82 protein-coding genes (1 of these 82 running past the window's edge) are annotated in these 115343 nt (G+C 68.9%); 39 read left to right on the forward strand and 43 right to left on the reverse strand.

All coding sequences use genetic code 11. The features are described from left to right. Window positions 1–234 precede the first annotated feature (234 nt). From KEG57_RS30480 to KEG57_RS30495, 4 genes are read right to left on the reverse strand one after another with little or no spacing between them, the layout of a single operon-like run. Window positions 235–888, reverse strand: a complete 654-nt coding sequence (locus KEG57_RS30480; protein ID WP_272459086.1) for a radical SAM protein — start codon at window positions 886–888, stop codon at window positions 235–237. Between the two features lie 14 nt (window positions 889–902). Further along, window positions 903–1760: a biotin--[acetyl-CoA-carboxylase] ligase gene (locus tag KEG57_RS30485; RefSeq protein ID WP_272459087.1), complete on the reverse strand. Its 858-nt coding sequence runs from the start codon at window positions 1758–1760 to the stop codon at window positions 903–905. Then, window positions 1757–2605: a carboxylating nicotinate-nucleotide diphosphorylase gene (gene nadC, locus KEG57_RS30490; RefSeq protein WP_272425017.1), complete on the reverse strand. Its 849-nt coding sequence runs from the start codon at window positions 2603–2605 to the stop codon at window positions 1757–1759. The genes KEG57_RS30485 and nadC overlap by 4 nt, the downstream gene beginning before the upstream one ends. A gap of 9 nt (window positions 2606–2614) precedes the next feature. Further along, window positions 2615–3610 carry a 3-oxoacyl-ACP synthase III family protein gene (locus tag KEG57_RS30495; RefSeq protein WP_272425018.1) on the reverse strand — a complete coding sequence of 332 codons (996 nt, stop codon included), beginning with the start codon at window positions 3608–3610 and terminating at the stop codon, window positions 2615–2617. Window positions 3611–3811: 201 nt separating this feature from the next. Between KEG57_RS30495 and KEG57_RS30500 the strand changes: the two genes are divergently transcribed. The 3 genes from KEG57_RS30500 (at window position 3812) to KEG57_RS30510 (ending at window position 7903) form a co-directional block, all read left to right on the forward strand. Then, the gene (locus KEG57_RS30500) at window positions 3812–4654 is read left to right on the forward strand and encodes a hypothetical protein (RefSeq protein WP_272425019.1); all 843 of its coding nucleotides are present in this window, start codon (window positions 3812–3814) and stop codon (window positions 4652–4654) included. A 292-nt stretch (window positions 4655–4946) separates the two neighbouring features. Beyond that, on the forward strand, window positions 4947–6926 hold the full coding sequence (locus tag KEG57_RS30505) for a serine/threonine-protein kinase (protein WP_272425020.1): 1980 nt from the start codon (window positions 4947–4949) through the stop codon (window positions 6924–6926). A gap of 56 nt (window positions 6927–6982) precedes the next feature. Continuing rightward, the gene (locus KEG57_RS30510; protein WP_272425021.1) at window positions 6983–7903 is read left to right on the forward strand and encodes a hypothetical protein; all 921 of its coding nucleotides are present in this window, start codon (window positions 6983–6985) and stop codon (window positions 7901–7903) included. A 4-nt stretch (window positions 7904–7907) separates the two neighbouring features. Here the strand turns inward: KEG57_RS30510 and KEG57_RS30515 are convergent, their stop codons facing one another. Then, on the reverse strand, window positions 7908–8609 hold the full coding sequence (locus tag KEG57_RS30515; protein WP_272425022.1) for an aldo-keto reductase family protein: 702 nt from the start codon (window positions 8607–8609) through the stop codon (window positions 7908–7910). Window positions 8610–8747: 138 nt separating this feature from the next. Here KEG57_RS30515 and KEG57_RS55070 point away from each other — a divergent pair, with 138 nt between their 5' ends. After that, window positions 8748–9284 (forward strand): FKBP-type peptidyl-prolyl cis-trans isomerase, encoded by a 537-nt coding sequence (locus tag KEG57_RS55070; protein WP_276074184.1) that lies wholly within the window; start codon window positions 8748–8750, stop codon window positions 9282–9284. A 4-nt stretch (window positions 9285–9288) separates the two neighbouring features. Here KEG57_RS55070 and KEG57_RS30525 read toward each other — a convergent pair whose 3' ends face one another. Continuing rightward, window positions 9289–10149 carry a serine/threonine protein kinase gene (locus tag KEG57_RS30525; protein WP_272425023.1) on the reverse strand — a complete coding sequence of 287 codons (861 nt, stop codon included), beginning with the start codon at window positions 10147–10149 and terminating at the stop codon, window positions 9289–9291. Window positions 10150–10223: 74 nt separating this feature from the next. Beyond that, a complete protein-coding gene (locus KEG57_RS30530) occupies window positions 10224–10649 on the reverse strand; it encodes a tellurite resistance TerB family protein (protein WP_272425024.1) in 426 nt (141 codons plus the stop codon). Between the two features lie 120 nt (window positions 10650–10769). Between KEG57_RS30530 and KEG57_RS30535 the strand changes: the two genes are divergently transcribed. The 3 genes from KEG57_RS30535 to KEG57_RS30545 all read left to right on the forward strand — a co-directional run bounded on the left by KEG57_RS30535 (window position 10770) and on the right by KEG57_RS30545 (window position 12596). Beyond that, window positions 10770–11492: a tetratricopeptide repeat protein gene (locus KEG57_RS30535; protein ID WP_272425025.1), complete on the forward strand. Its 723-nt coding sequence runs from the start codon at window positions 10770–10772 to the stop codon at window positions 11490–11492. 27 nt (window positions 11493–11519) lie between these two features. Beyond that, window positions 11520–12242, forward strand: a complete 723-nt coding sequence (locus KEG57_RS30540; protein WP_272425026.1) for a nucleotidyltransferase family protein — start codon at window positions 11520–11522, stop codon at window positions 12240–12242. 150 nt (window positions 12243–12392) lie between these two features. After that, window positions 12393–12596, forward strand: coding sequence for a hypothetical protein (locus tag KEG57_RS30545; protein WP_272425027.1), 204 nt, complete (start codon window positions 12393–12395; stop codon window positions 12594–12596). Between the two features lie 74 nt (window positions 12597–12670). On the opposite strand, the gene ileS is transcribed toward KEG57_RS30545, so the two are convergent. Together ileS and KEG57_RS30555 are read right to left on the reverse strand one after the other, a co-directional pair. Then, window positions 12671–16423 (reverse strand): isoleucine--tRNA ligase, encoded by a 3753-nt coding sequence (gene ileS, locus KEG57_RS30550; protein ID WP_272425028.1) that lies wholly within the window; start codon window positions 16421–16423, stop codon window positions 12671–12673. 72 nt (window positions 16424–16495) lie between these two features. Beyond that, window positions 16496–16780, reverse strand: a complete 285-nt coding sequence (locus KEG57_RS30555; protein ID WP_372518217.1) for a tetratricopeptide repeat protein — start codon at window positions 16778–16780, stop codon at window positions 16496–16498. 428 nt (window positions 16781–17208) lie between these two features. On the opposite strand from KEG57_RS30555, the gene KEG57_RS30560 reads away from it, so the two are divergent. The 6 genes from KEG57_RS30560 to lpxB all read left to right on the forward strand — a co-directional run bounded on the left by KEG57_RS30560 (window position 17209) and on the right by lpxB (window position 27473). After that, entirely contained in the window at window positions 17209–19305 is a 2097-nt protein-coding gene (locus tag KEG57_RS30560) for an OmpA family protein (RefSeq protein WP_272459088.1), read from the forward strand. A 228-nt stretch (window positions 19306–19533) separates the two neighbouring features. Continuing rightward, a complete protein-coding gene (locus KEG57_RS30565; protein WP_272459089.1) occupies window positions 19534–23379 on the forward strand; it encodes a MopE-related protein in 3846 nt (1281 codons plus the stop codon). A gap of 192 nt (window positions 23380–23571) precedes the next feature. Further along, window positions 23572–24180 (forward strand): hypothetical protein, encoded by a 609-nt coding sequence (locus KEG57_RS30570; RefSeq protein ID WP_272459090.1) that lies wholly within the window; start codon window positions 23572–23574, stop codon window positions 24178–24180. Then, window positions 24158–25093: a matrixin family metalloprotease gene (locus KEG57_RS30575; RefSeq protein ID WP_272459091.1), complete on the forward strand. Its 936-nt coding sequence runs from the start codon at window positions 24158–24160 to the stop codon at window positions 25091–25093. The genes KEG57_RS30570 and KEG57_RS30575 overlap by 23 nt, the downstream gene beginning before the upstream one ends. After that, window positions 25090–26334 (forward strand): HRDC domain-containing protein, encoded by a 1245-nt coding sequence (locus tag KEG57_RS30580; RefSeq protein ID WP_272459092.1) that lies wholly within the window; start codon window positions 25090–25092, stop codon window positions 26332–26334. The genes KEG57_RS30575 and KEG57_RS30580 overlap by 4 nt, the downstream gene beginning before the upstream one ends. Further along, complete coding sequence (gene lpxB / locus KEG57_RS30585; RefSeq protein WP_272425035.1) at window positions 26331–27473, forward strand: lipid-A-disaccharide synthase; 1143 nt, start codon at window positions 26331–26333, stop codon at window positions 27471–27473. Before KEG57_RS30580 ends, lpxB begins: the two co-directional genes overlap by 4 nt. A gap of 18 nt (window positions 27474–27491) precedes the next feature. Here lpxB and KEG57_RS30590 read toward each other — a convergent pair whose 3' ends face one another. Both KEG57_RS30590 and KEG57_RS30595 read right to left on the reverse strand, forming a co-directional pair. Continuing rightward, on the reverse strand, window positions 27492–28418 hold the full coding sequence (locus tag KEG57_RS30590; RefSeq protein ID WP_272425036.1) for a hypothetical protein: 927 nt from the start codon (window positions 28416–28418) through the stop codon (window positions 27492–27494). A gap of 1 nt (window position 28419) precedes the next feature. Then, complete coding sequence (locus tag KEG57_RS30595; RefSeq protein ID WP_272425037.1) at window positions 28420–29946, reverse strand: hypothetical protein; 1527 nt, start codon at window positions 29944–29946, stop codon at window positions 28420–28422. A 229-nt stretch (window positions 29947–30175) separates the two neighbouring features. On the opposite strand from KEG57_RS30595, the gene KEG57_RS30600 reads away from it, so the two are divergent. Next, on the forward strand, window positions 30176–34114 hold the full coding sequence (locus KEG57_RS30600) for a serine/threonine-protein kinase (RefSeq protein WP_272425038.1): 3939 nt from the start codon (window positions 30176–30178) through the stop codon (window positions 34112–34114). Between the two features lie 388 nt (window positions 34115–34502). Here the strand turns inward: KEG57_RS30600 and KEG57_RS30605 are convergent, their stop codons facing one another. The 7 genes from KEG57_RS30605 to KEG57_RS30635 form a co-directional block, all read right to left on the reverse strand. Next, entirely contained in the window at window positions 34503–45779 is an 11277-nt protein-coding gene (locus KEG57_RS30605) for a tetratricopeptide repeat protein (protein WP_272425039.1), read from the reverse strand. A gap of 68 nt (window positions 45780–45847) precedes the next feature. After that, window positions 45848–46759, reverse strand: coding sequence for a tetratricopeptide repeat protein (locus KEG57_RS30610; protein ID WP_272425040.1), 912 nt, complete (start codon window positions 46757–46759; stop codon window positions 45848–45850). 346 nt (window positions 46760–47105) lie between these two features. Continuing rightward, the gene (locus tag KEG57_RS30615) at window positions 47106–49163 is read right to left on the reverse strand and encodes an AgmX/PglI C-terminal domain-containing protein (protein ID WP_272459093.1); all 2058 of its coding nucleotides are present in this window, start codon (window positions 49161–49163) and stop codon (window positions 47106–47108) included. 212 nt (window positions 49164–49375) lie between these two features. After that, window positions 49376–49648, reverse strand: a complete 273-nt coding sequence (locus tag KEG57_RS30620; RefSeq protein WP_272425043.1) for a hypothetical protein — start codon at window positions 49646–49648, stop codon at window positions 49376–49378. 200 nt (window positions 49649–49848) lie between these two features. Beyond that, complete coding sequence (locus KEG57_RS30625; RefSeq protein WP_272425044.1) at window positions 49849–51327, reverse strand: tetratricopeptide repeat protein; 1479 nt, start codon at window positions 51325–51327, stop codon at window positions 49849–49851. A gap of 11 nt (window positions 51328–51338) precedes the next feature. After that, window positions 51339–55184, reverse strand: a complete 3846-nt coding sequence (locus tag KEG57_RS30630; RefSeq protein WP_272425045.1) for a tetratricopeptide repeat protein — start codon at window positions 55182–55184, stop codon at window positions 51339–51341. A 99-nt stretch (window positions 55185–55283) separates the two neighbouring features. Further along, on the reverse strand, window positions 55284–56999 hold the full coding sequence (locus KEG57_RS30635) for a hypothetical protein (RefSeq protein ID WP_272459094.1): 1716 nt from the start codon (window positions 56997–56999) through the stop codon (window positions 55284–55286). Between the two features lie 535 nt (window positions 57000–57534). Here KEG57_RS30635 and KEG57_RS30640 point away from each other — a divergent pair. Together KEG57_RS30640 and KEG57_RS30645 are read left to right on the forward strand one after the other, a co-directional pair. Continuing rightward, a complete protein-coding gene (locus KEG57_RS30640) occupies window positions 57535–58194 on the forward strand; it encodes a hypothetical protein (protein WP_272425047.1) in 660 nt (219 codons plus the stop codon). Window positions 58195–58217: 23 nt separating this feature from the next. After that, window positions 58218–58658: a YraN family protein gene (locus KEG57_RS30645; RefSeq protein ID WP_272425048.1), complete on the forward strand. Its 441-nt coding sequence runs from the start codon at window positions 58218–58220 to the stop codon at window positions 58656–58658. 66 nt (window positions 58659–58724) lie between these two features. On the opposite strand, the gene KEG57_RS30650 is transcribed toward KEG57_RS30645, so the two are convergent. Further along, on the reverse strand, window positions 58725–59555 hold the full coding sequence (locus KEG57_RS30650) for a methyl-accepting chemotaxis protein (protein WP_272425049.1): 831 nt from the start codon (window positions 59553–59555) through the stop codon (window positions 58725–58727). A gap of 88 nt (window positions 59556–59643) precedes the next feature. Continuing rightward, window positions 59644–60447, reverse strand: a complete 804-nt coding sequence (locus KEG57_RS30655) for a HEAT repeat domain-containing protein (protein WP_272425050.1) — start codon at window positions 60445–60447, stop codon at window positions 59644–59646. Window positions 60448–60763: 316 nt separating this feature from the next. Here KEG57_RS30655 and KEG57_RS30660 point away from each other — a divergent pair, with 316 nt between their 5' ends. From KEG57_RS30660 to KEG57_RS30710, 11 genes are all read left to right on the forward strand, one after another. Then, complete coding sequence (locus KEG57_RS30660; RefSeq protein WP_272425051.1) at window positions 60764–62557, forward strand: carboxypeptidase regulatory-like domain-containing protein; 1794 nt, start codon at window positions 60764–60766, stop codon at window positions 62555–62557. 129 nt (window positions 62558–62686) lie between these two features. Next, window positions 62687–64096 (forward strand): signal recognition particle-docking protein FtsY, encoded by a 1410-nt coding sequence (gene ftsY, locus KEG57_RS30665; protein WP_272425052.1) that lies wholly within the window; start codon window positions 62687–62689, stop codon window positions 64094–64096. A 370-nt stretch (window positions 64097–64466) separates the two neighbouring features. Further along, a complete protein-coding gene (locus KEG57_RS30670) occupies window positions 64467–65444 on the forward strand; it encodes an outer membrane beta-barrel domain-containing protein (protein WP_272425053.1) in 978 nt (325 codons plus the stop codon). Window positions 65445–65507: 63 nt separating this feature from the next. Then, a complete protein-coding gene (locus tag KEG57_RS30675; protein WP_272425054.1) occupies window positions 65508–66440 on the forward strand; it encodes a porin family protein in 933 nt (310 codons plus the stop codon). Between the two features lie 235 nt (window positions 66441–66675). Next, complete coding sequence (locus tag KEG57_RS30680; protein WP_272425056.1) at window positions 66676–67455, forward strand: HEAT repeat domain-containing protein; 780 nt, start codon at window positions 66676–66678, stop codon at window positions 67453–67455. Between the two features lie 203 nt (window positions 67456–67658). Beyond that, entirely contained in the window at window positions 67659–69305 is a 1647-nt protein-coding gene (locus KEG57_RS30685) for a hypothetical protein (protein ID WP_272425057.1), read from the forward strand. After that, window positions 69302–70714 (forward strand): cytochrome c3 family protein, encoded by a 1413-nt coding sequence (locus KEG57_RS30690; protein WP_272425058.1) that lies wholly within the window; start codon window positions 69302–69304, stop codon window positions 70712–70714. Before KEG57_RS30685 ends, KEG57_RS30690 begins: the two co-directional genes overlap by 4 nt. A 174-nt stretch (window positions 70715–70888) precedes the next feature. Further along, window positions 70889–71143, forward strand: coding sequence for a hypothetical protein (locus KEG57_RS30695; RefSeq protein ID WP_272425059.1), 255 nt, complete (start codon window positions 70889–70891; stop codon window positions 71141–71143). Between the two features lie 242 nt (window positions 71144–71385). Further along, entirely contained in the window at window positions 71386–72267 is an 882-nt protein-coding gene (locus KEG57_RS30700) for a hypothetical protein (protein ID WP_272425060.1), read from the forward strand. Between the two features lie 32 nt (window positions 72268–72299). Then, entirely contained in the window at window positions 72300–72962 is a 663-nt protein-coding gene (locus KEG57_RS30705) for a thioredoxin-like domain-containing protein (RefSeq protein ID WP_272425061.1), read from the forward strand. 111 nt (window positions 72963–73073) lie between these two features. Next, window positions 73074–77285, forward strand: a complete 4212-nt coding sequence (locus KEG57_RS30710; RefSeq protein ID WP_272425062.1) for a sigma 54-interacting transcriptional regulator — start codon at window positions 73074–73076, stop codon at window positions 77283–77285. 123 nt (window positions 77286–77408) lie between these two features. Here KEG57_RS30710 and KEG57_RS30715 read toward each other — a convergent pair whose 3' ends face one another. From KEG57_RS30715 to KEG57_RS30750, 8 genes are all read right to left on the reverse strand, one after another. Beyond that, window positions 77409–78098: an SCO family protein gene (locus tag KEG57_RS30715; protein WP_272425063.1), complete on the reverse strand. Its 690-nt coding sequence runs from the start codon at window positions 78096–78098 to the stop codon at window positions 77409–77411. A gap of 32 nt (window positions 78099–78130) precedes the next feature. Next, complete coding sequence (locus KEG57_RS30720) at window positions 78131–78589, reverse strand: DUF420 domain-containing protein (RefSeq protein ID WP_272425064.1); 459 nt, start codon at window positions 78587–78589, stop codon at window positions 78131–78133. 9 nt (window positions 78590–78598) lie between these two features. Beyond that, complete coding sequence (gene cyoE / locus KEG57_RS30725; protein ID WP_272425065.1) at window positions 78599–79555, reverse strand: heme o synthase; 957 nt, start codon at window positions 79553–79555, stop codon at window positions 78599–78601. Window positions 79556–79745: 190 nt separating this feature from the next. Beyond that, window positions 79746–80567 (reverse strand): carboxypeptidase regulatory-like domain-containing protein, encoded by an 822-nt coding sequence (locus KEG57_RS30730; protein ID WP_272425066.1) that lies wholly within the window; start codon window positions 80565–80567, stop codon window positions 79746–79748. 119 nt (window positions 80568–80686) lie between these two features. Then, the gene (locus tag KEG57_RS30735) at window positions 80687–81802 is read right to left on the reverse strand and encodes a hypothetical protein (protein WP_272425067.1); all 1116 of its coding nucleotides are present in this window, start codon (window positions 81800–81802) and stop codon (window positions 80687–80689) included. Between the two features lie 43 nt (window positions 81803–81845). Next, window positions 81846–82349, reverse strand: a complete 504-nt coding sequence (locus KEG57_RS30740) for a T3SS (YopN, CesT) and YbjN peptide-binding chaperone 1 (protein ID WP_272425068.1) — start codon at window positions 82347–82349, stop codon at window positions 81846–81848. A 200-nt stretch (window positions 82350–82549) separates the two neighbouring features. Beyond that, window positions 82550–84337, reverse strand: coding sequence for a hypothetical protein (locus tag KEG57_RS30745; RefSeq protein WP_272425069.1), 1788 nt, complete (start codon window positions 84335–84337; stop codon window positions 82550–82552). A 312-nt stretch (window positions 84338–84649) separates the two neighbouring features. Beyond that, window positions 84650–85495 (reverse strand): SDR family NAD(P)-dependent oxidoreductase, encoded by an 846-nt coding sequence (locus KEG57_RS30750; RefSeq protein ID WP_272459095.1) that lies wholly within the window; start codon window positions 85493–85495, stop codon window positions 84650–84652. Window positions 85496–85585: 90 nt separating this feature from the next. On the opposite strand from KEG57_RS30750, the gene KEG57_RS30755 reads away from it, so the two are divergent. Genes KEG57_RS30755 through KEG57_RS30770 form a run of 4 tightly spaced genes read left to right on the forward strand, consistent with a single transcriptional unit; the run spans window position 85586 to window position 88417 of the window. Continuing rightward, entirely contained in the window at window positions 85586–85756 is a 171-nt protein-coding gene (locus KEG57_RS30755) for a hypothetical protein (RefSeq protein WP_272425071.1), read from the forward strand. Window positions 85757–85769: 13 nt separating this feature from the next. Next, entirely contained in the window at window positions 85770–86795 is a 1026-nt protein-coding gene (locus tag KEG57_RS30760; protein ID WP_272425072.1) for a lysylphosphatidylglycerol synthase transmembrane domain-containing protein, read from the forward strand. Window positions 86796–86814: 19 nt separating this feature from the next. After that, a complete protein-coding gene (locus KEG57_RS30765) occupies window positions 86815–87414 on the forward strand; it encodes an SMI1/KNR4 family protein (protein ID WP_272425073.1) in 600 nt (199 codons plus the stop codon). A gap of 13 nt (window positions 87415–87427) precedes the next feature. Then, window positions 87428–88417 carry an RluA family pseudouridine synthase gene (locus KEG57_RS30770; protein ID WP_272425074.1) on the forward strand — a complete coding sequence of 330 codons (990 nt, stop codon included), beginning with the start codon at window positions 87428–87430 and terminating at the stop codon, window positions 88415–88417. Window positions 88418–88543: 126 nt separating this feature from the next. Here the strand turns inward: KEG57_RS30770 and KEG57_RS30775 are convergent, their stop codons facing one another. Beyond that, a complete protein-coding gene (locus tag KEG57_RS30775) occupies window positions 88544–88807 on the reverse strand; it encodes a hypothetical protein (protein ID WP_136931342.1) in 264 nt (87 codons plus the stop codon). 483 nt (window positions 88808–89290) lie between these two features. On the opposite strand from KEG57_RS30775, the gene KEG57_RS30780 reads away from it, so the two are divergent. The 3 genes from KEG57_RS30780 (at window position 89291) to KEG57_RS30790 (ending at window position 90628) form a co-directional block, all read left to right on the forward strand. Continuing rightward, window positions 89291–89986: a hypothetical protein gene (locus KEG57_RS30780; protein WP_272459096.1), complete on the forward strand. Its 696-nt coding sequence runs from the start codon at window positions 89291–89293 to the stop codon at window positions 89984–89986. A gap of 101 nt (window positions 89987–90087) precedes the next feature. Then, complete coding sequence (locus KEG57_RS30785) at window positions 90088–90339, forward strand: addiction module protein (RefSeq protein WP_272425076.1); 252 nt, start codon at window positions 90088–90090, stop codon at window positions 90337–90339. After that, on the forward strand, window positions 90317–90628 hold the full coding sequence (locus KEG57_RS30790; RefSeq protein WP_272459097.1) for a hypothetical protein: 312 nt from the start codon (window positions 90317–90319) through the stop codon (window positions 90626–90628). The genes KEG57_RS30785 and KEG57_RS30790 overlap by 23 nt, the downstream gene beginning before the upstream one ends. Here KEG57_RS30790 and KEG57_RS30795 read toward each other — a convergent pair. Then, window positions 90612–92012, reverse strand: coding sequence for a hypothetical protein (locus KEG57_RS30795; RefSeq protein WP_272425079.1), 1401 nt, complete (start codon window positions 92010–92012; stop codon window positions 90612–90614). The genes KEG57_RS30790 and KEG57_RS30795 overlap by 17 nt on opposite strands. Next, window positions 92009–92626 (reverse strand): Maf family protein, encoded by a 618-nt coding sequence (locus KEG57_RS30800; protein ID WP_272459098.1) that lies wholly within the window; start codon window positions 92624–92626, stop codon window positions 92009–92011. Before KEG57_RS30800 ends, KEG57_RS30795 begins: the two co-directional genes overlap by 4 nt. Before the next feature lie 183 nt (window positions 92627–92809). On the opposite strand from KEG57_RS30800, the gene KEG57_RS30805 reads away from it, so the two are divergent. Further along, window positions 92810–94804 (forward strand): OmpA family protein, encoded by a 1995-nt coding sequence (locus KEG57_RS30805; RefSeq protein WP_272459099.1) that lies wholly within the window; start codon window positions 92810–92812, stop codon window positions 94802–94804. After that, complete coding sequence (locus KEG57_RS30810; protein WP_272459100.1) at window positions 94801–95643, forward strand: PPC domain-containing DNA-binding protein; 843 nt, start codon at window positions 94801–94803, stop codon at window positions 95641–95643. The genes KEG57_RS30805 and KEG57_RS30810 overlap by 4 nt, the downstream gene beginning before the upstream one ends. Before the next feature lie 27 nt (window positions 95644–95670). On the opposite strand, the gene KEG57_RS30815 is transcribed toward KEG57_RS30810, so the two are convergent. The 10 genes from KEG57_RS30815 to KEG57_RS30860 all read right to left on the reverse strand — a co-directional run bounded on the left by KEG57_RS30815 (window position 95671) and on the right by KEG57_RS30860 (window position 110198). Continuing rightward, a complete protein-coding gene (locus KEG57_RS30815) occupies window positions 95671–96261 on the reverse strand; it encodes a polysaccharide biosynthesis/export family protein (RefSeq protein WP_272425083.1) in 591 nt (196 codons plus the stop codon). Beyond that, window positions 96261–97646, reverse strand: coding sequence for a hypothetical protein (locus KEG57_RS30820; protein ID WP_272425084.1), 1386 nt, complete (start codon window positions 97644–97646; stop codon window positions 96261–96263). Before KEG57_RS30820 ends, KEG57_RS30815 begins: the two co-directional genes overlap by 1 nt. A gap of 37 nt (window positions 97647–97683) precedes the next feature. Continuing rightward, complete coding sequence (locus KEG57_RS30825) at window positions 97684–98262, reverse strand: hypothetical protein (protein ID WP_272425085.1); 579 nt, start codon at window positions 98260–98262, stop codon at window positions 97684–97686. A gap of 194 nt (window positions 98263–98456) precedes the next feature. Continuing rightward, window positions 98457–99887 (reverse strand): AgmX/PglI C-terminal domain-containing protein, encoded by a 1431-nt coding sequence (locus KEG57_RS30830; RefSeq protein ID WP_272425086.1) that lies wholly within the window; start codon window positions 99885–99887, stop codon window positions 98457–98459. A 98-nt stretch (window positions 99888–99985) separates the two neighbouring features. Next, entirely contained in the window at window positions 99986–100567 is a 582-nt protein-coding gene (locus KEG57_RS30835) for a hypothetical protein (protein WP_272425087.1), read from the reverse strand. A 22-nt stretch (window positions 100568–100589) separates the two neighbouring features. After that, on the reverse strand, window positions 100590–100841 hold the full coding sequence (locus tag KEG57_RS30840; protein WP_272425088.1) for a hypothetical protein: 252 nt from the start codon (window positions 100839–100841) through the stop codon (window positions 100590–100592). A gap of 52 nt (window positions 100842–100893) precedes the next feature. Further along, window positions 100894–102501, reverse strand: a complete 1608-nt coding sequence (locus KEG57_RS30845) for a tetratricopeptide repeat protein (RefSeq protein ID WP_272425089.1) — start codon at window positions 102499–102501, stop codon at window positions 100894–100896. Further along, the gene (locus KEG57_RS30850; RefSeq protein ID WP_272459101.1) at window positions 102498–106865 is read right to left on the reverse strand and encodes a tetratricopeptide repeat protein; all 4368 of its coding nucleotides are present in this window, start codon (window positions 106863–106865) and stop codon (window positions 102498–102500) included. The genes KEG57_RS30845 and KEG57_RS30850 overlap by 4 nt, the downstream gene beginning before the upstream one ends. Window positions 106866–106867: 2 nt before the next feature. Then, a complete protein-coding gene (locus tag KEG57_RS30855) occupies window positions 106868–109276 on the reverse strand; it encodes a tetratricopeptide repeat protein (RefSeq protein ID WP_272425091.1) in 2409 nt (802 codons plus the stop codon). A 22-nt stretch (window positions 109277–109298) separates the two neighbouring features. Further along, on the reverse strand, window positions 109299–110198 hold the full coding sequence (locus KEG57_RS30860) for a hypothetical protein (RefSeq protein ID WP_272425092.1): 900 nt from the start codon (window positions 110196–110198) through the stop codon (window positions 109299–109301). Between the two features lie 431 nt (window positions 110199–110629). On the opposite strand from KEG57_RS30860, the gene KEG57_RS30865 reads away from it, so the two are divergent. From KEG57_RS30865 to KEG57_RS30875, 3 genes are read left to right on the forward strand one after another with little or no spacing between them, the layout of a single operon-like run. Then, entirely contained in the window at window positions 110630–111256 is a 627-nt protein-coding gene (locus KEG57_RS30865; RefSeq protein ID WP_272425093.1) for an RNA polymerase sigma factor, read from the forward strand. Window positions 111257–111276: 20 nt separating this feature from the next. Continuing rightward, window positions 111277–112338 carry a tetratricopeptide repeat protein gene (locus KEG57_RS30870; protein WP_272425094.1) on the forward strand — a complete coding sequence of 354 codons (1062 nt, stop codon included), beginning with the start codon at window positions 111277–111279 and terminating at the stop codon, window positions 112336–112338. 53 nt (window positions 112339–112391) lie between these two features. After that, window positions 112392–114164 (forward strand): hypothetical protein, encoded by a 1773-nt coding sequence (locus tag KEG57_RS30875; RefSeq protein WP_272425095.1) that lies wholly within the window; start codon window positions 112392–112394, stop codon window positions 114162–114164. A 349-nt stretch (window positions 114165–114513) separates the two neighbouring features. Here KEG57_RS30875 and KEG57_RS30880 read toward each other — a convergent pair whose 3' ends face one another. Then, the gene (locus tag KEG57_RS30880; protein ID WP_272428751.1) at window positions 114514–114996 is read right to left on the reverse strand and encodes a TIGR02266 family protein; all 483 of its coding nucleotides are present in this window, start codon (window positions 114994–114996) and stop codon (window positions 114514–114516) included. Window positions 114997–115056: 60 nt separating this feature from the next. Next, a protein-coding gene (locus KEG57_RS30885) for a glycosyltransferase family 39 protein (RefSeq protein ID WP_272428750.1) crosses the window boundary here: on the reverse strand, window positions 115057–115343 show its final stretch. It continues 2308 nt past the right edge of the window; only the last 287 of its 2595 coding nucleotides appear in the window; its start codon lies off the right edge, out of view — the gene reads right to left on this strand; its stop codon occupies window positions 115057–115059.

The raw sequence follows: 115343 nt of genomic DNA on the forward strand, positions 1-115343 counted from the left end.
GAACTGCGCGATGCGCAGTTCATCGAACAGGCCGAGTCAAGACCACCCACCACCCTGCCAAGCAAGACAGCCGCGCTGCCCTGTCGATGGGCGACGCGGTCCAACGGGCCCGTTGGAAGAACTGCGCATCGCGCAGTTCTTCCACCCCGAGTCCAGGGCTTGCCCTGGTTCGGGTCGAGGGGCGAACAGCCCCCGCGGGGCCCGGGGCAGCGCCCCGGCGCTACGGCGCCAGTCTCAAACGCCCTGCGCTTCCGCGCCCCAGATCACCTTGTGGAGCTGGATCTGCACGCGCACGAGCAGGCTGTCCTCGAGCACCCAGGCTACGAGATCCTTCGGGGAGAGTTTGCCCCAGACGGCGGACGCGAGCAGCGTGCAGTTGAGCTGCGCGAGGTTGCGCTCGTGGATCACGGTGCGCATCCACTCGTAGTCGGCGCGATCGGCTAGCACGAACTTGATCTCGTCGCGCGGGCTGATGTGCGCGAGGTTCGACCAGCGGTTGCGATGGCTCTCGCCGCTGCCGGGCGCCTTGAGGTCCATGATCTTGTGCACGCGCGGATCGACGCGCGAGACGTCGGCTTCGCCGCTTGTTTCCACGAGGACCGTTCGTCCTGCGTCGCAGAGCTCGCAGAGGAGCGGGATTGCGCCGGGCTGCAGGAGTGGCTCGCCTCCCGTGAGCTCGACGAGCGGCGTGCCGAATGCGAGCGCCTTCTCCCGTACCTCGCTGCGCGGCATTCGTTTTCCGCCGTGAAATGCCTGCGTCGTATCGCACCAGGAGCAACGCAGGTTGCAGCCGGTCAAACGCACGAACGTGCACGGCAGCCCGGCGAACGTGGATTCGCCCTGGATGCTCGAATAAATCTCGTGGACGACGAGGGTGTCTTCCTTCACGGCCGGGGACGTTCTTACCCCTCGGCTTCGCCTGCGCCAGGCCCGCCGCGAACCCGAGTGCCCGGCGAGCCGAGCGGGCCGTGCGTCGTGACGCTCCCCGAGCCGATGCGATGTGTGGCGCCGTCGCTCGTGATCACACGGAGGTAGCCCTCGCGATCGATGCCTGCGGCCGTGCCCGAGATGCCCGAGACGTCGATGGGCACGCCGCGAAGGACGTCGCGGTGGTCGAGCTCGGCGAGGAACGGGTCGAGCCCGTTGGCCTCGAAGACGCGCACGGTGCGGCCGATCTCGACGAGCAAACGCGCGGCGATCGACGAGCGGTCGAGCCCGCGTCCGCCGAGCACGTGGAGCGAGGTCGCGCGGGAGGCGAGCTCTTCGGGGAACGAGGAGGCGTGCACGTTGAGCCCGATGCCCGCGACGACGGCGTCGATCGCGCCGCCGCGTAGGGCCGTCTCGACGAGCAGGCCCGCGAGCTTCTTGCCGTCCACGAGCACGTCGTTCGGCCATTTGACGCCCGCGCGTGGGCCGCTCGCTTTGCTCGCCCCGAGCAGCTCGTCGACGACACGCGCGACGCAGACGCCGAGGACGAGTGCGAGTGGTGGCAACGCTTGCGGCGCGAGCTTGGGGCGCAGGACGACGGAGAGGTACAGGTTTTCCCCGGCCGGCGAGTGCCACGCGTGGCCGCTGCGGCCGCGGCCCTGGGTCTGCGCGTCGGCGAGGAACGATGCGCCGTGGGGGGCGCCTCCGGATGCGGCGCGGCGCGCGTCGTCGTTCGTCGAGGCCGTGACGGGGGCGACGACGACCGGCCTGCCGATGCTCGCGCCGAGCCTCTCGAGCTCGGCCTCGATGCGGAGAGGATCGAGGTCGTTCAAAGCTGAAAATCGAGCCCGATGTCGGCCGCGGGCGCCGAGTGCGTGAGGGCTCCGACGCTGATCACGTCGACGCCGGCGAGCGCGAGCTCCGTGATGCGCTCGAGCGTGATGCCACCCGAGGCTTCGAGGATCGGCCGCGGCGTGAGAGATGCCGCGCGGGCGACGGCGCGCGCGACGTCCTCGGTCGAGAAGTTGTCGAGCAGGATGATGTCCGCGCCCGCCGCGATCGCTTCTTCGAGTTGCACGAGTGAGTCGACCTCGACCTCGATGCGCGAGGTGTGCGGCGCGTGCGCCCGCGCGCGCTCGACGGCGCGGGTGATGCCGCCGGCTGCGACGATGTGGTTGTCCTTGATCATCACGGCGCTGCCGAGATCGTTCCTGTGGTTGATCCCGCCTCCCATGCGCACGGCGTACCGCTCGAGTGCGCGCAGGCCCGGCGTGGTCTTGCGCGTGTCGGTGATGCGTGTCCGCGCGCCTTTCGGCACCGCGTCGACGTAGCGGCGCGTGACCGTGGCGATGCCCGTCATGCACTGCACGAGGTTCAGCGCCGTCCGCTCGGACGCGAGCACCGCGCGGGCAGGGCCTCGCACGCGCCAGAGCGTCGTCCCGGCGGGCGCCTCTTTTCCGTCGGGCACGAGCGTCTCCACCACGCAGCGCGGATCGACCCGCGTGAACACGCGTCGGAACACCTCCGCGCCGCAAGCGATCACGGCCTTGCGCGCGACGGCGGCGGCGTCGGCCAGCGTGACTGCGTCGACGCAGGCCTCGCCGGAGAGATCACCGCCGGCGAGGTCTTCTTCGAGCGCGCGATCGACGATGGCGTCGAGGATGGGGGGAGCAATCATCGGACTCTTCTACCACCGGAGCACGGCCGCGCCCCAGGTGTAGCCGCTGCCGAAGGCGGCCGTCAGCACGGTCGTGCCCTCCTTGATGCGGCCCTCGGCCACGGACTCGCTGAGGCCGATGGGGATCGTCGCGGCCGTCGTGTTGCCGTAGCGCTCGATGTTGTGGACGACCTTCTCCTGCGGCAAACCGAGCTTGTCGGCCACGTACTGGTTGATGCGCATGTTCGCCTGGTGCGGGACGAACAGGTCGATGCTGCTGATGTCGATGCCGGCCGCGGCGAGCGCCTCGCGGCTGACCTCGGGCATCTTCTCGGTGGCCCAGCGGAAGACCTGCTTGCCGATCATCTTCGGGTACTGCTCGCCCTCGTCGAGCATCTTGTGCGTGATCCGCGGGATGTGCTTCGACGCCGGCGCGGGGATCCAGAGATCCTTTGCGCCCGTACCATCGGCGTGCAGGTGGATCGAGATGAGGCCGCGGTCGTCGGACGGGCTCGGGCCCACGAGCGCCGCGCCCGCGCCGTCGCCGAAGAGCACGGCCACGTCGCGGCCGCGCTCGGTGAACTCCACGCCCGTCGAATGCACCTCGGCGCCCACGACGAGGATGTTCTTGTACGCCCCGGTGCGGACCCACGCGTCCGCGACGCTGAGCCCGTAGAGGAACCCCGAGCACTGGTTGCGGATGTCGAGCGCGGGCACGCCGGGCAGACCGAGCTTCTCGCCGAGGAAACAACCCGAGCCGGGGAAGAAGTGATCCGGGCTCAGGGTCGCGAAGATGATCATGTCGACGTCGGAGACCTTCCGACCCGCGCGCTCGAGGGCCATCTGCACGGCCGGCACGGCGAGGTCGCTCGCGCCGATCCCGTCGTGCTCGATGAACCGGCGCTCCTTGATCCCCGTGCGCTGCTGGATCCACTCGTCGCTCGTCGGCATCAAACGAGCGAGGTCGTCGTTGGTCACCACCTTGGTCGGCACGTAATGGCCGACGCCCAGAATCGCTGAACGCATTCTTGGGCTCGTAATGCGACTCGGCCGGGCATCAAAGGCATAACGACCGACACGGTGCGTTAGCGGACGGAATACGTCCGACCGACCGGACACATCATTGAACTGCGAACGATTTTTTGCGGTGCCGCGTTCGCCCCGTCGCTTCATTTCGCGGCTGTTCTCCGTCATGCTCGGGCGGCTCTGGGAGGAAAGCGACGAACGATGGAAGGACGCCAAGCGAAAGTACGAGAACGAGAGCAGCTCCGGCGCGAGCGCGCGGAGCTTTCGGTGGCGTGTCTGGGGCGCGAGCTCCGCGTGCCGCTGCGAAACCCCGCACGCACGCTCTGGGTCTTCGCGGTGCTCCTCATGCTCGGCTTCGCGCTTGGCCTCTCTGCCGGGATCACGCGTGGCGGCAAGACGGGCCTCGGGCTCGCCGGGTTCGGCGTGGTGCTCTTCGCGTGCGGGATCTACGCGGCAGTCTTGGCGAGACGCTTCGGCGCTCGGCAAGACCTCGCGATCGTGCTCGGGCTGCGCACGCTGACGGTCCCGGCGCTGCCGCTCGTGCGCGGCGGAACGGTGGAGATCGCGTACGAGGATCTGGAAGGCGTCACGCTCTTGCCCTCGGGCAACCGTCTCGTGCACGTGCTGCGCACGTCGGACGGCCTCGTGCCGCTGCTGCTCGACAGGCTCCCGCGGAGTCGGACGGAGACGAAGCTGCCGCTCAGGATCCACGTGCGAGCGGCACTCGCGCGCAAGCGTCCGCGGCTCACGGCGACGCGACTCGCGGCGGTGGAAGCGCAGCTCCTCCACGAAGGCCCGAGCGTCGGGGCGCTGGTGGCGACGACGAACGGCGAGCCGGAGGTGATCGCGGTGGTGCGCGACGAAGCGCACCTCGGCGCGTGGCTCCTCTCGGGCGAGCTCCCCGCGGACTACGAGATGATCTGCGCGCAAGACGTGCTCGACCCGCTCGGCGACGCGCTCCGGGACGCGATCGGTGCCATGGTCGACGTCGCGGGCAGCCCCGTGAAGGCGCAACGGACGAGCGCCACGGACGGGGAGCGCTGAGCGAGCCCCACGCCGGCTCCGCTTCCATAACTGTTTCCGTATCCGCTACCGCCAACCCGCCGACGCCCCCGAGGACGACCTTGCCGCCCTCTGACCCCGCCCGGGGCCCCTGCCCCGCCGCGGCTCACCCCCCACCCGCGATTTCCGTGCCCATCTCCGTTTCCGCCCCGCCCGTCCCTGCCCTGGGACCGCGGGATCATGAACGCATCGTTCCACAGGACGAAATTCTTTGTCGTTCGTCCATAGGGCTGTGACACTCTCCCGCGTCCAAAGTAGCGCCGCACAGGTCCCCATGCGCCCTCAGGTCGGCCAGGTCATCAACAACAAGTACCGGCTCGTCCGCGTCATCGGCGATGGCGGGATGGGTAGCGTGTACGAGGCGCGTCACGAGGTGCTCGGCACCACCGTGGCGCTCAAGTTCCTCCACCCCGAGCTCTCGCGACGCCAAGGCCTCGTGCAGCGCTTCCTTCAGGAAGCGCGCGTGTCGGCGCAGATCCAGAGCCCCCACGTCGTACGGGTCAGCGACGTCGACCAGACGTCGACCGGGCAGGCCTTCATCGTGATGGAGTACCTGGAGGGCAAGACCCTCCAGACCCTCTACGAGGAGCTCTACCACGCAGGCCAGAGGCTCTCGTACGCCGACGCGCTCGAGTACGCGAGCCAGATGCTCGACGGCGTCGAAGCCGCCCATCGCGCGGGCGTCGTGCACCGCGACCTCAAGCCCGACAACGTCATGATCACCCGCGGGTCCAAGGGCGAGCCGCTCCTCAAGCTGCTCGACTTCGGCATCGCCAAGCTGAAGGTCACGGGCGAGCTCGATCGTGGCCTCACGCGGCCCGGCGTGATCATGGGGACGCCCGAGTACATGGCCCCCGAGCAGGCCTACTCCGCAGACGCGGTCGACGTGCGCGCCGACATCTTCTCGCTCGGCGTGATGGTGTTCGAGATGCTCGCCGGTCGACGGCCCGTCGGCGGCGACGAGCCGCACCAGATCGCCTCGGCCTATCTCACGGGGCAGATCGCGCAGCTCACGGACCTCGCGCCCCACGTGCCGCCCGAGCTCGCGAGCGTCGTGCACCGCGCGATGGGGCCGAAGCCGCCCGATCGATACAACTCGGTCGCCGAGTTCCGGAGCGCGCTCGAGCCGTTCGCCATCGGCACGCGCAGCGGCGCGGCCGGCGCAGCGGTCGCCACGCCCCTGCCCGGCAGCGTCACGCCGAAGCCCGCCGTCTCGCCCGCGGCCGCGGTGACGCCCGGAGCAGCCGGCGCCTCGCCCATCCCGAAGACGCTGCCCCCGACCGACGACAAACCCCCGCCCGGGGTCAGTGAGCCCTCGATCCCGCCTCCGCAGGTCGGCGCGACGCCGCTCGGCGGGTTCGATGCGCCGCCGCACCGGCAGCCCCACACGTCGATCGGCGAGCCCCTCACCGAGAGCCTGTCTCCGAGCCCGCGGTACGACGCCACGGCCCCTGCCGCGCCCCTCGCCTCGCATACGGCGCCGCCCGGCGCGTACGACATGTCGCCGCGGCCCGGCGGCACCGCGATCGGGCAAGCCCTCCCGGCCGGCGGCTACGGGCCTGTGCAGACGAACTACGGCGCGGCGCCGGGTTATCCGCCCGCGAACGGGTATCCCGCGCCGCCCGGCTATGGGCCCACCTCGCCGATGAACCCGATCGGGGCGCGGCCCACGCATCAGGCCCAGCAAAAGCGCAGCGGCGGATCGTCGATCGCGCTGATGCTCCTGCTCGCCACCGTCGTGACCGGCGTGGTCGTCGGCGGCGTGTACGTCGGGCAGAAGCTCACGAGCAAAGAGGAGAGCGGCAGCGAGCCCGTCACGCTGCAGCCGCCGACCACCACGGTCGTCTCGTCGGATCCGGGAGCGCAGCAGCCGAGCCAGACGACGGGCGCGGCGAACACGAACCTGCCGGTGCCGCAAACCACGGTGCCGAAGACGACGACCACGGTCGGCGGGACCAAGCCTCCGGGGACGACGAGCGGCGCGGGCACCTCGACGCCGCAGCCCTCCGCCTCGGGGAGCACCGCGCCGACGGGCATCCCGAACCCGTTTGGCTCGAACGGCATCCCGATCCCCTGGGGAAGCACGCAGATCCCGCTCCCCTTCCCCATTCCGGGTCAGCCGACGGCGCAGCCGACGAACACCACGCCGGCCCCGACGGCCACGCCGACGCAGACCACGCCGACGCCGCGGCCCTCGACCAGCGGCAGCGGTCGGCCCCGCATCCGGATCCCGATCCCGGGGCAAAACCCTTGAGGAGTTCGTCCCCGCATGCAGCGCGTAGCTCGTGAGCCCAGGAGAACGTCGGCGAGATGAGCGAACAGCAAGGTGGTCCGCCGGGCGGGCCCTACGGTCCTGGAAAAACCATCGTCGGTGAGCCCTTGTTCGGCCCCGAAGGCCCGGGCGTCGCGCCGGCCCCCGTCTACCCGGCCCCCGCGCCCCACGCAGGCGCGCCCGTGCCCGGCACGATGGTCGATGCCGGCCCCGCACAGGCCCCCGTCTACCCGGCCCCCGCGCCCCCCGCAGGCGCTCCTATGGGCGGTGGATCCGGCACCCAGGTCGGCGGTCCGCCGCCGTACGGCGCGCCGCCCGCCGCTGGCCCGTATGGCGCGCCAGGCCCCGGACCGGCTCCTTACGGCGCGCCTGTCCCTGGACCGGCCCCTTACGGCGCGCCCGCCCCGTATGGCGCGCCCGGCCCGGGCATGGGAGGGCCACCCGCGTACGGCATGCCGCCGCCGCCCGTTCGATCCGTTTCCTCCGGCAGCAGCGGCCCGCCGCTCGTCGCGATCGGGCTCGGCGCCGCCGTCGTCATCGGCGGCCTCTCGCTCGGTGGGTACTTCCTCCTGCGCGGTGGCGGGAGCAGCAGCGCCGAGGACGCGCCGCTCGATCCCATCACCGCGCCGAGCGCCGTGACCGTCGCCTCCGATCCTCCGGCCACGGGCGACACGCCGTCCACGCCGCCGCCCGAGACCACGGCCGCGGCGCCCGAGCCGGTGTACACCACGTCCACGACGCCGACCCCGAAGCCCACGGCGACCACGACGTCGACGAGCACGACAAAACCGCCGACGCAGAGCCCGACCACGACCACGACCGGGACGACGCCCAAGCCTACGACGACAACGACGTCGACGAGCCCGCCCACGCGCCCGACGGTCACGCTGCCCGGCACGTCCTCTCCGTCGCCGAAGCCCACGACCACGACGAAGAAGAGCATCCCAAAACCGTTTTGAGGTCCTACGAAGCCGGGAGCGGCCCGAGGAGGGCGCTCGTCGCGGCCTCGGCGATCTCTTCGAACGTGCGCGGCGCGCAGAGCGCAACGTCCACCACCGGATGGCTCAGCGCGAACCGCACGTGCGCGCCGTCCGCGTCCTTTCGCGTCGGCGACACCACGACGCCTGGACGCTTCCCTGCGAGCGTCGCGAAGAGCTCCGCCTCGACCACGCTGTGCGAGGATTCATAACGGATCGTCAGCACGTCCGGCGCGAGCTCGTCGCAGAGGGACGCCGCGAGCGCGCCGTCGTCGCAGGCGATCCCGATCGCCCGCGCCTTCCCCTCGGCCCGGAGCTTCCGCAGCGCGGGCCACGTCTCCCCGGCCGTCCAGAACCGCGCCCGCACCCCGAGCAGGTGGAACACGTCCACGTGCCCGACGCCCATCCCGCGCGTCACGAGCGCCCACTCCCGCGGCACCATCACGCCGATCGGCACGTGCGCGCCGCACGCGATCACCATCCGATCACGGTGCCCCGCGCGCACGAGCCTGAGCACGCCCGCCGAGAGCGCCGGCCACAGGGGCGAGGCGAAAAAGTAGTTCACCCCGAGCTCGTGAAAGGCGCGCTCGACCGCGTCCGCGTCGATGCCGCCCGAGCCCACGAGCCCGAGCGGCGAGACGCAGAGCCCCGTCGAGCCGAACGGCTTCTGCGGAAGCGCGGTCGTCATGCCTGCCATCGCCGAGCGCGCCGAGCGCCGTCCGCGCGCTCGGCGCGTTCGCAGGAACGTACCACGATCGGAAGCACGCTCGGCGGCTCTCCGCGCGGGGCGCTTGATCGAGCGGCTTCCGTCGAATAGGAGGGGCCCATGATGGCCATCCGTCGTTTGGGTTCGCTCGCGCTAGTCGCCCTCGGCGTCGTCACCGCCGCTTGTGAGAACAAGGTCCCCGAGCCGTCCGCGGAGCCTCGCGCTGCAGCGCCGCGCGAGCCGGAGAAGCCGGAGCCCGCGGACCTCATCAAGGAAGACATCACCGTCGGCACGGGCCCCGAGGCCCAGGAAGGCGACAAGGTCAAGGTCCACTACACGGGCCGGTTGCTCAAGACGAACTTCATGTTCGACAGCTCCGTCGGCAAGGAGCCGTTCGAGTTCGAGCTCGGCAAAGGCGAGGTCATCAAGGGCTGGGACCAGGGCGTCGCCGGCATGAAGGTCGGCGGCAAACGCAAGCTCACGATCCCCTCGAAGCTCGGCTACGGCGACGACGGCAGCCCGCCCAAGATCCCCGGCAAGGCGACGCTCGTCTTCGACGTCGAGCTGCTCGAGGTCGTCTCCCCCAGCCGCGGCCCCGCGGACAGCAAGGACACGAAGGCGAAGGACGCGCCGAAGAAGGACGCGCCGAAGAAGTGAAGCGTCAGCGCCAGGCGACCTGGCGCAGATCTTCCCAGACTTCGCGCGCGGATTGGTAGCGATACGCGTCGCGACGCCGGAGCAGCTTGGCGATCACGTTGCCGACGGGCGTGCCGAGGGCCTCGGCCTTCTGGCGCGGCGCGCCCTCGGAGATCTGCCGCGTGATCTCCGGATACGCGACGTCCACGTCGATCGCGGGCTGACCCGTGTGCATCTGGTACATGAGGAGCCCGAACTGGTAGAGGTCGCTCTGCGTCGTCGTGTATCCGGCGGTGACGAGCTCCGGCGTCAGAATCTTGGGGTTCGCCACCTGCGGGCGGAACCAGCGCGTGCTGCCCTGGAGCTGATGCGCCACGCCGAAGTCCGTGAGCTTGACGATCGGGGATCGATCGAGCTGCGAGATGAGCACGTTGCCCGCGTGCAGGTCCGAGTGCACGACGCCGCTGTCGTGCAGGTACTGCAGCGTCATGAGGAGCTGGCGGCAGAGCTCGACGAGCAAGAGGTCCGAGAAGGGCCGTCCGAGCAGCGCACGCAGGCTCGTGTCGCAGCGCTCGAGCGCGAGGTAGAAGAGGTAGTTGTTCTCGAACGCGTCGTGGATGTAGACGATGTTCGGATGGCGAAACTGCTCGAGTCGCCGTAGCTCCTGCGCCCACTCGTCCTTCACCGCCTGGTAGGACTTGTTCGCGGGGCGCAGCATTTTGAGTGCGTACCGTTGATCGAACGGTCCGATGCACTCGTAGACCGAGCCGTACTGGCCGTCGCCGATGAGCGCACCCACGACGTAGGTGCCGCGCGTGGACGTGAGCGTCGTCCCCGGGACCGGGAACGGGATCTGATGCGAGCCGGTTTGATTCGACCAGTTCACGCGACTTCAATTTAACAAGAATCAGGCCGCCCGGGTCTCCCGCGCACCAAACCCGCCCAGGGCGGCGCGGGGCGTCAGGCGCCTTCCTCTTCGCGCAGCATCTCCTCGATGCCTTCATGGTCGAGCCCGAGCGCCGCGCCGATCTCGTGGATCATGGCCCGCTCCGCCTTCGAGATCGCGCCGTCGGCCGTGATCACGCCGATCGCCAGGCTCAACGCCACGCGGCAAGCGATGGGGCTGCCGAGCGTCTGCCGCGCGCCCTCGAGCAGCGCCGCCGTGCCCGAGGCCTTCCGCGCCGCGTCGAGCCGCGTGATGAGCTGCTCCAGTTGATCCGGCGTCACCTTGCGGTCCGTCAACGACTGCACGCTCCGCGCGAAATGACGCTTCTCGTCGGTGCCGAACCCGCCGTCGGCGTACGCAGCGAGGTACATGAGCTCGACGAGGGCCTCGAGCTTCGGTTCGTCGAGCGTGTGCGAGGATCGCAAGGAAATGGGCGCCATGCCCCTTTCCTACACCGTCCTCGCCGAGGCCAAAAGTCCGCAAAAAAGGCCCCGGATGCCCCGGACGTCCCGAACGAGGAAAACCACCGGCGAGGGCGAGCCGTGTGTCATCCTTCGTGGATGCGCCCCTTCCACCAAGGCGCCGCCTTCTTGACGGTCGGGACGCTCGCGCTCGCCGCCTGCGGCCCCGCGCCCACGCCGAAGGCCCCGCCAAGCGAGGATCTCGCGGCGCAGGACATGCCCGACATGGAAGCCTCCGCGGCGCCACCCGCGCCCGCGCCCGAGCCGCCCAAGCTGCGCCTGCCGTGCGCCGAGAACGATCTCGTGGGCTGCACGAACGGCTGCAACGACGCGATCGTCGAGGACTGCGTCACGCTCGGCGCGATGTACATGCGCGGCGACGTCGTGCGCCCCGATCCGCCGCGGGCCATCGACCTCTTCCGCGGCGCCTGTACGAACGGCAGCGCGCGCGGCTGCATCAAGCTCGGCGACCTCTACCACGACGGCACGCTGAAGGACGATCCGACCGAGGAGGTCACGCTCTACCGCAAGGCCTGCGACGCCGGCGCGAACCGCGGCTGCCTCGCGGCCGGCAAGGCCTACCTGGAGGGGCGCGTCGTCGGCGTCGACCCGGTCTTCGCGGCGACGCTCTTCACCCGCGTCTGCGAGCGCGGCAACGCCGAGGCCTGCCTCGAGCTCGGCCGGCTCTACAATCGCGGCCACGGCGTGCGCAAGGATCCGGCCCGCGCGACGGCGCTCTTCACGAAGGCCTGCCAGCTCGGGCTCGACGAGGGGTGTCTCACGGCCGATCCGTCGGGCGAGGTCGCGCCGCCGCGTCAGTAACCGCCTCGCGTGGTACGTTCGCCGGCGATGAAGGCCATCGTTCTCGCCGGGGGAAAGGGCAGCCGTCTCAAGCCGTACACGGCGCTCATCCCGAAGCCGCTCATGCCGATCGGCGAGCAGACCATCGTGGAGATCCTCCTCCGCCAGCTCGCGTTGTACGGCGTGAACGACGTGACCCTGTGCACGGGTCATCAGGCCGGCCTGATCGAGGCCGTGCTCGGCGAGGGCAGCCGCTACGGCGTCAAGCTGTCGTATCGGCGCGAGGAGCAGCCGCTCGGCACGATCGGGCCGCTCCGCGCGATCGCCCACGAGTTGCCCGAGCGGTTCCTCGTGATGAACGGCGACATCCTCTGCGACCTCGATTTCGCCGAGCTCGCGAAGAGGAGCGCCGAGGCGAACGCGCCGCTCACGGTCTGCGTCTTCGAGCGCGCCACGAAGATCGACCTCGGTGTGCTCGAGCTCGACCCCGAAGGGTCTGTCACGGGGTTCCGGGAAAAACCGACCTACTCGTTCTGGGTGAGCATGGGCATCTACGCGATGAGCCGCGAGACGCTCTTGCGCTTCGTGCCGGAAGGCGTGCCTTTTGGCTTCGATCAGCTCATGCACGCGCTGCTCGCGGCGCGGGTGCCGATCCAGACGCACCCGTTCCGCGGGCACTGGCTCGACATCGGGCGCAGCGACGACTTCGCCGAGGCGCAGGACGAGTTCGAGCGCAATCGCCCGCGTTATTTGCCCGAACCGAAGGCGTGACGAGCCGGCACGGCCATACGTTCGCGGACAAACCAATCTTCGGCGGCCCCCTCGACGCGGACCTGCCTGGCCCCACGTGGAGGGTGGAAGCGGCGATGCGGCCGGCGGGGTTTTCCCCCGGGTGCTCGCCTGCTGGGAGGAGTGTCCGTCATGGCACAGCAGAAAAACCAGGGGAACCAGGGCACCGAGGAGAAAGGCTCGATGACCGTGGAAGAGGCCGGCCGGATGGGCGGCCAGCGCGTGCGCGAGCTTGTCGAGGAGGGCAAGCAGGCTGAGGGCGAGCAGGGCGGAGGCGGAGAGTCGTCCGGCGGAAGCCAGCAGCAGCAGGGCGGCCGCGGAAGCCAGAACCGCTGAGTTTTTTTCGGGAACCTCCCCACGCCCCACGAGGCGAGCCGCGGCGGCCCGCTTCGTGGGGCTTTTTGCGGGGTCTAGGCCCGCGCGATCGTCAGGACGAGCGCCTCGCCGTCGACGTTGAGCTCGCGCCGCTCGCCGGACACGGTGGAGGCGCCGATCTCGAACGAGCGGACCAACGCTTCGCGGGCGATCTCGTCTTGGGCCGCGCGCGTGACGCGGAGAACGCGTTCGCTGCCCTCGACCGCGAGCGCGATGCGGTCCGTGAAGCCGAGGGACAGGTCCTTCCGTAGGCCCTGCACGCGCGAGAGGATCTCGCGGGAGAGGCCGTCGTCGCGGAGCGCGTCCGTGAGCGCCGTGTGGAGCACGACGACGCCGGCCTTGCCGCCGGCCGCGGCGAAGTCCTTGCCGGCCTCGACGACGACCTCGATCTCCTCGGGCCCGAGCGAGACCCGCTCGCCGTCGAGCTCGATCTCGATGGCGCCGCGCGTGACGAGCTCGGTGCGGAGCTCGGCGGCGTTCGCCTTGGCGAGGACCTGCTTGGCGAGCTGCACCTTCTTGCCGAGCTTCGGCCCGAGGGCGCGGAAGTTCGGTTTGAGCACGTAACGAACGGCCTCGCCTTCCTGCCCCGGCTCGAGGAAACGGACCTCCTTGACGTTGAGCTCCTCGGCGATGAGGGCCTCGTGCTGCGCGAGCGCGCGGCGCATGGCCTGGTTCGAGACGATGACGTCGACGCGCGCGAGGGGCTGGCGGACCTTCAGCTTGTTCAGCGTGCGGACCTGGAGGCCGAGGCTGACGAGCTCGCGGACGGCGCGCATCTCGGCGGCGAGGCCCTCGTCGATCGCGGCGAGATCGGGCTCGGGGTACCTCGTGAGGTGCACGCTCTCCGGTTGCGACGTGGTCCAGGGGCCGCGGACGAGCGTCTGGTAGAGCTCCTCGGCGATGAAGGGCGTGAACGGGGCCGTGAGGTGCGCGATGGCGACGAGGGCCTCGTACAGCGTGAAATACGCGTCGCGCTTGTCGGCGAGGGCCTCGGCCGAGACGTTCTCCGCCGGCGACCAGAAGCGCGCGCGGCTGCGCCGAACGTACCAGTTCGAGAGCGCGTCCACGAAGTCGACGAGCCGCTGCGCTGCCTCGTACAGGCGGTAATTGTCGAGGTGCTGCGTGACCTCGCGGGTCGTGAGGGCGAGCTCGGAGAGCAGCCAGCGGTCGAGCAGGCTGCGCTCGCGGGCCGGCCGGTAGCCCTCGCTCTTCGCGAGATCCGCGGGCGAAACGCCCTTCGCGTCGGGGTTTCCGCGGGCCGGATCGAAGCCGTCGATGTTCGCGTAGATCGCGAAGAACGACCACACGTTCCGGATCTTGATCGCGTACTCCTTCTGTGTCGCGCGCACGTTCGTGAGCGAGTGGCGCGTGTTCGTCCACGGGGGCGAGGACGCGTAGAAGAACCAGCGGAACGCGTCGGCGCCGGGCGCGGGCGTGGAAGGATCCTCGACGAAGACGCGGTGATTCTGGGCGAGGCGCAACACGTCGTTCGGCATGACGCGGAGCGGCTCGGGCGCGGTCGCGAGGCCGAGGGCCTCGATGTCCGACGTGTGCATCACGATGACGCGGCGCGGGAACTGGCCCATGCCCGACGTCGGCCGGAGCGTGATGTCGAGCGCCTCGTTCGGTCGATCCGCGCGGTAGAGTTTGACCTTGGTGCGGTCGCCCTGGAGATCGAGGCCCTCGTAGTCCTCGCGCGCGATGCGAGCGACTCCCTTCTGCACGGGCTGATCCTTCAGCGGATCCTGCGCGTCCGAGCAGACGGCGAACTCCATGCGGACGCGGTCGAGGATGACCTCGGGCGGCGTGTAATTGCCCTTCGACTTGCTCTCCTTCTTGCCCTCGCGATCCCCGACGTGCCCGAGCACCACGCAGGTCTGGTACGGGTGCGGAAAATTCCGGATGCGCGAGAGGCCCAGGGACTTCTGCGTCTCCTCGTCGAAGACGAGCGTCGAGATCATCAGCAGCGAGTAGAACCAGCCGCGGGTCTGATCGATCGCCTCGCTGATGAAGTCGGCCGGGAAGGCGCGGTCGAACTTCTCCTTCGACCCTTCCGCGTGCGGAAATCCCCACTGCGCGAAGGGCATCGCGCCCGAGTCGAACCAGCAGTCGATGACCTCCGAGACGCGCCGGTACGTGCCGGGCTCGCCGGGCTTCTGGTAGGTGATCTTGTCGATCCAGGGCTTGTGCACGAGCAGGTGCTCGGCCGTCTTCGGATGCGCGCGGACGAGCTCGCGCTCGACCTCGGCGACGTTGTTGCCGGGCCTTTCGCGCAGCGTCTTCACCGAGTCGATGGCCTCCATCGCGCCCGTCTGGTCGTTCACCCAGATCGGCAGCGGCGTGCCCCAGTAGCGCTCGCGCGAGAGCGCCCAGTCGACGTTGTTCGCGAGGAAGTCGCCGAAGCGGCCCGTCTTGATGTGCTCGGGCAGCCAGTTGACCGTCTGGTTGTTCTCGATCGCCTTGTGGATCAGCGCGGTCGTGCGGATGTACCAGGCCGGGCGGGCGTACTGGATGAGCGGGTCCTCGTCGGCGCGCCAGCAGAACGGATACTCGTGGCGATAGTTCTCGGCGTGCACGAGCTTGCCCGCTTGCGCGAGGTCCTTCTGCAGGTCCTTGTCGGCGTCCTTCACCCAGCGGCCCGCGTACTTGCCCATCTCGTCGATGAACGTGCCGTCGGGCTTCACGGCGCAGAACGGATCCTTCGGCGTCTTGCCCGCCGCAAGGAGCTGCCGATGGGCGCCGTAGTCGTCCTCGCCAAAGGCGGGCGCGACATGGACGATGCCCGTGCCGGCGTCGAGCGTGACGAAATCCGCCGCGATGACCGCGTGCACGGCCTCGTACGCCGCTGCCTCGGACGCGTAGAGGCCGAACGGCGGGACGTACTTCTTGCCGACGAGCGCCGATCCCTTGGTGGTCGAAAGAACCGGCAGATCCTTGCCGAGCTTCTTCGCGAGCGCCTCGCGCAGGCCCGCCGCCACGACGAGCTTCCGATCGCCCGCGTCGACGACCACGTAGTCGAAGTCCGCGCGGACCGCGGCGTACATGTTCGACGGCAAGGTCCACGGGGTCGTCGTCCAGACGCAGAGCGCCGTCGACGGATCCTCGACGAAGGGAAACGCGACGAAGACGCTGGGATCGTCGACGGTCTTGTAGCCCTGACCGACCTCGGCGCTGGAGAGCGCCGTGCCGCCCTGCGCCCACCACCAGACGACCTTGTGCCCCTGGTAGAGCAGGCCCTTCTCGTAGAGCTTCGCGAGCGCCCACCAGACGCTCTCGACGTAGCTCCGGTGGTACGTGACGTACGCGTCGGGCAGGTCGACCCAGAAGCCGATCTTGTCCGTCAGCTTCTCCCACGCATCCGTGTAGCGGAACACGCTCTCGATGCAGCGCGCCACGAAGGGCTCGACGCCGTACTTCTCGATGTCCGCCTTGCCGTGGATCCGCAGCTCTTTCTCGACCTCGACCTCGACCGGCAGGCCGTGCGTGTCCCAGCCTGCTTTGCGGGGCACGTCGTAGCCGCGCATGGTCTTGTAGCGAGGGAACACGTCCTTCACGGCGCGCGTGAGGACGTGGCCGTTGTGCGGCATGCCGTTCGCCGTCGGAGGACCCTCGTAGAAGACGAACGTGCCCTTCGATGGGCCCGTGGCGCGCGTCTCGGCCGAGAGCGTCTTCTGGAAGATGCCCTCCCTCTTCCAGAACGCGAGGATCTCGGCCTCGTCCCTCGGGAAATCGAGCTCGGGCCTTACGGTCTTGAAGAGGTTTTTCCGGGAAGAGTCGCGGCCTGACATGGTCGGCTGCGCTTAGCACGTTTCGCCCCCGAAGGGCGTCGAGCACGCTCGCTTCCCACGTTTACAGGCCGTTCAGGGTGGCGCGGGGACCGGCGATCCCAGCTCGGCGAGCTCCTGCCGGGCGCGCTCGGCGAGGCGGCTCGAGGGGTAACGAGTGGCGAGGAAACGCAGCGTGGTGACGCGCGCCTCCTTGTCGCCCCGCTCGCGGAACTGCTCGGCGAGCTGATAGAGCGCGTCCTCGGGCGGCTCCTCCATGGCCTTCTCGGGATCGGGATCCCGCGCGCATTGAAAGGGGGCGGTGGCGAGGGCGCTGAGGGCGAGGGCCGCGATCGGCGCGCGAAGGAGCGGGAAGAGCACGGAGTGCATCGTCGCCGGGCCGATTCCGCTGTCAACGATCCCGTGAGGCGGGTACGGCAGGGACGATGGTAGGTGGTCAGGCCAAACGGGGAGACCACCATTGAAATTGCGGCTGGTTCCGGATCGTTGCGTAACGGCGAACGTCACGCGCGGTATGGCGCGGCACGCGGGTCCGAGGAGCGGAGACCTCAGTTGAGGCCCGGGGTTGCTGCCGACAAGCCTCACTGGCATCGGGCGACGAACACGTTTTGGCCTGATTGTTTGTGGTCCGTCGCAGGCACAGTCCGTGTATAGGTAGGGCCATGTCTGCTGCCGCCGAAGACATACAGCGATGCGGCGGACATCTTCGGGTCACTCCAGGGCGACGCCTTGCGTCGAGCCTTCCTTTGGCGGACTCCGACACGAAAATCCGAGAGGTCAATCACGCGATGCGAACTTCCAAGGGATATAGGTGGCTGCTCTGCGCGGCAGCGCTGGGGTCGATCGCGGGCATCGCCGCGCCGGCAAGTGCGGACGATCTCGCCATCAACCGGTTCTACCCCGCCCCGGCCGGTGATCGGTTCTTCGGTGCTCAGTCGCCCTACGTGGCCGGCGATCTGACGCCCCACGCCGCGCTGATCGTCGACTACGCGCACAACCCCCTCGTGCTGCGCCGCCAGAGCGATGACGAGTCGCTCGGCTCGGTCGTGAGCAACCAGCTCTATTTGCACCTCAACGGATCGTTTGCGCTGTTCGAGCGGCTGCTCGTCAACGTCGACGTGCCCGTCGCCCTCTACCAGAACGGCGAAAATCCCACGAACACGCTCGGCATCAGCTCGCCGAGCGGGGCCGATTTCGGCGACCTGCGCCTCGGCCTTCGCCTGCGCGTGCTCGGCGACTACGACAGCATCTTCCAGCTCGGCATCGGCGGCTACCTCTGGGTGCCGACGGGCACCGGCGCGTTCGTGACGGACGGCAATGTACGCGGCCTGCCCCAGGTGATCGTGGGCGGTAAGCACGACCGGTTCGTGTACTCGGTCGCCATCGGCCCGGAAATTCGCCCGGATCAGAACTACTTCGGCAACGCCCTGCTCGGCACGACGTTCGTGGCGGGCGGCGGCATCGGCTTCCTCCTCGGCGAGGAGCGAAACTTCCAGATCGGCCCCGAGTTCAACGTCGTCGCCTCGATGCGCGAGACGACGAGGCAGAGCCTCAACGCCGAGGCGCTCGTCGGCGCGAAGTATCGCTTCGCGGAGAACTTCGAGGCGGGCATCGCCGCCGGCCCCGGCCTCGCCTCCGGCATCGGTACGCCGGACTTCCGCGTCGTCGGATCGCTGGCGTACACGCCGAAGTGGAAGGCGAAGGACACGGACGGCGACGGCATCGTCGACAAGGAGGACGCCTGCGTCGACGTGAAGGGCGTCAAGCACTCCGACCCGGCGAAGAACGGCTGCCCGGCGGATCGCGACAACGACACGATCCTCGACGTGCAGGACGCCTGCCCGGATCTCAAGGGCGTGGCGAACGCGGATCCGAAGAAGAACGGCTGCCCGCCCGACAGCGACGACGACGGGATCTACGACGACAAGGACGCCTGCCCGGACGTGAAGGGCGTGGCCGATCCGGATCCGGCGAAGAACGGCTGCCCGCCCGACAAGGACAAGGACGGCATCATCGACGCGCAGGACGCCTGCATCGACGTGCCCGGCGTGGCCGATCCGGATGCGAAGAAGAACGGCTGCCCGCCCGACAAGGACAACGACGGCGTGTACGACGCGCAGGACGCGTGCCCGGAGATCCCCGGCATCAAGACGAACGATCCGGCGACGAACGGCTGCCCCGGCGACACCGACGGCGACAAGATCCGCGACGACAAGGACGCCTGCCCGAACGAGAAGGGCGCCCCGGATCCGGATCCGAAGCAGAACGGCTGCCCGAAGGCGGTCCGCGTCACCGAGACCGAGGTCATCATCCTGCAGCAGGTGCAGTTCGACACGGCCAAGGCGACGATCCGCAAGGTCAGCGATTCGCTGCTCGACGAGGTCGCGGCCGTGCTCAACGAGCACCCGGAGCTCCTCAAGGTCGAGGTCCAGGGCCACACCGACAGCCGCGGCTCGAAGCAGCTCAACACGAAGCTCTCGCAGGCGCGCGCCGACGCGGTGAAGGCCGCGCTCGCCAAGCGCGGCGTGAGCGCCGATCGCCTCACGACGATGGGCTACGGCCCGGATCGGCCCGTGGGCGACAACGCGTCGGAGGAGGGCCGCCAGGCCAACCGCCGCGTGCAGTTCGTCATCCTCGAGAAGAAGATGAAGGACGGCTCGATCAAGAAGTTCGAGCCCGTCGCGCCGCCCGCGCCGCCGCCCGCCGCGCCGAAGGGTGCTGCGCCGAAGGGTGCGGCTCCGGCCGCGCCGAAGGGCGCCGCTCCCGCGCCTGCGGCTCCGGCCCCGAAGGGTGCTGCTCCCGCGCCTGCGGCTCCGAAGGGCGCCGCGCCCGCGCCTGCCGCGCCCGCGCCGAAAAAGGTTGCACCGGCTCCCACCAAGAAGTGACGGAAGCGGGGCGCTCGCGAAAGCGGGCGCTCCGTATCACCCGCGGTCCGGAGGCTCGAAAGGGCCTCCGGGTCCCTGGTTTCATCGCCTCGGCTCGCTCCCGTGAGGTGCGTGACGAGCTCTGCGTGGCGTGACACTCGAGAGACCGCGCCACCCTATCAACAGACGGTCGGTCGGGCCGTCGAGCAATCCGTTGGAGCACCAAAGGACTGCGACAGGGAACCATACATGAGAAGACATTTGCTTTTGGCGGGCCTCGCGAGCGTGACAGCGCTCGGGATCTTCGCCCGCGACGCGGCTGCCGCGCCGAATCTGCGCGTGCAGGTGGACCAGAAGGGCGACTTCCTCCTCATCGGCAACACGCTCGGCCACGACTGCGCGGGCAACGCGCCCGGTCTGCCGCTCGTGAACATCGTCGGATCCTGCGGAAACAACGCAACCGACAGCGGCGTCGACATCCTTTGGCGGTCGCAGGACCCGCTCCCGACGCAGGCGTCCGCGATCAACACGATCACGGCGGCGCAGGCGCGCAGCACCGCGATCCTCACGATCCCGGCCGGCGCGACCGTCACGCACGCCTACCTCTACTGGGGCGCAACACGCAACGCTTCGGGCGCCGACACCACGGCCACGCTCGATCGGCCGGGCGTCTTCAGCCAGGACCTGACGGCGACCCAGGCGTACACGTCGACGCAAAACTCCTACCAGAGCGTCGCCGACATCACGGCGATCGTGCAGGCGCAAGGTTCCGGCGCGTACCGCGTCGCGGGCGTCGACGTCGAGCCCACGGACGGGATCACCGACGCGACCACGTTCGCAGCCTGGTGGATGGTCGTCCTCTACGAGCGCGCCTCGGATCCGCCGCGCAACCTGGCGATCTTCGATGGGCTCGACGCCGTGGGCAACGGCAACCCGCAGAACGTGACGCTCTCAGGCTTCCTCGTGCCGCCCGCGTTCGCGAACGCGAAGCTCGGCGTCGTGGCCTTCGAGGGTGACACGTCGGTCACGGGGGACTCGTTCTCCTTCAACAACGTGCAGCTCTCGAACGCGCTGAACCCCGCGGGCGACTTCTTCAACCGGACGCGGACGAACCTCGGGGCCGCCGTGACGGTGGCGGGTGACCTGCCCCAGCTCGACGGCACCGCCGGCAGCTACTCGGGCATGGACATGGACATCGTGGACATCACGGGCCAGCTCACCGCAGGCCAGAAGTCCGCGCCGATCTCGGCGACGAGCACGGGCGACGTCTACTGGCTCGCCGGGTTCGTGACGTCGATCCCCACGTTCAAGCCCGATTTCACGACGTCGGTGAAGTCGGCCGTCGACGTGAACGGCGGCGCGCTGCTCGTAGGGGACGTCGTCGAGTACACGATCGTCGCGACGAACACCGGCAACGACACGGCCATCAACACCGTGCTGGTGGACCCGATCCCGATGGGCGTGACGTACGTGCCGGGCTCGATCGAGGTCGTGTCGGGCCCGAACACGGGCGCGAAGACGGATGCGCTCGCCGACGATCAGGGCGAGTACAACGCCGCGACGAACGAGGTGCTCATCCGGCTCGGTACGGGCGCGAACGGCACGAATGGCGGGACGATGCTCGTCAACGACACGACGACCGTGAAGTTCCGCGTGACCGTGAACCCGGACGCGACGGGCACGATCCTGAACCAGGCGATCATCACGGCCGCGGGCCAGACGGGCGCGCCGGCCAAGGACACGCCCACCGACGGCAACGGCCCGTCGCCGGACCAGCCGCCGACGCCGATCGTCATCGATCTGTGCGAGTCGGACATGAACTGCATGGCGCCCACGCCCGCCTGCAACGTGGCCGCGACGCCGAACACCTGCGTCGAGTGCGTGACGGACACGCACTGCGGCGGCGCCACGCCGACGTGTGATGCCGCGACGAACACGTGCGTCTGCGTGCCCACGGGCGCGGAGATCTGCGACGGCCTCGACAACGACTGCAACGACACCATCGACGACGGCTTCAACGTCGGCATGGCGTGCTCCGCCGGCGTCGGCGCATGCCTCACCACGGGCGTCTTCGCGTGTTTGCCGAACGGCACCTCGGCCTGCAACGCCTTCCCGGACGAGCCCGGCGTCGAGACCTGCAACGGCATCGACGACAACTGCGACGGCACGACCGACAACGGCGTGCCCGGCGTTGGCGACGCTTGCATGACCGGTCTGCCCGGCATCTGCGGCCCGGGCATGCAGGTCTGCGGCGCCGGCGGCATCGCGTGTATGCCCGACGTGGCACCCGGCTCGACGCCCGAAGTCTGCGGCGACGGCGTCGATCAGGACTGCGACGGCGCGGTCGACAACGGCTGCCTCGACAGCGACGGCGACGGCATCGGCGACGAGGTCGAGGTCGCGAACGGCACGGATCCGAACGACGCGGACTCCGACGACGACGGCGTGTCCGACGGCGAGGAGCCGCAGTGGAACGTCGACACGGACGGCGACGGCCTCATCAACGCGCTCGATCCGGACAGCGACGACGACGGCCTCTTCGACGGCACCGAGCTCGGCAAGGACTGCGCGAACCCGGCGACGAATCCGGACGCGCAGAGCTGCCGCGCCGACGCCGATCCGAACACCACGACCGATCCGCTCGACGCAGACACGGACAACGGCGGCGTGTCCGACGGCGACGAGGACACGAACCTGAATGGCAAGCTCGACGCGGGTGAGCGGGATCCGAACGATCCGGCCGACGATTCGAACGCGCCGACCGACAGCGACGGCGACGGCCTGAGCGACGATCTCGAGGAGCAGATCGGGACGAACCCGAACGACGCGGACTCGGACGACGACGGCCTCATCGACGGCGAAGAGCCGAACCCGAGCGCGGACACGGACGGTGACGGCCTGATCAACGGGCTCGATCCGGACAGTGACAACGACGGCCTGTTCGACGGCACCGAGAGCGGCAAGGACTGCTCGAACCCGGCGACGGATCCGACCGCGGGCAACTGCATCGCCGACGCGGATCCGAACACGAAGACCTCGCCGCTCGACGCGGATACCGACAACGGCGGCGTCATCGACGGCTCCGAGGACGAGAACCGCAACGGCGCCGTGGATCCGGGCGAGCTCGATCCGAACGATCCGACGGACGACACCACGAAGCCGGACACGGACGGCGACGGGCTGACGGACGACTACGAGAACGAGATCGGTACGGACCCGAACGATGCGGATTCCGACGACGACGGCGTGATCGACGGCGAGGAGCCGAACCCGACCGACGACACCGACGGCGACGGCATCATCAACGCGCTCGATCCGGACAGCGACGGCGACGGGCTGAAGGATGGCACGGAGATGGGCAAGAACTGCTCGAACCCGGCCACGAACACGGCGGCGAACAACTGCGTCGCCGACGGTGACAACGGCGTCACGACGACGTCGCCGGTCGATCCCGACACCGACGACGGCGGCGTGAACGACGGCGACGAGGACACGGACAAGGACGGCGTGGTCGATTCGAACGAGCGCGATCCGAACGATCCGACCGACGACAACGTCGTTCCGCCCATGGACTCGGACGGCGACGGGCTGACGGACGACGAGGAGGCCGATCTCGGGACCGACCCGAACGACGCGGACTCGGACGACGACGGCGTGATCGACGGTCAGGAGCCGAGCCCCGGCGAGGATACGGACGGCGACGGGAAGAAGAACGCGCTCGATCCGGACAGCGACAACGACGGCCTCTTCGACGGCACCGAGCTCGGCCTCGCCTGCTCGGACCCGGCCACGGACGCGGCGGCAGAGACCTGCGTCCCCGACGCAGACAAGGGCGCGACGACGACCGATCCGCTCGACGCGGACACGGACAACGGCGGCCTCAACGACGGCGAAGAGGACGCGAACAAGAACGGCATGGTCGACACGGGTGAAAGTGATCCGCTGGATCCGGCCGACGATGCCCCCGAGGGCATCATCCTGACGGGCAACGGCCTCTGCGCCGCGCGGCCCGGCAATGATGCGACGCCGGGCGTGGGCTTCCTGCTCGCGCTCGCGGCGGGGACGGCGCTCGTCCGCCGCCGACGGCGCAGCTAACGCAGGAGGGAGCTCTCCGAGCGCGGAAGGCCGCGCTCGGAAGCGATGAGGCGCCGCGGTCCTTTCGAGGGCCGCGGCGTTTCGTTTTTGGAGAGGGCGAACCGCGCGTGTCCCGACGGCACGCGGGAACGCGTGCGCGCATATCGCCCCCACGTGGAGCGCCATCAAGGGGATGGTGGTATCCTTCCCTGCATGCGCGTTCGAGCCTCCCTGCTTGCGCTGTCACTTGCCTTTGCCTTACCGGCGGCGCTGTTCGTGTCGCCACACTCGCCCTACACGGGCCCGAGAGAAGCCGCGGCGGCGGTTTCGGTGGTCGTCTCGCTCGATGAGCTCGTGACGAGCTCGTCGTACGTCGTCGTCGCGAAGGCGGCCGAACGACAGAGCATGTGGGAAGACACCCCGAGCGGCCGGCGGATCGTCACGTACACGCGGCTCGACGTGGAGCGCTCCGTCGTCGGCGAGCCGGGGACGCAGGTGTGGGTGCGGACGCTCGGCGGCGTCGTGGGCGACGTCGGGCAGTGGGTCTCGGGCGAGGCGGTGCTCAAGCCCGGAGAGCGCTCGCTTCTGTTTCTGCACAAAACGCCGGCCGCGGTCGTCGTGACCGCGATGGCGCAGGGGCATTACCCCGTGATCAGCACGGAGGGGGGTTTGCCGAAGCTCGCGCCGAGCCCGGACGCAGGGACGATCCTGCCGCGGACCGGGCCCAGCATCGGCGCGCGTGAGGTGCTTGTGGGAGCGACGCTTTCGCGTGCGCTCGTGGCCATCGAGGAGGTGAAACGTGCGCCACGCGAACGCAAGTAATCGAGGACGGCTCGCGTCTTTCGCGATCGGGCTCTCGCTCGTCGCGGCGGTGACGCTCTTCGCGCCGACGGCGTCGGCCTATTGCCGCACGACGAGCTGCAAAGGCGTCGGGACCGGTGCGCGCTGCATGCCCATGCGCACGACCGACTGCGGCATCGAGCTCTTCTGGAAGAACCCGTGCGTCGGCTTCAGCATGCAGCGGGACGCGTCGGTGCAGATCGACCTCGACGACGCGACGAAGATCTTCGAGGAGGCCTTCAAGAAGTGGACCGACGCCGACTGCGGCGACGGCAAGCATCCGCGCATCAAGGCCGTGAACCTCGGCCCCGTGGAGTGCCACGCGCACGAGTACAACAAGAAGGCCGGCAACGCGAACGTCATCCTCTTCCATGACGACGTGTGGCCGCACGCCGGCGCGGGGAGCACGCTCGCGCTCACCACGGTCACGTACAACATCGAGACCGGCGAGATCTACGACGCCGACATGGAGCTCAACGGGGCGAACGTGGAGTTCACGACCGGGACCGACAACGTCCTTTACGACCTGCCCTCGATCGCAACGCACGAGACGGGGCATTTCCTGGGCATGTCGCACTCCGCGGACGGCACGGCGACGATGTTCGCCGACTACACGCCGGGCTCGACGGAGCTCAGGTCGCTGGAGAACGACGACATCGAGGGCATCTGCGCGGCCTATCCACCCGGCGATCCGATCCCCGCCTCGTGTGATCCCACGCCGCGGCGCGGGCTCGAATCGCAGTGCAATCCGGAGCCGATCCCGACCGATGACGGGGGGAGCTGTTGCGCGACGGCCCCGGGCACGCCTCGATCGGCGGGCGGGACTGCGCTCGCGGCCCTCGCCCTCGCCCTCGGCCTCGCGGCGAGGCGTCGCGCCGAGCGCACGCGTCCATGACGAGCCCGGAAGCGCCGCCGTACGAGGTCCTCTGGGTCGACGATGCCCGCGCGCTCGGAGGCGCGCTCGAGCGCGCCGTGCAGGCGAAGGCAATCGCGGTGGACGTGGAGGCCAACGGCCTCTTCGTCTACCGCCCGCGCCTTTGCGCCGCGCAGCTCGCCTGGGAGGAAGGGGATACGACGGTCGTCCTGATCGTCGACACGCTCGCCACGAGCGCGGCGGCGCTCGGACACCTCCTCGGCCCCGAGGGGCCCATCAAGGTGCTGCACGATCTCACGTTTGACGCGCGCATGCTCGCCGAGGTTGGCGCGCCGCTCGCGCGCGTGCGGGACACCTCGGTCACGGCGCGATTCCTCGGCCAGAAGGCGACGGGGCTCGCGTCGGTGCTCGCGGCGGAGCTCGGGGTCGTCCTCGACAAACGGTTTCAGCAACACGACTGGTCGAAAAGGCCGGTGTCGCCTGCGGAGCGGCGTTACCTCGGGGACGACGTCGCGTATCTCCTGAAGCTCGATCGCGCGCTCGCCGCGAAGGCGGCCGCGATCGACATCGAGGCCGAGATCGAGGAGGAGTGCTCGTACAAGCTTCGCGCGGCTCTCGCGCCGCCGCGGGAGACGCGCCCGTCGTACGTGCGGGTCAAGGGCGCGCAGAAGCTCGATCGTCCGGGCCGCGCCGCGCTCCGGAGCCTCGTGGCCGCGCGCGAGGCGATCGCCGAGGCCGCCGACGTGCCGCCGTTCAAGATCGTCACGAACGAGATCCTGCTCGAACTCGCGCGGATGCGTCCGACATCGATCCCCGAGCTCAGCCGCGTGCCCGGCGCGCTCTCGGGTCGCTCGGGGAGGCACGCAGCGCGGTGGCTCGAGGCGATCACGCGCGGCGCCGCCGAAGGGGACGTGCCGCCCGAGGAGCAAGCGCACTTCGAAGTGGCGCCGATCGATCGGAAAGAGATCGCGCGACGACGCGAGATCGAGGCGAAGATCAGCGCATTCCGGCGCGCCGAGGCGAAGCGCCGCGGCGTCGACGAGCAGGCCGTGCTGCCCGGGCATTGCGCGCAGGATCTCGCGAGCACCCTGCTGACGGCGGCGGGGGAGGATTCTGCGGCGACGCTCGCGCGGATCGCCGCGATCCCGGGCCTCGGGGCGAAGCGGGTCGAGCGGTATGGCAAGCGCATGGCGTCGCTGCTCTCGGCGCCGGGCGAGTCATCCGCGCAAGCACGAGGAAGCGCGCCGCGCGAGGATTCGTGAGCGGGGCGGGCGCGCCGCTGCTCGTCGTCGCGGGCGAGGCTTCGGGGGATCGCATCGCAGCCGAGGTGCTGCGCGCGCTCGGGCCAGCTGTGCACGCCTTCGGGATCGGGGGGCGCGGATGCCGGGCGCAGGGCATGGAGACGCTCGCGGAGACGTCGGACATCGCCGCGATGGGCACGCTCGACGTGCTGCGGAAGGTGCCGGCGCTCGGGCGATCGCTCGGCGCGCTGATCGGGAGGATCCGGAAAGACCCACCACGCGCCGCGCTGCTCGTGAACTTCACGGAGCTGAACGCGCGGCTCGGGCGGGCGCTCCGGCGACGCGGAACACACGTGCTCTGGGCTGTCGCGCCGCAGGTCTGGGCCTGGCGCGCGGGGAGGATCCACGCGCTCCACGACGCCGTCGATCGGCTCGCCGTCGTCCTGCCGTTCGAGGAGCTGCTCTGGCGCGAGGCGGGGTACGACGCGCGGTTCGTGGGTCATCCGTCGGCCGAGGCGCCGCGCCTGCCCCGCGAGGTCGCGCGCGCCCAGCTCGGGCTCGCCAAAGGGCGCACCGTCGCCGTGCTCCCGGGTAGCCGTGCCGGCGAGATCACGCGCCTCGCGCCGCTCTTTTGCGAGGCGGCTTCAATGCTCACGGCGCGTGGCGACGTGGACGAGGCACGCGTGCTCGTGGCTCCGTGGCTCGACGCGCGTGCGCGCGGCGAACTCGAACGAGCGGCCCGCCGCGCCGGGGTCGAGATCGCCGAAGCCGACGCGGAGCATGGCGCCTCTCCCCTGCTCAGTGCCTTCGATCTCGCGCTTTGCGCCTCGGGCACGGCTTGCCTCGAGGCGGCGCTCGCCGGGCTGCCGACGGTCATCGGCTACCGCGTCGATCCCCTCACCTACGCGCTCGCCCGCCGCCTCGTACGGACCCCGCACATCGGCCTGCCAAACGTCCTGCTCGGCCGCCGCGCGTACCCCGAGCTGCTCCAGGACGCGGTCACGAACCGCTCGCTCGCTGCGACGGCCGCTGCCCTGATGAACGACGCGCAAAAGGCACGCGCAAAGGCCGACGCACGGGCACTCGACGCGCTCCTCCGGCCCCCTTCCCCGGGTCCGTTCGGCGCGCGCGTCGCGGCCTTGCTCGATCCGTGGCTCTGATCCTTTGACCGCAAACGATTACGTGCGCGGCGAGGACGTCCCCGAAGCGGTCCGCTTCTCCGGCTTGGCCCGCATCGCTTCGAAGGCGCTCACGACCTCCCGCGAAAATTCTTCCACCACCGCGCGATGCGTCGCGAGCCCGCCGTCGAGCCCTGCGCGCGCCTTCTCTAGCGCGGTGGTCACGTGCTCGGCCCGCTGCCGCGAAAGCACCCGGAACGCGAGCATCCGACCCGCGGGCACCGCGATGAGCGCGATCGTCGCCGGCGTCCAAGCGAACGTCGGCGCCGCGCGCGTGATGGAACCGAGATCCGTGAGCGGCGAGCGCGAGAGCCACGCCGCGAGCGCGATCTGGTAGCCCTCGGCGACCGTCGACGGGAGACCGTCGCACATCTCGTGCAGCGGCACCCGCTGCGTCTCCACGTGCACGCGCCGCAGGTTTTGCCACATCAAGAGCCGCTTCGGCGGAGGCACGCCGCGGAAGCTCGCCGAGCCCGTCCACCAGCGCACCGACGTATCCGCGCGGCCGAGCTCCATCACGCGGGCGAACGTCGCGTGACGGGCGAGCGCCGCGCCCACGTCGCGCGGCGGCGGAATCTGGCCACACAAATCGAACACGCTCCGCACGAGGCGCATGTAACGCCCCTTCGTGAAGAGCCCGCCGAGCTCGTGGTTCGTCACCTGCAAGAGGTCGTTCAGCGCCGCGGCGAGCGCCCACTCGTGCGCGTCGAGATCCGGCAACGTGTCGACCGGCGCGACGAGCCGCGCGCGCCTGACACGCGCGACGTCGATCCGCGAGCGCACATCCGCGTCGACGATGTGCCTCCCCTCCCCGAGCTTCGTCCCGAGCTGCCCGAACGGCCGCGCGAGGCGCAATTTTCCGCCAAGGACGAGGGGCGCGACGATCCCCGTGACGAGCTCCTCGAACCGTTCGTCGTCGCTCGCCAAGCTAGCCTCCGCTGCCCGCGCCCCCGGGGAGCGCAGGAAGAGCGCCGTCGTCGCTCGCCGAGACGTCCCGCAGCGGCCTGAGGCCCACGCCGCCGAGCGTGACCTCGGGCAGCTCCGTGGCGAGCGCCGACGAGAGCGCGTCCGCGAAGCGATCGGCCGCGAGCGGGAGCCACGCCTGCGCCTCGAGCACGGCCGCTTCGAGCGAGACGAACCCTTCCTCGGGTATGCCGAGCACCGTGCCGTCGCGACCGATGAAGAGCACCTGCCCCGGCGGCGCGCCGAGCGAGCGGTAGAGCACGTCGGGCGCGACCGCGGGCACCACGTCGTAGCCCGCGGGCACGTAGAGCTGCTTGTGGACCTCGCGGAAGAACTGGCCCACGGGGATGCCCTCGATGCCCGTCGGATGCCGGACGATCGCGCCGCGCTCGGTGAACGCGACGCGCGCCGCGCGCAGGCTCTCCGGCCCGAGCGCGTAGGCGATGCGGCGCAGCACGGGCAGATCCTCGGCCTCGACCCAGGTCGCCGTGACGTGACGCCACGGATCGAGCGTGGGCACGAGGCGAAGCGCGACCGAGACCGAGGTCGTCGGCTGGGCACTCGTGCGCGCAGCAGCCACGTCCTTGCGCATCTCCATGCGCGCGAAGGCGCGCACGTCGCCGAGCGCGGGCAGCTTCGGGATCTCCAGCGGATCCAGGCCATGACCGCGAAAGAGGACGAGGCCCGTCTCCGCGAAGACGGGGCACGCGCGGAGGTTCACGGGGTGCCGGAAGCCCACCTCCACGGCCGTGCCCGGCGCGGCCGGCATGAACATCGAGACGCCCGGCGTGCGCGTGAGCAGCGGGATCATGCGCTCCGGCAACTCGGGAACGCGGAAGAGGTACCGGACGACCGGTCCATCATCGAAGCTCGACGCGGGCGGCCACTCGGCGACGCCGACCTCGGCCGTCACGCCCGAGCGCACGAAGTAGTGAATCAGCGCCGGCCCGAGCCCCGCCTCCGCGGAGAGCCAGCGCGGCCCTGGCTCACGCCCCGTCGAGGGATCCGCGTGCGGCTCGAGGCGCAGCACGAGCGAGCGCACGTCGATCTTCCGCTCCGTCTCGTAGCTCTGCGAAAACGTGTTGTGGTAGAGCCAGAGCGTCGCGTCGCCCGCGCTGATCTGCGCGACGTCGTAGCCGAAGGGCGCCGCCGCGTCGCGGTACTGGACGAAGTGACGGCTCGTCCCGGTGAACGTGTACCCGCCTGCCAGGCGCGCGATCTCGGCGATCCGATCCATGCGATCGCTCGTCTCGGCCGCGAAGGTCAGCGTCACCTCGCGCGCGCCGAGCTTCGAGCGCACGACCTCGATCGCGAGCGACCGGAGGATGTCGGCGAGCGAGCCTTGCCTCGTGTAGAGTGCCAGGAACGCGACGAGCCGGTCGATCGAGGGCAAGAGGACCACGCCCTTCGCGCCGAGCGCCACGCCGCGCGCGTCCAGGCCGAGGCCCGGTGTGCGGAGCCTCGTCTGGTGGACCGCGACCCGCTCGAGCATGCGCTAGCTCCTCTTCGCGTCTCCTGCGCTCGCCGGTTCACTCGAATCCGGGCGGACGCGTGGCCGTGAGGCTAGGGGCTCGGCCCGGGACCGTCAAGCGAGCGCGCTCTCCGATGCACCTGCCGCCTTTTGGCTCGTGCGACGATTGTGTACGCTTGGGCGGGCCCGCGTACCACGGGTCTACTACACCCTCGGCCGGCAATCGGCGATAGGGAGTCCCGAGCAAGGCATGGCACGCACCCAGCAGCTCATCGCCGGGCGATTTCAGGTCGAGCGCGAGGTCGGACGCGGCGCCGTCGGCATCGTGTTCCGCGCGTTCGACACGGTCTCCCAGCGGCGCGTCGCTCTGAAGATCATCGCCGCAGGCGAGTCGGATCCAGGCGAACGCATGCGCCTCTTGCAAGAGGGCAAGATCCTGAGCGAGCTCGATCATCCAGGGATCGTCCAGGTCGTTGCCTACGGCGCCCTCGACTCGAGTTACACCGCCGCGCTCGGCCGAAAGTTCGACGAAGGCACGCCCTTCATCGCGATGGAGTGGCTCGAAGGCGAGGACCTGCTCACGCGCCAGCTCCGCGCCGCGCTCACCATGCGCCAGGCCCTCGACATCGTGCGTCAGGTCGCCTTCGCGCTCGCCGCCGCCCACGACGCCGGCGTCGTCCACCGCGACATCAAGCCCTCGAACATCTTCGTCCTCTCGAGCCGCTTCCCCGATCCCGACTCGCCCCCCGTCTCCACGCGCACGACGCGCAGGACGCGCGACGAAGGCGAGCCCGCCCCCGAGCAGCTCACCTCGAAGCTCGTCGACTTCGGCGTCGCCACCTCGCGCGACATGCGCCTGACCGGCAACGACATCTTCGTCGGCACCCCCGCGTACATGGCCCCCGAGCAAGCCCGCGGCGACGCCATCGCCGACGCGCGCAGCGACATCTACTCGCTTGGCGCCACGCTCTTCGAGCTGCTCACGGGAAGGCCCCCGCACATCGGCTCGAACTCGATCGCCACGATCGCGCTGCTCGCGACGACGCCCGCGCCTCGCTTGAGCGAGCTGCTGCTCGACGTGCCCGAGGCCCTCGAGGAGCTCGTCGCGCGCATGCTCATGTCCGAGCGCGAGCACCGCCCGTCCTCGTCGCGCGAGGTCGCGCTCGAGCTCGACGCGCTCTGCCGCGATCCGTCCGTCCCCGAGGTCGCGCGCGCGCTCGCCACCTCGACCGAGCCGCCGCCCATGAACACGCGGCTCGTCACGACGCTCGTCGCGCTCCAGGTCGGCTCGCGCAAGGAGCAACGCCTGCAGCTGCTCGAACGGCTGCGCGAGCGCGGCGCGGATGCTCTGCCCCTCGGCACCGACTCGATCGTCGCGCACCTCGGCATGCGCCAATCGCACGGCGACGAGGCCACGAACGCCCTCGATCTCGGCCGCTGGCTCGCCGAGCTCGGCGCGTGCGTCGGCGTCTCGACGGGTCGCACGCGGCTCGATCGCGTCAAATCCGCGGGCGACGTCGTCGATCGCGCGAGCGCCCTCGCCCGGAAGGCGGGCGAGGCGAACCTGCTCTGCGACAGCACCACGAAGGAGCTCGACAAGGGCTTCTTCCAGTTCGACCCCGTCCCCGGCGGCCATTTCAAGGTCGGCGCACGCGCCAAGCCCGAGGGACGCAAGACCGAGCAGTTCATCGGTCGCGAGGCCGAGCTCATCAACGCGCTCGCGCAGTACGAGCGCTGCGTCGACGATCGCACGCCCATCATCGTCACGATCTCGGGCCCGCCCGGCATCGGCAAGAGCCGCCTCGGCCGCGAGTTCGTCAACCGCATCACGACGCGCGACGAGCCCCCGCTGCTCGTCCGCGTGCGTTGCGAGTCCTTCGGCCGCGCCCAGGCCCTCGGCGTCGCCACGGACGCCCTGCGTGCCCTGCTCGGCCTGCCGAAAGGCGCGAGCCTGGAGCAAGTCGAGCAAGCTCTGCGCGTGCGCAAGATCCGCAGCGGCGACAGCGCCTTGCTTTCGCGCCTGCTCGCAAACCAGCCCTTCGACGACGGACTCGATCCGCGCGGCGCCCGCGACTCGCTTTACCTCTCGATGACCGAGCTCGCCCTCGGCGCCGCCTCCGCCGGCCCCTGCGTCCTGCTCTTCGAGGACGCGCAGTGGTCCGACCCCGAGAGCATTTCCTGGATCGAGCACCTCCTCGGTCGCGCGACAAACCTGCCCCTGTTCGTGATGATGGTCATGCGGCCGTCGTTCTGGCGTGATCAAGGCCAGCGCTTCGTCGGCCGCGATCACGTGCGGATCGACCTGCGCCCGATGTCGAAGAAGGCCACGCGCGAAATCGCCCGAGCCATCATCGGCGAGAACGCGGACGAGGCCGTCCTGAACCGCGTCGCCGAGCAGGCCGCCGGCTCGCCGCTCTTCGCCGAGGAGCTCGCGCGCGTCATCGCCGCAGGCAAGGACGTCACCACGGCCGCCACGATCGAGGCCGCCATCCAGGTCAGCCTCGACGCCCTCGACGACGCGACCCGCGAGGCCGTCGTGCGCATGAGCGTCCTCGGTCTGAGCGTGTGGGACTCCGGCATCAGCGCCGTCGGCGTCGCAGACGCGGACGGCGCCTTGAAGAAGCTCATCGCCGCGGAGCTCTTGGTCGAGCATGGCGCGAGCCGTTTCGCCGGCACGCGCGAGTTCCTCTTCAAGCACGCCCTCGTCCGCGACGTCGCCTACGCCTCGGCAAGCGAGGAGCTCCGCAAGCAGATCCACGCCGCCGCGGCCGAATGGCTCGCCAACATGGGCGAGGACGCCGCCACCGTCGCGCAGCATTTCGATCTCGGCGCGCAGCAAGAGAAGGCCGCCGTCCACTGGGAGACCGCCGCGCGCCGCGCTCTCGCCACGAACTCGCTCGGCGAAGCCGTGAAGATGGCCGAGCGAGCGCTCATGTTCGCCACCGACAAACCCACCGCCTTCGGCCGCGCGGTGTTGCTCGACGAAGCCCACAGCCGTCTCGACGCGAAGTCCTCCGAGCGCAAGGAGGCCATCGATGCGATGGCCGAGAACGTCTACGACGAGGAGAGCGAGATCCGCTCCCTCGGCGCCCGCGTGCGGTACGACTACGTGCTCGGCGCCGGCTTCGACGTCGAAGCCCGGCTCATCCAGTGCCGCGATCGCGCCGCGAAGCTCGGTCTCGTCGAGGAAGAAGCACGCTGCTCGGCGTCACTCGCAAACCTCTACGCCTACGCAGGCCAGCTCGATCTCGCCGAGCGCGAGACGCGTGTCCTGCTCGACCTCACCGAGCGCCGCTCGATCGACTGGGCCGCCGTCGACGCCTGGCAAGCTCTCGCCGTCGTGCGGCAGACGCAGGGTCAGCTCGGCGCAGCGCTCGACGCCCGGCGCAACGCAGCCCGCGCCGCGAAGAGCGCAGGTCTGCAAGAGCGCGAGGCCATGCTCATCACGAACGTCGGCTTCGCGCTGACAACGATCGGCGCGCGCCAAGAAGCCCTGCACCAGCTCGAAGCAGGCCTCGCAAAAGCCTCCGCGATCGGCAGCCCCGGCACCGTGCGCAACGCGCAGATGAACCTGCTCTGCTGGGCCGCGACGTTCGGCCCGGAGAGCCGGCTCGACGTGGCCCTTGCCGAGCCCCGCACGAGCGCCGACGAGGCGACCGTGGCCTGGTTCCACAAGGATCGCGTGACGCTCGGCACGCTCTTCTACCGCGGCTGCGAGCTCTTGCGCACCGACGGCGCGGGCAACATCCCGCGGGCGCGTTCGCTGCTGAAGACGGCAACCGAGGCCTACCGCGCGTCGCAAAACCGCGACGTCCTGCCCGTCGCCCTCGGCTTCTGGGCCGAGGCCGAGCGTCGTTTCGGCAACTCCGACCAGGCGATCGAGCTCGCCCGCGAAGCCGCACGCCTGGTCGAATCCGGCGCCCCGAGCCTGCTCAACGAGGCCTCGATCTACCTGACGCTGCACGACGCCCACGTCGACATCGGCGATCTGAAGAGCGCCCGCGACGCGATCGAGCGCGCCATCCCGCACCTCGAGCGCCGCCTGAAGGGCCTCGAAGGCACGCCCTACGCGCGCGCCTTCCTCGTGAACCTCCCGCACAACGCAGGCCTGCTCGCCGCCGCCGAGGCCTACGGCTGCGTCACGACGCCCATCGAGCAGGTCCTCGCGCTTCCTCCTTCAGAGTCCTGATCCCTAGGGAGTATTTCACGGCGTGGCGCCGGGGTTTCACCCCGGACCCGACCAGGGGCTGTCCGCCCCTGGACCCGGACCAGGGCAAGCCCTGGACGCGGGGCGACAGCGCGCGATGCGCGCTGTCGACAGGGAAAACGTCCCCAGCACGTACGGCAGTGCCGCTGTCTTGGTTGGCAACGCCGTTCGTGGTCTTGCCACGGGCCCGTCCGAGAAACCGCGCATCGCGCGGTTTCTCGGCCCTCGGTCCAGGCCGCGCCTGGTCCGGGGTGCAGGGGGCGGACAGCCCCCTGCTGGGGTCCGGGGCAACGCCCCGCGCAAGCCCACACAAACGAAACCGCCCTCCCCTTTCGAGGAGGGCGGCTCGTTTTGGTCCGCGCGGTGAGGGTTACTCGCCGCCGATTGCGATGCCCAGCGTCTGCCGCAGCGCGAAGTACTGATCCGACACCGAGAACAGGAGCAGCTCCTTCAGCTTCTCCTGCGGCGGCAGATCACCCGGCTGCTGCGGCTCGGCCGCGATGATCTTCTTCGCGATCTCGAGGTCGCCGCAGAGCAGGTACCCGGCACGGTTCGCCGTGATGTCCACGCACTGCGACCACCGCTTCAGGTTTGCCTTCGCGCCGTCCGCCACGAACTTCTTCACGACCATCCGCAGACCTTCGATCTGCATCGGCTGCATGAACTGGCGGATCGTCTGCGCCGTCGCCAGCACCTGCTTGTCGATGTCCGGCGGCGACGGCGCGTCCGGCTGGACGAGCTTGATCGCCGCGAAGAGGAGCACCGTCAGCTCGGTGACCGTCGGGAACAGCGTCTTGATGTAGTGCTCGCCGCGATACATCGCGAGGTGCTTGCCGATGATGAACGTCAGCTCCTGCGGCGAGAACCCGGTCAAGACCGTTTGACCAGCAACCGATGAGGGCGGCTCGGCCGGAACGGCGACGAGGGCCCCCGGCACGTCGCTGCGCACGTACAGCGCCGGGCACGGGATCCCGAGCACCTGCGAGGCCCAGCCGAACGTACGCGCGAACGTGACGGTCGACGTGGCCGGATCCTGACGGAACCGCGGATCGAGAACTGGCTTCTCCTTCTTCGCCTCCAGCGTCGCGATCTTCGCCTTGAGCGCCGCGGAGGCGATCATCTCGAAGATCTTGCCGATGTAGAGGTTCTCTTCCTCGTGGAAGAGGTTTCGGAGCCACTGCTCGTTGTCGAGCCGGTTCTTGACCTGCAGCATCCCCTGCGGACGGTAGTCCTCGAAGAAGCGCTGCTCGTCCTCGTCGGCCTTGCGGATGAACGCGAGCGCTGCCGCCGTGCACCACGCCGGATCGTACGCCTTCTGCTCCACGTAGAGCCGGTAGAGCTCGTGGTAGGAGTCGGCGTTCGTCGCGTCGATCTTCACGAGCGACTGGTACTCGGCGATCGCGTCCTCCGTGTTCCCGAGGCCCGTGTAGAGCTGCGCCAGGATCTGGTGCTCCTGCACGTCCTCCGGCTTCAGGCGCGCGGCGATCTTGAACGTCTCGACCGCCGCGTTCACGTCCTCGAGCCTATCGCGGTAGATGAGGCCGAGCGCGTGCCAGAGGGTGAACTCGAGGTCGATGTTCCCCTTGCCTGCCACGCGGTGCAGCATCTTCCGGTAGGCGCGCTCGAGCTGCTTCCAGTCCCTCTGCGACGTGAGGATCTTGTTGATGCGCTCGAAGGCGTCGAGGAAGGCCGGATCGAGGTCCAGCGCGTCGTTGAACAGGTCCACCGCGCGCGGGAGATCCTCGAGTTTGTCGCGGTAGATCTGCGCCATCGTGAAGAAGTAGCGCGACTTGCGACCGGGCTGCGTCTCGAGGTCCGCGATGCGCTGGAGCGTGTCCACCATCTGCTCCCACTGCGCGACCTTCTGGTACAGCGTGAGCATCCGGTGCAAGAGGACGTGGTTCTGGGGCTCCAGATCCAGCGCCTCTTCGAGCGCCTCGACGGCCTTCGTCGGGTTCTGATCCTTCTCCCACGTATCGGCAATCTCACCGAGCAGCTTGAAGCGCTCGGCGCCGTCGATGACGTTGTCGAGGATCTGGCGCTTGTAGTGCGCGACCTGCTTCCAGTCCTTGAGCCCGTCGTAGACGGCGACGAGTGCGTCGAGCGTCGGCCGATGGGCGGGCTCCACGCCGAGGGCCTTCTCGAAGTTGTTGATCGCCTGCTTCGCCTGGCCCTGGTTCTGCTTGATGAGGCCGAGCTTGTAGTAGACGTTCGCCCGCGCTTCGGTCTCGGCCTCGTCCGTCGTCCCGAGGACCTTCTGGTAGTTCGTCAGCGCGCCGGCCCAGTCGCCCAGGCGGAAGCACACGTCGGCGAGACCCTCGATGGTCTCTCGATCCGTCATGTCGATCCCGTAGGCCGCCTGGTACGCCTTGAGCGCCTGCTCGTTCTTCCCGACTGCGACGAGCACCTTGCCGAACGTGTTCTGCAGCCGGTGTTGCTCCGGCTTCTCGCGCTTGCCTGACTTGCGGACGAGCATCTCCGCGAGGGGTTCCGCCTTCGCCCACTTCTCGTTGCTCACGTACTCCGCGAGCAGCGGCATCGCCGCGTCCTCGTTGTCGCCGTCGCTCTGGAGCGCGAGCTCGTACGCTTGCACCGCGAGATCGTGTTCACCGATCTGGTGATCGCGCAGCCTGCCGAGCTCCACGAGGAGCTTGGCGCGCTGGCGCGGCGCCTCGGTGTTCATCTGCTCCTGATCGAGGTACCGGGCAGCGGTATCCCAATCCGCGGAGTCGATCGCGATCACGCGCAGCGCGGCGAGGGTCGGCAGGTGCGCCGGATCGAGATCGAGCGCCATCTCGAAGCGATCGCGCGCTGCGATCCGATCGCCCTGCTTCTCGTCGAGCTGCTTACCGATTCGGTAATACATCTCGACGCGCTGCTTGCCGTCCGGGGTCAGGTCGGCGACGCGCGTCATGTAGTCGATGGCGCGCGACGTATCCTCCTGCTTCTCGTAGAGCTTCGCGAGCGCCTCGAGCGCCGGGATGTGCTTGTCGTCGAGGTCCGTGATGTTCAGCCACGCGTCGATCGCGCGGTCGAAGTCCTGGACCTCCTCGGCGTACACCTTCGCCGTCGCCGACCAGAGCTCGATCTTCTTCTGCCTGTCGATCGTCGCGTTGATGTGGCGATCGTAGGTGCTGATGAGATCGTGCCACTGCCGCAGTCGGCGGTAGCAACGCTCGAGCGAATCGAGCGCAGTCTCGTGCTGCGGATCGATGTCCACGACCTGCTCGAGCCTCGCGGCCGCGAGATCCGGCTTGAGGAACTGCTCCTCCTGGATCTTCGCGATCTTGAGCAGCACGTCGATGCGCTCGCGCTCGGTCGTGACCACGTCGAGCTGCATCTCGAGGACGCCCACGAGATCCGGCCACTGGTGCGTCTGGTTGTAGACGCGCTCGAGGCCGCGCATCGCGAGCAGGTTGGCCGTGTCCACCTCGAGCACCTCGCGGTAGACCTGACCCGCCTTCTCGATCTGGCCGAGGTCCTTCTCGTACAGACCCGCGCAACGCAGCTTCGTGGCCGCGATCTGCGAGGCTTCCGTCTGCGCCTTGCCCTTGCGGGTGAGGACGTCGACGAGCTCGGGGAGCAGGCCGCGATCCGTGTAGATGCGGTCGAGCGCTTCGAGCGCCTGCAGGTGGTACGCGTCCACGTCGAGCGCGCGCTTGTAGAACGAGAGGCCCTGCTCCACGTCGCCCGCGTTCTTCTCGAGCACCTCGCCGAGCTCCGTCAGGATCTCCTTGCGATCGGTGTCCTTGACGGCGATCTCGAGGGCCCGCGTGAGCATCTGGCCCTGCTGCTGCCACTGGCCGCCCTTCTTGTGGAAGTTCGCCATCTGGCGCAGCACGTCGACGTTGTTCGGGTCGATCTGCAGCACCTTGCCGTAGTACGGCTGCGAGTACTCGGGGTGCCCGAGGTCCTCCGCGTACCACTTCGCGAGATGCAGGCAGAGCCGGATCGTGCGCAGCGGATCCCTATCGGGGTTCAGCGCCTGCAGCCAGCCGTTGACCGTCTGCACGAGCTCCGGCCAGCGGTTCGTCGCCTGCGCCATGCGCTCGAGGTAACGAACCGTGTCCATGTTGTCGAAGTCGAGCTCGAACGCCGTGAGCAGCGCGTCGAACGCCTGCATGCGGTCCTCGAGCTCGGTCTCGAACACGCGCGCGACCTTGCGGAGGATGTCCGTCTTCTCGTCCGTGTCCTCGCGCGTGTCGAGGCGCGCGAGGTACAGCTCGATGAGCGGCTCGGCCCGATGCGCGGCGCCGTGCAGCTCCTCGAGCGCGAGGTAGGCCCGATCGTGCGTCGGCTCGATCTCGAGGACCTTCTCGTACGCCGGCGTGCCCTTGTCCTTGTCCTGGACCTGGTGCTCCCAGATGTCGGCGACCTCGAGGTACTCGCGGATCTTCTCTGCGCCGTCCTCGTACGCGGCCGCGCGGCCCATCTTGACGTCGATCACCTCGACCCAGCGCTCCTCGGCGCGGAGCAGGTTCTCGAGCGCCGCCATGGCCTCGAAGTCGCGCGGGTCGACCGCGAGCAGCTTCCGCCACGCGTCGATCGCGTCGTACGGCTGGACGAGCACGTTCTGGTACGTCGTCCCGAGCTCGCGGTAGAGGGCCACCACGTTCTCGGCCGGCAGCACCGAACCCGCGCGATCCACCGTCTGGTGGAGGATGCTCACGAGCTCGTTCGGATCGTTGCGCTTCCGCCAGATGTCCGCGATCGCGTAGAGCGCCTCGACGTTCGCGTACTCGATGTCGAGGGCGCGGTTGTAGTCGTCGAGGGCGAGGTCGTCGCGCGTGAGCTGATCGTTGTAGAGCTTCGCGCGACGGAGGAGCACGGCCACGCGCGCCTCGTCGGTCGGCTCGACGTCGAACTGCCGCTCGAGGACCTCGCAGAGCTCCGCCCACCGCTGCTCGCGCTCGTACAGGTTCGCGAGCGCGAAGAGCGCCTCCGTGTCCTCGCCCTTGATGTCGAGGACCTGCTTCCACATGTCGATCGCGGCCGGGATGTTGTTGAGCATCTCCGGCTCGGAGAGCAGGCGCGCCATCTTCGCGCGCACGTCGCCCTCGTTCGCCGTGATCTGGAGCTCGCGCTCGTAGACACCCATCAACTCGGTCCACGAGCCCTTGCTGCCGTACAGGCGCTCGAGCGCGTAGATCGCGGCCTCGTTGTTCACGTCGAGCTCGTCGAAGAGCCGGCGGAAGGCGCGGATCGCGTCGTCCACCTGCCCGAGCTGCTCCTCGTACACCTGGCCGAGGCGGCCGTAGAGCTCGATGAGCTCGTAGGGCTCCATCGGCACCTTCACGCGCTGCTCGAGGATCCCCGCGAGGTCGGCGTACTGCTCGAGCCCCGTGTAGATCCGATCGAGCTCGGCGAGCGCCTTCGGATCGAGCGGATCGACACCGAGCACGTAGCGGTACGTCTGCTCCGCCTTCTCGATGTCGCGCAGCTCCTCCTCGAACACGCGCGCGAGCCGCGTGCCGATGTTCGTCTGCACGGCCTTGTCGGAATGCAGGCCGAGCACGTCGGCGTACGCGTCGCCGAGCGTGTTCCAGCCGCCGTCCGTCGAGCCGCCGAGCCGCTCGACCTCTTCGAGCGTCTTCTCGTCCGCCGGGTACTCCTTGAGCGCGCGGACATACACGCCGAGCGCGCCGTCGAGCGCCACGAGCCGCTCCTCGTGGATCTCCGCCATGCGGTAGTACATGGCGAGCCGATCCGCGGGCTCCGTGAGGTGCGTGAGTTGCGCCTCGAGAACGCCCACGAGCTTCTCGAAGTCGCCCGAGGACTGATAGAGCGGCTCCAGGATCTCGCCGATCTCGAGCTGCTTCACGCCCGCCGCGAAGAGCCCTTCGAGGGCCTCGAGCGTCGCCGTGTGATCGGGCGCCGCGTTCAGGATCTCGCGGTAGACGCCGATCGCCGCTGACAGATCGTTCAGGCGGAGCTGGTGGACCTGGCCGAGCCGGTACTTGAACTCGAGCGAGTCTTCCGGGTTCGGCGACGACTCGGCCTCGCGTGCGAGCACGGGCACGAGATCGGTCCAGCGCTCGGTCATCGTGAAGAGCCGGTCGAGCGAGGAGATCGCCGTCCAGTTTTCCGCCTCGACCTCGAGCACGCGCCGGTAGCGCGCCACCGCGCTCTCCACGTCCTCGAGCTGCGTCTCGAAGATCCCCGCGAGCCGGAGCCCGAGCTCCACGAACTGATCCGGCTGCTCACCGAGCTTGCCGAGCTCCTGATCGTAGAGCGCCGCGACGTCCTTCCACCGCGTCACGTACATCGCGAGCCGCTCGATGTTGCCGAGCGAGTCCTGGTTCGCGATGTCGAACGTCACCGCCCGCGCGTACGTGTCGAAGGCCGCCTGGTGGTTGCCGAGCATCTCCTCGTGCAAGCGCGCGATGCGGTGGAGCAGCTCCACCTTGGCGTACGGATCGTCCGCCTTCGCCACCTGCACTTCGAGGACGCTGATCAGCTTGTCCCACTGCTGCGCCGTGTCGTAGATGGGCTCGAGCACGAGAGCTGCTTCGAGCGCCGCCGACGCGCCGCTGCTCTTGATGCCTTCGAGGGCCACCAGCGTGGGCTCGTGGTCGGGCATCACCTGCAGGAGATCGCGATACAGCTCGATCGCGCGCTGCACGTCGCCGAGGTGCTTCTCGTAGAGCTCGGCGATTCGGTAGTTGTAGCTGATCTGCTCCGCCGGATCGGCCGAGATGCGGGAGAGGTGCTCGAGCACGCCGAGCAGCTCGTGCCAGTTCTGGGCCTGCTGATAGAGCACGTCGAGCCGACCGAGCGCCTGCTGATCGTCCGGATCGAGCTCGAGAACGCGCTGGTACGTGTCGATCGACGCCGGCACGTCCTTGAGCTCGCTCTCGTAGACCGCGCCCATCTGGTAGTAGATGCTCTTCTTCTCCTCGGGATCGCCGACGAGATCGACCTTCTTCGTGTAGACCGCGAGCAGGTCGGCCCACCGCGACAAACCGAGGTAGAGCTTGATGAGCTGATCGATCGCGCCGAGATCCTCCGGATCGAGCTCCAGGATCTTGCCGTACACCGCGATCGCCGCGTCGTGCCGCTGGAGGATCTCCTCCTCGATCGACGCAGCCTGGAAGAGCGCGCCCTTCTTCTCGCCGAGCTCGTCGAGGATGTCGGCCTTCTGCTGCAGGATCTGCGACAGCTCCTCGAAACGATCCGCGGCCCTGAAGAGGTTCTCCAGCGCCTCGGCCGCGCCGAGGTTCCGCACGTCGATCGTGAGCACCTTGCGGTAGTGCTTGATCGCGCTCTCGATGTCGCCGATGTCCGACTCGTAGACGCGCGCGCTCATCGTGAAGAGCTGGCTCGCGAGCTCCGGCTCCTGCTGCTGCGCCGCGAGCTCCTCCAGCACGCGCGCGAGGTCGGCGAACCTTCCTGTCGCGCGGGCCAGCCGATCCAGGCCCTGCTGCGTCGTGTCGAGCGCCGGGTCGTGCCCGAGCGCGCGCGCGTACGTGTCGAAGGCCGAGTTCAGATTACCGCCGGCGTCCTCGTAGAGCGTCGCGATCTGGTGGAGCAACTCCACCTTGCGGCTCACGTCGTCGCTCCGTCGGACCTGCACCTCGTGCACGCCGATGAGCTTCATGTAATCGCCCGACGCCCTATAGAGCGGCTCGAGGATCTCGGCGATCGCCACCTCGTGCTCGGGCAGCTTGCCGAGACGTTCGAGCGCGCCGAGCGCCTCCGCGTTCGAGGGCTCGCGCTCGAGGACCTGGCGGTAGCCCTCGATCGCCGTGTCGAGCAGGTTCATCGGTGCCGACTCGCGCAGCGCCGCCAGACGGAGCATGAGCCGGATCTGCTGCTCGTCCTCGGTGGCGTACCGGAGCTGCTGCTCCAGGTTGTCCGCGAGGTCCTCCCACATGCTCTGCCGCGAGAAGAGGCCGTCGAGGGCCGTGAGCGCGACGTGGCTCGTCGGATCCTCGCGCAGGACCTCCTGGTAGGCGGCGATCGCGTCGCCGGGCTGCGAGAGCTTCTCCTCGTAGACCTCGGCCATCTGCGCGAAGAGCGCCTCGCGATCCGTGAACTCCGGCGCGAGCGCGATCCGACGGCGGAAGACCTCGATGAGGTCCTGCCACCGCTCGGTGCGGCGATAGAGCGCGTCCATCGCGGCAAGCGCCTCGCCGTCCGCCGGATCGATCTCGAGCACGCGCTTGTAGCCGTTCGCCGCGTCCTCGATCTTGCCGAGCTTCTCCGAGATGCCCGCGAGCCGCATCCAGTACTCGCGCGCGAGCCGCTCGTCGCTCAGGCCCCCCGCGATCTCGCTGAAGACCGCGAAGAGTTTGTCCCACGAGCCGGCCTGCGCCGCGAGCTGCTCGAGCTCGCCGCGCGTCTCGCCGTTCGACGGATCGTCCTTCAGGGCGCGGCTCTGCGCCTCGAACGCCCGCGCGAGATCCGTCAGGTGCTCGGCCGCCGTACGGGCCACCTTGCGCAGGAGGTTCACGCGCGTCCCGACGTCCGCCTCCGCGGCCGCGAGGATCTCGAGCGACTGGATGAGCTTCTCCCAGTCGCCGCGCGTCTCGTAGATCTCCTGCAGGATGCCGGCCGCCTCGGCGCGGAGCTCCTCGTTCTCGAGCAGCTTCTCGAGCGCGATGCGCGCGCCGTCGTTCGCCGGATCGAGGGCCAGGATCTCCCGGTAGTTCTCGAGCGCGCCGTGCGCGTCGCCGAGCTTCTCGAGCGTCGAGCCGAGCCGGTACTTGAGGTCGACCGTGATCGCGTCGCCGAGGTTCAGCTCGATGCGCCGACGGAGCACGTCGACGTAGCTCTCCCACTGCTCCTGCTCGCGGTAGAGCGTATCGAGCGCCTCGAGCGCCGGCGCGTCGGCCGGATCGTCCTGGAGGACCTCGTTGTACGTCGTGATCGCGCTCGCGGGCTCCTTGATCTCGTTCACGTAGAGCTGCGCGATCGCGTAGCGGATGCTCTTCGTTTCCTCGGTGTCCTGCGCCAGCTCGAGCTTGCGCTTGTAGATCTCGAGGAGCTCCGTGAACCGACCCGTGTCGCGATAGAGACGCTCGAGCGCCGAGATCGCCGCGGCGTTCTCGCTGTCCGTGTCGTACACGGCGCGGAACTGCGCGAGCGCGTCGTCCACGCGCTTGACCTCGTCGACGAGGACACGGCCGAGACGGAGACGCAGCGCGATCCCGAGATCACGATCCGCATCCTCGTCCGCGCGCGCGATCGTCTTGCCGTACGACGCGATGAGGCTGTCCCAGCTCCCCGTCGTGCGCGCGACGCGCTCCACGTCCTCGACGCATTGCTCGTCGCCGGGCGCGAGCTCGAACGCGGACAGGAATCGCTCGAACGCCCTCTGCGGCTCCTTGAGCTTCGCCTCGTAGAGCCCCGCGACCTCACGGTAGAGCGCGAGCTTCGTGTCGGCGTCCTGATCGTTCGCGAGCTTGACCTCGATCGCGACCGCGAGCCCCTTCGCGTTGTTGGCCTGCGTGTAGAGCGGGATCAGGGCCTCGGCCGCCGGCAGGTACCCGGCGTCGATCGTCCAGACCTTCTCGTAGGCCTTCATCGCCCGATCGGGCTTGCCCTTCTGATCCAGCCAGAGCTGGGCCGTCTTCATGAGCAAGCTGATCTTGTTCTTGTCCTCGGTCTCCTTCGCTTCCTGCGACTCGAGAACACGGATGAACTCGTCCCACTTGCCCTGCTCTTCGTAGAACCGCTGCAGGTCCTCCCAGCGAGCAACCTTCAGGTAGAGCTTCTTCAGCGCCTCCTGGGCCTTGCGCTCGTTCGGGTTCAGCGTGAGCAGCTGCTCCCACGCATCGATCGCAGCGTCGTCGTTGTTCAGGCGCTCGCCGTAGAGCGCGCCGAGCTTGCCGAGCAGCGCCTCCTTCGCCTTGAAGTCGGCCGTGATCTCGACCTGCTTCTGCAGCACGACGGCGAGTTTGTCCCAGTCCTTCGAGCGCTCGTGGAGGCCCGACAGCGCGTTCAGCGCCTCGACGTTCTCCGGATCGTCGGCGAGGACCTCGTCCCAGAGCTCGACGCAGACCTCGGGCTTCTTGACGCGCTCGGTGGCGAGCTTCGCGATCTCGAGGAACTTCTCGGCGCGCGACGGCCCCGGCGGCATCATCTGCGCCTTGCGACGGTTCAGCCCGATGAGCTTCTCCCAGTCGCGGCGCTTCTCGTAGCTCTGCTGCAGGTACTCGATCGCCTGCGCGTTCTCGCCGTCGATGACGAGGATCGCCTCGAAGCACTTCACGGCCTCGGCCGCGTTCGAGAACTTGCCCGTGTAGAGATCCGCAGCCTGCAGGTAGTACGCGATCTTGTCCGCCGCGTCGGGCACCGCCTCCGCGAGCTCGACGAGCGTCTTGACGTACTCGTTGAAGCGCTTGGCCTGCTCCTGCTTCTGGGCCTTCGCCTTGAGCTCTTCGATCTTCGCCCAGTCGACGGCGACCTCTTCCTCGACGATCTCCGTCGACACCTCGGTCTCGACCTCGGGCGCAGCAGCAGACGGCGCGGGCTCGGAGACCGCGGGCACCGAAGCCGCGGGCACCGACGCCACGGGAACGGACGCCGCCGCGCCGAGGCGCTCGCCGATCTGGGTCTCGAACGCGAGCAGCGTGGGGTGCTGCGGCGCGACCTGCGAGAGCTTCTCGAACCAGGGCCGCGCGCGGATCACATTGCCGAGCTTCTGCCAGATGATCCCGCCGGCCTGCGCGAGCATGAACGACGAGCCGTTGCCGCCGTCCGACGCGATCTTCTCGGCGAGCGTCGCGACACGCTCCCAGTCGCCTTCCTTGGCGCCCCAAAGATCACGCAGGTACGTGAACGCGCCCTCGGCCTCGGGATCGTGCGTCAGCGCCTCTTCGAGCAGCTTGGCGCCGAGCTCCGCGTTCTGATGGCGCGTCGCCCAGCGCGTGCCGAACCGAAGCGCGGCCTCCGCGCGCGTACGACCGCGCATCGCGTCGAGCACGCGGCGCTGCGCATCGACGAGCGCCTGCGAGCGCTCCTCCTCCACGAGGATCCCCTCGTAGAGCGCGGCCACCTGGCGATCGAGCGGGTTTGCCTCGTACGCCTTCGCGAGGAGATCATCGACCTCCGCCGGCGCGAAGCGACGCGCGAGCCGCGCGGCCCGCAGGAACAGGCGCGCCCGCGAAGCCGCGTCGCTCGACGCGTCGTTCGCGCGCTGGAGGATTTCGGCGACGTGCGCCTCCCACCCTTCCAGCTCGACCTGCGCGTCGGCGAGACCGGCGCGCGCCTCCTCACTCGTGCCCCCGGACGCGCCGAGCGCGCGCGCGTACGTCGACACGGCCTTCTCGTTCTCGCCGATGTCGCAGTACACGTCCCCGAGCTCCACGAGCAGCGAGGTCGCTTCGGGGCCGTCCCCGAGCCCCTTCAGCTCGAGCTCGAGGAGCCTCTGGACCATGTTGATCTTGCCCAGATCCCAGTACACGAGCCGCGCGAGGCGAAGAGCCTCGGTGAGCGTCGAATTCAGCTTGAAGGCGTCCTGCAAATGCTTGAGCGCCTTGACGCCCTGGAGGAATTTCTCCTCGAGGAGCCGCCCCAGACGCAGGTGGTATCCGGCCTTCGCCGTGGCATCCGCCTCGCTGGCGAGCCCCTTCTCGAGCTCTTCGGCGAGCCCCTGCCATTCACGAACCGACTCGAGATGCTTCAGACGCTGCGCAAGATCCATGGATTCCTCGGCCCCTGACCTGACCTACAAAAGGCCTTGCAAACGACGTCGTCGAACCGCGCCCCCGACTAGTTGCCACCGAGCCGCGTGACCAGCGTCTGCGCGGTCTCGCACTCGGTCTTGAAGCTCGCCGCCTTCGCCCCCTTGCATGCCCGGGTGGTGAAGCCCTTGAGCATCTGGACGGCTTCCTGCGTCCTCGGCGGCGTGAGCTGCGCGTAAGTGCTGCCCAAGCTGAAGAGAATTTGCACCGACTCCGGGCCTTCGTTGCCCGCGACCGCCTTCGCTGCTTCGAGTTCCGTCACCATCTCCGGGAGTGACCCGCGATCCTGGTGAACCTGCGAGAGCAGCACGTGCACACCGAAGAGAGTCTTGTCGCCGGGCTTCGCGAAGTTCTTCGCTTCCTTGAGCACCTGCTCGGCCTCCTTCGTGTATCCGAGGCGGATGTAGAGATCCGCGAGCGCCGTATAGTAACGGATCTCGGCCGGATTGTGCTCGACCGCCTTGGTGTAGTTCTCGAGCGCCTTCTGCTCGTCGTCGGTCCAGAGGAACACGTTGCCGAGCTGGTGGTAGCAGTCAGCGAAGTTCGGATCGTTCTCGATGCACTTCTGGTACGGCTCTTTCGCCTCGTCGTACGAGATCGTCTTCTTCTTCGCCTGCATCTCGAGTGCGTACGCGCGCTCGAACCAGTAGTTCGCGAACTTCGGCGCGAGCTGCGTGGCGCGGCTCAAGGTCGACGCGGTCTTGTCCCACTCCTCCTTTTTCTTGTAGGCCATCGAGAGCTTGTAAAAGATCCGATGGTTCGTGGGATCGAGCTTGGTCGCCTGCTCGTACTTCGTGGCAGCGCCATCCGGGTTCAGCGTGACCTCTTTGTCCGCCTGGTTTGCGAGGATCACGGCTTCCTGCCGGTTCCGGCTGCACCCGAGCCCCAGCATGCTCGAGACCACGAGACCGGACGCCATCACCATTGCGCCAAGCTTCATTGCTTCGCTCACCTTTCTCTTGGAGCCGGCTCCGCCGCTCCTCGCGTCACCCGCGCGCGGACAGGGCCACGGCAGCCCCACCCGCACGAAGCACGCACATAAGTCCTCGAACTTGCAGCCCAAATTGCCGCCCAGGCACAGGACGAGACGTTCTCTTGCGCGCCGAGAATAGGCGGATGGCGCGCCGAAAGTCCAGTTGGATTGTGCCCATCTCCCAAAGCGCCAAGCGTCCGGGCGTACTCGGGAGGCCCGGACGCTCCCCCGCGAGCGCCGATGCTCGTCCACAAAAACACGAAGCCCCGCGAACTCGTGACCCGCGGGGCAACGCTTCCGATTCAGACCGAGATCAGCCGCCGGGGCTGAACATGATCGGGTACACGACGGTCACGATGCCGCCTTCCGGCTGCGGGAAGGACAGACCGTAGAACGCGCGGACCACGCACGACACCACGCCGCCATCCGGCATGTCCGAGCCGCCGTTGCCCACGTTCGACACCGCGCCGTCACGACCGATGACGAAGCGCACCGCCACGCGGCCCTGGAGGTTCGGGTTGTTCCGCAGGCCGTTCTCGTAGCAGAGGCGGAAACGACCGAAGTTCTGGCGCACGATACGCTGAATGACCTCGGGCGGGAGGCGACCGCTCACGCTCGTGGCGCCCATGCGCACCTGCGGCGGCTTCGTGCGGTGCGACCCCGACAATCGGCCGTGACCGGAGCCGAAGCCCTGGCCCGTGCCGGTGCCCGCGCCGTGGCCGATCGTGCCGATCGAGCCGAGACCGATACCCTCGCCGCGGCCACCGCCGCCCTCGCCGATACCGGACAAACCGAGGCCGCCTGCGCCGAACGAGTCACCGATGTTGTCGCCCCACATGTTGCCGCGGGCCGACAGCGCGTCGTTGCCGAGCGAGTCGTCGCGACCCCAGGGCGCCGTCGGCGCGTTCGGATCACCACCGGCGCCCGAGTTGAGCAGACCGATCATGCCGAACTCCGCCGCGTCACGCAGCGCGGCTTGACGCGCGATGTGCGGATCGGCGTTGTCTTGCGGTCCCTGCACGCCGTACCGGTTGCCCGACGCCTTGGTGTTCGGGTTACCCATGGAACCCTCTTCACCCTTGGCGCGCGTGCCCGTGCCGCCTTCCTTGTTGTCGGCGGAGTTCTCGGCGACCTGCTCGGTCTCCTTCTCCTCCATCTCCTTTTCGGCGGCCGCGTTGAGGAACTGCTGGATCATGAACTTTTGATCGTCCGAGACCCCGTCCTCGTCCGTGGCGCCGAGCGGCGGCATGAAGAACGCCATCGCCGCGAGGAGCCCGAGATGCACGGCCATCGAGAGGCCGTGATAGAGGTAGTTCTGCGTGTCGAACTGCACGTGCCCCGCGACCACGCGGCCCGCGTTCACCGTCGACACCTGGAAGATCAGGCCGTCCACGTCGATACGCGCCTTCGAGCCCGGCGGCAGCGCGATCTGGAACGCGCCCGAGAGCTCCGAGCAGGGCTGCGTCTTGCCGCTGTCGATCGCCTGCTGCACGGTCATCTTCGGCTGACCCGCGAGCTCGATCGTGCCCTTCGCGCGCGGCAGGAGCACCACCGAGACCGACCCGCCGCGATCCGCGAGCACCACCGGCGCGCGCGTCGTGCCGATCTTCTCTTGGGGCACGAAGTAATCGCACTTGAAGTTCTTGCTTTCCTCCTCGCCCACGTAGAACGAGCGCGGCGGCGTATGGTGCGAGACATGCAGGATCATCTGATCCCACATGATCATCACCTCGACGGACGCAGAGGGCGTCTCGACCTCTTCGTTCGGGACGTCGGGGCCGCTCTTCACGAGCTGATACGTGTACGAGCCCTCGGGCGCGTCGTGCGGCACTTCATCGTGCGAAGGCGGCTTCGGCTGCGCGAAGGGGTTGTTCATGCCGAACGGGTCGCCGCCGCCACCGAACGGGCTCGGCGCCGCCGCGGGAGCCCCCGCGAACGGATTGCCGCCGGCCGCGCCGAACGGGTTTGCCGCCGGAGCCGCGCCGAACGGGTTCGCCGCCGGAGCCGCGGCAAACGGATTGCCGGGCGCCTTCGCCGCGCCACCCGCGACCGCCACCGGCTCCGCCTTCTCGAGCACGATCTTCGTGCCGCCGATCTGGAGCTGATCGTTCGCCTTGATCTTGACCTTGTTGACCCGGGCGCCGTTCACGAGCGTCCCCGGCTCGTTGCCGAGGTCGATCAGCGTGATGTCCTCGGGCGACGCCACCTCGATGACGGCGTGCATGCGCGAGGCCAGCTCGTCGTCGACGCGCAGATGGCTCTTCGGGTCCTTTCCAACCTTGACGATGTCCTGCGTCACCGTCTCTCGACGCACGAGCGCTTCATTCTGGTAGAGCGCGAACGTGAGCGCGACCTTCTGCTTGCCTTCCATCGTGAGCCAGCCTTCCCTGCCTTTTGCGTCCCGCCGTCGCCCGAGGCGACCAGAAACCCCGGGTTCGGGGCATCGAATATTACTCAGGGGCCCGCGCGCCTTCCCAGAAAGGCGATAGGGCCCTTGGATTCATCGCTGCGGCCCCGCGATCGCGCTCCCGCGACCGCTCGAAACCGCAGCCCGAGCCCCCCCACACGAGCCCCCGAGCCTTCTCAGAGATTCTCGACCGACTTCAGCATCTCCGGCACGAACGACGTGCGCGGACGGATCAGGGTCGTCCGAACCGGACCGGGACGAACGCGGATCGTCGCGTCGTTCGGCCCAAAGCCACCGGCGTTGAGGGGATCGTCGGTGAACTCGTATCCGTACCCCTCGTCCTTCTTGCCAGCGCCGCCTGCCTTGCCCTGGGCAAACGCGAACGACGTCACGAGAAGAACGCCGACACCAGCGACCAGCGCAGCACCCAAACGCGTTGACCTCTTCATCTTCAAGCCTCCTCGCAAGTCTTCGCCGTATTTTCAGTCACATCGTACCGTCCCCGAAGGGACGTGGTCAACGGGATCCGAGCCAGGTTTCGTTCGAGACTCTCTCGTCCTGGCTCGAAAAGACACCCCGCACGACCCAAGGTTCCCGAAGGATCAAAAAAAGGCCCGCGGCGCCGTCTCGGGCACCGCGGGCCTCTCCCTCACTGCTGCGGCGGCGCACCACCCTCGGGCGGCTTCGCCTCGCCGCCCTCCTCGGTGCCCTTGGCCTCCGCCTCGGCAGCGCGGTTCTTCGCCTCTGCCTCGGACGCCTTGCGCTCCGCCTCGGTCTGCTTGTTGAAGTCGATGATCTGCTGGATCTCTTCCATGCGCTCCTTCGAGCGCTTCACCGCATCCGCATACTCGGGCGCGCTCCCAGCCTTGGCGATGAACTCGCCGAAGAGCTGCTTCGCCGCGAGGAGCATCGGCTCGGCGTCCTTGCCGCCCGACTTCGCCTTGTACTCCTGCGTGAGGATCGCGTCGTTGTAGTACGTCTCCGCACGTTCCGGCGAGATCTTCTTCGCCTCCGCAAGCTCGGCCGCGGCCGCCGCGACCATCTTGTCGAAGTTCGTATCGTCGATCTGACCACGCAGCGCGAGCGCGAGCCCGAGATGCGCGTCGTAATCGTTCGGCCGCATCTTCAGCGCGGCGCGATACGCCTCCTCCGCCTGCGCGAACCCGCGGAAGCTCAGGTTCACGGCGGCGAAGTTCATCTGCGCCTCGTAGAAGGTCGGGTCGAGCTTGCGCGCCGTATTGAAGGCGCTGACCGCGCCGTTCAGGTTGCTGAGCTCGACCTGGATCATGCCGGCCGTGTTGTGAATCGGCGCGTAGTTCGGGTTCTTGCGGATGGCCTGCGAGCAGACCAGCGCCGCGAGATCCAGAGCCTGCGTGTCGATCTTCTTCTCCTTGCTGACGTTCGTCGCGACGCCCTTCTTGGAGGAACGACCCGCCTTCACCTTCGCCGACTCCATGTAGATCAGCGCGAGCAGATTGAACGCCGGCAGATACCCGTCGTCGACGGCCAGGGCGCTCTGCGCGTAGCGCTTCGCGTTCTGCAGGTCCGTGCGACCATCCTTGTCCGCCTGCGTGTTGTTGCGCTTCATGTGCAACATGCCGAGCTGGACGAGGCCCTCGACGTTCTGGAATCGCGCGTCGACGACGGCCGCCTGATAAAGCTCATTGATCGCCGGATCGATGGCCTTCTCCTGCGACTCGGCGAACGAGTAGATCGCGAGCTGCACCCGCGCGCGGTGGAACTTCGGATCCGCGTCGAGCGCCTTCTTGAAATACTCCTTCGCTTTCGCGTCCTGCTTGCAGCGCTGATACGAGACGCCTGCGTTGTAGATCGCCTCGACCAACGTCTTGCCGCTCTGCTCGTCGGCGGCATCGAGGAAGATCTCCGCCGCCTGCTGGCAAGTGGCCTCGGTCCAGTCACGGGCCTTGTCGTGCTTGCTGAAGGCCTCGAGACCGTCCTTGTACTTGTTCGCCGCAGCCACGGAGACCGCGTTGCCCTTGCTGTCGACGATCGCCGCGCCGGTCTTGGGATCCACCGCGGGCTTGCCGCCCGTTCCCCCTCCCCCGCCGCCGCAACCAACTGCGGCAGTGAGGGCAGCCGTCGCCACAAGAATTGAAAATCTCTTCATGGCTCGCTCCCTTAGTTCTTCTTGGTGGTGGCGCCCTCGATGGCGGCCTTCTCGGGTGACGTGCCCGGCTTCGTCTCGGCGGGCTTGTCACCCGTCGCCGGCGCCGCGGGCTTGTTCTCGGCGGGCGGCGGCGTGTCGCTCGGCGGCACGAACGCCGTACCATCGAGGTTCACCGGCTGCGCGCGATCGCTGAGGCCCGAGTTCACCCGCGACGGCGAACCACGGAACTCGTCGATGAGGTGGTACTCGGCGCCGTAGTTCTTCGACAGCCACACCTCGCAGGCACGCGAGTACTCATCGAAGAACTGATACTTGACCGAGTAGTCGAGGCACTTCTTGAACGCGGCCTTGGCGGACTGCTTCTGCGGCTCGCTCGCCTCGTCGAGCTTCGCGTAGTACTCACCGCGGAGCTCGGCGTAGCTGAGGTCCGTACCCGGGACCATGCCGTTGCCCTTCCACTCCTTGGGGATCGGAGCGGCGCGGAACTCGGCGACGAACTTGCTCCACATCGTACCGACGCGCGAACCGGCGGCGATGACCCAGCGCGGCGGAGGCAGCGGCTCGAGGTTGACGATCTTCACGTACTCGTTCGAGGCTTCCTCGATGGCCGGCCGCTTCTTCTTGATCCAGTCCATGACCTTGGTCTGGATGTGCTTCATGACGTCGTCGCGCTGACCAGATCCCTTGTATTCGGGGAACCTGATCTTATCGACTTCCTTCCTCTTCTGCTCCGCGAAGAAGAAGAGCGCCTCACCGACGGCCGTCAGCGACTTGCCGAGACGGCGAATCTTCTCTTCCTCGCTCCCGCCGATGGAGTCGAGCTTCTTGAGCGCGGCCTGCGGATCCTTCCAGTAACCGCGAACCTTGTTGTACTCGGGCGCCGCGCTCGAGGGGTTGTTGATCTTCGTGAAGACCCGCGCGAGCAGCGCGTGCGCCTGGATCTGCACGTCGAACGTCGCGTTGCGATCGATCTGGCCCATCGCGGAGCTGAGCCGCCGTCGCGCGCCGTCCCAGTCTTCCTTGTCGATGTAGTGCGAGCCGATGGCGAACGCGATCTTCGCGGCCTCGGTCGGCTTCTGCGACCCATAGTTCTTGTTGAAGAGGTCGGCGTCCTTGATCGCCTGATCCTCTTGACCAAGACCGAGACGGAGCACGACGGCGTCCTGAAGCGCCTCGGCCGCCTTGTCCATCTTCGGGTTCTCACGCGAGAACCGCTCGTACCAGTTCGCCGCCTCGTCGTAGACCGCGATCGCCTGGTAGTTACCGCCGATCTCGTAGATCGACTTCCTGGCGAGCTCGGTCTTGTCGAGGTTGTACTTCGGGTTCAGCAGGATCTGACGCGCCGTGATCGATTTCGCGATGAGGCGCGCAGCCTGGAACGCGCGGGCCGCGTTGTAGAGGATCTCCTCGCTCTTCTCGCAGGAGGCTTCCTTCTTCTCGCACGCCGCCTCGCCGTACTTCTTCCACAGGTCCATGTAGGCCTGCGCGCCACGCTCGTACATCTTGATCGTGTCGACGCCCTGGCCACCCGCGTCCGCCGACTCGATCAGCTTCTGCGCGCGCAGACGCTCGATGTCGCGCTGGATGCGCGTCAGGATCCCGCACTGCTCGGCGTTCTCCTTCTCCTTGCCGCCCTTGCAGTACAGGTCGATGAACTTGGGCACGTCCTCCGCCATGTTGTCGTAGCAGGACGGCCGCGCCGGCTCGGAGTTCGAGCCGAGGATGTTGAGCGACTCGAGGTAGAGCTGCGTCGCGTAGATGCCCACATCCTTGTCGGAGTGGTTCACCGCGACGTCGCGGAACGCGAACGCTGCCTCCTCCCAGTGCTGCGCCTCGAAGTACGTGCGGGCGCGCGCGTACTTGACCTCGACGTAGTTCTCCTGGGCTTCCTTGTCGTTCTCCGGCGGCTTGATGTAGCAGATGTACCGGTTGAACGCGGTCAGCATGCCCTTCTGGTTGTCGGTGAACTCCTTCGGGGCGTACTTGGCCTTCTCGGACTTCTTGTCGCCCTTCTTGCCACCGTCCGCAGCACTCGGGAGTTGACCGGTGCCCTTCTTGTCCGAGCCGTCCTTGTGCGTCTCGGTATAGATGTTCTGGTAGCAGAGCACCGCAGCGAACGCGGCCTCGGGCGCGAGCGGGCCGCTCGGATCCTCCGCGACGACCGAGTCGAAGGCCGGGCCGCACTTGGCCCAGTCCTTGTTGAAGTACGCGAGGTCGGCCATCGCGTACTTGATCTTGAAGATGTTCGGCCAGTCTTCCTTGACGATGCGCGGGAACTCGAAGCGCGCGAACTGCTCCTGCTTGAAGTTCTGCACGACGCGCTCGTAGAGCAGCGTCGCGAGCGTCATCGTCTTCTTGTCACCCGTGCCGCGCACGCCGCCCGATCCGACGGCCTCGAGGTGCCACGCCATCGCGGTCTCCGTGAGAAGACCCGCGGTCGAGTTCGAGCACTTGAGCTTCATGTCGTCGGGGTGCCCCTCGGCGACGAACTTGTTGTGCACCTCGAGCATCTGGTCGAGCTCGGCCTTGATCGAGTCCTTGTTGCCGGACTTCATGGCGAGCGTGGCCTCGGTGATGTGGCCCTGGTACTTGCAGAACTTCGGGCCACGATCGCGGACCATGAGGTCCTTGTAGAGCTCGATGCCTTCCTTGTAGTGGCCGGTGTCGAGGTAGTTCTGGCCGAGATCGTCGAGCATCTTGAGCGTCTTCTCGTTGTTGACGCCCGTGTCGCCCGAGAGCGGCTTGAAGAAGTCGTGCGCGGCCTTCGGCGCAGCCGCGAGCGCGTACACCGGGATGATGTCGCGCCGCGCGGAGTTCGCGAGCTCCTTCGCGTTCGGCAGTTGCTGGTACTGCATGCCGTACTCGATGGTCTTCTTGAACTCGGAGAGCGCCTTCGGGAACTCACCCTGGTTCCAGTAGACGTAGCCGAGCTTGTAGTGCGCGTAGCCCCAGACCTTGTTGTCCGGCGCCGGGTACTTCGTGACCTCCTGGTACGACTGCTCCGCGAGCTGCCACTTGGAGGGATCACCCTGCGCCTCGTTGAAGAAGAGCTCACCGAACGCGAGGTACGCGTTCGGGATGAACTTCGACTGCGGCCAGTTCTGGATCAGCTCGAAGTAGACCTTGCGTGCTTGATCGAGCTGGTTGGCCTGCTCGTACTCGTACGCGAGGTAGTAGAGCACCTCGTCCGTGCAGCCCGTGCTCTTCGTCGGGTCCTGCGCGTTCGAGCTCTGGCACCACTTCGGATAGCCGTTCTTCAGCAGCGTGTAGTACTTGATCGCCTGCTGCCGCGCGGCGACGAGGATCTTGTCGGCCTTCGCCGCCTCGTCACGGAACCCCTTCTCTGCCTTGGGGTTCTTGCGCTTCGCCTCGTCGGCGTTGATGCTCTGCTCGGTCTTGTCGCGGAACGCGGCCGACTCGAGCTCGACGTACCCCTCGGCCAGACGCCGCATCAGCTTCGGGCGATCGGGCGCGTTCTTCGGGGTGTTCGAGAAGAGGCTCTCGAGGCCCTGGATCTCGGTGATGAGCAACTGGCGCGAGCGCGCCGCCAGCCGGTTGCGACGCTCGTCGCGCTGCGCGGCGTTCATCGACGCCGTCGGGTTCGTCGGCTTGAGCTGGTCGTCCCGCTTCTTCAGCTGAACGCCCTGCGGCGCCGACTTGAAGCTCATCGCCGGCTTCTTGCCAGCGCTCTGCTTGAGCGACCCGCCGGGGCACTGCGCCAGCGAGTCCTTGGCTTGTTGCGTGATGCATTCATCGGCGGCCGACGCCGGGCCCGTCGCGACGGCGGCGGTGAAAAGTGCTGCTGCGCCCGTCACGAGACGGAGTCTGCGCAGCGCACTCACGTTGGACTGCTTCATCGTCGTCATCTCCTCAACTGATAACTCGCAACCCGGAGGCGGCTTTGCCGCAATCCCCCCGGGGCGGCGCAACTCGTCGCCGCCCCCTCGGGCCTCCCGCTACTTGCCGCACTTCGACGTGACGACCTGCCGGTAGAAACCGAGCTCGTCACGCCAGTACTCGCCGTTGAACGGCCACAGAACGTGCTCGTCGTCCGGCTTGACGACGCCGAACACGAGCGCTTCTTCCTTCGTGAGCTGGCCGCTCACGACCTCTTGATCGAGCTTGTTTCGCTCGGCAGCCGTGATGTCGATGAGGATCTTCGAGGCGTCGCGGAGATGCTCGTTGAGCTCGTCGAGGTAACGCTGGTAGCGCTCCCGCGCGAGGGTGCCCGCGTTGCGTACCGCGAGATCACGAGCGAGCGAAAGCGCGTCCGTCACGTCGCCACCGACGGGCGAGTTGCGGAACGCAGCCGGCGCCTTCTTGTAACGAGCGTCCTCCTCGTCGAGGACGCGCACGTACTCGAGGTTGCGGAGGAGCTGGCGATCCGAGAGCGCGTTCTCGACGATCGGCTTGACCGTCGGCGAGAGCGCCGCCTTGCCCGCGCGCACGTCCTTCAAGAAGTCGAAGAACTTCGTCTCCGCATCCTCGCCCTTGAACCGATTGAGGATCGCCTCGAGCTCCTTCTTGATCGGCTCGTAGCGCTTGCGCATGCGCGCCACGATCGTCGTTGCATCCTGGTACTGGCAGATCGTGAACGAGATGACCGCCTTGAGGATGTCCGCCTCCGGATAGAAGGCGTTCGGGAAGTACGGCGACTCGATCGTGTGGATGTTGCCGAGCGCGTGCGGGTAATCGCCGGCCATGAAGTACGCCCACGACTGCTCGAAGAGCGCGTCGAGCCAGTACTCGCTGCCCACGTCGACGCGGTTCCAGTACTTGACGGCCGCGCTGAGCTTGTTGCCGTCGATCTTCGGGACGCTGTTGTCGTCGAGGCGGACCGACGCCGAGTAGTACGTGCGCGCCATCGAGAGGAACGCGAGATCGCGCATGCGGCTCTCGTCCTCGACGCCCTCGACGCCCTCGTCGAGCGCCCGCACGATCAGCTGGAACGACTTCACCGCGGGCACCGACTTGCGGAGCTGCACGTTCGAGATGCCCGTGAAGAACTGGGCCTGAACGTAGTACTTGCTCTTCGTGTCGACCTTCCCGAAGAGGCTGATGGCCTCCTCGTAGTTGCGGTTGCGGTACTTGTACCGGCCGAGCAGGTAGTTGAGCTGCCAGTAGAGATCACGCTGCTGCGGGTTGTTGAACCGCGCGACCTGCTCGCTCTTGTACTTACCGACGCGCTCGATGATGTCCGCAGGCTCGGGGAGCTGCGTGGCGAGCTTCGACAACCAGAGCAGCGTCTCGTTGAACTTGAGGTGATTCGTCTTGTCCGCGATCTCGGAGAAGATCGCGTAGCTCGCCTGGTAAAACTGCAGGCGATAAAGCGCGATCGCGAGGTGATACTGCGCGATCTGCTTGTTGCCCTCGTCGTCACCCGTCTCGCCGTCGACGACACGCTTCAGGAGCAGCGCCGATTCGCTCCATCGCTCCGCGTCGAACAACCGCTTCGCTTGCGCCGCTTCCTCGGTCATCTGGCCCGCGGTCACGGGGCCATCGGCCTCGTCCTCGAGCTCGATCTCCTTCGGAGCGGCCTTCTTGTCGTTCTTCTTGGCGTCGCCAGCCTTGGCCGCCGGCGCCGCCGGAGCCTTGCCCTGCTGGGCAAAGGCCGTCGGCGCCGCGAGCATGGCAGAAGCAAGAAGACAGAGAGTAGCCAGCCCTTTCCGCATTCGTCGTTCCTCGTCGTTCGGAGGTTGAGGTCGATGAACGCGACCCGAACCGGCCCAAATACCGTTCGTCGAGCGGCTGGATCCGCAGTGGACGGGGCCCTTCGCAGTCGCGGCTCCCGGCGTATCGTGACCGGAAGCGATGACCAAAAACTTCAATGAGAATCAGCGGATACTTGCGTCTGGCCGCGGATGGTAAAATTATGACGGTTGGCTTGTCAAGCGGCGGTTTCCGAGCGCTGCGCGGTCCAGGTGCCGCTTCCGACACCTCTCCAGGGAGTGCCTTGGGGCGCGCCAAGGACCCGTCGGGGTCGCGGGTCGATCACCGGTCAGGCCCGGACCGACACCCCCCATGGACGAAAACCGGCGGTAGTCCGTCGAGTTGTGCATCGAGAGGTTGACGGTCCGTCGCCCCTTCGATTAGCGTCCTCGCTGCTGGCGTCGTTCGCCGAGTCCTCGATGCGGACGCGCGAGCGGCGCGTCGCGCTCGCGCGCCCCGCATGGAGCAGGGGCGCCCCGGCCCAAGGAGCACGATCTGATGACCCGTTCGATCCTGTCCGGCATGCTTGGTCTGATCAGCGTACTCGCCCTGGGCGGCCTCCCGGTCGCCTGTCAAAGCGGCGGCGTCGGGGATCCCTGCATCCCCGAAGACGAGTACAAAACCGACTTCGCCGGCTTCAAAGTGACCGAGGAGAACATCGAGTCGCGCTCCTTCCAGTGCCAGACCCGTATCTGCCTCGTAAACCACTTCCAGGGCCGCGTGAGCTGCCCTTATGGGCAGACGAAGCCCGCAGCCGGCGGCGTTGCCACGAACGGCTGCCAGACGTCCACCTCGACGGGGGACGACGCGAACAAGGCCTGCTGCATCCCCGGCACCGACACGGTGATCGAGGCCGAGGTCTGCGGTCAGTGCGCGCCCGACTCGCAGCGTGACGCGGCGCAAGCCGTGTACTGCTCCTGCCGGTGCGGCGTGGCCGATGGCGAGCCGCCGGATCCGAACTTCAACTTCTGCGAGTGCCCGACCGGCTACTCGTGCGAGCAGATCCGCCCGAACGTGGGTCTCGGCGACCCGCTGCTCACGGGCAAGTACTGCATCAAGCAGGACACGAAGTTCGTCACCGAAGGCACCTGCGGCACGGTCAAGGGTCACTACAACGCGACCCAGTGCAAGGGCGTCGGCTTCACGACCGATAGCTGAAACGAGCCGCGACGCGCACGCCCGTGACGCGTCCTCCTCGTCGTCCGTTCGCTTCCTCCACAGCCTCCCCTTCCCCTGACGTCCGAGTCCTTCGGCCGCGTGATGCGCGTCATCGCGCAGGCGCGCGCGCCGAAGACGCGGCCGCGGATCACTTCGTCCGCATGGGATGCACGATCCTCGGCCGCAACGTGCGCGTGGGGCGCGCCGAGATCGATCTGCTCGTCCGCGATGGTGTCGTGATCGTGGTCGTCGAGGTGCGTACGCGTGGTCCACGCAGTTACCAACGCGCGCTCGACAGCATCGACGCACGAAAGCGCGCGCGCCTTCGCGCTGCGGGACAACAGCTCTGGACGTCGAGGTTTGTCCGCGACGAGACGCTCGAGCGCATGCGCTTCGACGCGGTCGCCGTCGCGTTCACGCCCGACGGCGATCCGCTCGTCGAGCACATCAAAGCAGCGTTCTGATCGGGGTGTGTGAAGTGCGGCGTCGCGTGATCCACGCGATCACGTCGACTCGCAATCGTGGAGACGTCAGCCGTCGACCTGGGCCTGCATCTCGGCGCGCAGCTTCTTCAACATCGCCACGCCGTCGCTCGAAGCGTCCGCTTCCACGCGCGCGATCACGGCGTCGATCTGCGCGATCTCGCGCGTCTTCTGCTCGCGGAGGTTGCCGAGCATCTGCTCGAACGACTCGAAGAAGTCCTGCATCTCATCGCCTTTGCGCAGGCGCTCGCGCAGAGCGAGGTGACCCTCGCCGACGCGACCGAACATGCGCTTCATCTTGAACACGGGCCCCGCAACCTTGTGCGTGACGACGATCCCCGCGATCCAGATGCACGCGACGAGGAAGCCGAGCGCGAGCACGAGGCCGAGGATCAAGTTGCGCTGCTGCTCCTCCACCGCGGCCGCTTGACGTTCGAGCTCGGCGGCCCGTTGCTTCAGGGAGTCCGCGTCCTTTTCGAGGCTCGCTTGCTCTTCTTTGAGCTTCGCCGCGTCGTTCTCCGCGTCCTTGCCGAACTGCTTCGCGAGCTCGGGCGCATCTTCATACGCCTTCGCGATGTTCATCTTGACGAGCTCGTCGTTCTTCTTCCGCTCGGCGAGCGCGAGCTGACCGCGCTTCACCGTCTCCTGCCCCTGCGTGACGAGCGCCTTCTGCTGCACGACGGCCTGCCGGCTCTGATCGATCAGCTTGTTGCTCGTCCACCACAGAACCGCGCCGAGGAGGAGGGAGACGACGAGCGCGATCGCGGCAAGAAAGCCCGCGTATTTGAGCTGGAAGCGCTTGTCGAGGAGGAAGTTGCGGATGCGGCGCTGCTGGCGGCCGCTCGTGGCGGCGGGCGGGGTGACAGAAGCCTCGCTCATCGGGGACCTTGCGCGTCTCTTGCCACGGCGCGTGGTGTTTGCCCGAGGGGTCGCGCCGCGCCGGATCCGCTCCCCTCTCGCTGCGATATCACATCGACGCGACGATCTTCGCGAAGCTGTCGATGGCGTTCTCCACGCACATCTTCATGAGCACGTTTTCGCTCTGCACGTCGGTCTTGGGCGTGTCGGATTGCGTGAGCTTCGGCGAGAACTCGCCCTGAAGCGCCTTGCCCGGATACGTCCACATGCTCACGCGCACGATCTGCGTGAGGTTTCCATTCTCGTACACCGGCGGCTCGACGCTGGCGATGAGATAAAAGCCCTTCAACTTTTTGCCGTTGACGATCTTGCCGCCTTGTGCAGCCGTCTCGCCCTTGGGCGCCACGGCATACCCGGACTTGCCGAGGATCTTCGTCTGCATCGCCGAGCGCACGATCGTTTCGATCTCGGGCGCGGGTCGCTTCGTCTTGTTCGAGATCTCGATCGCCACGTAGTACTTCGTGTCGGGGCCGGGAGGCGGAGGCGCGGCCACGCCGCCGCTCTTCAGCGTGTCGATCGACTTCTGCATCTGCGTCTTCGCGGAGGCGACCTTCTCGTTCTTGATCGCAGCCTGCAGACACGGCAGGCCCGAGGGTTTGCCGAGCTTGCCGAGCGCGGCGGCCGCAGCGACCTTCACCGAGTCGTTGCCGTCCGCGAGCGCGTCGCAGAGAGGCTTGACAGCGGCGTCGTCGCCCGACGCGCCGAGCGCGAGCGCAGCCTGCGTTCGCACGCGAAAATCTTCGCTCGTCTTGAGCTGCTGGACGAGATAGCCGGTGCGAGGATCCGCTCGCACGACCTCGGGGGTCAGGACGAACAACGAGAGGGCCGCGACGACGGGGACGCTCTTTCGCATTCGAGCTCCGAAGATACACGATGCGCGCGGACGAATGGAGAAAGCTGGCGTCGAATCGGAGGTCGTGGAGTACTCGAGCACGCGATCACCCGTCTTCTTCATCCTGCACCTCACCCGTACCTCGACGCAGAGCGGCACGACTCGGTCGCTTCGCCAAGGAGCGACCTCGACCATTCGAGATCCGCCGCGCCTGTCACGCGCGGAGGAACCGTGGAGGCTTGGACGTGCCTCGACCGAGCTCGCTTCAACGCGCGGCCTGACCATGACATCGGCGGAAGCGCTGGTCGCGCGGGGCGATCCCGCATATAGGAAGGGGATGTCCCGCAGCCGAGGTGCCAAGGCGAGAGCCTCGTCGCGCCCGCTGTGCGCGCTCGTCTCCTTGCTGTTCCTGCTCCTCTCGGCGTCCGTCATGGCGCAGACCCGAGGATCCGGGGGCGCAATTCGCATCCAGGTGCGAGGCGGCGCGCAGATCAGCGCAGCCGCGACGGTCGAGCCGTCCGGCACGATCGTCCGAGGCGAGCTGCTCGACGACGCAGGCGCCGCCGTGGCCGGCGCGACGATCACGCTCCGCGCGATCGCAGACGGAGGCGCCGCCGTCAACCTGCCGACGCCCTCGACGTGTGACGCAACGGCACGAAGGTCGCGACGCTCCGTTCGCCTGGTCGGCACGGACGCCTACGAGATGCAGACCGACGATCGGGGAGCGTTCTGCGTACGCGCCGGCGCGCCGATCGGACAGGCGTCGATCAAGCTCCGCTTCGAAGGCGACGAGCTGCGCGATCCAGCCGAGAGCGTGGTCCGCCTCGACGCAGCCGACGCGCCGCTCGCGCGCACCATCCTCCGCTTCGAACCTGCGCCCGACGTGATCGATCTCGATCGCGAGACCGTGCTGCTCACGGGATCGCTGCGCGTCGATCGCGCCGGGTCGTCCCGATCCACCACCGCGCGCCGCGAAGGGCTCGCGATCAAACTCGAGGACGAACGCGGCGAGCGCATCGCGGAAGGGCAGACGGGCGGCGATGGTCGCGTGCGCTTCGAGATCCCGAGCGCGTCGTTTCCCGGTCCAGGATCGGGCGAGCTGCGCCTGCGCTTCGAAGGTACGACGACGCTCGCGAAGACGACGACGACGCAGCCGATCGTCAGGCGCGCCGAGGTGCGGCTCGCGCTCGCGCATCCCGTCGACGCGGCGGATCCGGAGGACGGCGTCGGGATCGACGTGGACGTCACGACATCGCGAGGCCCCGTGACGGGCGGCGTGGTCGAGGCGCTGCGCGGGAGCGAGAGCGTGGGCGCGGGCGCGGTGCAGGGCGGCAAGGCACACGTCATCGCTTCGTTCGCGCTCGAGCGTGCCGGCGTCGTGCCGTTGACGCTGCGGTACGTGCCCGCCGCGCCTTTCTACAAGTCGGGGGCGAACCTCCAGGTCGACGTGAACGTCAAGGGACCCGGCATCGCGCGGCAGGTCTTGATCGCGATCGTGGTACTCGCAGTGACCGCGTGGATCGTCTTCGGCTGGCGGCGCGCGCCCATGCCGCCGAAGAAAGACGAGGACGACGAAGCGCATCCCGTTCCCTCGGGACGCGCCGGCGTCGAGGTCGTGCGAGCGTCGACGGGACAGGGTGGTTATCGTGGCTCGGTGCTCGACGCGCACGATGGAATCCCGATCGCCGGCGCGCGGCTCGCCGTGGTGGCGCCCGCGTTCCAAGGCGATGGTGTCATCGCGCGCGCGACCGCCGACGAACGTGGAACCTTCGTGCTGGATGTGCCCTACCGCAGCGATGCGCGCCTCGTGATCGAAGCGGACGAGCACAGCAGGTACGAGCAGGCGCTCCCTCCGCCGGGAGTGCTCCGCGTCGCCCTGATCACCCGCCGCCGCACGCTGCTCGAGCGGCTCGTGAAATGGGCGCGCCGCACCGGAGCGCCTTTCGACATGCAACCCGAGCCGACCCCCGGACACGTACGGCGGGCGGCTTTCCGCGCGAACAACGCGGAAATCGAGTCCTGGGCGCGAGCCCTCGAGCAGGCTGCCTACGGCTCCACCGTCGTCGACGAGGGGGTCGAAGCCGCGCTCCTCAACGACGAACCCAGAGGCGGCCGAAAGCCGGCGGGATGACGTGAACCGCCCCCGCCTCCCCCACCCGTGCGCTCCCTTTGCCCTCGCGCGCAGAGCACACACGTTGACGTACGGGTACCGTCCCATATAGTCGCGAACCAGTTCGCGGACCGCTGGAGAACGCACATCGTGGACCCCCTCTACATCGTCATCGGTCTCGTGGTCGTGGCGCTGGCCGTTTACTTCCTGTTCATCAGGAAGCCGGAAGCGCCCAAGAAGCTCGAGACGCCGCCGGAGGCGAAGAAGCTCCCGGCGACAAAGGCGCCCGAGCGTGAAGAGCCGGCCAAGACCGCGGGGAAACCCGCGAAGGAGGAGCCGAAGCAGGCTGCTCCGGCAAAGGTCAAGCCGGCCGAAGAGGCCAAGGAGGCCAAGAAGAAGGAGGAGAAGAAGGCTGCCGAGCCTGCGCCGGCCGTCGTCGAGAAGCAGCCCGAGCCCGCGCCCGTTGCGAAGGAGCCCGAGGCCAAGCAGCCCGAGCCCGCGCCCGTGCAAGCTCCGACGCCCGTCGCCGAGCCAGCGCCGAAGCCCGCAGAGGCGCCTGCGATCAAGCCCGTGTCGATCGCGGCGCGCGAGCTGCCTGCACCGTCGGCTCCGCGCAAGAAGGATGTCGAAGGTCTGCGTCGCGGGCTCACGAAGGCGCGCGAGAGCGAGGGCTTCTTCGGTCGCCTGAAGGCGCTCTTCGTCGGCCGCAGCGAGGTCGATCCTGGGCTCGTCGATCAGATCGAGGAGGTGCTTCTCACCTCCGACGTCGGCGTGAAGACGACCGAAGCGCTGCTCGAAGAGATCCGCGCGGGCATCAAGGAGAAGAAGCTCGTCAAGGACGAGCACGTCTGGGATGCCTTGCGTCGTCGCGCGCGTGAGCTCCTCGGTGGGAGCGGCGGCGGCATCAAGTTCCCCGCGCGTCCCACGGTGGTGATGTTCGTTGGCGTCAACGGCGCGGGCAAGACGACGACGATCGGCAAGCTCGCGACCAAGCTCAAGGCGGAAGGCAGGACCGTCGTGCTCGCTGCGGGCGACACGTTCCGCGCGGCGGCGGTGCAGCAGCTCGTCGTGTGGGGCAAGCGCGTCGGCTGCGAGGTCGTGAGCGGCAAGGATGGAGCGAACCCGGGCGCGGTCATCTACGACGCGATCCAGAAGGCGGCGGAGATCGGCGCCGACGTCGTGCTCGCTGACACGGCGGGTCGCTTGCATACGAAGACGAACCTGATGGACGAGCTCACGAAGGTCGCGCGCACGATCGACAAGGCGCTGCCGGGAGCTCCGCACGAGACGCTCCTCGTGCTCGATGCGACGAACGGTCAGAACGCGCTGCAACAGGCGGCGATGTTCAAGGAGGCGCTGCCGCTCTCGGGCATCGTGCTGACGAAGCTCGACGGCACGGCGAAGGGCGGTGTCGTGCTCGGCATCTGCGCGGAGCATGCGCTGCCGGTGCGCTACATCGGCATCGGCGAGCGTCCCGACGAGCTGCGTGACTTCAACGCAGACGAGTTTGTCGAAGCGCTGCTCGGTCAAACCGACGAGTCAACGGACGCGGCGGCGTGAACCTCTGCGCCGAGCACGAAACACGCGCGACGGGGCCCCGACCGGGATCGGAGACGGGGCCACGTCGTGCACGTTTCGGACGGACGGCGCAAAAATCATGGATTTCGTTTGATTTTCTTGCTCGTGCGCGAGCGTCTCGTGGTTGGATGGGCGTGGATCGTGTCGCTGCGTTGGCAGCCGGGACGGTCCTGCCCGATCCGATCTCGGGAACAGAAACCGATTTGGTTGTTGATTCCCAGATTTTACGCGTGATATAGTCCGTCCCGCTTGTCGGTAGACCGTTTTTTTGAATGAAGTCGCGCAGTTAGACTTGTACGGACGGACCGGACCGATCGATGCTCACGTCGCACGGACTGCGGAAGGGATGGCGATGAACCAGGTTCGCGTGGGGCTCCTCGTGGCGGCTGCGCTGCTGGCCATGCCGTTGACGGCGGCAGCGCAACCGAAGAAGGATCAACCGAAGGAGATCAACCTCGACGACGAGGGAGCCGAGAAGCCTGCTGACGCGCCCGCCCAGGGCGAGGGCGAGGCTGCCGGCACCGGTGAGGGTGAGGGCGAGACTCCTGGCGGCGAGGGTGAAGGCCTCGGGGACATCTGTAAGATCGATCCCTCGGCCTGCCCGAGCATCAACATGGATGAGGCCGCGAAGCGGGACATCAACGCAGAGATGTACGCGGTGCAGCAGATCTACGCGCTGCGCCGGTTCCGCTTCGAGATCACGCCCTACTTCGGGATCACGATGAACGACCAGTTCGTCGCGCACCCCGCGCCCGGGCTCGGTCTCAACTTCTACATCACGAACGTGCTCGCGGTCGGGGTGAACGGCAACCTCTACGCCGCTCTGAACTCGCCCTCGAACTTCAACTTCCAGACGAGCCGCGCAGCGCGCGTCGGTATTCCGATCACGGAGTACGCCTGGAACGCGAACGCGAACTTCTCGTACGTGCCTGCGTACGGCAAGTTCGCCGGGTTCGGCGACTTCATCTTCCACTACGACTTCTACGTGCTCGGTGGCGTGGGTGCGATCGCTACGCGCCCGATCGCCGTTGTCGATCCCGACAACCGCACGTTCGAGTTCAAGCCTCGGCTGTCGTTCCACGTCGGCGGCGGGCTCCGCATCTTCTTCAACCGATGGTTCGCGGTCGTGGCGGAGCTCAGCGACTACATCTTCTTCGACGAGCTCGAGAACCCGGGTATCGCGACCGGCAAGGACGCCAACGGCAATCCGAGAGCACAGGATCCGACGACCTGGACCGCGCCCGAGACGAGCTTCACCAACAACGTCCAAGCGCAGGTCGGGTTTTCGGTCTTCCTGCCGTTCAGCTGGGAATACCGGCTGCCCAAGTGAGCCGAGGGGCAGCGAGGCGTGCAAGGAACATCCGGGACGATTCAGCCAAGTACGGGGACATGCATGATGCGTCGATTCGTGAATAGCCTTTGCGCGTCTCGCCTGCTCCGCAGGGGCATGCTCGCGGCGCTCACGGGATGTGCAGCGCTCGCCATGAGCGCAGGTGCCGAAGCGCAGGAGATTCAGCTCACGGGTCCCCTCGCGGGGGCCCCGGCTGTGCGGAAGTTGCGCCTGCATCGCGCGGGCCGCTTCGAAATTACGCCGAGCGCGTCCTTCACACTGCTCGACGAGTACCAGCGCACGATCATGCCTGGTCTGCGCCTGATGTACCACCCGACCGACTGGCTCGGGGTCGGCCTCTGGGGTGGCTACGGCATCCAGTCGACGACGTCGCTCACCGACGAGTTGCAGGTGAAGGCGATCGACGAGCGGAGCTGCCCCGCGGACTCGAACACGGCGACCGATACGGCCTGCAAGCTGACGGCCGTCAACCTGACCCGCGGCAACCTCGCCGCGGATCAGCTCGGCCGCATGCAGTGGGTCGCCGCGCCGCAGATCACGGTCGTTCCGTTCCGCGGCAAACTGTCGCTGTTCGCAGCGCTCTTCGTCGACACCGACATCAGCTTCTTCGTCGGTCCGGCCGTCATCGGCGTGCAGGAGCGCAAGCCCTGCGGCAAGGACAACGACGGCAACACTCTCGCGGACCGCCCGTGCGCGGCCCAGAGCTCGTTCGAGCTCGAGAGCCGCATCGCCTTCGCGCCCACGTTCGGCGTCGGCTGGAACTTCTACCCGACGTCGTTCTTCGGCTTCGGCGCGGAGTGGAGGGCGCTGCCCTTCGCGTGGAACACGTCCGGCTTCGACAACGCCGGCGCGGGCAACGACGAGGCCTTCCCCGACACTGCGGTCAACAACAAAGATCGTCAGTTCCGCTTCAACAGCATGATCTCCGTCAACCTGATGTTCTCCCTCCCCATGAAGGTGAAGAACAGCGACTGACGAAGACGAAGCCGGCTGCACCACAGCCGATGACACGCCCCGGAATGCGGGCGGCCGAGACGGAGACCCAAAGCTCCGCGACGCCCCAAGCATCCCGGGGCGTGCCGCTTTCGAAGACCCCGCTGGTAGGGGCAGCGTGCTCGTCAAGAGGTCGAGCACTTGCTTTGTCCCTTGCGAGGGCCTATGCGAAGCCTGCTCCAGCCCTCCCCCTGCCGGGCTGGAGCGCGAGGTAGAGGTGGGCATTTTCGACTTCCTCCGTAGCAAGGGCGCGAAGAGCGCGCCTCCGTCGGGCAACGCGCCCGCCGTCGACAAGAAGATCGCCGGGCCGGCCAAGGTCGTCGCGGACAAACGCGCCCAGACCTATGACCGCCTGGAGGCCATTCAGGCCCTCGTCGACATGAAGACGCCGGAGGCAGCCGCCGCGCTCCTCAAGCGCTTCAACTTCACGATCGATCCGTCGATCACGGACGCCGAAGAGAAGGACCTCGCGTTCCGGGGCATCGTCGCCGCAGGCAAGGACGTCGTGCCCGCGGTCATCGAGTTCTGCACGAAGGCCGAGGCGCTGACGTGGCCCCTCAAGGTGCTCGACGCCGTGCTCGACGATGACGCGTATCGCGAAGAGCTGCTCGATCTGCTCGAGGGCTTCGACACCGAGTACGCGCGCAACGTCGAGCCGAAGATCCAGATCATCCAGGCGCTCGAAGAGGTCGTGCACGAGGACGTGCGCACGGCGGTGGAGCGCTTCTTCGAGGATGTCAACGAGACCGTGCGGTTCCACGCGGTGCAGACGACGTTCGCGCAGGCGATGCCCGAGAGCGTCAAGCCGCTCATCGACATGCTCGTGAACGAGGAATCGGTCCGCGTGAAGAACAAGGTCGCCGAAGGCCTGCTCGTACGCGGGTGGACGATCCCCGAGGATCGTAGGGACGCCGTCGCCGACGCGCTCGGCGACACCGGCGGCTACACCGTCGGCGAAAGCGGCAAGATCGTGAAGCGTTCGCTCCGCTTCGGTTGATCCAAACGCGTAGCGGATTGCGCGCCTCCCCGGCGCGTTCGAGCACCAAGCCCGCCCTTCGTCCGTGTTGACAGCGCGGGCCACGCTGAAAGAGGATCCGCGTTGCCCCGGCATGTTCGGGGTGTGTCGACGGCCCAGCGGCAGCCGCGCGAACCCCGCGCACGCTCCCCGGCACCACTCGACGGAAAGCGAGCATCCCAGGCGTGAGGGGACATCGATCGACGCGCCTTTCGCGCGTGGTTGCATCCGGGCTCGCCGCTCTTGCCACGGCGATCACCGCGCATCCGCGTGACGCGCGTGCCCTCGACTTCGAGGTGCAGAGCGACACCGCAGCGCAGGCGTACCAAGTCGCGAGCCCGTGGGGCGACACGATCCTCGATCGGCGTCGCCTCATGCAGACGTTGTCGCTCGGCGTGTACAACCTGCAGGGCGATCACGTCCCGGGGCGCGCCGATTTCTCGGTCGTGCTGCGGGTGCGCCTCGACGCCGACTTCGGGATCAACGGTCACCTCGGCGACACCGATCGCGGCGGCGAGACGAGCTACCTGACCGAGGCGGGGCCCGGCGTGCGCTTCGTGCCGGGCCTGCAGCAGGCGCCGATCGATCTCATGTACGCGTACGTCGAGGGCCGCAACCTCTTGAACGGCTGGCTCGGCTTCCGCGCGGGACGGCAGTACGTCGTCGACTCGCTTGGCTGGTGGTCGTTCGACGGCGCGCTCGCGCGCGTGACGACGCCGTACTTCGTGCAAGCCGAGTTCTATGGTGGGCTCGAGCAGCGCGGCGGGCTGCCGCTGTCGACGTCGCGCTACGAGCGGCCAGGCGTTTGGCGCGGCAACCACGCGGGCTTCGGCACCGCGGGCGATCAGCCGAGCGTGACGGACTACCCTTCGTATCAGTACACGCAGCCCGCGCCCGCGTTCGGCGTCGCGCTCGAGAGCAACGGGCCGAGCTGGATCCACGGGCGGCTCTCGTATCGACGCGTCTACAACATGGGCACGTCGGTGACGCAGCAGTTCCCCGATCCGACGGGTGGTTATCGCACGGCGAACGGGCTGCGCGTGTCGCAGGATCGGCTGGGCTACGCGCTCGATCTCAACAAGAGCGATCTCGGCGCGATCAAGGGCGGCTTCACGTACGACTTCTACAACCAGATCGTCGGCTCGTATTACGGCGGGGTCGAGGCGTACCTGGGCAAACGCGCGACCATCGGCGCGGACATCGACTACTTCGTGCCGACCTTCGACGCCGACTCGATCTTCAACTGGTTCACGAAGAGCCCCATCACGACGGCGACGGCGCGCGTCTGGGCCGCGCCGACGCAGAGGCTCGATCTCTCGGCCTACGGCGGTGTGCGCATCTGGATGGCCGACGGCGATCCCGAGACGTTCGGCACGGAGCAGTGCCGCGCCTCCGGGCTCTGCAGCGGCGACCAGGAGATCGATCCGGCGAACTCGAAGACGTTCACCCGCGATCCTGACAACCGCGCGACCTCGACGACGATCGACGCGCTCGCGAACGTGTCCGGGCGGTATCGCTTCGGCACGGGCGAGGTGGGGCTGCGCGGCATGGTGCAGGCAGGCGCGCGTGGGCACACCGGAGGCGCGGATCTCTCGGGCGAGAAGCGCTTCGACGGCGGGCGTTATCGCGTCGGTGGGCGCGTCTCGCTCTACGACTGGAACGACCCGCTGCGGCCCGATCGTGGCGCGACGTCGTTCGGCTACGTCCTCGGCGCGGGCATCCGGCCCGTGCAACAAGCCGACCTGCGGATCGAGTGGGAGCACGACATGAACCGGCTCGTCGGGCAGCGCTTCCGCATCGTGGCGCTCCTCAACTTGAGGCTCGGCGGATGATGATGAACGCCTCCAAGCGAAGCGCAGAGAGCGCACGCAAGACGCGCCGGCCGAACGGCCGACCGCTGCCGGGATGGCTCGCCTTCGTGGCGTGCCTGTCGGCCCTCATCCTCGGCCTCGTGGGGCCCGATGCGTCCGCGCAAACGGCCGACGATGCGCCTGCCGCGGAGTCCGCCGCGCCGCCGGCGCCGCCTCCGGGTGGCTACAAGAGCGGGCTCCATCCGATGCCGAACGACGCGGAGACACCGCTCGCGTTCATGCCTCCGGGCAGCGCGGCGAGCCCCGTGCCGAGCGAGGAGATCTACCCGCCGCAGACGATCACGATCCGCTTCAACCACAAGAAGCACACGAAGGATCTCAAGCAGACCTGCAAGTCGTGCCACGCGGCCGCGTTCACGAGCGACAAGGTCGCCGATCGGCTCATGCCGAAGGCCGAGCAGTGCGACGCCTGTCACGACGTCGATCACTCGGACCTCAACGCCGTGAAGGCCGGCACGGACGCGAACGGGCAGTGCGTCTTCTGCCACATCGGCGACAAGGCGGGCGAGAAGGGCGCGGTCGCGCCGATGGTGCTGCCGAACGCGAACCTCGTGTTCACGCACAAGAAGCATCTCGACCGGAACATCCAGTGCGGGCAGTGCCACGGGCAGGTGGGCGAGCTCGAGCTCGCGACGCGTGATCAGCTCCCGCGCATGGCCGGCTGCTTCGCCTGTCACAACATGAGCGGCGCGGCGCAGGGCCAGGCGAAGGGCGCGTGCACGACGTGCCACACGGCCCGGAACGACGGCCGCATGATCACGAGCTTCACGACGGGCAACCTCGTGCCGCCGCAGTGGATGCACAACGCGGCGCACACGCCCGACTTCATCGATCGGCACAAGGCCGTCGCCGCGAACGACAGCGCCTTCTGCGGGAGCTGCCACACGACGAACGAGTGCACCGACTGCCACGACGGTCGCGTCCGTCCCCGCAAGGTCCACCCGAACGACTGGCTCTCGATCCACGCCCAGTCCGCGCGGCAGGACAACCCGCGCTGCTCGAGCTGCCATCAGGCCCAGACGTTCTGCGCCGACTGCCACCGCCGCGTCGGCGTCGCGCGTGACACCGCGAGCGGAAACCGCCTCGCGGGCCGCCGCTTCCATCCGCCCGCCGCGGAGTTCACGACCGCGCCGCGCGGGCCGAACCATCACGCGTGGGAGGCGATGCGGAACTTGAACGCCTGCGTGTCCTGCCACACGGAGCGTGACTGTGCGACGTGCCACGCGACGAAGGGGCTTTCCGGCGGGCACGGCGTGAACCCGCACCCGCTCGGCTTCCGGGACAAGTGTGGCGTTGCGTTCGCGAGAAACCCACGTCCGTGCCTCGTTTGCCACCAGTCGAGCGACCCGCTCGTGAGGGCGTGCCAATGAAAGGCCAACATCCGTCGTGGTCTGCGCCTGAGGCTTCCGATCCGCCGGACGGGGCACGGCTCCCGAAACCTCCGACATATTCCTTGCACACCCCTTCTGGCGACGGGTATAGCGAAGAGCGACGGTGCGCTTCCTCCCCCGCGGTGGTCGCGCGCGTCCTCAAGGAGAACGGGTGTGAAGGAGCTGATCAAGTACCTGCTCGACAATCTTTACCTCGACTTCCAGGGCGAAATCACGCTGGAGACCGTGCGGGGCTTCCTCCGAGAGGACGACGGCCGGGAAGCGCGGCAGCTGCTCGCGAAGCTCATCGAGGAGAAGGGGGTCGACGACATGCTCATCACCCTGGCCGACTGCTTGCGGGAGCACATCCGGACCGGCGTGAACGAGAGGGTCGTCCAGGAGCAGCTCTCGACCTACTCCGAGAGCTGATCCGCCCAAGAGGCCTTTCCTTCGCCCCGCGCGCCCTCCGCGCCGCCCTGCTCCCCCTCGCCCTGCCCCTCGTCGGTTGCGACGTAGGCAGCCCTGAGCGCGAGGCCATCGACGCCCCCCCCGTCCACCTGGTCGAAGTCGAGCTGTCCGGGCTCGACGCCGGCGGTCAGCCGACGACGCTGACGCTGACGCCGAGCGCGCCCGCGCCCGCGGACGACAGCCGCGCGCTCTCGACGACGAGCGTGCGCGTCACGTTCGATCGGTTCCTCTTGCCCGGTGAAGCGATCCGGCAAGCGGTCTGCCTGCAGCCGAGCGCGGATCCCGTGCCGACGGCGTCGCAGTGCCGGCAGGGTGTCTTCCTGGAGCCGAGCTACGACCCGGTGCACCGGCGCGTCACGTACCGCCTGCCCGCGATGACGGCGCTCGTGCCCGACACGAAGTACTGGCTCACGGTGCTCGCGGCGACAGAGGCCTCGCCGTTCGGTGTGCGCGCGTTCGACGGCGCGCCGCTCGCGGCGAACGTCGTCCTGCAGTTCACGACGGCCGTGATGGATCCGCCCGGCGGGCCCGTGGATCCGGCGCTCGACGAGGCGGCGCGGCGCGCGGCGTCCGAGGAGCTCTTCTGCACGGCGAGCGCGTGTGTGGCGTCGTGCGCCGTGGATGATCAGCTCTGCATCGACAAGTGCCCCGTCTCGAAGAGCCTGGTCGTCGGCTGCGGCGGCTGCCACGGGCCGCTCGAGGTCGGCTTGGCGGCGATGGGGCTCGATCTGTCGGGCGCGGAGCGGATCCCGGCGATGATCGGGCGCGTCGCGAACCAGACGCAGACGGGCGAGCAGGCCGACGAGGTGGACCTCCGGCCGCGCCGCTTCGGACGGGCGATGCCGCACGTCGACCCGGGCAACGCGGGCAACAGCTACCTGCTCTACAAGATGCTCGCGAGCCCGATCTACGCACGCATGGACGCCGCGAAGGGGCTCGCGCCGGGCGAGATCGACAGGCTGCGCGCATCCGTCGTGGTGGGCTTGCCGATGCCCCCGTACGACCTGTACGCCGCGCCGGAGTCGAGCCTGGAGGCGCTCAGCGCGTGGATCACCACGGGCGCCGAGACGCCGGCCTGCCCCTGAAGCAGACGCCTTCGGCGTGATAGGGTCACGCCATGCCTTACGAGCTTTTGCGTGGCGCGCTCACCTGCACGCTGGTCTTCGTGTCACTCGGGATCGCGGGGTGCGGCGAGGACGCGCCGGTGGGGCCGACGGGGCCGCAGCAAACCGAGGTGCTGACGCCGGACGCGACGCCGCTGCCCGGGGAGACGGAGTGCCGCGTCGTGAAGACGACGAACATCCCGGTCGCGTCGGCGGCCCACCTGGAGCTCTGCAAGGACATCTCGTACGAGACGAACCCGCCGAGCGGAGGAGACCACTGGGGTCAGTGGGCGGCGTTCAAGAAGTACACGACGCCCGTGCCGCGCGAGATGTACGTGCACGACATGGAGCACGGCGCCGTGGTGCTGTCGTATCGCTGCGACGACGCGTGTCCGGAGGTCGTGGCGGCGCTCGAGAAGGTGTTCGACGAGGCCACGGCGGATCCGCTGTGCTTGTCCCAGGGCGCGGGGCCCAAGGCTCGGCTCGTGCTCACGCCGGACAAGGACCTCGACACGCCGATCGCCGCGTCCGCGTGGGGCGCGACCTACACGGCGACGTGCATCGACACGCCGTCGCTCGCGGCGTTCGTGGCGGAGGCGTACGGCAAGGGGCCCGAGTCGCTCTGTAACGCCGGCGTCGACATCGAGGCGGCCCCGCTGACTTGCTCCGAGAACTGAGCTTCCGCTCGCGGCCCGGCCCTCCCCTCCCCTGCCCCGGCAGCGCCTCGAACGAGCGTTCGTGCCACCAGCGTTGACACCTCGAGGCAGAGGTCGAACACTCGATTTCCGATGAACGAGCACAGATCGTCATCGGAGTTGACGGAGCGAAGCTTCGAGCTTCTCGCTCCGGCCGGGAGCGGCGGCGCAGGCGAGGTGTGGCGGGCGCGCGCGCGGCGCGACGGAACGCTCGTCGCGCTGAAGGTCGCGCGTGATGCAGCGGCGCGCGAGGCGATCGCGCGGGAAGCGAGGCACGCGATCCTCGCACTCTCGCCACGTTTGCCCGAGCTCGTCGACGTCGGGTGGTTCGTGCGGGATGGCGACGTCGCGCGCGCGATCGAGGCAGGCGACGATCGCGAAGGCGAGCGGTTCGCGTTCGTGGCGCTGCGCTGGGTCGAAGGCGCGACGCTAAGGGAGCGGGCGCGCGAGGCCGGCGTGGATCGAACGACGCTCGCGCTCGCGGTGGCGCGTGACGCGGGCGAGGCACTCTCGGATCTGCACGAGGTCGGACTCGCGCACGGCGACATCAAGCCGGAGAACGTGCTGCTCGGCTGGGGCGGGCGTGCACACGTGATCGATCTCGGGCTCGCGTGTCCGGTGTACACGGCGCGGATCGAGGGTGGAACGCCGCGGTATCTGGCGCGTGGAGATGCGGATCTTGGGGACGCGCGCGCGCGCGATCTCGTGGCGTTCGGCGCGCTGCTCGCGGAGCTCGTGGACGATGCGGTGGCAGCGTCGGAGCATCCGATCGAAGCGGCACGCGCGGCGCGCCTGCCCGAGCCGATCGCGCTGCTCTGCGCGGCGTTGCTCTCGCCGAGCCCGGGCGCGCGTCCGCCGGCTTCGTGGGTCGCGGAGACGGCGCGGGCGGCGCTCGCGGCGCGGGATGCAGGTTCGGGTCGCGAGCGGGAAGAGCGCGGCGAGCGCGATGCGCGGCGCGTGCGTGCGGCGTATCTGTCGGCGCGACGCGACGAGCTCGCGACGCGATCTTCCGCAGGCACAGGGACGGCGCCGTGGCTCGGCGATGCGCTGGCGTGGGCGCGCCGCGCGCGATCGTTCGTCGACGAGGAGACTTCGCTCACGCAGGACGCGGGCGCGGCTGAGATCGGTCCGCTCGGTCCGGAAGGGATCGCGCGGTGGATGACGTCGCTCGTCGGGAGCCCGGCGGCGGCGTGGCCGACGGGGCCGCTCGGGAAGATCGGAGAAGCGTCGCTCGCGGCAGCGCTCGTGGATCTCGCGCGAAAGCTGCCGCCCGCGGCATGGACCTTCGCGGACGTGGAAGGCGCCGCGCTCGGACGAACGCCCACGACGACGACACCCGAGCGTCCGACGTCGGCGCCGTTCGACATCGAGGAGGTGGCGCGGCTGTCGATCGCGATCGCCGCCGTGCCGCCGGATCCGATGGCGATCGAGCGCGTGGAGCGAGGGGAGAACGTGCCCGCATCGCTGCTCGTGGCAGCCGCGGATGCGCTGCGTCTGTCGGGCGAGCTCGGGCGCGCGAGGAGCCTCGCGCTGCGAGCGCGGGAGCGTCGCGCAAAGGGGGCGGATGCGCTCGCGGCGGAGATATTGCGGCGGGCAGGCGAGCTCGGTGCGGCGCGGGAGATCGCGGCGGAGGCGGATCGACGCGGCGAGGATCCGGACGGGAAAGCGCGCGCGATCCTGGCGCGGATCGCGTTCGACGAGCGGCGCTACGAGGAGGCCGATGCGCTCGTGCAGGGCGCGACGAGCGTGCCCGCGTACGAGGTCGCGGCGCTCGTCGCGGCGACGAAGGGGGATACGGAGCGAGCGCTCGCCGCGATCACGCGCGGCGAGGCGATCGCACGTCGCGCCGAGGAGCACGCGCGGATCGCGGCGCTGCGGGGATACGTGGAGCATGGAGGCGATCCGGCGCGCACACGGAGCGCGTTCGCCGCGGCGGTCGAGCATGCGACACGGGCTGGCGCCGTGGTCGAGGAGGCGACGTACCGAACGGGCGAGGCGGCGGCCGCGGTGGATCTCGGCGATCTCGGCGGCGCGATCGCCACGGCGCGGCGCGCGGCCCTGCTCTGGGAGCACCTCGGCCGGCCGGCGCTCGCGGCCCGCGCGCTCCTCGCACGCGCGGCGGCACATGCAACGGCGGGCGTCGCGCACGAGGCAGAACGTGTCGCGCGGGAAGCGATCGCGCGGGCACGGGAAGGCCGTGACACGCGGGCAGAGGCGTATGCGCTCTGGGCCATCGCGGACGTGTCGACGCGTGGCGCCGCCGAGGGACGACGCGCCGCCGAGCAAGCTCGAGCGCTGCTCGCGGATGCGAGCGGAGACGACAAGTTACGCGCCTCCGCGCGCATGTTGCGTCACGCGGACGCGGCGATCGATCTGGAGACGTGCCTCGAGCTCGATCGTCTCGCGGACACGCCGAGCCTCACCGCGGGCGCGCGGCTCGACTGGTGGCGCGCGCGCGCCGAGGTGCTGCTCGTGGCCTCGGGCGAGCTCGAAACGCGCACCGCGGAGCACGTGCTCGGCGCGATCGTCGCGCTCTCGGATGCGCGCGCGCCCGTGTCGGCACGAGGCCCCTCGATCGCGGCTGGGTATGCACTCGCGGCGCGGCTCGGTCGGGGCGACGTCGCCGTCCGGCTCCTCTCGTCCCTCGGCGACGTCGCGCGTGATCTGCTCTCGCGTGCCTCTCCCGAGCTCGCGCCCTCGATCCGCGCGCTCCCGTGGATCGCGCAGGCCGCGGCCGCGCCGCAGGAAGGCATGCGCGCGGAGCAGGCGCGGGAGCTCGAACAGCTCATCGTCTCGCTGAGTGATCGCGAGCGGCTCCGCTCGCTGCTCGATCGTGTGGTCGACGCGCTCGTGCTCTGGACGGGCGTCGAGCGGGGCTTGCTCCTCCTGCGCGCGCCGGACGGCCGCCTCGTCGCGCGCGCGGCGCGTAACCTCGCGCGGGCCGATCTCCGCGACGAGCAGCTCTCGCTCTCGCAGACCCTCGCGCGGCGCGCGCTCGCGGCGCTGGAGCCCGTCGTCGCCGTGGACGCGGCCGGCGAGTTGCCTGCGGTGCACGTCAGCGTGCATGCCCTGAAGCTGCGGAGCGTGCTCGTCGTGCCGCTCGTCGCGCGCGGCGAGGCGCTCGGCGTGGTCTACCTCGATGATCGCGTGCGGCGCGGCGCGTTCGGTCCGCGCGAGCTCGCGTGGACCCGCACGGTCGCGACGATCGCGGCGCTGGCGATCGCGGACGCGCGGGATCAAGCGCTCCTGCGGCGAGCCGCGCGCAAGGCGAAACGGGCGAGCGCGGCGCTCGAGGAGACGCTGGCGAAGCGAGAGGCCGCGCTCGACGTGGCCGAACGCGAGCTCAACCGGACCCGAGGCACACGCGAGACCCGCTTCGAGTACGACTCCATCGTCGGCGACAGCGAGCCCGTCCGCGCGATGTTGCGGCTCGTGGATCGTGTCACGACCGCCGACGTTCCCGTCCTCATCCATGGCGAATCGGGCAGCGGCAAGGAGCTCGTCGCGCGCGCGATCCACGACAACGGCCCCCGCGCGGGGCGCCCGTTCGTGGGCGAGAACTGCGGCGCGATCCCGGAAGGCCTCCTCGAATCGACGCTCTTCGGCCACGTGCGTGGCGCGTTCACCGGCGCCGACAGACCCCGCTCCGGCCTCTTCGAAGCGGCCGATCGCGGCACGCTCTTCCTCGACGAGATCGGCGAGATGAGCCTCGGCATGCAGGCCAAGCTCCTGCGTGTCCTTCAGGACGGCATGGTCCGACCGCTCGGCACCGAACGCGCGCGCAAGGTCGACGTGCGTATCGTCGCCGCGACCCACCGCGACCTCGACGCCATGGTCCGTGCGCGCACGTTCCGCGAGGATCTCTACTACCGCCTCAACATCATCACGATCCGGATCCCGCCGCTCCGCGAGCGCGCGAGCGACGTCCCGCTCCTCGTGAAGCACATGCTCGCGAAGTACGACCGCTCCGAGGTGCGCGTCACGCGCGCGGCGATGGATCGGCTCATGGCGTTCCCCTGGCCCGGCAACATCCGCCAGCTCGAAAACGAGGTCCGCCGCGCGCTCTTGCTCTGCGACGGCATCATCGAGCGCGAGCACCTCTCGCCCGACATCGCGAACGTCGCCCCGCCCGTCCCCGTGGATCTCGGCTTGCGCGTGCGCCCGCGTGTCGACGCCCTCGAAGCGCAGCTCGTGCGCGAGGCGCTCGAACGCACGAAAGGCAACCAGACCCAGGCCGCGAAGCTCCTCGGCCTCTCGCGCTTCGGCCTGCAGAAGATGATGAAGCGGCTCTCGGTCTCGTTTTGATCAGAGCAGCGACCTGATCGTTGCTCTGCGAGATCGCGCAGCGAGCTCGCCTCGGGGGCTGAATCGGCCGGGCTTTGCCCGGTCGAGAGGGGGACGCGAGGCGTCCCCCTTGGGACGAGCGCTTCACTTCAAGAGGAGCCGCGCGTCCCGCACGATCCCCGTGATCCCCGCCTCGTCCGCATCGTAAAAGCCGCGGATCTTGCCTTCACCGTCGACGAGCACGAGGCGCTCGCCGTGGAAGATCTCGAGGATGCCCTCGCTCGTCTCCTTCTTGCCCATCGCGATCTTGAAGCCGCGCAGCACCACGGTCTCCACCTCGCCGAGCGGACCCGTGAGAAACGTCCAGCGCGCGTCGTCGGCGCCGTACTTGCGACCGTAGGCGGCGAGCACCTCGGGCGTGTCGTTCTCCGGATCGACCGTGAACGTCACGAGGTGGAGCTTGTCGCCGAGATCCTCCGTGCGCTTCTGCACCTCGACCATGCGCTTCGTGAGGCGTGGACACACGCTCGGGCAACTCGTGAACACGAAGTCCGCGATGTACGGCTTGCCCCGCAGATCGGCCGCTCCGAAGGGTTTTCCGTGGTGATCGGTGAGCGTGTACGCGGGCAGCTCGAGCACTGGCTTCGGTGCCGACGGGCGCGGCGTGATCACGATCCGCGTGATCAGCACCAGGACGAACACGATCCCGAAGACGAGCCACGGAAACCGCTTCGCGCGCGCGGGCGTGGGCGACGCCGCAGGTCGCGTGTCTTGCGGGGGTGCGGCCCCCGCGTCCGTTCCGCCCTCGCCTCTGGCCTCCACGCGCGACGTCACGACGTGCGGTGTAGGCGGCGCTCCGCGCACGGTCAAGGCGCGTGGGCCGCGGGCGCGAGCATCGGCGCGAGGTGGTAGAGCATGAGATACACGATGATCCCCGTGACCGAGACGTACGCCCAGATCGGGAACGTGATCTTCGCGAGCTTGCGGTGCGCCTCGAAGCGCCCTTGCCGGCCGAGCCGGAGCGTCACGATCACGAGCGGCAGCGCCGCCATCGCGAGCAGCGTGTGGGTCGAGAGGATCACGAGGTAGATCGTGCGGACGACCCCGACATCGGGGAACCGATGCGTCCCCGTGAGCGCGAAGCGCGCCACGTAGCTCACGAGGAAGACGCCCGACGCGATGAACGCGCCCTGCATTCTCCGCCGGTGCGCCTCGATGTTTCGCTGCTTGATCGCGATGAAGCCGGCGAAGAGCAGCGTCGCGCTGGTCGCGTTGAGTAGCGCGTTCAGCGGCGCGAGGAGACGACCGATGCTTTCAGCGCTCATCGGGGGTGCTCACGCGCCGACGAGCAGCGCGGCTTGCAGCAGCATCAGGTACACGATGGAGATCGCGAAGAGCCTGCGCGCCCATCGTGTCCCGAGCACCGTCGGGCGTAGCCCCCACGCGCCGAAGCCGAGGAAGCCGAGGCCGAGCAGCGCGGCCGAGGCGAGATACACGGGTCCGGCGACGCCCATCGGGACGAGCAGGAGCGAGACCAGCACGAGCGCGAGGAGATACCCGACGATGTGGTTGCGCGTGTGGCGATCCCCGCGCTCGATCGGCATCACCTTGAGACCAGCGCGCTGGTAGTCGCGGCTGCGGAACATCGAGATCGCCAGGAAATGCGGTACTTGCCACAGGAACAGGATGCCGAAGAGCGCCGCGCCGGGGCCGTCGATGCGATCGGTCACCGTCGTCCAGCCGAGCAGCGGCGGGATCGCCCCGGGCACCGAACCGATGAGCAGCGAAAGCGTCGTCTTTCGCTTCAGCGGCGTGTAGATGAGCACGTACGAGAACAACGCGAACGCCCCGAGCAGCGTCGTCGTCATGTTCACCGCGAGACCGAACAAGACGAGCGAGAGCGCCGAGATCGCGAGGCCGAACCAGAGCGCGAGCTTCGGCGAGATCCGGCCCGCGGGCAGCGGTCGGTTCTTCGTCCGGGCCATGAACCCGTCCGTGTCGCGCTCCAGGTACATGTTCAGCGTGTTCGCGCCGCCGACGACGAGAATCGTCGCGAGCAGCGAGAGCATGACAACACCCGGAGACACCCCGGCGAGCCCTTGCTCGCGCGCGTACCGGTTCGCGACCCAGGCCCCGCCCAGCATCGTCGCGACCACGATGACCGTGACGCGAGGCTTGGTCAGCGCGACGAGATCGCGCGCCACAGCCCCGAACGAACGCTCGTGTTGCTCGTACCCCGAATCACGGCGGTTCACGTGCACGTCGCCGAGCGGCTCCGCGGGGATCGTCATGCGCGCACCTCGATAGCAGATGCAGCACCCGGGGGCACGTGTGTGAGGCCAGGAAACACGGCAGCAGCAGCAGCGACCATACAGGACGACGTCATGAAGCGGGGGGAGCCTAGCGCGGGGGCGCTTTGCGCGGGAGGAAAGCCCAGCGCGATCGTGGGGTCAACCCGGGTTCGAGACAACGGGGTCGGGCCTACCAAAGTCCCTGGAGCTCGCCCTGATTTTCGGGCGGCTCCGACTCGGTGCCGTCGAACGAGAAGGCGACCTCGAGCGTCTGCCCGTCGGTCACCGTCACCTCTTGCGTCTTCACGCCGTACCGGGCGTGAAACGCCTCGAGCTTGTACTTCCCGGCCGGCACGCGATCGATGCGGAACGCTCCATCCGCGCCGCTTACCGCGAAGAACGGATGATCGGTGACCACGACGAAGCTCCGCATCCACGGGTGGATGTCGCATCCGAACCGTACGATGCCGGAGGGCGGCAAGCGCTTCGCGATCGGCGGCGATCCCATCGCCGTCGCATCGTTGAAGACCGTCTCGGCGCCCAGGTACGTGTGCACGTTGTGCAGCGTCCGGTCGCTGTTCTTCACGACGACCTCCTGCCCGCTGAGGACGCCCTGGATCCGCGGCACGTACATGCAGTCGAGCTGATCCACGGTCGCGGCCGGCGGCACGTCGTAGCGCCCGTCAAAACTCTTCGGCGCGATGCGGACGAGCACGTCCTTCAGCTTGCCCCCCTGGACGATCACGGCGTCGTGGACGAGCTGTTTGTCCTTGCAGACGTCGGTCGCCTGCGCGCGCTTCGCGGGCACCTTCATCTCGGGCGGCTGTCCCGTGAAGCGCACCTCGCCGCGCAGCGTGGCGCTGCCGAGCTTGCCCGCCGGCGCGGCACTCGCCGCCGCGGACGCCGCGGGCGAGGGCGAGCTCCCCGTCTCCTTCTGGTTCTGGCAGCCCGCCGCGAGGGCGACGAGCATCACGACCGAAGGGACGATCCAGGCTGTTCGATGTGACGTCATGTTCGCGATGCGCCCCGGGAGGGCCCGATCGAGCGCTCCCCGCGTCCTAGTGAACGCTTCGCGGCACGTCAACGGAGCGCGCGGGTTCGTCTCGCCAGATCGTGAGAAAACCGAACCCCTCAGCCCGGACGCGCGCCCTTCGCCTCGCCCGTCCCCGGGCCCTCGCCCGGCGTCGACTCCGCACGCGAGATCGCCGCCCAGAGCCCCCGGTGATCCCGCGATGCGAGCACCGTCGCGAGCGACGCGAGCACGAGCGCGAGCGCGCAGAGCGGCACGTCCGGCGCGCCCCGCGCCACGAGGAGGAGCGCGATCGCCCCCGAGAGCGCCGGCGTCAGCGTGCGCGTCGCGAGCGCCGCGACCGCGATCGCAGGCGCCGCGAACGCGACGAACGTGGCGATCACGGGCGAAGCAAACGGCTCGGGCCGCAAGACCAGATTTTTCGCGGCACGCGCGAGCAGCACGCTCACCGCGGCCGCCTCGTCGGACGTGCCCGCGAGCGCTTGCCGCGTGGCGAACAGCGCGACCGCGAGCGCCGCGACCGTCGCCGGGCTCGTGAGCTTCTTCCCGCGCGACGCGACGAACCCCACGGCCACGGCCATCGCCGCGCCGTCGAGCAAAAGGCCCACCGTCGACACGCCGCGCGCGATCCGCGCGAGCGCCTCCGGCGCGACGCCGTCACGCATCACGATGAGCACCGACGCGACCCGCGAGAGCCCACCGAGCCCGAGCAGCCCCAGCATCACCGCCGTCGCCCGCGCGAACGGCGTCCGCATCGTGTCCCACGCCGCGAGCAGCGCGAGCACGCACGCGACACCGCCGACCAGCACGAGCGAAGCTTCCGGCACGCGCGACGCCGACGCCGAGAGCGTCACGAGCACGACGAGCCCGCTCGCGAACACGGCGCCGAAACGCACCACCGCTGGCAAACCCGCGCGCAGCGCCGACAGCCCGAGCGCCATGGCGCCCACGGTCGCGAGGATCAGGAAGAACTGCGACATCGCCGCGCCCGCGAGCTCGAGGTAGTCGCCCGTCCTGCCGAGGCCGACGGCCAGGCCTCGCACCGAGGGGCCGAACGCACGTCCGAGCAGCATCGCGAGCACCCCGAACACCGCGAGCGGCCGGACGAACCCGAGCACACCGAAGCTCGTCGGGGGCTGCTCACGTGACGCGGGCGGGGCGGATCGGGGCGCTTCGGACGCTTCGGGCGCTTCGGTGCTTTCGCCTTCCGTGCTCATCGGGGTCGGGCTCGTCGCAAGCGGCTCCCTGCAAGGCGCAGGCTCACGCATCGCTCCAGTCGCGGAGGTGGACCGTGTCGTCGAAGAACGCCGAGGCGGCTGAGGCGTCGATCAGGTCCTGCATGCGATGCCCCCCGAATTCTTCGAAAATCCGGTCGTCGTACTCGTCGGCGATGACCGACATGTCGCGCAGCGCGGCGAGGATTTCGTCCGGATCGAGCGTCTCGCCGCCGAGCAGCGTGTGCACGAGGACCACACACGCGCCCTGCGGAACGTAACCGAAGGCCCCGAACCGGAGGCGCGCGTTCATGCGCAGGAGCTTCATCGCGAGGTCGGGCGTCATCTCGACCCCGCGGACGAGCTGAGCCACGAATCGCACGACGGCGCGGTCGGGCTCCCACGGGATGATCTGGATGTAGATGTACGCCGTCCCCTGTCGGACCACGTAGAAGCGCGGCTCGACACGGACGAAAGCCGGCGAGTCCGCGAGCGTTTGCTCGATCCGCGCGATGCTCACGCGAGCGGCGGATGCAGCGTCCTTGGACATCGTGGGGCGATGCTACCAGCTTCGGGGCGGGCCGTCTCGCGTTGTCCTAGACAAACCTGCCATCCTTCAATCGTCGAGGTTGTTGCACAGGCTCCTGCGCGAATCGTTGCATCGAGCACCGCGGCCTTTGCACCAGAGGTCCAGGGCTGCGCCCTGGTCGGGTCCGGGGTGAAACCCCGGCGCTGCGCTGTCGAGCCACCTCAGCGGGTCGGAACAGGGAGGAGCGGCGGTGGGCCACGTCGCTCATCCGAGGGCGTGAGCGTCGGCGCACGCGGCGGACCGACCGGCGAGACGCCGCTTCCGCCCTTCGGGTCGGGCAGGAGATACGGATAGGCGTTGCGCGTGCTGCACGCGTCCACCGGATCGCGGTGGAACTCCCAGTGCAGATAGACCCGGCCGTCGTGCGACACGATCGCGTCGGGCGCTTTTCCGAACGGCGAGGCGCGGTTCATCGAGTTCAGCGCCACGATGTCGAAGGCCGTCATCCCGCTCGCCTTCGTCACGCCCATCTTCACGATCTTTCCCTCGTCCTTGCTCAGCACGATCTCAAGGTGCGTGACGAGGTTCTTGTTGAACGTGTGCTCCTGCGGGAGGTTGTCGAGCGACGCGAGGAACTCCTCGGCGAAGATCGGGTGCAGGCGGTTGTGGATCGTGTTCAGGTACGCCGCGAACGCGGACTGCGCGGCGTTCAGCGCCGTCTGGTTTCCGACCTTCACCGTCGGCTCGTAGTTCTCGATCGCCGCCTTGTACTTGCCGAAGTTGTTCTTCTCCCACTTGCCGCGGTGCGCGCTGCGCCGCGCCGCACCGTCCGCCGCGCGCTCGGCCTCGAGTTTTTCCCGACCGACCGAAGCCTCGAAGCCCGCGTGCGACAGATTCAGGTTCGGCCCACCCGCGATCCCGGGCGCGCCGAGGCCCACGGAGCCGACCTTCACCGGGCTCTGATAAGGCGCCGGTTGCCGCTTCTTTCCGGCCTTGCGGCTCTTGCCGTCGCCGCCGGGGTTTGCCGGATCCATCGTGAACCCGCCTGCGCCCACGCCCGCGACAACCTCGGGTGACGCGGGGCCCGCGCCGCCGGGGCTCGCAGGCGGAGCTGCGGGCGTCTTCGGCGCATTCGCGCCTCCACCGGTCGTTCCACCAGGCGCCATCGGTGGCGGCGAGGCCTTCGCGATCGCGGCCGCGGGCGGCGCGGGCTTGGCCGTGTGGTGGTGCTCGGCGCTCTCGCTGCGATCCTTCGACTCGCCGGGCGCCTTGTTCGAGCCGGCTTTCTCCTCGCTCTCGGCGACCTTCTCGTGGTCGTCGTTCCCCTCGCCCGAGGTTGCGGGCTTCTTCATCTCGCCCGCGTTCGGATTCGCGTGATCCTGATCATGGGACCTGAGGCGCGCGACCGTCTCTTCCTTCACGGTGTTCGCCTGATCCGCGATGCGGCTCGCGTCAGGATTGTCCTTCTGGTTCGGCTCGACGTGCTGGCGCACCGCGATGCGGCGATCCGGCTCGATCGGCTTCGGCGGCTCCTGCTTCGCGACGTCCTCCGGAGGCGGAGGAGGCGGCGGCGGTGGAGGCGGCGGAGGCGGCGGCGCCACGAGCGGAGGCGGCGGCGGGATCACCTTCGGCTCCTCCTTGGGAGGCTCGACCTTGGGCGGCTCGACCTTCGGCTCTTCCTTCTTCGGCGGAGGCGGCTTGATCTTGGGCGGCAACGGCTGCTCCGGCACCGCATCCGGATCCGGCTTTTCGTCGTCGTTCGTCTCGTCGGCCTTCTCCTCGGGCGGCTCGGCCTCCTGCGGCGAAGGCGTCGCGGGCGCATCGACGAGGACCTCGAACTCCGTGTCCTGCGGACGCAGCCCCTCGCGAACCGACTCGACGAGACTCCGGATTTGTGCGCGATCCTCGACGACCTGCGCGACCTCCACCGCACCGTTACCGCCCGCCCAGTGGACGACGATGGCTGCAGAGATCCAGAGCAGCAGGGGGATGTGGGCTTCGCGCGACATGCCGGTTCGTGAGGCTCCCGGGGCGGAAGGGGCAGATCGTGGGAACGAACCCAGCACCCACCCATTCGACGTGGCCGGGAGACTTCACCCGGCAAAACGACGAGTTACCCAGCGACGAAGTCCTGAGCGAAAGCTCACGACGGCCGCCGCTGAAAATCGAAACTAGCATCCGTGTCCGAGCCCAGCAACGACCGGGATGGCCGAAACGGGCCGTTCCGGGCGGGATCTTGGGCGGAGAACGGGACGCGTTCGTGAGCCTCGGCGCAAGGCACGGGCGGAAACCAGCGAAGAACGTCGTCCGCCCGCCCGTTCTCAGACCTTCGTGATCGCGTCCCAGTGGTCGGCGATCTCCTGGGCCGTCCACGCCGCGCCCTCGTCTTTGAACTTTCCCGCGCTTTGCACGACCTTGTACGCGAAGACCTGCGAGCCCGTGACGGCGAGGACGTGCCCCGTCCGATCCCCGCAAAGCTCGGAGCCCAGGAAGAGCGCCGCCGGCGCGATGTGCTCCGGCGTGAGCGACTCCATGCCGGCCTGGAACATCGGAAGATCCTCGGTCATGCGCGTCTTCGCCACCGGCGCGAGCGCGTTCACCGTGATGCGATGCTTCTGCAGCTCGATCGCCGCGGTCCGCGTAAAACCGTAAATGCCGGCCTTCGCGGCCGCGTAGTTCGATTGCCCGAAGTTGCCGAGCATGCCCGAGACGCTCGTCGTGTTGACGATGCGCCCGCCGCCGCCCTGCGCGACGAGCTGCTTCACCACGGCCTGCGTGACGAGGAACGTGCCCTTGAGGTGCACGGCGACGACGCTGTCCCACTGCTCCTCGTCGAGCTTGAGCAGCGTCTTGTCCCGCAGGATGCCCGCGTTGTTGACGAGCACGTCGATGCGGCCGAAGGCGTCGAGCGCGGTCTTCACGATGCCCGCCGCGCCCGCGGCCGTCGCCACCGAGTCGAAGTTCGCGACCGCGACGCCGCCCGCCGCCGTGATCTCGTCCACGACCTTTCGCGCCATGGCGTCGCTTCCGCCGGTTCCGTCGCGCGCGCCGCCGACGTCGTTGACGACCACCTTCGCGCCTTCCCGGGCGAAGAGAAGCGCCTCGGCGCGGCCGATTCCGCCGCCCGCGCCCGTGATGATTGCCACTTTGCCGTCGAGCAGACCCATCCCATGCCTCCTTCGAACCGCGTCCTTGTCGCGTCGTGGAGAATACCGCTTCTTGCCCTTCCCCCTAGGCCCGTGTAACGACGAGCCCGCGTGAACTCGCTTCAGACGAGAACGGAACGGCCCCCCGAGGGCCTGGCCCGCGGAATCGTGGTCGCGCCCAAGTGGGCCGTCGCCGCGCTCGGCGCTGCTGTGGTGCTGGGCGCGATCATCTACCTCGTCGTGCGCGTCCGTCGCGCCCGGAAGAACCTGAGAGCGCCTTGAACGGAGCGGACTCTTGAACACGCTGGTCCGTCGCGTCGTGGTGGTGATGCTGCTCGGCGTCGCCCTCTACGGCGGCCTCGTCCTCTACCGCGACGCGAACCTCATCGCCGCGCGCCTCGCGACGTACGCTTGGTCCACGTTCGGGATCGCCTGCGCCCTCGCGTTCGGGAACTACCTCCTGCGCTACTTCAAGTGGGAGTACTACCTCGCCCGGCTCGACATCCGCGGCGTGCCCAAGTTCGAGAGCCTGCTCGTGTTCCTGTCGGGGTTCGTCCTGACGGTCACACCCGGCAAGGTCGGCGAGGTCTTCAAGTCGCTGATCCTGTTCCAGCTCCGCAAGGTGCCGATCGAGCGCACCGCGCCGATCGTCATCGCCGAGCGCGTGACCGATCTCATCGGCGTGATCGCGATCATCGCCATCGGCAGCGCGAGCTTCCCCGGCGGCGCGATCTGGGCCGGCATCGGCGCAGTCACCGTGGTCGCGCTGCTCGTCTTCGTCTCGGTCCCCGCGGTGAGCGGCGCCGTCGTGCGGCTTCTCCCCAAACTCCCGGGGCCGCTCGGGCGCGTGGGCGGCAAGGTCGCGCCGAAGATCGAAGAGGCGCTCTCGGGCCTCCGCACGATCGTCTCGCCCGCGCAGCTCGTGTGGCCGACGCTGCTCTCGATCGGCGCGTGGTCGCTCGAAGGTGTGGGGCTCTGGGTGATCCTGCGCGGCTTCGGTGAGCAGGCGTCGATGCCGCTCACGATGTTCTTCTACTCGACGGCGACGCTCGCGGGCGCGCTCGTGCCGGTCCCGGGTGGGCTCGGCGTGACGGAAAAACTGCTCGAAGAGCAGATGTCGCGGCTCGGCGGCGTGGAGGCGGCGACGTCGACGGCGGCCATGATCCTCGTGCGGTTTGCCACGTTGTGGTTTGCCGTCGCCGTCGGGTTCGCGGCGCTCGGGCTGCTCCGCGCCAAACATGGCGCGGCCGTTCTCGGCGGGCAGCCCGTGCCGGAAGGGTCCGGAGATCAACGGAATCTCTTGACAGAACGCACGCCTTGACGGTCGGCTACGCGGAGCCATGGCGACCATCGAACGAGGGATCGGGCTGGTACAGCGCGTCATCGAGGAGCTCTCGAAGCGCCCGGAGGGAGCGGGCGTGGTCGGCGCGAGCTCGAGCGCGCTCGACGCCCTCGAGTCCAAGCTGATGGTGGAGCTGCCGCCGACCCTGCGAACGTTCCTCGCCTACGACTTCACGTTCGCGAGCTTCGGCAAGCGCTTCAAGGGCCGGCACCGCTTCGGCACCGATCCACGCGCACCGCAGCCGAAGATGAGCTCGGTCCGCAAGCTCGCCGAGGCGATGGTCGAGCTCGGATGGACCGACTCGCGCATCCGCGGCAAGGTCGTGCGTCTGCCGAACAAGCCAGGGCAGCCCTGGAACGCGCTCTACCTCGGCGAGGCGCGGCGCGACGGCGAGCTCGTGATCCTCGGCCTCGAGAACGACGAGACGAACGTGCGCGTCTTCCCGCGGTACACGGCCTTCGACCTCTACCTCGCGCACCAGCTCGGCGTGCTCAAGCTGCGCCAGAGCGCGATGCTCGACGACCTCGACTCGCACCTCGCGCACAACCCGGAGCTCGTCTCGCGCGAAGAGGACGAGGACGAGAGCACGGACTACTGATTCGCGGTCCGTGATGCGACGCGCGCCCGAGCCCCTCGTCACCTCGTCGTTCGAAGCGAGCGCGACCGATCCGCGCGACCGCCTCGACAAGCTCGTCGTGCGCCTGCTGGAGAAATCAGGCACGGCCGCATCACGCGCCGCGGTGCAGCGCTGGATCGAGAACGGGCGCGTGCTCGTCGACGGCAAGCCGGGCCGCGCGTCGATGGCCGTCGCCGCGGGCGCGCGGATCGACGTGACCCCGGAGCCGCCGGAGCCTTCTCGCGCGGAGCCGGACGCGTCGATCCCGCTCGCCGTGGTGTACGAGGACGCGCACCTCGTCGTCATCGACAAGCCCGCGGGGCTCGTGGTGCATCCGGCGAAGGGGCACGCGAGCGGGACCCTGGTCAACGCGCTGCTCGGCCGCGGCGGCTTCGAACGTGCGGGCGCCGATCCGCGGGATCCCGAGGGGCACTTGCGGCCCGGGATCGTGCATCGGCTCGACAAGGACACGAGTGGTCTGCTCGTCGTGGCGAAGGATGCGGAGACACGCGAGGCGCTGAAGGCGTGCTTCGCGAAGCACGACATCGAACGCGAATACGTGGCCGTCGTCGTGGGCGAGGCGAAGGAGGCGACCTTCGAGACGCTGCACGGCCGGCATCCGACGGATCGGCTGCGGTTCACGACGCACGTGCAGGAGGGCAAGCGCGCGGTGACGCGCGTGCACGTGCTCGAACGGCTCGGACCGGCGACGCTCGTCGCGTGCCGTCTGGAGACGGGGCGCACGCATCAGATCCGCGTGCACCTGTCGGAGCGGGGGAAGACGCCGATCCTCGGCGATGCTCTGTACGGGAAGCCGCCCCGGGATCCGGGGCTCCGCGCGATCGCGGAGTCGCTCGGGCGTCAGGCGCTGCATGCGCGGGTGCTCGGCTTCGAGCACCCGGCGACGGGCAACCGTCTGCACTTCGAAAGCCCGATCCCCGCGGACATGGCCCGCGTGATCGAGGCGCTGCGGCGAGCCTGCTGAGAAGGGGCGTTGCCCCTTCACCCCACCAGGGGCTGTCCGCCCCTGGACCCGGACCAGGCACGGCCTGGACCGAAGGTGGATGAACTGCGCAATGCGCAGTTCATCCAGGCCGAGCAAGCCGCGTTGCTACCAGATCTTCGACTTCACGTGCCCCTTCGACTTCACGAGGATGTCGACGATGGCGCGGTCGTAGAAATTCTTGGCGTAGAGGTCGGGGGAGACGCGGCTCTTGTAGAGGGCGCGCCCCTCCTCGATCTCCTCGGCGAGGACGGTGAAGAGATCGTCGTTCTGGATCCCTTGGACGATCTTCTCTTCGTTGTAGAGCGAGAGGTCGCTCGCAATGGCGCGCGCCAAACGGCGTGCGGCCTCCTCGGTCTCGATCAGGGGCATCGGGTCGTCTCCTCCGAACCTCGAACAGCGGACTCCAGCTAGAGCCCTCAGGCGCAAGAATGCTCGGGTTCGCGGAGCGTGTCAAAGTCGCGGTGATCGGGCTGCCGGAGGCGAACCCGGAGAGGCCTCTGGACGGCACAGAAGCGTGCGGGATCGCACAGGGATGGGCGTCTGCAGCGCGCAGAGGTGCATCGGGGGTTGATCTGCGGGGGTTCGGGGCTCTGCGGAGCGACGCGTCGTTGGGGTTCGAGGCGGATCGGCGCGGCGCGGAGGAGTGTCCATGCGTGCACGGCAGGACGACTGCTCGGCGCAGAAGGGGATCCCGGCGCGGTGGGGAGGGGTTCTGCATGCGGCGGAGGTGCTCGCGAGCGCGATGTCCACGGTTCTGATCAAGACAGGGCCGTATCCGTTCCTGCTCGGGTGGTGTCCTGCCCTTGTCAGACGGAACCCTCATGGTTAGCCCTTCCGGTTCTGGAGGCGCACATGGCGGATCGGTACATCGACGACGGCGAGGTCAGCGAATACGGCAGGCATTTCGTGACGGAGGCGAAGAAGCTCGTCGGGGCTTCGGAGCTCGTGGACGTCGCGAAGCTGATCGCGCGGGTGCTCGGCGCGGTGGAGGCGGTGGAGACGGAGCTCGCGAAGGTGAGGAGCCAGCGGAGCGAGGTGCGCACGGAGCGCGGGGGGACGGGCGAGGCAGAGGAGGCCGTGCGCGACGTGGTGACGCGGTTCCATGCGTATCTGCGATCGCTACCGAAGGGGACGAGCTTCGATTTCGAGGCGTTTTACCCGGGGAAAAACCTGGGTGAGGTCGCGGCGCTGAAGCCGGCGGATTTGGTCACCAAGGCGGCGGACGTGCTGCGAGGGTTCGACGTCGCGCGGAACGCAGGGCTCGATGCGTTCGTGCCGTGGAAGCAGGAGATCGCCGGGGCACGCTCCGCGCTCGACGCGTCGCTGTCGGGCAAGAGCGGGGCGGCGAATCGGTCGGTGACGACGACGGCGGGGCTCGCGGCAGCGCGGGCTCACTTTCTGAAGACGTACAACCAGGTGGCGAAGCCGATCGTGCGCGGGGTTTTGAATGAGCTCGGGCGGGGGGAGGAGGTTCGGCTGTTCTTCAAGGATTTGACAGTGCAGGAGGGGCGGGGGCGCGGGGGGAACGGGGAGGAGGAGCAGCCGTGAGCCAAGTGGACGACCGAACGAGAAGAACTCGACGCCGCCCCGGGCTGACGGCGCCGCCCGCCCCCGTGCCCGGCGTGCCCGAGCCGTGCTACCTTTGTCCCATGTCCACGCAAGAGCTGCTCGCCTACGTCCTGAAGCTCCCTCGCGAAGAGCGGGTGCAGGTCGCGGAGGCGCTTCTCCTCAGCCTGGAAATCCTCGACGAAGAGGAAGTCGCGGCGACGTGGGCGCCCGAGCTGGAGCGCCGTTCGCGAAAGGTCGCAGAGGGGAAGGTCCAGACCATCGCGTGGGGAGACGCGCGGACGGAACTCCTCACCGAGCTTGCGGAGCGTCGTGCGCGTCGAGCTGCTTTCTGAAGCACGTAGCGAGCTTCAGGCAGCAGCCCACTGGTACGACGAGCAGCAACCCGGGCTCGGGGACGAGTTCGTCGGCGCAGTCTCGCGGGTGATCGAAAGCGTGCGTAAAACCCCCGCGGCGTTTCCGGTTTGGCCCGGCACGGAAGGCGGTCCCACGCTCATTCGAAGAGCCCTCGTCGATCGGTTTCCTTACGCGGTCGCGTTCGAGGTTCACGCCGAGTGCGTGCTCGTGCTCGGCATCCCCCACACGCGGCGGCACCCCCTGTATTGGTTCAAGCGCGCGTTCTAGTCCGCGCGAACACGAGCCCCGCCATCCCCGCAATCAGCGGAAACGTCACGAGCCCGTAGCGTCCCGCGCCGAAAAAAACCGCATGCGTGAGCAGGGTCGCGCCGAGGACGGTCACCGCAGCGGCAGGCAGGACGGGGCCGCGGAGCAGGGAGCGGCCGCCGAGCAGCGCCGCCACGACCAGGGCCGCGTAGGCGACCCACGCGTGCACCTGGAACAAGAACACGAGCCCGAGGCCCACGACGGCGAGCGTGGCGATGCGGCGGGCGCGGCTTGCCGACGTCGAGAGCGCGAGGCCGACGAGCGCGAGGGCGAGGACGCCGCGCTCGTAGAGCGTCTCGGCCACGCCGAGACCGAACTTGCAGCGCTCGCCGCAGGCCGCGCCGTTCGATTCGTGGAGGTACCAGCCGGCGGCGCCGCAGTAGTCGAAGGTCGCGGCGAGTTTTCGCGGGACGAGCGAGAGCCACGCGCCCGGGTGCTCGGTGATGTAGAGCGTGGCCGCGCGGCCGAAGCAGGCGTCCTTGCCCGCTTCGTCCCAGACCTCGCGGCACGCGTCGGGGACCTTGATCGGCGACCACGCGCCGGTCGACGCGGGATCTGCGCCGATGAGCAGGTTCCAGCCGCCGTTGACGCTGACGAGCGCGCAGCGGTTCATGCGCTCGCAATTGCGGATCGTCCACGGCGCGCACACGGCGAGAGCCGCAGCTGTCGCGAGCGCGCCGAAGCCGAGCGTGAGCGCACGCGCACGAGGTCCCGTGAGCGGCGCGACCGCAACGAGCGCGAAGAGCGGCGCGAAGACGAGGCTCTGGGGGCGAACGAGCGTCGCGAGGCCAACGACGATGCCGAGGACAGCGGTGCGTGCCCCGATCGTACGTCGCGCGCCGAGAGGCACGGCGTCACGCACCCATGCGGCCGCCCACGCGGCGCACGCGACGAGCGAGGCCGTGACGCCCTCGCTCATGAGCGCAGGCGTGTACGCGACGAGGCCGGGATGCAGCGCGACGAGCAAGCCCGCCACGAGCGCCGGGCCCGGGGGAACCGCGCGCGCCGCGAGGCGATGGACGGCGACGGCCGCGAGCGCGCCGAGCAAGCCGTTGAGCGCCATCGCGACGCCCGGATGCGCGCCGAAGAGCGCGTACGCTCCACCAATGAGCGCGGGGTATCCGACGGGGTAATGCGCGGCGTACGTGACGACGCCGTCGGGCCAGAGCCACGTGTAGCCGAGGCCTGCGGCAACACGCTCGGCGATGCGGTGATAAAACGTGCCGTCCGCGGCCTCTGGAAAGCGCGACGCGGCCCAAGCGATGACGGCGAGCCGCGCGACGAGCGCGGCCGCGAGCACGATCCAGGTGTCCCGCGAGCGGGGCGCCGCGCGCTCGGACGTCACGCGACCGGGGGGCGTGGGAAACGCCCGAGCAGGCCCGCCCCGCGCAAGGCGGCGATCACCTCGCACGCAGGGAGGCCTACGACGTTGGAGTACGAACCTTCGATCCGCGCCACGGCAAAACTCCCGATGCCCTGGATCGCGTACGCGCCGGCCTTGTCGAGCCCTTCGCCGGTCGCGGCGTACGCCTTGATCTCGTCGGCGTCGAGCGCGCGGAAGAAGACGCGCGTGCGCACGGTCTCGGCGTGGACGGGGCGGGTGGGATCGGCGCCGGAGGCGATGGCGAAGCGGGTCCAGACTTCGTGCTCACGCCCCGCGAGGGCCGTGAGCATGGCCCGCGCTTCGGCGTCGTCCGCGGGCTTTCCGAGCGCTTTTTCGTCGAGGATCACCGACGTGTCGGCCACGAGCACCGCGCCCACGCCCACCGCGTGGGGCACCGCTCGGGCGAGCTTGTCCGCCACGATCCGCTCGAGGTAGGGCCCCGGCTCCTCCCCCGGCAGAAGCCGCTCGTCGATGTCGAGGGACACGACCCGGAGGGGCAGGCCGAGCGTCCCGAGGATCTCGCGGCGCCGCGGCGACGCCGAGCCCAGCAGCAAGGGGTGCGTTTCGTCGATCATGGCGGGTTCCGGGCCTTCGCGGCGCGCCTGTCCTACCACGGCTTCTTCGACATGGCAGGCTCGCCGCGTTTGCCGTTTTGACTCCGGACGGGAAAGGAGTAGACGTGCAGCGCGCCGTACGCCGGACGCGTCCGCCTCTCGCGGGCACGAAAGGCGCTGGGACCGGGCCCGGACCGACCTGCCATGACATTCCTTCCTGCCCAGAAGCCCCATCGCCTTCGCTTGCTCGGCTCGCTCCTCGCGGCCACCTCCGCCTTGACCTTCGCGCCCGACGCCGCGCACGCGCAGTGTGATCCGCGCGCCGAGATTTCAGGCTGCATCAACGCGGACAACCTCTGGGTGCACGCGGGCGCAGGGCCGTTCCTCTCGCTCGGCACGCCCGTGCTCGCGCCCTCCGGCAAGGCCTCGTTCGGGCTCGCACTCAGTTATCTCTCGCGGCCGATCGGCCTGCGCGTCGCGTCGCCGGATCCCGACGGGACCATCGTGCCCGTCGTCGACAACGCCGTGAACGCGACCTTCCTGTGGTCGCTCGGCGTGCACGATCGACTCGAGATCACGGCCGCCGTGCCGATCACGTTCTACCAGGACGGCACGGGCGCCGGCATCGCGACGGCAAGCGACGACGAGCTGCCCCGGAGCTCGATGCGCGACGTGCGCTTCGGCTTCGCCGCGTCGATCCTTCCTCGTCCTCGCTCGGGCAGCGCCGACGGCGCGAGCATCATCGGCCGCTTCGAGCTCGCCGTGCCCGCAGGTGATGCCCAGGCGTTCGCGAGCGGCCGGACGATCACGTGGTTCCCGTCGGTCCTCGCGTCGTACCGCCGCGGCCGCTTCGAGGCCGGTGTCGAGGCGAGCGCGCGCATCCGCGGCGAGTCGCGCCTGGTAAACGCGCGCGTCGGCTCGCAGCTCGGCGGCTCGCTCGGCGCGTCGTTCGACATCCTGCAAGACGGGTGGCTCACCGCGGCCGGCGAGGCGTTTGCCCTGTACAATTTCGCCACGCAGGCCCCGCCCGCGCGCACGGTCGATGAGCCCGAGAGCCCCGCGTTCGTGCCTGCGGAGTGGATCCTCTCGGCGACGACGGCGCCGATCCTCGGCGGCGACATGTCCTTCACGCTCTCCGGCGGCGGCCCGATCCCGTTCTCGTCCGAGGCCGCGGTCACCACGCCGCGCTTTCGCTTCGGCCTCGCCGCGCGTTACGCGCCCACGGGCCGTGACGTCGACAGCGACGGCGTGCTCGATCGCGACGACAAGTGCGTGAAGGTCGCCGAGGATCGCGACGGCTTCGAGGACGGCGACGGCTGCCCCGATCTCGACAACGACAAGGATCGCATCCCCGACACGCAGGATCGCTGCCGCGACGCGGCCGAGACGGTCGACGGCTTCAAGGACGACGACGGCTGCCCCGATCCCGACGACGACGAGGACGGCGTGCTCGACGAGGCCGATCAGTGCCGCAACGAGGCCGAGGACAAGGACGGCTTCCAGGACACGGACGGCTGCCCCGATCCCGACAACGACGGCGATGGGCTGCTCGACAAGGTCGATCGTTGCCCGAACGGCGCCGAGGACAAGGACGGCTTCAAGGACGACGACGGCTGCCCCGATCCCGACAACGATCTCGATCAGGTTCTCGACGCGGCCGATCAGTGCCCCGACGCGCGCGAGGATCTCGACGGCTTCCAGGACGACGACGGTTGCCCCGAGGTCGACAACGACGAGGACGGCGTCGCCGACAAGGCAGACAAGTGCCCGCTCCAGGCCGAGACGATCGACGGCAAGGACGACGCGGACGGCTGCCCCGAGGCGGGCGCGAAGTCGCTCGTGCGCTGGTCGGGTGATCGCATCATCGCGGAGACGCCCGTGCGGTTCGCCCCGGGCAAGGCGGATCTGGCCAAGCCGATGGAGGAGATGCTGCGGCAGATGGCGCAGCTCGCTCTCGGCCGCGCTCCGCTCGCCACCATCGTCATCGAGGGGTATGCCGACCGTGCCGGCGACGAGTCGCCGAAGGCCCTTTCGCTCGCCGAGAAGCGAGCGATCGTGGTGAAGGATGCGCTCGTGGCCGCCGGCCTGCCGGCGGATCGCATCACGGCGGCGACAGGAGATTCGGGGGAAAAGCGCGCTGCGACCGTGCCGCAGTTCGAGATCACGGTGCAGCGGGACAAACGAGGAAAGCGTCGATGAACGTCGTCGAATCGAAGGGTATTCGCCATCTCGTCGTGAGAGCCGAGAGCGGCGAGGAGCTGCCGCGCGCGCTCGCGCAGGCGCTCGATGAGGCCTCCGCCAGGGCCGGTCGGCTGTCGGGAACAGGTGTGCTCGACAGCGTCGAGCTCGCGAGCGTCGACGCGGACGGCGCGCGTGTGACGCGGCGGATCGACACGCCCGTGATGGCCGTCTCGATCACGGGCAACATCGCGCAGGACGGCGCGGCCGTGAGCGTGCGGCTCTACGCCACGCTCGTGCAGGAGAGCCCGTTCGGCCTGCAGACGGTCGCCGGCGAGATCCTCTCGGCGCGCGCCCTCTCGCTCGAGGTCTTCGCGACCGCGCTCGACGACGTCGCGCTCGTACGGCAGGGCGACGATCGCTCCTTTGCCGCTGCCGCCTCGTCGCAGGCGCAACCGCAGGCCCAGCCGCAACCGCAACCGCAAGCGCCCTCCCCTCCCCCGGCGCGCGCCGCGGCGCCTGCCCCGCGCATCACGCACCCGGAGCCGCCCCGCGCGCCCGCCCCGTTCCCTGCGGCCGCGCCCGCAGCGCCCGCCGAGCTCCCTTCGGCCCCGACGCCGCTCGCGCGTCCGATGCAGCACCGCGACGACGTGGAGGTCTACCCGGAGACCGGGGACCTCGTGAGCCACTTCCACTTCGGCGAGTGTGAGGTCATGAGCTCCGACGGCGAGCGCATCCGGCTGCGGCAGGAGAAGGACGGCCGCGTCCGCGAGGTCGCGCTCGGCATGCTCAAGATCGAGGCGCCGACGACCGATCCCGCCACGGGCAAGCGCCACTTCCGTTTGTCCCGCAAGCACTGACGCCCGGACAACCCCGGCGTCGAACGCCTACCACACGCGCTGCGGAATGTTGATCGAGTCGCCTGCCTGGAGCGGGACGTCGGGGATCGCGTTGTCGATGATGTCCTCGACGCTCACGATGGCGGCGCGCGTCTTGTCGCCGACCTGACGGCGGATCGTGACCTTGTCGCGGGCGGCCATCTGGTTGAAGCCGCCCGCGAGCGAGATCGCGCGGAGCAGCGTCATGCCGGGCTCGAAACGCAGCGAGCCCGCACGCTGCACCTCGCCGAGCACCTCGACGCGCTTGGAGTTGTACTCCTTCACGCTCACGCTCACGATCGGGTCGGTCAGGATCTCGTCGTCGACGAGCCGCTTGCGCACGGCCTCGGCGATCTGCTGCGGCTCGAGCCCGGCGACCTTGAGGCGCTTGATGTACGGCAGATCGACCGTGCCGTCGGGCGCGACCGTGAACGCCGTGGGCAGGTTGTCCTCGCGTACGATGCGCATCTCGAACACGTCGCCCACGCCTATGGTCGCGTTGCTCACGGGGGCTGGCAGATCCGCGGGGCGCGGACGCCCACCGCAGGCGACGAACATCGTGCCGATCGCGAGTGTCGCGAGGAGGTCGCGCCTCCGCATCACATGAGCCAGCGGGCGCCCAGGTAGGCCTCGAACTGCTGCCACTGGAGCTTGTCCTCGCCGATGCCGGGGATGGTGAGAGAGTTGTCGCTGATGCGCGAGTTGTAGCGCAGCGTCGTGTTGACGCCGAACGCGTCCTTGAAGCGATACTCGGCGAACCCCGAGGCGTCGATGCGGATGTCGGTCCAGGGGTTTTCCTGGATGCTCGGCGTGTTGATCGACGGGTTGACGAGCGCGGCGACGCCGGCGTCGACGATCACGACGAAACGGCCGCCGAAGAAATACGTGAGCTTCAGGTAGCCGCGATCGCGCTCGAAGAACGAGCCGATGTACGAGTCGTAGAAGTCACGCGTGAAACCGAGCGAGACGGACGAGAGCGTCGTGCTCGCGGCCTGCGGATCGGAGCTCGGGTTCGGCGTGAGGAAATAACGGAGCTCGGCCTGGCCGATGACGCTATCGAAGTCCTGGACGGTCTCTTCCGTCTCGGTGGAGCTCGGGTCGTAGAAGCTCGCGCCCCAGCCGGCCATGAGCAGCGCGCCGAAGTTTTTCGTGATGAGGCCGTTGTAGCCGATCTGCACACGGAGCGGCGTCGAGCCCGTTTTGTCGCTCGGATCGAGGTACTGAACGATGCCGATGCGAGCGTCGTAGAGGAGCGCGGAGCGTGGCAAGAAGCGCCAGCGGCCTCGCGTCTGGAAGGTGTGGTGGATGTTCGTCAGGCCGGTGAAGCGGTTCGACTCGAACACCGTGCCGGCGAAGTTGTAACCGATGCGCCAATCGAGCAGGCCGCTGCCCGGGTTCCAGACGAGCTCGGCACCCGCGTTCGGCGTGAAGCGGTTGTAGCTCTCGGAAAAATCCTCGCGGATGACGCCTTCCTGCGTGGGCTGGATGAGGCGTCCGACGCTCGCGTAGATCGATCCGGACCAGGGGCGCGAGGGCAGGATGTTCAGGCGCACGTCGAACAGGCCGCTCAGGTTGCGCTGCTCCCACATGCGCTCCTTGCCCTCGGTCGGGCCGGAGACGGGGAAAAACTCGTTGTAGGTGACCGAGAGCCCGCCGGAGAACTCGGCCGTGGGCGGCGCCTGCGTGGTGGAGCCGCCCTTGCGCTGCGGGCCGAGCGTCGAGAACGAGAACGACGGCGTCACGCGCAGGCGCATCGCGCCCACGGGCTCGCCCGCCGCGTCGCCCTCGCTCGCGCGCAGGAAGAAGTTCGAGTCGTAGCCGAACTCGAGGGCGACGCCCGGGTGCAGCTCGTAGTCGCCGACGCGGTAGCCCGGGCCCACGGTGAACCGGCGATCGGCAAGCCAGGGTTGGTCCTGACCGAACGCCGTGGCGGGCGCGAGGGTCGCGAAGGAGAGGGCCGCGATCAGGAGGCCACGGGTCTTCATGGGATCAGGTGAGGCTGAGGCGGTCCGGACCAACGCGTCACTTGATCACGCTCGCGGAGGGCGGCGGCTCCTGGACGATGATGGGAGGCGGGTAAAACGCCGGATCGTCGGGGATCCCAGGATCGATCTGCGTGACCGTCGACGTCTCGCCGAGGATGTCGGCGTCTTTCCCGATGCACTGGTTCGCCTCGGCCGTGAGCTGCTCGACGCGCTGCCGCAAGACGCCGAGGATCGTGAACTCGTGGGACGACAGATCCGCGTCGTCGCGCTTCACCGCGAGATCGAGCGACTGCCGGCGCTCGCGCGCGCTGCGCAGCGTCACGTCGATCTGGTTGAGTTTGTCGTTCAGGCAGAGCGTCTTCACCACGTCGCGCTGCGCCCGCGCCTCTTCGAGCAGGCGCCGCACGACGCTGCGCGCGCTCTCCATGCGAGCGAGGTACGTGTCCGTCTCCTGAAGCTGCTGCGCGGGCGTCAGCGTGACCTGACGCTGCAACCCCGCGTTCGTGTCGGGCGGCGCCGGAGGCGCGCCTTGCGCCTGCGCGGACGCGATGCCGGCCGCAACGAGCAGCGAAAGCGCGCAGAGCGCGCCGAAGCCGAGCATCCGTTCTCGCTGCATCGAAGTCCTCCGAAGGGCCAGACGGGGTCACTATAGAAGCGGGCGAGCGCACCTGTCAACGCGGGCAGGCGGAGAAACCCCGGGAAATCCAGCCGTTTGCGCGGCCGGTCCACGATGGTCTCTCGGGCATTCTGTTGCGGCGCGGGGGAGGAACATTCACGCGCCCTGGACGCGAGCAGGATCGAGGCGCGCGATTACTGGCTGACGAACGAAACCGGGATGACGACGGTCGCGCCGCCGCCCTCGGGGGGCGAGAACTGCGCGCTCTGCACGCGCGCCACGACGCAGGAAATGACGTCACCCGAGAGGCCGCCGCCGCCCGAGGGCGACGCGGAGAGGACCTCGCCGTTCGGGCCGATCTTCGCGGTGATGCGCACCGAGCCCTTCATCGTCGGGTCGGCCTGCAGGCCGCGGTTGTAACAACGGCGGAAGCCCGCGGCCATGCCGGCCACGACGGACGAGGCGTTCGCGACGTTACCGCCGGAGACCGCTGCGCCGCCGACGTTCGCGCTGCCCGTCGGCCCCTTCACCGTCTTCGCCGCGCCCTGCGAGCTCGCCGCGGTTGCCGCCTGCGTGTCGCCGATGTTCGCGAGGCCGCCGCCGCCGGCCGCGCCGGGGCGAACGGTGCCGCCGCCCGCGTTGCCCAGGTTCAAGCCCGCGATGCCGCCGAGGCCCGCGCCCGCGCCCGAGGCGGCCGCGTTGTCAAGCAGGCCGAGCGGGACGTCGCCACGATCGAGCACGCCGGCCGTCGCGTTGCCCGAGGCGTTCAGGGCGCCGAGCATCTGCATGTCGAGCTGGTTCAGCTCGTTGGCGATCGCCGCCGCGCGCGTGTCGCTGATCTTGCCGCCGCCCGCGCCCTTCGCTGCGGACGCGCCTGCCGAAGGCTTCGGCGCCTCGGCCGGCGCGGTCGAGGCCGGCGTGGGCTGCGTGTCGGTCTCCTTCGGCTGCTCGACCGGCGGCGGCGGGGGCAAGCTGCGCACGGTCTCGAGGATCTGCGCGACGTCGACCTCGTCGTTGACGAGCGGATCCATCCAGTCCGAGTAGATGGTGCCGACGGCGCCGAAGTGCAGGAGGAACGAGAACGCCGCGATGATCGTGGTGGTCCAGTCGATCGACTGGACGAATCCGCCGCGCACCGAGGCGGGGAGCTGCGGCTTCGGCTGGGGCGGCGGCGCAGCGACGAACTGGAAGAGGAAGGTCGTGTCGCCGACGACGATCTTGCCACGGGCGTCGTCGCTGAGCGGCACCTGGAAGGCCTGCACCTGGCCGACGCTGACCTTCTTCGCCTGCGATTTCAGCGAGGCGAGGTCACTCACGCCGGTCTTCAGCGCGACGCGGCCGGCCATGCCTTCGAGGAAGTTCAGCGCGTATTCGTTTCCTACGAGCTCGAACAGCCGAAAGCTCGGCGGCACGTTCTTGCTCGGCGTGACGAACATGCTCTTTTCGCTGGGGCCGATGGTGACGTGGGTGCGCTGCTTGATGATGCGCTCCTCGATCACCTTGCCGCCCTGGACGACCCCGACGCGCAGGACCTTGGGGCCCGTCGCCTGGTTCATGGCCCGCATGACCGCGGTCATCTGACCGGGCTTCGTCCCGGACCCCGTCTGCGTCGTCGTCTGCGTCATGAAAAGGGCCTCCGCCTGGGGCGATGAAGACGCCCAGCCGACACGGAAGTTTCAACCGGAAGGGTACACAAGCGCGGGAGATCGGTAAAGCACACGGCTCACGCGCCGCGTCTTCGGCCCGGGCGAGGCGCTCGCGGGGGGGCGCCTGGGGCTATGCGCTCGCGCAGGCCGAGGGCGTCGACGAGCGCGTCCACGGCTTTTCGCTGGTCGTCGGCGAGCTCGCGGGCGCGACGACCGAGGGCAGCGCAGGTGGCCGCACCGCCAAGGCCGACGACGAGGAGCGCGGGCGCGGCGAACGAGATCGATCCGGGGCGGAGGAGGACGGTGATCACCGCGAGGAGGAGGCCTCCGTAGGCGGCGATGCGCGTGGCGGCGCCGGGCCAGGATGCGCTCGCGTCGAGGGCGAGCTCGATCTCGGCGAGGAGCTCGTCGACGGCGGCGCTGCGGGCGTCGTCGGAGGTGTCGTCAGTCGACGCGATCACCGCGGCGAGGCGGCGCTCGACGCTGCCTTCCGGCGCACGCGCGGCGAGGGCCGCAGCGCGTTCGTTCATGGGGATGCGCTTCAGCGCGACAAGGAGCTCGGCGGTTTTGCCGGAGGTCGCGCGCCGGACGCGCGCGAGGTGCGCCCACGCGAGGAACACGGAGGCGAGGGCGATGAGGGCGCCGAGCGCGAGAATCAAGCGTCGAGGCGGGATCGTTGGATCAGAAAGGATCTTTGAAGATGGCCTCCTCGATGCGATCGAGGAACGGCTGCCGCAGCTCGGCGAGCGTGAGCTTCGGTTGGATGCGGCTCACGTCGACCGCGGCGATGGGCTTTTCGATGCGGCCGGTGATCGTGACCTCCGACAGCGTGATCGCGCCGCGAGGTTTTTTGTCCTTTTCTTGGGCCTCCGCGGTTCGTACGGACGAACCGAGGATCACGAGCCCGGCGAGGATCAGCATCGCTCTCCGCATGCGCGACCTCCGTTCCACAAGATGCTTCGTCTGACGGGCGCCGTCCATGTGCCTAGAAGCCCGGGGGCGGCGTAGAGAAAGGCGCGACGATGGTGCTCGTCGGCGTGGGCGCCGGCGCAGGGGGCGGCGCGGGTGTAGGCGCAGGCGCGGCGGAGCTACCATCCGGCGGCGCAGGCGCAGGCGGCGGGGCCGCAGAGTTCGCAGGCGGCGGCGGGGCCGCGGAGTTCGCGGGTGGCGTGCCCGTAGGCGCCGTGTTCGGCAGAGGCGGGGCTGCATCCGAAGCACCAGCATCCGCGTTGCTCGCCGGGCTCGGGAGCGAAGCGACGGGCGCAGGTGCTTCGGCAGCAGCAGCGGCCGCGGCCGAGAGCTCGCCTTCCTTGAGCTTCGCGCGCTGGAGGAGCTCTTCGGAGTCGTCGCGCTCTCCTTTGCGCCGGAGCTCTTGATACTTCTTCAGCTCGACGATCGCCTCGGCGACCTGCTGCTTGGCCGACATGCCGGGGACGCTGGGCGCGAAGAGGTAAAGCAAGCCGAGGTCGTAGTGGACCTGCGGCATGGAGGCGTCGCGCGCGAGCACCCACTCGAACTCGCGCTTCGCGTCGCCGTAACGGCCGAGCAAACGATACGTGTCGCCGAGCGCGAGGTGCGCGGGGAGGTTGTCGCCGTCGTAGCGGACCGCGCCTTCGAGGAGCGGGAGCGCCTCCTGGCCGTTGCCCGCTTCGAGAAGCATCGCGGCGAGCTGCACGCGCGCCTCGACGAGATCGGGCCTGCGTTGCACGGCGCGGCGGAAGTTGTCCATGGCGCCGGCGCGCTGGGATTGCTCACGCAGGATGAGGCCACGCAGCAGCAGCGCCTCGGGGTTTTCCTTGTCGCGCGGAGGATTGTCCGTGCCGAACCCGTCGAGGATCGCCTGGAGCGCGTAGAGCGCGAGATCGAGCCTGCGGTTGCGGTAGTGGTCACGGGCGATCACGACCATCGCAGGCCGGTAGTCCGGGTTGATCTTGAGCGCTTCCTGCGCGAGGCGTTGCGCCGATCCGGTGTCCTTCTGCAGGCTCTTCACCTCGGCGAGCGTGGCCGTGACCGCGGCCGAGCGAGGCATGGTGGCGCGCTTCTCGGTGAGAAGGCGTTCGGCCTCGCCGAGGTTGCCCTTCCGCGCTTGCAGCATCGCGTAGGCGATGATCGCGGGCTCGTAGTCGGGCGTGATGGAGAGGGCCTTCTGGTAGCTCGACGCGGCCTCGGGCTCGCGCAGGCGCTCCTGCACGGCGCCGAGCGAGTAGTGCGCGTGGTGCGCGCGCGCGTCGGTCTGGATGACCTGCTGGAAGAGGCCCTTCGCCGCGTTGAGATCCCCCGCGGCGAACGCAGCCATGCCTTGTTGATAAGGCCCAGCCGCAGCAGGCGGGAGCGGCGCGGGCGGGGGCATCGGCGGCGCCGTCGTGAGCGTCGGCGGCGCGCTCGGCGTCGGGCTCATGCCCACGACCGGCGGGGCTTGGCCCATCGGCTGGCCCCACGGGTTCATCCCGTTCGGGCCATTCGGATACGCGGCCGAGGGTTGCGGCGGCGTCTGCGGCTTCTGCTGCGAGGTCGTCTCCTCGCAGGAGGCCGCGAGGAGCGGCACGAGCGCGCACGCGAGAGCCGCGAAAACCAGGCGAGGCGAACGCTTCATGGCAACGTCACCGGGAGCGGCGCGGGCAGGCCGTCGGGCTGGAGCGCGGGCGCCATGCCCGGCCGCGTGCGCAGGAACATGCCGTCCTGGTACTGGAACGGCTGCCCCGTCTCGGGATCGATGATGCCCTGGCTCATGTCGCGGATCTTCGCGTCGCCGAGGATGTCCGTGAAGAACGCGAGCCTCTGGATCGCCTGGTCGACCTCGGGGTTTCGCACGTTCCACGCTCGCGCGTAGACCACGGCTTGCACGTAGAACTTGATCATGGCGCGGTCGGCGTCGTTGAGGAGCCGCTCGCGCGCCTCGCGCCACTGCTCGCGGCGCTTCTGGCGGATGGCGTCCGCGGTCTCCTGCAGGTCCTCGCGATCGCTCGTCTCCGCGAGCTTGAGGAGCTTCTCCTCGCGGTCGGTGTAGAGCTTCAGGCCCGGCGGGCGCGTGTTGTAGAGGCCCGTGCGGCACGAGTCGTAGAGCGAGCCTTGTCGCGCGAAGGCCGCGACGGACAAGGCGCGCGACTCGTACGTCTTGATCACGGACTGTAGGTCGTTGAAGTGCGTGTCGCCCGCCTTCTTGAGGTCATCGGAGTACGTCTTGACGACCTTGTCGATGACGCCGGCGTAGCGGTGGTGGCCGGCGTCGTAGTCCCACGACTGCCGGAGCTTGTCGTTGATGACGCCATAGGCGCACTCGGCGGCCATGTCGGCTTGCATCGTGCCGAGCGCCTTCTTGCCGTCGACGGCGGCGAACGCCTTGAACTTGTCGAACGCGCCGGTGGTGTTGCGGCACCACTCGAACGCCTTCGGATCACCGGCCGCCTTGCGCATCTTCGCCGCGTGGTAGGCCGCCTGGACGAGAAACGGCGTGGCCGCCGGCGTCAGGCGGTTCATCTCGTAGTAGCCCTCCATCGCGTCCATCGCCTTGATGCGCGCGGCCTTGTTCGCGCCCTCGTCGAGCCCCTTCTCGTCCCACGCCTTGAGGTCGGCCGACGCGACGATGTAGTCGATCTCGGCCTTCTGCTCGATCGGCGCCTCGAGGTTCAGGAACCCGTTGCGCGAGGCGATCATGCGATCCCGCTCGCCCACGTTCGCGTAGAGGAGCACCGCGCTGCGGGCCGCCTCGCGCCGCGCCGGTTTTTCGAAGCGGCCGTTGCGCGAGATCGTGTCGTACGTCTCGGCGGCGGCGCGGTAGTTGAAGAAGAGCACGTACGCCGCGCTGAGCGCGTCGTAGGCCTGCTTCAGGTACTTCACGCGCTCGGCGTAGCGCTTTGGATCCGCGGGCTTCGGCGGCTTCGCGGCCTCGTCGCCCTTCTCCAGCTTCGAGAGGTTCGCCTCGCTCCCGTACTCCTTGATGAAGAGCGTGTACATCTCGATGGCCTGGTCGTAGTCGCCGACCTGCTTGTAGCAGTACGCGCCGTTCATCGCGGCCTCGGGCGCCTCGTCCCGCGCCGGGGCCTTTTCGAGCGCCACGCGGTAGAGCGCCGCCGCCTCGCGCCACGCCTGCACGCGCTCGGGGCCGTCGGGCATCTTCTCGGCCTTCTCGAACTTCGCCGCGGCGTCGACGTAGTAGCCGCGCGAGATCGTGGGCTGGGCGATGCCCGTCTCCTTGAGCTTCTGCTCCTCGCTCACGGCGCAGCTCTTCGCCATCGCGGCCTCGGCGAGCGCGCGCGAGCGCGGCACGTCGTTCTCGAGGTTCGCCATCGTCGTGAGTTTTTCCCACGCGAGGTAGCCGAACGGCGTCTTGCCGCACTGCTCGGCGTAGATCGGCTCGAGCCTGCGGCGCGCCTCGGGGAAGTTGCCGTAGAGGAAGAAGAACTCGGCCGACTGGTACGCGTAGAGATCGCTGTTCTTCTGATCCTGGTTCGTCTGCGGATCCCGCGTCGAGAGATCACTCGCCGGAGGCACGCGCTGGATGTACTCGTCGCGCGCGGCGACCGCGTCCTTGATGACCTTCGGCAGCTCCTCGGCGACGACCTTCTGCTTGTCGTTCTCCGTGACGATCTTGAGGCCCGTGCGTTGCTCGATCCCCTCTTGCCCGCCGGTGCGCTTGTAGAGCTTGTACTGGTCGAGCAGCGCCTGGTACGCGGTGTCGACGACCATGAACGCCGCGGGCTGCAGGTGCTTGTCGTCCTCGTTCGAGTCGCGGACGTCGACGGCGGTGCGCCGCGCGGTCTCGACCTCGTCGACCGTCGGCGAGCGATCCATCGCCACCTGGATCACCACGACCATGTGGTTCGCGTCGGCGAGCCAGTAGCGGCTGTCGTACGCATCGGGCGCGTTCTCGTCCTCCTGCAGGACGCCCTGCCAACCGAGCGCGGCCATGCGGTACTCGGAGAGCGCACGTTCGAAGAGCTTGGTGCGCGTCTCCTGCTCGCCGCTCTGGATCGCTGCGTTCACGAGCGCGCTGCCCGCGTTCGTGTGATCGGCCGCGGCGCGTCGCAGGCCGCCGCGCACGAGGCGTTCGGCGGTCTGGATGGCCTCGGGATCGTCCTTGTTCGCCTCGACCCACGGCGTCTTGCCGACGTAGTTCGCGAGCTTCGTGCGCGCGTCGAGGGCTTTGGCCGCGTTCTCCGCGCGCTCGGCCGTGCCCTCGCGCGACTGGCCCGTGAGCGTGTCGTAGATGTCCGCGATCTGCGCCTGCATGACGGGCGCATCGCGGTGCATCGGCCACTTTTTGAGGATGAGCTCCGAGACCTCGATCGTGTTCCGGTACTGGTTCAGCTCCTTGAACTCGGCCGCGAGCGCTTTGTAGATCTCGACGGACCACTTGCGATCCTGCGGGATGAGCGCCGCGTTCTGCACACGCTCGATCGCGATGCGCATCTTCTGCTCGCGGATCCGCGGGTCCTGCTCGAGGTCGAGGATGTCGCTGCGCGGGACGAAGGGCTCGTCGGCCGCAGGCCCCGTGAAGTCGAGGAACGTGAGCGCGCCGGCGATGTACGTGTACGACTCGCCGCGGAAATCCGTGCCCGGATCACCCGTGAGTTTTTCCTGTTCGTCGGTGTACTTGAGCAGCTCGACGAACTGCCGGACGCTCGTCTCGTAGCGGAGCTGCTTGAAGTACGTCCAGGCGAGCTTGTACATCGCGACGCCGTAGACGGGCGGCTTTTTGTACTGGAGCGATCGCGTGTACGCGACCTCGGCGCGGTTCAAGCTGAAGGGCCCGCCGCCGGGATCGATCTCGTTGAAGTGGTAGTCGCCGATGAGCCACCAGACCTCGGCGAGGTACCGCGGCTCCGCGCCCTCCGCGACCTTCTGCGGGATCGGCTTGCAGCTGTCGGGGTACGGGTTGACGAAGACGAGCTCGTCCTCGATCGCCGGCGCCTCCGGCTCGGGCTCCGGCTCCTTCTGCTTGCCCTTCCCCTTGGCGTTCGTCTTCTTCGGCGGGGGCTGCGCGGCCTTGCGTTTTGCGGCCTCGCCGATGGGGATCGGGTGCCGCGCCTCCCAGCCGAGCCAGTAGTCGCGATCGTGATCCTGCGGGAGCTTGCCGACCACGTCGCGCGTCGGATCTTTCGGATCCGTAGGAACGGGGTACGGGTAGCGGTCGTGGCAGACGAGCGACCGGAAGACCTGCTGCGCCTCGAAGATCCGCGCCGAGTCGTTCAGCGCGTGGCCGAGGTAGTAGTAGACGCCGGCGAGCTCCTTGTACTGCGGGAACTCGCGGATGATGCGCTTGTAGAGCGCGATCGCGGGCCGGAGGCCGATGGCCAGATCGTCGGAGACGTCCGTGTCCTCGCGGGCGCGCTCCTCGTAGAGCGCCGCGAGGCGGAACATGGCCGTGGGCGTGCTCTCGGGGTGCGCGTTCCTGCCGCTGTACGTATCGACGAACTTTTCGAGGCGGCGGATCGCCTCCTCGCGCGCCGTCCGGAGGTCCCTCTGCTCGACGTCGATCTCGCGATCGAGCGCGGCGATGACGCGGCGCCTTCGCTCTTCGTAGTGCTGCTGGATGATCCGCGTGATCGAGGAGCGGTAGTCGCGCGCGGCCTGCTCGTACGCCGCGGCTTCCTTCTCGAGCTCCGCGAGCACCGCGACCTGCTCGGGCGTGGGAGGAGGAGGCGGAGGCGCCTGCACGCGCGGCTTGAACGCGGGCGTCGGCGGTGGGATGGGCGGCGCGCTCGCGGACGTCGTGGGAGCCGCGCTCGGAGGCGCTGCGGTGGGAGGCACTGCCGTCGGAGGCGCGGCGCTCGACGGCGCCGTGGGAACCGCGCCCGGAGGGGCCGTGGGCATCGCGGCCGGAGGCGCCGTGGGCGCTGCCGTCGGAGGAAAAGGCTGCGGCTGTGACGCGGCGCTTCCCGCGACGCACGTCGCCACGAGGAGCGCGAGGATCGACGACGCGCCACGACCCGACCGCGACGAGGATCGACGAAGCACGCTCATTTGCCCTCCGTCTCGGGCGCGCCGCTGTCGTCGAGGACCTCGTCGAGCTCCTCCCGCAAGAGCTTCTCCTCGCGCGCTCGCTCGACGCGCAGGCTGCGCACGCGGGTCATCTGCTCCTCGCGCACCTCCCACGCCTCCTCGGTGATGCCCACGTCCGCACGCAAGACGATGCTCCGCAGCCGGTCGCGCACGAGGCCGAAGTTCCGCATGGCCACCTCGCCCACGACGCCGCGCGCCTCCTTGTCGAGCCGCTCGAGCTCCACCTCGTACCCCACCACCGCGGCCGTCTCGCGCGCCAGGATCGCCCGCACGTCCGTCGTCCTCCGCGCGACCTCGCGCTCGAGCTCGCTCAACGCCGCGAAGACCTTCGCGTCCGTCTCGTCGCCCTTCTGCAGGAGCGGCGCGACGCGCTTCGCGTAAGCGGCGAGCGATGCACCCCCCTGCCCCGCCATCGCGAGCTGCACCTCTCGCACGATCGCCTCGCGGTACGCCTGCCGTACCTGCGCGTCCTCGATGAAGCGCTGATCGCCGAAGCCGACCTGCATCTTGCCTGCGCCCACGAGCTTGCGGAGGTCCACGATGTGCTTGCGGTAGACCGCGAGATCGCGCTCGTGCACGGCGAGCTCCTGCTCGAAGCGCGCGACCGCCGCCGGATCCCGCACGACGCCCGCCTGCGGCGCCTCGCGCAACATGCGCCGGAGGCCGTTCACCTGCGCCTGGAGCGAGTCCACCTCGAGCGTCATGCGCTGGACCGACTGCGACGCGCCGTTCCACTGCTTGAGCGCCTGCCCCTCGCGCTCCTGGAAATCCGAGTCGTTGACCGGAATCAACCCGAGCCGTTTTTCCAGCGAACGGCGGCGCGCGCGCACCTGTCCGATCTCGCCCGAGAGCGCCGAGGACTCGATCTCGTCCATGCCCTGCCCGATCGAAAGCCGCGCGAGACCCACGCGGTTGATGAGCCCGAGCGCCTTCTCCTCGCCCGCCTTGAGCTCGGGGAACGCGCGGACGCGGTTCGTCGAGGCGACGACCGCGTTCAGCTTCTCGATGAGATCGTTCGACTGCTGAATGAGCTCGCGGCACTGCGCGATGCCCTCGATCACGGCGAACGCGGCCGGGCCGTCCTCCGCCTCGCGCGCCCACTGGATCGCCAGCGTGGGCAAGCCGGAGCTCGAATCGAGGACGTCGAGCTGCTCCTGGCTCAGCTTGTCGTAGTAGACGGCCGGATCGCTGGTCGCGCCGAGGAACGCGTCGACACGCGCGCGCATCGGATCGTAGTTCGCACGTACGCCCTCGTAGACCTTGAGCGACTTTTCGAACTGGCCCGCGCGCAGCATGAGGTCGGCGCGGAGCAGCGAGCCGTCCGCGATGTTCTGGCTGTTCGGATCCGCGACGGAGAGGACCTCGAGAGCCCGCTGTGCGCGCTCGACGTCGCCGAGACGGACGTACACCCAGCCGAGCTCGTACAGCATCGTCCCGAACTCCGGCGAGGATCGGTCGATGTGGTTGTACGCATCCACGGCCTGCGCCCACTGATCCGACTCGTAGAAGAGCCGCCCGATCGCGAGCCATGCCATGTCGATCACCCGCTCGTGCTCCTTCGAGTCCGGCGGGAGCTGCGTGACCTTGCGGAACTGATCGATCGCTCCGACGTAACGGCTCCGCGGCGCGCGCGGCGGCACCTCGCCCTCGGCGAGCGGGACCGGCGGCGGCGTCGCCTCCTTCATGGCCACGACGCCGAGCAGATACCCCGCCTGATGCGCGTACTCGCTCTTCGGATCGACCGGCGCGAGCGCCGCCTTCGCGCCCGCCCAGTCCTTCTTCACGACGAGACCTTTTCCGCGCGCGTACGAAATCCCGCTCGTCACCGCGGCAGGCGGGAGGCGGTTCATCGCGGCGAAGACGTCGTCGAGGTGCCGGTAATCCTTCGTGCGCAGCGCGATGTCGACGAGCCGCTCGAGCGCCTTGCCCTGGTAGGTCAAGAAGCGCGGCTCCTGTGTGCGGTCCGTGATCTTGAAGTAGACGCGCCGCGCCGAGAGGTACTGACGCGACTGGAAGTACGTCTCGCCGAGCAGCGAGAGCGCGTCGGGGTACGCGGTCGGGTGATCGGGGTACTTCTCGATGATCTCGTTCAGCAGCGTCGCCGCGCGCTCCCAGTCCCTCGAGCCCACGAGGAGCACGGCGTCGGCGATGCGCTGCGCGGGCGTACGCTCGCGGCCCTTCGACTTCTGGATCGCGTCCTCGATCGCGCGCAGGCCGTTCGACGCGATCGTGATCTGCTGCGAGGCGCCGGTGATCGCCTGCTCGGGGTCGAGCGCGTGGGCGAGGCTCGGCGCGAGGGCCGCGAAGGCCGCGACGAGGCCCGCGAGGAGCGCCTTCCGCGTGCGGAAACCGCGTGTGCCGTTCATGCGTGCGCCTTCCGGAGATCGCTCACTTGGCGACGCCCTGCGGCGCCGGCGCGCCCGCGGGGGCGTTCGGATCCGAGAGCCCTTGCGTGACCTTCTCGACGAACCGCACCGCGGGGCGCTCCTCGATCGGCGTGGTCACGCCGCCCTTCTCGAACGACACGATCTGCAGCGTCATCGTCTTGCCTTCGAGCGCGGTGAACGAGTGGTTCGAGCGGACCTCGAGCCTGTAGCCGCGCATGTAGGAGAAGACGCCGTAGCCGTTGCCCTGCAGGTTCACGAGGACCTGCACGGTGTGATCGCCGGGCGGGATCGAGCCGTTGAAGATCGGGATCTCGCCGGCCTCGGCGATCGCGCCCGTCTGATCGGTCTTGTTGTACTGAACGGCGCCGTCGAGGACGACGAGCAGGCGCGTGATCTTGAAGGCGCCCGAAAGCTCGTTCGTGTACTTGAGGTTCGCGCGGGAGCCGGCGCCGCCGCTCGACAGGATCGTGTCGCTGAGCAGCGAGAGCCGCGTGTGACTGCGACGGATCTGCTCCTTCAGCTCGTCGATGCGCTGCTCGAGATCCCGCAGTCGCACCGCGTACGTCTGGCCATCCATGCCGGGCGCGGGCTGCTGCGCCCCGGGGGCGGGCTGCGCGCCGGGCATCCCCGCGGGAGGCGCGGGTTGCATGCCGGGCTGCATCGGCGGCTGGGGTTGCAGGCCCGGCTGCGGCTGAGGTTGCATGCCGGGTTGCATCGGCGGCTGCTGCATGCCGGGCTGCGTCGGCGCCGCGGGGAGCGGGGTTTGGCCGGGCGGAACGGCCTGAAGCGCACCGGGGCCGGCCGCAGGCGGTGGCGCCGTGGGGGCCTGGGCGAACGCCGGCGCCACGGTCAGCCAGGTTGCCGCGAAGGTCACGGCGAGCGTCTTCGGGAGCAATCGCATGAAGACCAACCCCAATCGTCGAAGGAAGGCGGGAGGACACGCTGTCGCCCGGCCATGCTTGCCGGCCTTCGCAGTGTACGTTCCGGGAGCGCGCTGATGCAACCGAGGACCCGGCGCGACACGGGAACGTGACGTGGCGTGAATTTGCTGGCGCTCCGTGTCCGCCCTGGCGCGAGGTCTTTCCAAGGCGCCCCGCTACCCAAACTTCGCGGCTCCGCCCGTGTCCCGATCCGGTAAGGTGGCGTCGTGCAGCGACGACCCCCTGCGATCAGAACTTCGGGCCCCGTCGCGCGTCCCATGGAGCAGTTCGACGCTTGGGGCTTCGGGTCGCCTGACGGCGCCCTTCGCCCCAAACCCCGGTTCGCTCTTCGCCACGGCCCCCTTTCGCCCGCCTCCGCATCCGCGGGAGTGCGAGGAACGAGGAGGTGACGATGGCGAGCATCTCTCGCGAGGAGGTGACCGACGAGGTCCTGATGATGCGGTTCCAGGGTGGTGACCGAGCGGCGTTCGCCGGTCTCGTCCGTAGGCACAAGACGAACGTCTACAACTTCATCCTTCGCCAGGTCCGCGCGCCCCAGATCGCCGAGGATCTCGTGCAGGACGTGTTCGTCAAAATCGTGCAGAACGCAGCCGACTTCAAGCATGAGGCCCGCTTCTCCACGTGGGCCTACGCCATCGCCCGGAACGTCTGCATCGACCACCTGCGGAAAGCCGCGCTAAGGCGGCATCCGTCGCTGGATCAGGCCACGAGCACGGGAAGCGGCGAGGAGGGGCCGACGCTCGCCGAGCGCACGGCCGACGCGCACCCCACGGCCTCGGTCGAGCGGGTCGCGATCGGCGCCGAGCTCGGGCATCGGATCACCCACGCCGTGGAGCGGTTGCCCCCCGAGCAACGCGAGGTCTTTCTTTTGCGGGAGATCGGCAACGTGCCGTTCAAGGACATCGCCGAGATCACCGGGGTGCCGGAAAATACCGTCAAGAGCAGGATGCGATACGCCCTCGAGCGCTTGCAGGAAGCGCTCGCCGAGTACGAGGACTACGCTCGAGCCCTGCGATAAACGCCGGGCAAGGTGCTCCCATGGATTGCCAGAAGTTCGACCAGGTCGTGATGGATGCGCTGTACGAGGAGCTCGACGAGCTCACGTACGCGGCGCTCCGCCGGCACGTGGAGTCCTGCGCGCGCTGCGGCGAGGCCTGGAACGGGCTCCGCGCGACGCGCGAGGTCGCGATGCTGCCGCTCGAAGAGCCGAGCCCCGGCCTCGAAGATCGCATCCTCGCCGCAGTGACGGACGCGCAACGCACGACGCCCTGGCACCGCAAGGCCCTGCGCGCCCTCGCCTGGGCCGGCAGCCACGCGATGCGGCCGCAGCTCGCGATGGCCGCGCTGTTTTTCCTGGTGATCGGTTCGAGCCTACTCTTGCTCCGCGCCAAACCCGGCACGGTCGGGATCACGCCGGTGCGCGTGACCGAGCGCGGCGTGCCCGCGCCGGACGAGGGGGATCTCTCGCAAGCTGCCGCCCCAGCCCAGCCCCCGCCGGTGGCCGCAGTGCCCATGCCGATGGCCGCCGCCGAGCCCGCGGAGGGCGCGAAGAAGAGCAAGGACGACGCGGCGGACAAGGCCGCGGCGAAGGAGACGGACGGCGCGGGGAAGGCGCTCGCCGAGGCGCGGGCCACGCGTGACGGCTCGGGCTGCGACGCGGCGCTCCGGCTGTACGACGACGTCGGCGCGCGTTACCCGGGCACGCCGCAGGCCGCCGACGCGATGTGGGAAGCGGCGCAGTGCCAGCGCAGCCTCGGCAACACGGATCGCGCGAGGGAGCTTTATTCGGCGCTCAAGCAGAGCGACGGATACAAGGCGCGCGCCGAGGAGGCGCTGAAGGAGAGCGAGGCGCAGACGCAGATGAACAACGCTGGAGGCGGCGCCGTGGCGAACCGCGCCGCAGCTCCGGCCCCAGCGCCGCCGGCCGCGACGGCAACGGTCGCCGGCAAGCCCGCGGGCAGGGCAGCCGCAGCCTCGCCCGCGCTGGAAACCGAGGCGAATGAGGCCAAGGCCGCGCCGGGGGGTGGTCCGGGCCGAAACGTGAACGCCGCGCCGAAACGCGCATACGAGCCCGCCCCGAGCAACGCCGCCGGCTACTGATCGGGTCATCAACGGCCTCCCGAAACCGGGCCGCGACCCGCTAGACTCGGCGCATGCGCCGATCACGCCTTTTCTTGGGCCTCGTTCCTGCCCTGCCCGTGGCCGTTGCCGTGGGCGCTTGCACCGAGGCGCCCGTCAACGTGGGCCTCGTCATGATGGCGCCCCAGGGGCTCCTCGACACGGCGACGCGCGTCACGCTCCGCGTCTTCGACACGGGCAACGCGACGTGCACGCCCGCGACGGGCCGCGTGGAGAACGCCCCCACGGGCGACGCCGTGCAGACGTTCGAGCTGCAGAAAGGGAGCTGCGGCGAGGGCGTCACGTGGTGCAAGGAGATCGAGCTCGATCGCGACGGCGCCGAGAAGATCTTCGCGGTCACGGCAGAGGGCAGCGCCGGCGTGCTCGCCGAGGGCTGCGCCGTGGAGAAGGTCGATCAGGACCCGCTCGAGGTGACGATCAAGGTCCAGCGGTACACGCCGCCCGCGTGCTGCAACGACGGCGCGATCGGGACCGGCGAGCAGTGCGACCTCGGCCCGGAGAAGGCGCTCGCCTGCGACGGCAGCCCCGCCGAGACGTGCGGCGGCATCGCGCCGGACGCGGTTTGTCGGTGCGACTGCACGGCGCAGGAGATCCTGCTCTCCGTGGACAACGTGGTGAAGCCCGAGCTCTACAACGACGGGCCGGGCACGAAGACGCACCTCGCGATGGAGTTCTGCCCGGGCATCGACGCAACCAAGAACGCGCTGCGCACCGCGTACACGAGCACCACGGGCAGCGGCGGCGGCGACATCCTGATGCGCTTCCTCGCCGCGGATCTCTACCCGATCCAGAAGCCCTATCCGCTCGCGCAGCAGCTCCAGCTCCCCGCGCGCTGCACCACCCTGACGGCGTCGGGCCCCCCGCTCGTGCAGCGTGATCCTTCGCTCGCGCCCGTCGGCTTGAATCACGTGGCGATCGTCTACGCGAGTGATCAGGAAGCGACGAACAACTACCACATCTACTTGAACGCCCAGAACGAGTGGGGCTGCGCGGACGTGCCGCCGCTGAAGGTCAGCACGCAGGTCGGCGACGTGCAGATCCGACCCGACATTGCAGGCGGGCCCGAGGACGCCGCACTCGTCGTGTGGAACCGCGGCACCGGCGTCTTCGGTCGCATCTGGAAGAAGACGGGCGATCTCGAGCCCGCAATGGGCGAGATCCCGATCGCGACGAACGGCTCGGCCCCGCGCGTCGCAGGCAACAAGGACGGCTGGGTGGTCGTCTACCAAGGCGCAGGCGACGGCGACGGCAACGGCATCGTCATGGTGATGGTCAAGCCGAACGGCGACGTCAGCACGCCCGAGCTCGTGAACGACGCGACGACGGGCCTGCAAGATCAACCCGACGTGGCGATGCTCCCCGACGGCCGCTTCATCGTCATCTGGCACGCGGGCGGCGACATCTTCTTCCAGCGCTACAACGCGGATGGGAGCCGCGTCCCCGGCACCGAGGATCAAAAGGCCGTGAACACCACGACCGCCGGCTTGCAACAGAACCCCAAGGTGGCCGCGGGTCTCGGCTTCTTCACGGTCGTCTGGGAGGACGAGCGCGGCACGATCGGCGCGCGCTTCATCGGGGGCACGTCAGGCTTCGGCTACAACAGCGTCACCGGCCAGAACGACGCGTTCGTCGCGAACATCCCCGATCCCGCAGGCACAAGCGGTCTCCGCAAGGGCCCCGCGGTGGCGATCGGCGGCGCAGGCTTCGTCGCCATCGGCTGGCAAGACGACAGCCCGAGCCACTTCGGCGTGTACGTGCGCCGCTTCCCGTTGCCGATCGGGCTGTAAGACTCGTCTTGGGGCCGCTGTGCTGGGGCGTTGCCCCAGGCCCCACCAGGGGCTGTCCGCCCCTGGACCCGGACCAGCGCAAGCGCTGGACCCGGGGTCGATGAACTGCGCGATGCGCAGTTCATCGAACAGGCCGCAGTCAAGACCACGAGCGACCCTGCTCATCAAGACAGCCGCGCTGCCCTTTCGACGGGCAACGTGATCCCGCCGGCCTGGTGGAAGAACCGCGCATCGCGCGGTTCTTCCATCCCGAGTCCAGGGCTTGCCCTGGTTCGGGTCGAGGGGCGAACAGCCCCCGCGGGGTCCGGGGCAGCGCCCCGGCGCGGCGCCCCCAGAGAGACGCGGACCTTCAGTTCGACGTGGGTCCGGCGGCCTCGCGCAGGTACGCGATCGTGCGGATCGTGTCGACGAGGCGCTCGCGCTCGGCGGCCGTGATGTGCACGAAGCGTACGCCCATGCCGGGGTTCGGGTTGTCGTGGAGCGGGCGGACCGCGTTGATCCACTGCACCGTTCCTTCGAGCACGAACGAATCCTCGCTGTTCGGCGGGGCAAACCGGAGCGTGAGGCTCGTGCCGACGGGCAAGGGATCTGTCGTGCGCACGAAGATCCCGAGCTCTGAGATGTTCGTGATCGCGGCGTAGAGGAACGTCTCCTCCGTCTCGCAATCCACCGACCATGTCACGTCGTATCTCTCCGAGGAACGCCGCTCGAACCAGCTCGGGCGGCTCGGGCTCGGCGCCTCGTCTCCGCGCGTTGACGACGGAGGTTTGTCCTCCGTGGCGGCCTCGTCGACCGCTCCGCGCTCCGGATCGCTCCCGTGACGCTCACCCATTGAATCACCCGCGTAGCCGCTTTCCACACGGGCGCCAAGGGATCCGGCAGGGCGCATCGATCAACGCACGCGAAGCGCTCCGCCGATGACGCGGTTCTCGTGGTTCGGGCCACGCGTCACCCGGAAACGCGTGTCTCCGGAGAAGAAGCCGAAATAGACCGTGTAGTCGCCTGGCGTGAAATTCGGCTCGAGCTCGAACACGTAATCGTCCACGACGATGTCGTTCGGCTGCCAGAGGTTCATCGCATATTTGCCGTCGAGCGCGGTGTGATCGCCGTTGTATCGACGCTGGAAGCCGTCGATGTGCAGGAAGGCCTTCCAGCTGCCGGTGATGGGCTTCACGACCC

Source organism: Polyangium jinanense, from assembly GCF_028435365.1.

Bases quoted from the DNA above. Each gene is read 5' to 3' on its own strand.
- nadC (WP_272425017.1), bottom strand. From the start codon at position 2,605: ATGATTGCTCCCCCCATCCTCGACGCCATCGTCGATCGCGCGCTCGAA.
- KEG57_RS30495 (WP_272425018.1), bottom strand. From the start codon at position 3,610: ATGCGTTCAGCGATTCTGGGCGTCGGCCATTACGTGCCGACCAAGGTG.
- KEG57_RS30500 (WP_272425019.1), top strand. From the start codon at position 3,812: ATGGAAGGACGCCAAGCGAAAGTACGAGAACGAGAGCAGCTCCGGCGC.
- KEG57_RS30505 (WP_272425020.1), top strand. From the start codon at position 4,947: ATGCGCCCTCAGGTCGGCCAGGTCATCAACAACAAGTACCGGCTCGTC.
- KEG57_RS30510 (WP_272425021.1), top strand. From the start codon at position 6,983: ATGAGCGAACAGCAAGGTGGTCCGCCGGGCGGGCCCTACGGTCCTGGA.
- KEG57_RS30515 (WP_272425022.1), bottom strand. From the start codon at position 8,609: ATGACGACCGCGCTTCCGCAGAAGCCGTTCGGCTCGACGGGGCTCTGC.
- KEG57_RS55070 (WP_276074184.1), top strand. From the start codon at position 8,748: ATGATGGCCATCCGTCGTTTGGGTTCGCTCGCGCTAGTCGCCCTCGGC.
- KEG57_RS30530 (WP_272425024.1), bottom strand. From the start codon at position 10,649: ATGGCGCCCATTTCCTTGCGATCCTCGCACACGCTCGACGAACCGAAG.
- KEG57_RS30535 (WP_272425025.1), top strand. From the start codon at position 10,770: ATGCGCCCCTTCCACCAAGGCGCCGCCTTCTTGACGGTCGGGACGCTC.
- KEG57_RS30540 (WP_272425026.1), top strand. From the start codon at position 11,520: ATGAAGGCCATCGTTCTCGCCGGGGGAAAGGGCAGCCGTCTCAAGCCG.
- KEG57_RS30545 (WP_272425027.1), top strand. From the start codon at position 12,393: ATGGCACAGCAGAAAAACCAGGGGAACCAGGGCACCGAGGAGAAAGGC.
- ileS (WP_272425028.1), bottom strand. From the start codon at position 16,423: ATGTCAGGCCGCGACTCTTCCCGGAAAAACCTCTTCAAGACCGTAAGG.
- KEG57_RS30560 (WP_272459088.1), top strand. From the start codon at position 17,209: ATGCGAACTTCCAAGGGATATAGGTGGCTGCTCTGCGCGGCAGCGCTG.
- KEG57_RS30565 (WP_272459089.1), top strand. From the start codon at position 19,534: ATGAGAAGACATTTGCTTTTGGCGGGCCTCGCGAGCGTGACAGCGCTC.
- KEG57_RS30570 (WP_272459090.1), top strand. From the start codon at position 23,572: ATGCGCGTTCGAGCCTCCCTGCTTGCGCTGTCACTTGCCTTTGCCTTA.
- KEG57_RS30580 (WP_272459092.1), top strand. From the start codon at position 25,090: ATGACGAGCCCGGAAGCGCCGCCGTACGAGGTCCTCTGGGTCGACGAT.
- KEG57_RS30595 (WP_272425037.1), bottom strand. From the start codon at position 29,946: ATGCTCGAGCGGGTCGCGGTCCACCAGACGAGGCTCCGCACACCGGGC.
- KEG57_RS30600 (WP_272425038.1), top strand. From the start codon at position 30,176: ATGGCACGCACCCAGCAGCTCATCGCCGGGCGATTTCAGGTCGAGCGC.
- KEG57_RS30605 (WP_272425039.1), bottom strand. From the start codon at position 45,779: ATGGATCTTGCGCAGCGTCTGAAGCATCTCGAGTCGGTTCGTGAATGG.
- KEG57_RS30610 (WP_272425040.1), bottom strand. From the start codon at position 46,759: ATGAAGCTTGGCGCAATGGTGATGGCGTCCGGTCTCGTGGTCTCGAGC.
- KEG57_RS30615 (WP_272459093.1), bottom strand. From the start codon at position 49,163: ATGGAAGGCAAGCAGAAGGTCGCGCTCACGTTCGCGCTCTACCAGAAT.
- KEG57_RS30620 (WP_272425043.1), bottom strand. From the start codon at position 49,648: ATGAAGAGGTCAACGCGTTTGGGTGCTGCGCTGGTCGCTGGTGTCGGC.
- KEG57_RS30625 (WP_272425044.1), bottom strand. From the start codon at position 51,327: ATGAAGAGATTTTCAATTCTTGTGGCGACGGCTGCCCTCACTGCCGCA.
- KEG57_RS30630 (WP_272425045.1), bottom strand. From the start codon at position 55,184: ATGAAGCAGTCCAACGTGAGTGCGCTGCGCAGACTCCGTCTCGTGACG.
- KEG57_RS30635 (WP_272459094.1), bottom strand. From the start codon at position 56,999: ATGCGGAAAGGGCTGGCTACTCTCTGTCTTCTTGCTTCTGCCATGCTC.
- KEG57_RS30640 (WP_272425047.1), top strand. From the start codon at position 57,535: ATGACCCGTTCGATCCTGTCCGGCATGCTTGGTCTGATCAGCGTACTC.
- KEG57_RS30650 (WP_272425049.1), bottom strand. From the start codon at position 59,555: ATGAGCGAGGCTTCTGTCACCCCGCCCGCCGCCACGAGCGGCCGCCAG.
- KEG57_RS30655 (WP_272425050.1), bottom strand. From the start codon at position 60,447: ATGCGAAAGAGCGTCCCCGTCGTCGCGGCCCTCTCGTTGTTCGTCCTG.
- KEG57_RS30660 (WP_272425051.1), top strand. From the start codon at position 60,764: ATGTCCCGCAGCCGAGGTGCCAAGGCGAGAGCCTCGTCGCGCCCGCTG.
- KEG57_RS30670 (WP_272425053.1), top strand. From the start codon at position 64,467: ATGAACCAGGTTCGCGTGGGGCTCCTCGTGGCGGCTGCGCTGCTGGCC.
- KEG57_RS30675 (WP_272425054.1), top strand. From the start codon at position 65,508: ATGATGCGTCGATTCGTGAATAGCCTTTGCGCGTCTCGCCTGCTCCGC.
- KEG57_RS30690 (WP_272425058.1), top strand. From the start codon at position 69,302: ATGATGATGAACGCCTCCAAGCGAAGCGCAGAGAGCGCACGCAAGACG.
- KEG57_RS30705 (WP_272425061.1), top strand. From the start codon at position 72,300: ATGCCTTACGAGCTTTTGCGTGGCGCGCTCACCTGCACGCTGGTCTTC.
- KEG57_RS30710 (WP_272425062.1), top strand. From the start codon at position 73,074: ATGAACGAGCACAGATCGTCATCGGAGTTGACGGAGCGAAGCTTCGAG.
- KEG57_RS30720 (WP_272425064.1), bottom strand. From the start codon at position 78,589: ATGAGCGCTGAAAGCATCGGTCGTCTCCTCGCGCCGCTGAACGCGCTA.
- cyoE (WP_272425065.1), bottom strand. From the start codon at position 79,555: ATGACGATCCCCGCGGAGCCGCTCGGCGACGTGCACGTGAACCGCCGT.
- KEG57_RS30730 (WP_272425066.1), bottom strand. From the start codon at position 80,567: ATGACGTCACATCGAACAGCCTGGATCGTCCCTTCGGTCGTGATGCTC.
- KEG57_RS30735 (WP_272425067.1), bottom strand. From the start codon at position 81,802: ATGAGCACGGAAGGCGAAAGCACCGAAGCGCCCGAAGCGTCCGAAGCG.
- KEG57_RS30740 (WP_272425068.1), bottom strand. From the start codon at position 82,349: ATGTCCAAGGACGCTGCATCCGCCGCTCGCGTGAGCATCGCGCGGATC.
- KEG57_RS30745 (WP_272425069.1), bottom strand. From the start codon at position 84,337: ATGTCGCGCGAAGCCCACATCCCCCTGCTGCTCTGGATCTCTGCAGCC.
- KEG57_RS30750 (WP_272459095.1), bottom strand. From the start codon at position 85,495: ATGGGTCTGCTCGACGGCAAAGTGGCAATCATCACGGGCGCGGGCGGC.
- KEG57_RS30765 (WP_272425073.1), top strand. From the start codon at position 86,815: ATGGCGACCATCGAACGAGGGATCGGGCTGGTACAGCGCGTCATCGAG.
- KEG57_RS30770 (WP_272425074.1), top strand. From the start codon at position 87,428: ATGCGACGCGCGCCCGAGCCCCTCGTCACCTCGTCGTTCGAAGCGAGC.
- KEG57_RS30775 (WP_136931342.1), bottom strand. From the start codon at position 88,807: ATGCCCCTGATCGAGACCGAGGAGGCCGCACGCCGTTTGGCGCGCGCC.
- KEG57_RS30780 (WP_272459096.1), top strand. From the start codon at position 89,291: ATGGCGGATCGGTACATCGACGACGGCGAGGTCAGCGAATACGGCAGG.
- KEG57_RS30785 (WP_272425076.1), top strand. From the start codon at position 90,088: ATGTCCACGCAAGAGCTGCTCGCCTACGTCCTGAAGCTCCCTCGCGAA.
- KEG57_RS30800 (WP_272459098.1), bottom strand. From the start codon at position 92,626: ATGATCGACGAAACGCACCCCTTGCTGCTGGGCTCGGCGTCGCCGCGG.
- KEG57_RS30805 (WP_272459099.1), top strand. From the start codon at position 92,810: ATGACATTCCTTCCTGCCCAGAAGCCCCATCGCCTTCGCTTGCTCGGC.
- KEG57_RS30810 (WP_272459100.1), top strand. From the start codon at position 94,801: ATGAACGTCGTCGAATCGAAGGGTATTCGCCATCTCGTCGTGAGAGCC.
- KEG57_RS30815 (WP_272425083.1), bottom strand. From the start codon at position 96,261: ATGCGGAGGCGCGACCTCCTCGCGACACTCGCGATCGGCACGATGTTC.
- KEG57_RS30820 (WP_272425084.1), bottom strand. From the start codon at position 97,646: ATGAAGACCCGTGGCCTCCTGATCGCGGCCCTCTCCTTCGCGACCCTC.
- KEG57_RS30825 (WP_272425085.1), bottom strand. From the start codon at position 98,262: ATGCAGCGAGAACGGATGCTCGGCTTCGGCGCGCTCTGCGCGCTTTCG.
- KEG57_RS30830 (WP_272425086.1), bottom strand. From the start codon at position 99,887: ATGACGCAGACGACGACGCAGACGGGGTCCGGGACGAAGCCCGGTCAG.
- KEG57_RS30840 (WP_272425088.1), bottom strand. From the start codon at position 100,841: ATGCGGAGAGCGATGCTGATCCTCGCCGGGCTCGTGATCCTCGGTTCG.
- KEG57_RS30845 (WP_272425089.1), bottom strand. From the start codon at position 102,501: ATGAAGCGTTCGCCTCGCCTGGTTTTCGCGGCTCTCGCGTGCGCGCTC.
- KEG57_RS30855 (WP_272425091.1), bottom strand. From the start codon at position 109,276: ATGAACGGCACACGCGGTTTCCGCACGCGGAAGGCGCTCCTCGCGGGC.
- KEG57_RS30860 (WP_272425092.1), bottom strand. From the start codon at position 110,198: ATGCGATTGCTCCCGAAGACGCTCGCCGTGACCTTCGCGGCAACCTGG.
- KEG57_RS30865 (WP_272425093.1), top strand. From the start codon at position 110,630: ATGGCGAGCATCTCTCGCGAGGAGGTGACCGACGAGGTCCTGATGATG.
- KEG57_RS30870 (WP_272425094.1), top strand. From the start codon at position 111,277: ATGGATTGCCAGAAGTTCGACCAGGTCGTGATGGATGCGCTGTACGAG.
- KEG57_RS30875 (WP_272425095.1), top strand. From the start codon at position 112,392: ATGCGCCGATCACGCCTTTTCTTGGGCCTCGTTCCTGCCCTGCCCGTG.
- KEG57_RS30880 (WP_272428751.1), bottom strand. From the start codon at position 114,996: ATGGGTGAGCGTCACGGGAGCGATCCGGAGCGCGGAGCGGTCGACGAG.